A 112726-nucleotide genomic window follows, 5' to 3' on the forward strand; every position below is an offset into this window, starting at 1 on the left:
TATTCAATGGGAAATCCGGCATTTCTGGCAAGTGATGGCAAATCGTGCGGCGCAGCGTGGCATGGCCAAAGCGAACAGCGCGCCGGCCCGGTGGGGCGGCGCGCTGCGATTCGTTCAGGCAGGGGGCCCGCCTGCCGCTTAATCCGCGTCGGGAACCTGACGCACTGCGCCCCGGTCGGCGCTCGTGGCCATCGCCGCATAGGCCCGCAGCGCCGCAGTGATCTTGCGCTTGCGCGGGGCGGCGGGTTTCCAGCCTGCGGCGTCCTGTTCGGCGCGGCGGCGGGCCAGTTCGCCATCCTCCACCAGCAACCGGATGCCGCGTGCGGGAATGTCGATCTCGATCAGGTCGCCCTCGCGCACCAGGCCGATGGCGCCGCCCGCCGCCGCCTCGGGCGAGACATGGCCGATCGAAAGCCCCGAAGTGCCGCCCGAAAAGCGGCCATCGGTGATCAGCGCGCAGGCTTTGCCCAGCCCTTTCGATTTCAGGTAGCTGGTGGGATAGAGCATCTCCTGCATCCCCGGCCCGCCCTTGGGGCCCTCATAGCGGATCACCACCACGTCGCCCGCCCTGACCTTGCCGGTCAGGATCGCCGCGACCGAGTCATCCTGGCTTTCGAACACCCGCGCGGGGCCGGTGAATTTCAGAATGCTGTCATCCACGCCCGCGGTTTTCACGATGCAGCCATCGGGCGCAAGGTTGCCGGTCAGCACCGCCAGCCCGCCGTCCCTGGAAAACGCAGTTTCGGCAGACCGGATCACACCTGCGGCGCGGTCGGTATCAAGGCTGTCCCACAGGCGCGACTGGCTGAAGGCCTCTTGCGTGGGCACGCCGCCGGGGGCCGCCAGAAAGAAATCCTGCACCGCGGCCGAGGGGTTGCGGCTGATGTCCCAGGCGTCGATGGCAGCCCCCAGGGTGGGGGCATGAACGGTGGGCGTGCCGCGCCTGATCAGGCCCGCACGGTCCAACTGGCCCAGGATCGCCATGATCCCGCCTGCGCGGTGCACATCTTCCATGTGCACATCCGATTTCGCGGGCGCGACCTTGCACAGCACCGGCACCTTGCGCGACAGCGCGTCGATATCGGCCATGGTGAAATCGACCTCGCCTTCTACCGCTGCGGCCAGAATGTGCAGCACCGTGTTCGACGACCCGCCCATGGCGATATCCAGCGTCATCGCGTTTTCAAACGCCGCGCGGGTGGCGATCGACCGCGGCAGGACGCTGGCGTCTTCCTGCTCATACCAGCGGCGGGCAAGGCCCACGATGCGTTGCCCCGCCTCTTCGAACAGCCCGCGGCGGAAGGCATGGGTGGCCAGCATCGAGCCGTTGCCCGGCAGCGACAGACCCAGCGCCTCGGTCAGGCAGTTCATCGAATTGGCGGTGAACATCCCCGAGCACGACCCGCAGGTCGGGCAGGCCGACCGTTCGATGGCCGTCACATCGGCATCCGACACCGCATCATCGGCCGCCGCCACCATCGCATCGACCAGATCGAGCGGCGTCTCCTTGCCCGCAAGGATGACCTTCCCGGCCTCCATCGGGCCGCCCGACACGAAAATCGCCGGAATGTTCAGCCGCATCGCGGCCATCAGCATCCCCGGCGTGATCTTGTCACAGTTCGAAATGCAGACCATCGCATCGGCGCAATGGGCGTTGACCATATATTCCACGCTGTCGGCGATCAGCTCGCGCGAGGGCAACGAATACAGCATCCCGTCATGGCCCATGGCGATGCCGTCATCCACCGCGATGGTGTTGAACTCCTTGGCGACGCCCCCCGCCTTTTCAATCTCGCGCGCGACCAGTTGGCCCATGTCCTTCAAATGCACATGGCCCGGCACGAATTGCGTGAACGAGTTGACGACCGCGATGATCGGCTTGCCGAAATCGCCGTCTTTCATGCCGGTCGCGCGCCAGAGGCCGCGCGCGCCCGCCATGTTGCGGCCGTGGGTGGTGGTGCGGGAGCGATAGGCGGGCATGGCGAAACCTTCGTCTGGCTGGGGTTGGTCGGGTTCTGGCATGTCATCCGGCAGACCCGAGGTCAAGCCGCCGATTGGCCCGCCAGCGCCTGCACCGCGGCGCGCGCGATCATCTGTTCTTCGTTGGTGGGGATCACCAGCACCTGCACCCGCGCGCCGGGCATGCTGATTGTGCGGGCATGGGCGGCATTGGCGACGGGGTCGAGCGTCAGGCCGAACCAGTCCATCCCGGCGCAGACCTCGGCGCGCAGACGGGCCGCATTTTCGCCGATACCCGCGGTAAAAACCAGCCCGTCCAGCCCGCCCAGCGCAGCCGCCAGCCCGCCCAGTTCGCGCCGGATGCGGCCCACAAAATAGTCGATGGCGGCCCGCGCGGCGGGGGTGTTGGCGGCCTCCAGTGTGCGCATGTCATTCGACAGGCCCGACATGCCGCGCAGCCCCGCGTTGTGATACAACAGATCCGAAACCTCGGCGACGCTCATCCCCTGCTGTTGCAGCATATACAGCAGCACACCGGGGTCGATCTGGCCAGGGCGGGTGCCCATCGGCAGACCGTCCAGCGTGGAAAACCCCATCGTCGAGGCGACACCGCGCCCGCCCCGCATCGCGCACATAGAGGCGCCGTTGCCCAGATGCGCCACCACCACGCGGCCCGCGTGCAGATCGGGGGCAGTGCGCGCCAGTTCGCCCGCGATGAACTGATAGCTGAGCCCGTGAAAGCCATAACGGCGCAGACCACGCGCATACCACTCGGGCGGCAGGGCGTAGGTGTCGTTCACAAAGGGCTGGCTGCGGTGAAAGGCGGTGTCAAAGGCCGCCACCTGAAGCGCCGCGGGAAAATGCGCGAATGCCGCGCGCACCGCATCCAGATTGTGCGGCTGATGCAGCGGAGCAAAGGGGGAAAACGCCTCAAGCCGCGCGACAAGCCCCGCATCCAGAACCACCGGCGCGGTGAAATCGGGGCCGCCATGCACCACCCGGTGCCCCACCGCCCGCACCGCCAGCCCCGGAAACACCTGCGCCAGCGTCGTCAGGATCGCTTCGACAGTGGCGTGATGGTCGGTCAGGGCCGCCGCCCCCGGCAGCGCGGGCAGATCGGGGCCGGATTTGCCCGGCAGATGCAGCCCCAGCGTGCCCCCGCGCCCGATCCGGTCCGCAAGCCCATGGGCCAGACAGGTTTCGCCATCTGCGCTGAACAGCCCGAATTTCAGCGAGGACGAGCCTGCGTTCAGCGTCAGGATATGCCCCGCGCTCATGCAGCCCCCGCAGTGATGCGGGCGTGATGCACCGCCGCCACGGCGCAGGACGCCAGCCGCGCCATCGCGCTGTCGGAGCGGGAATTCAGGATGATCGGCACCCGCGCGCCCATCACCACGCCCGCCGCCTCGGCATGGCTGATAAATGCCAGTTGCTTGGCCAGCATGTTGCCCGCGTCGATCCCCGGCACCACCAGCACCTCGGCCCGGCCCGCCACCTCGGAGCGCAGCCCCTTGGTGCGCGCGGCGGCGATATCGACCGCATTGTCCATCGCCAGCGGTCCATCGACCATGCCGCCGGTGATCTGCCCGCGCTCGGCCATCTTTGACAACAGCGCCGCGTCGATCGACGAGGCGATGGCCGGGTTCACCGTTTCCACCGCCGACAGCACCCCGACCCGCGGCACCGCAATGCCGATGGAAATGGCCAGATCAATCGCGTTCTGCACGATATCGACCTTGGTCAGCAGATCGGGGGCGATGTTGATCGCGGCATCCGTCACCAGCAGCGGGTGGTTCACCCCCGGCACATCCATCACGAAGATATGGCTCAGTCGACGCCCGGTGCGCAGGCCGTGGTCGTGGTCAAGGATCGGGTGCAGCAGATCGTCGGTGTGCAGATGCCCCTTCATGATCGCCCCGGCCCCGCCCCGGTTGACCAGATCGACCGCGGCGCGGGCAGCGGCGCGGGCATCGGGCGCCTCGATGATCTCGGTCCCCGCCAGATCGGCGCCCAGCGCTTCCGCGGTGGCCAGAATGCGGGCGCTGTTGCCAATCAGAACGGGCGTAATCAGCGTGTGGCTGGCCGCCAGCAGCGCGCCTTGCAGCGCGTTGGCCTCTTCGGGGCAGACGACGGCGGTGATCAGCGCGGGCAGCGGTTCGGCCCGCGCCAGCAGCGCCTCGAAATGGCGGTGGCGCTGCACGATCAGGCCGGGCAGGTCGTGGTCGTCATAGCTGATCTTGCGCCGGGGCGCCTCGACAACCGCCTCACCGGTCACGATCAGCGTACCATCGGCGGGGCGGATCACCTCGGTGTGCATCCCGACGCAGCCATCCGAGGTCTTGGCGGTCACGGTGACACGGGCCAGCAATTCCTCGCCCGCATGGGCGCGATTGTGAAAGGTCAGGCTCTGCGACCGATAGAGCGTGCCGGGGCCGGGCAGCAGATTGCCCAGAACCGCCGAAACCAGAGCCCCCACAAACATTCCCGGCGCCACCGCCTCGGGCAGGCCGTCGCCGTCGCCATCGACATGGGGCAGATGCATCGGGTTGTGATTGCCCGATGCGGTGGCAAAGATGTAGAAATCGTCCACCGTCAGCAGACGCCGCATCTGGGCGCTCTCGCCCACGGCCAGTTCCTCGAAAATCCGATTCTCGACAATCATGGCGGCCCCCTTGACCTTGCGGGCGCAGATTTGCCCGGATCGGCGCCAGAGGCAACCGCTTGCAGCGCGCCCGTTGGGGGCGCTTGTCATGCCCGACCGGCAGGGCTAGCTTTGCCCGGATGCAACCCTTGACCGACGCCGATCAGGAAGGACGCCCCCGGATGGAACCACCCCCCCCGGAGTGGAGACGACGCGACATGATCTCGGCGCGGCAAGGGCTGCGGATCCAGAACCTGCTGCTGGGGATCATCGCCTTTGTGCTGGTGCTGTTCCTGCTGTCGCAGGGTCGGTTCATTTTGATTTCGCTGGTGGTGGCGATCATCCTGTTTTCGCTGACCTCCGAGGCGATCCGGGCGATTGCGCGGCTGCAGATCGGGCCGGTGCGGGTGCCGGTCTGGCTGGCCTCGGTGGTGGCGCTGATGCTGATTGCGGCCACGCTGCTGTCGCTTGCGGCGGTTCTGGTGGCGCAGGCCAACGAGGTGGTCGGCATGGCGCTGCGCTATTACGAACCTGCGCAGACCGCGATTGCCGACCTGTTCGGCTGGATGGGCGCCGATGTCGAGGCGGCGGTGCTGAACTCGATGCGCACGATCGAACTGCCGGGCTATCTGCGCGCGCTGGCCGGGCAGGCCAGCGGCCTGCTGTCGGCCACGGTGCTGGTAATCCTGTTCGTGGGCTTTCTGTTCGCGGAACGGATCTGGTTCGCGACCAAGCTGCAAAACCTTATGGGCGATGCCGCACAGGCCGAACGCGCAAGCAAGGTTGTGGAAACGATCATGCACCGCGTGAACCGCTATCTGTTGGTGAAAACCGGCGTCAGCGCGGTTACTGGCGGGGCGGTTTATCTGATCTTTGTGATGTTCGGCTTTGATCTGGCGCTGCCGGTGGCGGTGCTGACCTTTGCGCTGAACTATATCCCCTCGCTGGGGTCGATCATTGCCACGCTGGCGGCGGCGCTGGTGGTGCAGGTGCAGACCGGTGACGCCTCGGCCGCGCTGGCGGTGCTGGGGGGCGTGGGCGTTCTGCAATTCGCCATCGGCAATGTGATCGACCCGATGCTGATGGGCCACGCGCTGCGGTTGTCATCGTTCGGCATCATCATTTCTCTGGCATTCTGGGGCGCGGTCTGGGGCCTGCCGGGAATGTTTCTGGCGGTACCTATCATGGTGGCGGTAATGATCCTGTGCTCGCAAACCGAGGTGCTGCGACCGGTTGCGGTGCTGCTGTCGCGCGAGGGGCTGCCCGATACCGGCGACCCGGACCCTGACGCCTGAACCTGAAGATCAGGCCCCCAAAGCTCAGGCCAGATGCAGATGCACCCGGCGGTTCTGGCGGCCCTTCTTCTCGATCTTGCCAAGGCTGATGCGGCCGATTTCGCCGGTGCGGGCCACATGGGTGCCGCCGCAGGGTTGCAGATCGACCTGATCCGCGCCCTGCCCGATCCGGATCAGCCGGACCCGCCCCTGCCCCACGGGCGGGGCAACCGACATGGTTTTGACCAGACCGGGGTTGGCGGCAAGGTCATCATCGGTGATCCAGTCTTCGGTCACGGCCAGATCGCGGGCGATCAGATCGTTCAGCGCAGCCTCCAGCACGGCCAGATCGGCGGGCGGTTCGGGCATGTCGAAATCAAGCCGCCCCTTTTCGCTGCCGATCTGCCCGCCCGTCACCGGCAACGGGATCACGACCGACAGCAGATGCAGCGCGGTATGCACCCGCATGTGGCGGTGGCGGCGGTCCCAGTCCAGATGCTGGACCACCGCGGCGCCGACCGGCGGCAACGCGGCGGGTTCGGCGGGCACCAGCACCACCTCGCCCGCCCCTTCGCCCTTGACCGCGGTTGCAATCGCAATCTCGCCACCGGGCCAGACCAGCCGCCCGCTATCGCCGGGCTGGCCGCCCCCGGTCGGGTAAAAGATCGCGCCCGCGCAGATCACCCCGCCCTCGGCGGTATGTGCCAGAACCGTCGTGGCCAGCTCGGCAAGATAGGGATCGTTGCGAAAAACCGTCTCGGTCATTGGCTGTCGTCCTCGGTTTCGGGGTTGTCCATCAGTTCGGGTGCAGGCCGCGCCGAAGCGACGACCGCAGCCCCCGTCCCGGCCGCCGGCGCATCTGCGGCGGCCGCTTCGGGCCGCGACGGCACTGCGCCCATGGCCAGCGCCTGCGGATTGCGCAGCCAGATGTCACGCTGCGCGAAGGGAATCTCGATCCCCTCCTGGGCAAAGCGTCTGGCGATGGCGTGGTACATGTCCGACGCCGCCGACAACTGAAAGTTGACATCCGACAGCAACGCCCGAATTTCGAATTGAAGGCTGTCAGCCCCGAAGCCCATGAACAGCACACGCGGCGGCGGGTTCAGCATCACCAGCGGATGCGCCTCGGCAATCTCTTTCAGGATCGTTTCGACGCGGCGCGTATCGGTGCCATAGGCCACGCCGACCTTGACGATCACCCGCCCGGTCAGATTTCCACGCGTCCAGTTCGTGACCTGTGCGCTGACGAAATCGGCATTGGGGATGATCACGTCGGTGCGGTCGAATGTCTCGATCCGGGTCGAACGGACCGAGATCGACTTGACGATCCCCTGCTGGCCGCCAACCTCGATCCAGTCGCCTTCGGAAATCGGCCGCTCGATCAGCAGGATGATGCCGGACACAAAGTTCGACACAATGTTCTGAAGACCAAAGCCGATCCCGACCGACAGCGCCCCGGCGACGATCGCCAGCGACGACAGGTCGATGCCCGCCGAGGTGATGGCAAGCACCGTCGCCAGAAAGATGCCCAGATAGCCCAGCCCCGAAACGATGGCATTCTGTCCGCCCTTGTCGATCCGGGTCTTGGGCAGGACCGAAGACTTCAGCGCCCCCTGCACCAGCCGCGTCAGGGCATAGCCGATCCCGAACACGGCGACGAATGTCACAAAACTGCTGGGTGAAATCCGCACCCCGCCGAGTGAGACGCCAGCCCGGAACCGGGTCCAGACCTCGACCAGATCCTCGACCCGCGCGCCCCAGATCAGCGCAAGCACCGGCAAGGCGACCAGCAGCAGCACAAAGCCCGCCAGCACCTGCACCAGACTGCCGCCCGCCGTGGACTGCCCGTCGGCAGGCGGGTCGGCCGCGTCGAAGGAGGGGCGCAATTGCGAGGCCAGCAGATACAACTCGCCGATGAACCGCTGCACGGTGGCCACCAGCGCCAGCACCCCCAGCGTGCTGATCGCAGGCCAGATCAGCGCATTGGCCGCGCTTATATAGCCGATCCAGCCCAAAATCGGCGCGATCAGCGCAATCAGGATGGTGCCGTTGCCCAGCCATTTGAAAATCTTGAACCGGAACGCGGTTTCATCATCGGTCGCGCGCTGCCCGCGCGCCTGCCTGCGCAGCAACTGGCCCAGCCGGAACAGCGAAATCGCCGCGAATATCTGCAACAGCGCCCAGATCACCGCCATCGCCGCATCGGCGCGCAGCGCGATCTCTTCGGCCTTGCCGGCGGCGATATTGCCCGCCCCGCCCAGATAATCCTGCGCCCGCGGCGCGATCCAGTTCAGGATCACCAGATGCAGCGCCAGCGCCAGCCCCAGCATCACGGCATGAAACCGCCCCTCGGTGCCGCGCTCGTCGTTCAGCGCCAGAACGGTCGGGTCACCGGGGCGCGCGGGAAACACCCGCTGACCCAGCCACCAGCCCATCAGCACGACCAGCAACAGCCCCGGCAACATCTCGAACAGACGGGTCATGATCGGGCCGAAAAGGGATGTGCTGCGCAGCGCGGTCACCAGAAGCACCGCCCCCATAACCGGCACCAGCACCTGCCCCAGCGACATCACGCCCATGATCAGATAGCGCCCGCGCATCCGCGTCTTGCCCAGAAGCCAGCCGGCAATGCCGCCCATCCAGTGCCCGCCGCGGGCCAGCAACAGCCCCGACACCAGCACCAGAACCGCGATCAGCGGCGCGTTGTTGCGCAGGGTGTCCCAGTTGATGGGGCGGGTAAAGCGCCAGATGGTTTCGTCATAGATCCATGCCCCGGTCCAGCGCAGCAGCGACACCGCGGCGGGCCAATTCACCGGGTTGAGCGGCGAAGGAGACAGCAGCAACAGCTTGTCGGCCTGCCGCTCGCGCAGGATGCGGTCGATGTTGCGGATCAGCCCATCGGCCCGGCTCGCCGCCTCGCCCGCGGCAATGCCAGGGGCCTGAAGGCTGGCCAGCGTCTCGGTCAGTTCGGCCCGTCGCTTGGCGATTGCAGGGTCTTCGGCCTCGCCCTCGGCAGGCGGCGTCCCCAGCGCCGCAACCTGGCCGCGCACGGTCTCGATCTGGTCGGCATTGACGCCCTGCGCATTGGTGAAGGTGTTGCGCCACTTCACCATTTCGGCGCGCAGGGTCGATAACTCGGTATCGGGTGTCTGGGCCTCGGTCAGCGTCTTTTCGACCTTCCCGGCCACCGCTTGCCAGTCCTTGTAATCCGGCTCTTCGGCCTGCTGGGCGGCCCCCGGCAGCGCCAGCACAAAGACAAGAACGCACACCATCGCGAGGGTACGCAGCACCGCGCCAACCACCCCGGCCCCGCCCCGCTGGCGCATCATGGCACGGGTCATTGCGCGTAAACCTCGGGCAGGCCCCGCGCCGGTGCGCCGGGGTCAAGCCAGCCCGGAACCGGCAGGTTATGCGCCCGCAGAAAGGCCGGGTTGTAGAGTTTCGACTGATAGCGGGTGCCCGGATCGCACAGGATGGTGACAATGGTATGCCCCGGCCCCAGCGCGCGCGCCATGCGGATGGCACCCGCCACGTTGACACCGGACGAGCCGCCAAGGCACAGCCCCTCGTGCGCGGCCAGATCGAACAGCACCGGCAGCGCCTCGGAATCGGGGATGCAAAACGACATGTCGGGGCGCAAACTCTCCAGATTGGCGGTGATACGGCCCTGCCCGATCCCCTCGGTGATCGAGCCGCCCTCGGCGTGCAGCACGCCCGTGGTGTAATAGCTGTGCAGCGCCGCGCCCTCGGGATCGGCCAGCGCAATTTTCACGCCCTTGGGTTGCAGCGCCATCGCCACCCCCGCCAGCGTGCCGCCAGTGCCCACCGCGCAGACAAAGCCATCCACAGCCCCGCCGGTCTGATCCCAGATCTCGGGGCCGGTGGTCTCGGCATGGGCCTGCCGGTTGGCGAGGTTGTCGAACTGGTTGGCCCAGATCGCGCCCGCAGGTTCGGTCTGCGCCAACGCCGCGGCCAGCCGCCCGGAATAGCGAACGTAATTGTCGGGGTTGGCATAGGGCGCCGCAGGCACCTGCACCAGTTCGGCCCCGGCCAGGCGGAGCATGTCTTTCTTTTCCTGGCTTTGGGTTTCGGGGATCACAATCACCGCACGAAAGCCCATGCTGGCGCCAACCAGCGCCAGCCCGATGCCGGTGTTGCCTGCCGTGCCCTCGACGATGGTGCCGCCGGGGCGCAGCGCGCCGCGCGCCACCGCATCGCGGATGATGAATAGCGCGGCCCGATCCTTGATCGACTGGCCGGGGTTCATGAACTCGGCTTTGCCCAGAATGGTGCAGCCGGTGGCCGCGCTGGCCTGCCGCAGCCGGATCAGCGGCGTGTTGCCGATCATGGATGCCAGATCGCCTGCAATCGTCATTCCGAACTCCGTTTATGGCCGCCGGACAGACTAGGGCCGGGGGCGGGCAGGCTCAAGCCCCGCGCGCGCGGGTTTCGGCGGGCAGTCGCTGAACGGCAAAGCGCGGCTGGATCAGGCGCGCCGCAGATCAGGACGCAACCGGGCCAGCCACAACGCCAGAACCAGCAGCGTGGCATTGTTCACCTCGCCGGTTTCGACCAGCGCCATCAGCCGGTCGAAGGCGATCACATGGGCGCGGATATCCTCGCCCTCGCAGGCCATACCGCCCAGCCGGGCGGCGGTATCGGGCAGATCGGCCAGCGCCACAAAGCTATAGATATATTCGGTTTTCGCACCGGGCGAGGGGTAATAGCCGGGGCCTGCGATCAGTCGCCCCAGCGTCAGGCCCGCCTCTTCGGCGGCCTCGCGGCGGGCGGCGGCCTCGGGGGTTTCGTCGGCGTCGATGCGGCCCGCGACCGGCTCGATCAGCCAGGGGTTCAGGTCGCCGCGCGCAAAGGCGCCGGTGCGGAACTGTTCCACCACCAGAACCCGGTCGGTGACAGGATCATAGGGCAGCACCACCACAGCATCGCAAGACACAAAGGCAGCCCGGTCCAGCACCGGGCTTTGCCCGCCATCAAAGCTGCGATGGGTCAGGCGGTAATCCTCGACCGCGAAAAACCGCGCATAGGCAAGGCGGCGGTCCTGCACGGCGACATCCAGCGGGCTGGCGGCGCGGCGCAGCGTAGCTGGCCGCACATCCCGCGCCCGCAGCCGCGACGCTGCGCGCACCAGCAGCATCGGATAGCGCGCCAGCGCCTGATCGGGCGCGATCTGACCCATGCCCGCCATGTAATCGCGCACGGCCTCGGTCGCCACGGCGGCCCAGCGGCCCTGCCAATCGGCCAGCGACCACGGCGCCCCCGGTTGCCAGCGCCCCGGTTCGGCCAGCCACGCCCGCGCCATGGCCGGCGCATCAGCGACCTGCACCGCGACCGTCTGCGCGGTATAGCCCGCCTCGTAATACGCAATCCGCGCAAGATCCTGCGCATCAAGGCCGCGCACGACGGCCCCTGCGGCACCAGACCCGGCCTCGGCGGACATCAGCACCGCAAAGGGCAGCGGCCCCGCAGGCCCCAGCGCCTGGCGCACCGCATGCCCCGGCAAAACCGCCGGAATCAGGTCAACGCGGCGCCCCAGCACCTCGGCCAGAAGCGGCGGGTGGCACAAGGTGCCGTAGAAAAACGCATCCACCATCTAGCGCCAGCGCCGCCCGGCCCATTCGGAAACAAGGCCAGCCACCATCCCGCCCAGGATCAGCACCATGATCACCGAGGGCACGTTCATCAACTGGGCATAGCCGATACCCTGGCCAAAGATATCGACCACGGCCTCCATCGGCGATTTGTAGCGTTGCGACCAGGCCAGCGTCAGCATCTTGGCGGTGGACACCAGAACCAGCACCCAGAACACCATATAGATGACACCCTGCAACCCCATCGCCGCCGCCCCGGTATAGCCGCGCCCGGCCTGTCGGCCGATCACCCGCCAGCCACCGACAATGCCCACAACCGCCGCCAGCACCGGCAAAAAGCCCGCGCGCAGATTGTCGCTGGCGTGAACCAGCACCAACCACGCCGCCAGAGCGCCCACCCCCGCCAGAACCATGGCGGCAAACAGCTTTGCGGCGGTGGGCATGGGGGGTCAGGGCCTTTCGATCGTGATCTGGGTCACATCGCAGTTTCGGCCCTCGAAGGCGCCCGCGCAAGAGGCAAGGTAGAAATTCCACATGCGCCGGAAGCGCGCATCAAACCCCATCGCCGCCACCTCATCCCAGCGGGCGTTGAAGGTCTCGTGCCAGATCCGCAGGGTGCGCGCATAATCGGGGCCGAACCAGATCGCGCCCACCTCGCGCAGGCCCGCCCGCGCGATTTGTGCCCGCAACGCCGAGGGGCTGGGCAGCATGCCGCCGGGGAAGATGTATTTCTGGATGAAATCCACATTCTTGCGGTAAGTGTCAAAGCGCCGGTCCTGCACGGTGATGATCTGCAAGCAGGCCCGCGCACCGGGTTTCAGCCGCGCGCTGAGGGCATCGAAATAGGTGGGCCAGTACTTCTCGCCCACAGCCTCGAACATCTCGATCGAGGCGATGGCGTCATACTGGCCGCGCTCATCGCGGTAATCTTGCAACTTGATCGTCACCCGGTCCGCCAGCCCCGCCCGCGCGATCCGCGCCACGGCATAATCGTGCTGGGCCTTGCTGATGGTCAGGCCGGTGACGCGCAGGCCCCGTTCGGCGGCGGCATATTCGGCAAAGCCACCCCAGCCGCAACCAACCTCCAGCACATGATCGCCGGGCTTTACACCCAGCGCATCGACAAGCGCCGCATATTTGGCGCGCTGGGCCTCTTGCAACGTCTCGGTGCCGGTTGTGAACAAGGCCGAGGAATAGGTCATGCTCGGGTCAAGCCAGAGGCTGTAGAAATCGTTGCCCAGATCGTAGTGATGGGCGATGTTGCGTTTGGCCTGACGACGCGAGTTGCCGCGCAACCAGTGCCGCAGCTTTTCAAACGCCTGCACCACGCCCTGCCCCGGAAACCCGTCATAGAGCGCGTCATTGTCGGCATGAACCAGCGCCATGAACGCCATCAGATCAGGGGTGGACCAACCCTCGTCCAGATAGGCCTCGCAAAAACCCAGATCACCCTCGCGGATCAGACGGGCAAAGATGTCGGGGTCATGCACCGTCAGCGTGGCGGAAATGCCCGGCTCGTGCCCCGAGGCGCGGAACCGGCGGCCATCGGGCAGAACGAAATCCAGTTGCCCCGTGCGCATCTGCTGCGCGATGTGAAACACCTGCGCGAAATAGCGCGGCAGCCCGCGCTGGCCTGCGGTGGCGGTCAGGACCTGGCGGTCCGCGGAATGCATGTCGAACATGTGATCTCCCCGTGATTTGGGATTGATACGCAGGACTGCGACAAAAGGTTCACTTTTCTCTGGCCGAATAGGCGGCCAGCGCACGTTCCCGCCCCGCGGCCAGATCAACCAGCGGGCGCGGATAGGGCTGCGCGGGCGACAAACGCCAGCTTTCCGGGCAGGCGGCAAAAAACTCCAGCGCAGTTGCGGGCGGGTTGCGCTGCCCCTCGGCGATGAAGGCACGGCGGTAAGCGCCTGATACATCGAACTTTTCCGCCTGTCCCGCCGGGTTGAAGACACGGAAATAGGGCGCCGCATCGGGGCCGCAGCCCGCCACCCATTGCCAGCCCATCGCATTGGCGGCCGGATCCCAGTCGATCAGGCACTCCTCGAACCAGTCCAGCCCCACCCGCCAGTCGGTCAGCAGATGCTTGGTCAGGTAACTGGCCACGATCATCCGCGCGCGATTGTGCATGGTGCCGGTCACATACATTTGCCGCATCGCGGCATCGACGAACGGCTCGCCGGTCATGCCGCGCCGCCAGGCCTCGGCCTCGGGGCTGTCGCCCCGCCAGGGAAAGGCGTCCCAGTCCGCGCGCCAGTTGGCACGGGCCAGATCGGGGAAATGGTGCATCAGGTGCCAGGCAAATTCGCGCCAGACCAGTTCCTTCAGGAAATGCTCGGCCCCGCGCGCCCCCGCGGCCATGGCGCGCTGACCCGCGTGCCAGATCACGCGGGGGGAAATCTCGCCCCAGGTCAGGTTTTCCGACAGGCCCGAGGTGGCAGGGATCGCAGGGAAGTCGCGCTGCTCCTTGTAGCCGTCGATCCGGTGGGCCAGAAACGCGGCCAGCCGGTCCGCCGCAGCGGCCTCGCCGACGCCAGCGTGACGGGCGACCACCGCCGCGCCGCGCCGCATCGCCCCCCCCATCCGCCAAGCCTCCAGCCGATCCGAGGCGGGCCATGCCGCGGGCGGGCGCAGGCGCCCCGGCGGCGGCAACGCCTCGGCCACCGGCCGATCCTTCACCGCGCGCCAATAGGGGCTGTAAACCCGGTATGGCCCGCCCTGCCCCGTCTCGACCTCCCACGGCTCGAACAGCAGATGACCGGCAAAGCTGCGCGCCTCGATGCCAAGACCCTTCAGCGCGGCTTTCACCTCGATATCGCGCGCCTTTGCGGCGGGGTCATAGGCACGCGACCAGAACACGGCCACCGCCCCCGTCTCGGCCACCAGATCGCGCAACACCTCAAGCGCCCGTCCCCGGCGCAGGATCAGGCGCGTGCCCGCCGCCTCCAGCGCCTGCCCGAACCGCGCCAACCCCTGCCCCAGCCTCCATTCCGGCGCGGCGCCCAGTGCCTCCGTCACCTCGTCATGCACGAACACCGGCACCACCGGCCGCCCTGTGGCCTCGGCGGCGGTCAGGGCGGGATGGTCGGCCAGCCGCAGATCGCGGCGAAACCAGACAATGACGGGAGCCTCGGACATGCTTATTCCCTTTCTGCAATTTCATCTTGGTGAAAATATCCCCGCCGGAGGCTCCCACGGCACAACCGGGAGCCTCCGGCGGGGATATTTGTACCAAGATGAAAGATGAGGCTTCAAAGAACCTCGTCCAGAGCACCGATCAGGCGGCCAACCTCGGCCTGGGTCGTGTAATGCACGAAGGACAGCCGCAGCACCCCCCGCGCCGGATCAAGGCCCAGCGCCTGCAAGGGACGGCGGGCGTAGAAATCGCCCGCGCCGCACAGGATACCGTGATCGGCAAGGGCAGCCGCAACCGGCAAGGGCGCGCGGTCAAGCGCCAGCGCCAACGTGGGGGCGCGGCGGGCGGCCTCGCGCGGGCCGAGCAGCCGCAGATCATTGCGGGCAGAGAGATAATCGAGCAGGGGCTGCATCAGCCGTTCCTCATGCGTGCGCATCAGGTGATGCACGCGCGCGGCGCGCGCTCGCGCCTGAGGCTCGGGCGCGAAGTGGTGATCGTGGAGCGCATCCAGATAATCGGCGATCCCGGCGCAGGCGGCAATCTGCGCGTGATCAGGCCCAGCGGGGGTAAACCGTTTGAACATCACATCGCCGTTGAACCAATGCGCCTGATTGGGCAGTTTCCCCCCCAGTTCGCGCCGGATCACCATCACGCCCTGATGCGGACCATAGACCTTGTAGGCGGAAAACAGATAGATATCGGCGCCCAGCGCCCCCACGTCTGGCAGGCCATGGGGCGCGTAGCTGACCCCATCGACGCAGGCAAAGGCCCCGGCGTCATGCGCCATGGCCACGATCTCGGCCACCGGGTTGATCTCGCCCACGACGTTCGAGCAATGCGGAAAGCACACCAGCCGCACCCGGCCGTCGGCCAGCAGCTCGGCCAGATCGGCGGGGTTCAGGCTGCCGGTTGCCGGGTCGATCCGCCATTCGCGCAGATCGACGCCCTCATTCTCCAGCCGCCGCCAGGGGCCGGAATTGGCCTCGTGGTCCTGATCGGTCACCACGATGGCGGCGCCGGGTTCCAGCCCGCGCACGAAGGCCTGCGCCAGAACGTAGGTGTTGGCGGTGGTCGACGGGCCAAAACTGACCTCGTCGAAATCGACCCCCAGCATCGCGGCCATGCGGGCGCGGGCCTCGTCCATCTCGGCGCCTCCGGCCTGCGCGGCAGCATAGGGCGCATAGGGCTGCACCTTGCGCTCGCGGTAAAACCGCGTCAGCCTGTCGATCACCGGCGCGCAGGCATAAGAGCCGCCCGCATTCTCGAAAAACGCCTGATCGCGCAACCCCGCAACTGCGAAGGCCGGGAACTGCCCGCGCACGAAATCCACATCAAGCCGCACCGGCTCCTCCGTCATCGCGCGCCCCTTCCCTCGCTTCTGCCCATGCCACAAGCACCAAAGCCCGCGTCGGGGTCAAGACCCACCAGACGGGAGCGTTTTTTCTTGTCGCACGCCAAAGCCGCGGCTAGCGTCGGATCAGTTATTCCGTGACCCAAGAGGATGCCCATGAAACTGCATACGTTTTTGCTGGCCTCTGCCGCTGCCCTTGCCCTGTCGGGCACCGCCCGCGCCGCCGACCCCGAGTTGCTGGTCTTCGACTGGGCCGGTTTCGAGGTGGAAGGGCTGTTCGCCGATTACAAGGCCAAGCATGGCGACGCGCCGACCTACACATTCTACGGCGACGATGACGAGGCGTTCCAGAAGGTCGCCTCGGGGTTCAAGGCCGATGTCGCCCATCCCTGTTCGCAAATGGTGTCGAAATACCGCGACGCCGGGCTGATCGAGCCTTGGGACGTGAGCCGCATCCCCGCCTTTGACACGCTCGCCCCCAAGTTCCTCGCCTCGCCGATCTTCAAGGACGATCAGGGCGTGTGGTATATTCCCACCGACTGGGGCGCGACCGCGGTGGCCTACAACACCGAAGAAGTGCCTGCCGAAGATGTGGCCACGCTGCAGGTGTTCACCAACCCGAAATACGCAGGCCGCACTTCGCTGCCCGATTCGTCCGATGACGTCTGGGCCTTGGCCTATCTCGCGACCGGCGTGACCGACTGGACCACGATCAGTGACGAGCAGTTCGCCGCCGCCGCCGCTTGGCTGCGCGAGGCCCACCAGAATGTGGCCGCCTACTGGGCCGACCCGGCAGAGATGAGCCAGTTGATGGCCTCGGGCGCGGTGCAGGTGGCCTGGTCGTGGAACGATGGCGTGGTCGCACTTCAGGGCGAAAACTACCCCGTCGGTTTCCAGCGCGAGGCGACCGAAGGCTCGTCAAGCTTCTTCTGCGGCTTCGTCAATCTCAAGGACGGCCCCGGCAGCGAAGACAAGGCCTATGACTTCATAAACTCCTGGCTGCGCCCCGAGGCCGCGCCCGCGCTGCTGGAGGCGATCGGCTATGGCCACACCAGCACCGCGGCGATGGACCTGATCTCGGACGAGGAGCTGGTGTCGATCGGCCTGAACGAGATCAGCGCGCCGGTTCTGGCCCAGACCCCGAACGACCCGGCCCTGCGGGAACGACAGCTGGCCGAGTTCGAAAAGATCAAGGCGGGCTTCTGAGCCACGACCGATCTGTCAGGCGCCCGGTCCTTGCGGCCGGGCGCCTTGATGTTTGCGAGTTGGTCGAAAGATCCTCGGGGGTGAAATTGCCCCGACACGAGCAAGAGGGCACAGACGGCCCTCTTTGCGCCGCTTGCAGCCGGGCGCGGGCGCCCCTATATTGATTGTGTCCGGGGTGACCCGGACTATGGGTATAAACGCGCTCGTAATAAGCGGATCGGACCCGGGGGCGGTACCCGGCGGCTCCACCATCAATCCCGTCGTTGGGGATCATGGGGCCGAAACAGGATCGACGAACGTCCAAAGGGGTTTGCTTTACCTCGGTGAGCTACCACCGTTATCGGTGCAAAAGTACAGTTGCCAACGACAACCGTGCTCCGGTCGCTCTGGCTGCGTAAGCAGCTCGGGTAACCGAAACCTAAAGCCCTGTCGCTTAGCCGCGGCAGGCGGGGCTCGCAGGCGCCTGGCAACAGAAGCCTGCACCTTCCCCTGTCTCGTTAACCAACCGCTCAGGGTTTTGCCCGATGATGGCGCATGTCGTCACATCCGACGCGCTGGAAGGGGAAGCACGATGGACAAGTTGTCATTTCTGCAAGACTGGTATCAGAAGGTCTGGATCGAGGGCGATATGGGCGCGATCGACGCCTTTTTCGACCCCGACTCGGTTGCCAACGGGTTGATGCGTGATCTTCAGGTCGGCCCCGAGGATTTTCGCGCCCTTGTGCCCGCGATCCTGCGGCTGGTGCGCGATCAGGTCGTGCGGATCGAACGGCATGTCGAGACGGACGACTGGCTCTGGGCGCTGATCGTGGTCGAGGCGCGGGCCGCGCGGACGATGAAACCCGTCCGCATCGATGGCCAGGTGATGATGCGGTTTGAAGGCGGCAAGATCGCCGAAGCATTCAACCACTTTGATTACATCACCTTTTTTGAACAGGTCGAATTGATGCCCGCCGATACGATGGCGCTGTGCTTCTCGGGCGAGGTTCTGGGCTGAGGGGCGCCGCCCCTCTTTCCTTCGGAACGGAATCGCCTATGCTGGCATCAAACCGGCGCATGCCGCACCGGGGAGGACAGGGCAATGACGCGCGCGATCGACTATGGCAATCTGATGCACCGGGCCATGCGCGGCCTGATCCAGGAGGTGTTGAGCGGGATCGCAGAACATGGTCTGCCGGGCGATCACCACTTCTTCATCACCTTCGACACCCGCCACCCCGAGGCGCAACTGGCCGACTGGCTGCGCGCGCGCTATCCCGAAGAAATGACCATCGTGATTCAGCACTGGTTCGAAAACCTCGTGGTCACCGACGAGGGCTTTTCGATCACGCTGAATTTCGGCAACAGCCCGGAACCTCTGGTGATCCCGTTTGACGCAGTGCGCACCTTTGTTGACCCCTCGGTCGAATTTGGCCTGCGCTTTGAAACGCAAGACCCCGATTTCGACGACGAAGAGGGCGACGACGACGCCGAAGCGCCGACCCCGCATGAGGCCGAGGTGGTCAGTCTCGACAAGTTCCGCAAATGATGCTTGAGTGACGCTGCGTCACCCAAGGTTGCCCTTGGGTGCGGTTGTCACAAGCACATTTTGCAATCGAGGTGTCGGATGAGGGAATTCGGGCTGTTTCTGGGCCAGATGATCCGCAAACCCGCGCAGGTTTCGGCCCTTGCCCCGTCGTCCCGGCATCTGGCGCGCGCGCTGGCGGAACCGATCGGGCCGCAAACCGGGCTGGTGGCCGAATTCGGCCCCGGAACCGGCACCATCACCCGCGCGATTCTGGACCGTGGCCTGCCCCCCGAAAACCTCACCCTGTTCGAGCTGAACCCGGTTTTCGCGCGCAGGCTTCACAGCCGCTTTCCCGGCGTGCGGGTCGAAAACCGCCCAGCGCAAGACATTGGCACCGCCGGGCTGTCGGGGCTGGATGCGGTGATCAGCGGGCTGCCCTTGCTGTCGATGAACGAACAGTTGCAACATGCAATCCTCAGCGCCGCCTTTCAGGCGCTGAAACCAGGCGGCATTTTCGTGCAGTTCACCTATGGCCCACGCCCGCCGCTGGCGCATGGCCTGCAACACGAGCTGGGGCTGGAGGTGCGGCGCGGCCCGCAGGTCTTGCTGAACATGCCGCCGGCGCGGGTCTATCACTATCACCGCATCAGCGCGCAGGCCCCGCGCGCAGCCTGAAGGTATACCTTCGTATACCGATTGCAAAACCAGCCGCCGCCCCCTAAGAAACGCGCAACAGTTTCAGGAGGTTTCCGCATGACCGCAACCCGCACCGAGACCGACAGCTTTGGCCCGCTGGAGGTTCCCGCCGACAAATACTGGGGCGCGCAGACGCAACGCTCGATCATCAATTTCCCGATCGGCTGGGAACGCCAGCCGGTGGCGATCATCCGCGCGCTGGGGGTGATCAAACAGGCCGCAGCCGAGGTCAACATGGCCACCGGCAAGCTTGACCCCGCCCTTGGCCGCGCGATGGTGCAGGCCGCAGCAGAGGTGGTGGCGGGCAAGTTCGACGACAACTTTCCGCTGGTGGTGTGGCAGACCGGCTCTGGCACGCAGTCCAACATGAACGCCAACGAGGTGATCTCGAACCGGGCGATTGAAATTCTTGGCGGGGCGATGGGTTCGAAAACGCCGGTTCACCCGAACGACCATGTGAACATGGGCCAAAGCTCGAATGACACCTTTCCCACGGCCATGCATGTGGCCATCGGCATGATGGCGCGCGATGTGCTGCTGCCGGGCCTGCGCAAGCTGCACGGCGCGCTGGCCGCAAAATCCGAAGAGTTCAAGGATATCATCAAGATCGGCCGCACCCATACCCAGGACGCCACCCCCCTGACACTGGGGCAGGAGTTTTCGGGGTACGCCCATCAGGTCGCCATGGGCATCAAACGGGTGGAAATGTGCCTGCCCGACATCTACGAACTGGCGCAGGGCGGCACCGCGGTGGGCACCGGACTGAACACGAAAAAGGGCTGGGATACCGCGATTGCCGCCAAGATCGCCGAAATCACCGCCCTGCCCTTTGTGACCGCGCCCAACAAGTTCGAGGCGCTGGCCGCGCATGATGCGATGGTGATGTTCTCGGGCGCGCTGAAGACGGTGGCGGGCAGCTTGTTCAAGATCGCCAACGACATGAGGCTGCTGGGATCGGGCCCGCGGTCGGGGCTGGGCGAACTGATCCTGCCGGAAAACGAGCCGGGCAGCTCGATCATGCCAGGCAAGGTGAACCCGACCCAGGCCGAGGCGCTGACCATGGTCTGCGCGCATGTGATGGGCAATGACGCCGCCGTGGGCTTTGCCGGTAGTCAGGGCCATTTCGAACTGAACGTCTACAACCCGATGATGGCTTATAACGTGCTGCAATCCATGCAGCTTCTGGGCGACGCGGCAGGGTCGTTCACCGATAACATGGTGGTCGGCACACAGGCCAATGTCGCGCGGATCGACAAGCTGATGAAGGAAAGCCTGATGCTGGTGACGGCGCTGGCCCCCACCATCGGCTATGACGCGGCAACCAAGGTCGCCAAGACGGCGCACAAGAACGGCACCACGCTGCGCCAAGAGGCTATTGCGCTGGGCTATGTCGATGGCGAAACCTTTGACCGGGTTGTGCGCCCCGACCAGATGATCGGCCCCGAGGACTGATCAGATGACCGAAGTGATCAACCTTCGGCAGGCCAAAAAGACCCTTGCGCGCGCAGCAAAGCGCGCGCAAGCCGATGAAAACGCGGCAAAGTTCGGACGCACCAAGGCACAGCGCGACCTTGAGGAGGCACAGGCCGCCAAGGCCCGCGCCGAACTGGATGCCCACCGGCGGGAGCCGGAATGAGCCGGCCCGAAAAACACTCTCTTACCCTGGGCGGGCACCGCACCAGCGTATCGCTGGAGCCGGAATTCTGGGCCGCCTTCCGCGAGATCGCCGCCGCGTCGGGCCGGGGCATCAACGAGCTGGCCGCCGAGATCGACACCGCGCGCGGTGCCGAGTGCGGGCTGGCGACCGCGATCCGGCTGCACGTTCTGGCGCATTACCGTAAAGCCCGCTAGCGCCGCGCCCTTGCCCTTGCGCCCCCCGCCGTTATGTTCCACAAATCGGCGAATGCGCGGAACAATGGCGGACGACATGTTGGAACAAAATGCAAAACCCACCGAAGACATCTCGGTTCGCGAGGTCTTCGGGATCGACACCGACATGAAGGTGAGGGGCTTTGCCGACCGCTCTGACCGGGTGCCCGACCTTGACCCGACCTACAAGTTCGACCCCGACACGACGCTGGCGATTCTGGCAGGCTTTGCCTACAATCGCCGCGTGATGATTCAGGGCTATCACGGCACCGGCAAATCGACCCATATCGAACAGGTCGCCGCGCGGCTGAACTGGCCCTGCGTGCGGGTCAACCTTGACAGCCATGTGTCGCGTATCGACCTGATCGGCAAGGATGCGATCAAGCTGGTCGATGGCAAGCAGGTGACGGTGTTTCACGAAGGCATCCTGCCCTGGGCGCTGCGCAACCCCACCGCCATTGTGTTCGACGAATACGACGCCGGCCGCGCCGATGTGATGTTCGTGATCCAGCGCGTGCTGGAAGCCGATGGCAAGCTGACCTTGCTGGATCAGAACGAGATCATCACGCCCAACCCCTATTTCCGGCTGTTCGCCACCGCCAACACCGTGGGCCTGGGCGACACGACCGGTCTTTACCATGGCACGCAGCAGATCAACCAGGGCCAGATGGACCGCTGGAGCCTGGTGGCGACGCTGAACTATCTGTCGCACGACGCCGAAACAGCGATCGTGCTGTCGAAGAACCCGCATTACAACACCGACAAGGGCCGCAAGACGATCGGCCAGATGGTGCATGTGGCCGACCTGACGCGCACCGCCTTCATGAATGGCAACCTGTCCACCGTGATGAGCCCGCGCACCGTCATCGCCTGGGCACAGAATGCCGAAATTTTCCGCAATGTGGGCTATGCCTTCCGGCTGACCTTCCTGAACAAATGCGACGAGCTGGAGCGGCAGACCGTGGCCGAATTCTATCAGCGCCTGTTCGATGAGGAACTGCCCGAAAGTGCCGCCGCGCAGGCGATCCGGTGAAACGGTGCGCGGATCACGCCGAGGCGGGCGGCGGCCGGGGTTGGTGGCATGAAACCCTCTGACAACCCCGCCGATCCGTTCAAGAAGGCGCTGGCCGAGGCGACCAAGGCGCTGGCTGACGAGGCCGATCTGACCGTCAGCTTTAGCGTCGATCCGCCGGGGCTGGCGGGTGATACGATGCGCCTGCCGCAGGTCAGCCGCCGGATGACGCACGACGAGGTGCTGCTGGCGCGCGGCACGGCGGATGCCTTTGCGCTGCGGCTGCGCCATCGGGATGCCGAAACCTTCGCCCGCTATGCGCCGCAGGCCGGTATTGCGCGTGATCTCTATGAGGCGATGGAAACCGCGCGATGCGAGGCTTTGGGCGCGCGCGACATGCCCGGCACCGCCACCAACACCTTTGCACGGCTGGGCCATGACGCCGAGCGCAAGGGCTATGGACAGATCCGCACGCGCGAGGATGCGCCGCTGGCGGTTGCGGCGGGCTATCTGGTGCGTCATCTGGCGACCGGGCGCGCCCTGCCCGCCGCAGCCGCGCATGTGATGGACCTGTGGCGCCCCTTCATCGAACAGCACGCCGAGGGCCATCTGGACACGCTCGATGAGGTGCTGGCCGATCAGGCGGCCTTCGCACGGCTGGCGCGGCAATTGATCACCGATCTGGGCTATGGCGACCAGTTGGGCGATGACCCCGACATCGGCGACGAAGACGACGGCGAGGCGGAGGAAGACCAGGACCAGCCCGAGTCGCAGGACAGCGAATCCTCGGACGACAGCGAGGATGCGGGCGAGGCCAGCCCCGACCGCAGCCAGGAGGCGCAGCAGGATCAGGCGCAGGCCCATGTCAGCCCCGACGATCTGGCCGATGCCGAATTCGACGAAGAGATCGAGGCGCCGCAATCGGACGCGCCGCTGGAGCCGCCCCCCCCCGCCCATTCCGAGGCCGACCCCCTTTATACCGCCTATGCCACAGCCTTCGACGAGGAAATCCGCGCCGAAGACCTGGCCGAGCCGGCCGAGCTGGAACGCCTGCGCGCCTATCTTGATCAGCAGTTGGAGCCGCTGAAGGGCGCCGTGTCGCGGCTGGCCAACAAGTTGCAGCGCCGGCTTCAGGCGCAGCAGAATCGCGCCTGGGAATTCGACCTCGAAGAGGGTGTGCTGGATGCCGGGCGGCTTGCGCGCGTGGTGGCAAACCCCACCACGCCGCTGTCGTTCAAGGTGGAAAAGGATACCGAGTTCCGCGATACGGTGGTGACGCTCCTGCTGGACAATTCCGGGTCGATGCGGGGCCGGCCGATCTCGATTGCAGCAATTTGCGCCGATGTCCTGGCGCGCACGCTGGAACGCTGCTCGGTCAAGGTCGAGATTCTGGGCTTTACCACCCGCGCCTGGAAGGGCGGCCAAAGCCGCGAGGCCTGGCTGGCCGCCAGGCGGCCGCAACAGCCGGGCCGGCTGAACGACCTGCGCCACATCATCTACAAGGCCGCCGATGCGCCGTTGCGCCGGGTGCGCGCCAATCTGGGCCTGATGATGAAAGAGGGCCTGCTGAAGGAAAACATCGACGGCGAGGCACTGGAATGGGCGCATCGGCGGATGGTGAGCCGCCCCGAGGCGCGCAAGATCTTGATGGTGATTTCCGACGGCGCGCCGGTGGATGATTCGACGCTGTCGGTCAACCCTGCCAATTATCTGGAAAAGCACCTGCGCGACGTGATCGCCATGGTGGAACGGCGGCGTCAGGTGGAGCTGATCGCCATTGGCATCGGTCATGACGTGACGCGCTATTACCCGCGCGCCGTCACCATCACCGATGTCGATCAACTGGCCGGCGCCATGACCGAGCAACTCGCCAGCCTGTTCGACAAAGACCCGCGCGCGCGGGCGCGGATGATCGGCATTCGCAAGGCGATGTGATGCTGCAATCCTTTAGCCCCACGACCCGCCCGCAAGATGGCCCGCCCCGGCTGGCCCTGCTGCGCGCGATGATGGCGGCCGAGGGGCTGGCAGGCTTTGTGGTGCCGCGCGCCGATGCCCATCAGGGCGAATATGTCGCCCCCCGCGATGCCCGGCTGGCCTGGCTGACGGGGTTCACCGGCTCGGCGGGTTTTGCCATCGTGCTGGCCGATCAGGCGGGCGTGTTCATCGACGGGCGCTACCGCGTGCAGGTTCGCGCCGAGGTGGACCTGGTGCATTTCGCCCCGGTGAACTGGCCCGAAACCAAGCCCGCCGCCTGGCTGATGGCGCATCTGACCGGCGGGCGGATCGGCTATGACCCCTGGCTGCACAGCGAAAAAGAGATTGCGCAACTTGAGAGAGAGCTTGAGGAAAGCCCGATAACCCTTTCTCCGTGCAAGAATCTTGTCGATTCTATCTGGGTTGATCAGCCGCCCGCACCTGCGAGCCCGGTGCAGGTGCATTCCGATGCGCTGGCGGGCCGCACCAGCGCCGACAAGCGCGCCGAACTGGCGGCGGGCCTGCGCGCCGCAGGGCAGCGCGCAGCGGTGCTGACGTTGACCGATTCCGTCTCGTGGCTGCTGAACATCCGCGGCGCCGATATTGCCCGCAACCCGGTGGTGCAGGCCTTTGCCATCCTGCATGATACCGGGCATCTGAGCCTGTTTGCCGCGCCCGCCAAATTCGGCGCCGAGGTGCGCGCGCATCTGGGGCCCGATGTGAACCTGCGCCCCGAGGCGGCGTTTCTGCCAGCGCTGCGGGCGCTGACCGGGCCGGTGCGGGTGGACCCTGCCTCGGCACCGCGGCAGGTGGTGCGCGAACTGGCCGAGGCCGATGTACCGGTGGCCTTTGCCCCCGACCCCTGCCTGCTGCCCAAGGCGCGCAAGACCAGCGCCGAAATCGGCGGGATGCGCGCGGCGCATCTGCGCGATGGCGCGGCCATGGCCGAATTTTTGTGCTGGCTTGCGGCCGAGGCGCCAAACGGCGGGCTGCGCGAAACCGATCTGGTGCGGCGGCTGGAGGCCGCGCGCACCGCAACCGGCTGCCTGCGCGAGATCAGCTTTGACACGATCTGCGGCGCGGGCCCACATGGCGCAATCGTGCATTACCGCGTGACCGAGGCCACCGACCGCGCCATCACCCCCGGCGATGTGGTGCTGATCGATTCGGGCGGCCAATACCCCGACGGCACCACCGACATCACCCGCACCGTCGCCACCGGTCCGGCCCCTGATACGGTGCGCGGCCCCTTTACCCGCGTATTGCAGGGGCTGATCGCCCTTTCGCGCGCGCGCTTTCCACGCGGGCTTGCGGGGCGCGATCTTGACCCGCTGGCGCGGGTGGCGCTGTGGCAGGCGGGGCTGGATTATGACCACGGCACCGGCCACGGCGTGGGCGCATATCTGTGCGTTCACGAAGGGCCGCAGCGCATCTCGCGGCTGTCCGAGGTGGTGCTGGAACCCGGCATGATCCTGTCCAACGAGCCGGGCTATTACCGTGAGGGTGCCTTTGGCATCCGGCTGGAAAACCTGATCGTGGTGACCGTGGCGCCCGCCCTGCCCGGCGCCGATGATCGCCCGATGCTGGCCTTTGAAACGCTGACATGGGTGCCGATCGACACCCGCCTGATCGACCTTTCGCTGCTGTCGGCGGCCGAGCGCGATTGGCTGAACGCCTATCACGCCACAGTGCTGGACCGGATCGGCCCGCGCGTCAGCCCTGCCACGCGCGAGTGGCTGGAACGCGCCTGCGCGGCGATCTGACCACGCGATTTTCCGCCCCCGCCTCCCGGCCCCCCTTCCGCTGCCGCGGCCTTGCGCCTAGTGTCGCGCCCGATCCCGAGCCGGAGAAAGCCGATGTCCCGCCCCCCAAACTGCGCCGATGCCCTAGCCGAAATCGCCGCCCTGCTGGGCGACCGGCTCAGCCGCTCGCGCGCCGATCTGGACCAGCACGCACGATCCGAGGCGTGGTATCCCCCGACCCCGCCCGAGGCTGTGGCTTTTCCCGAAACGACCGCCGAGGTTTCGGCGATTCTGACGATCTGCAACGCCCATGGCCTGCCGGTGGTGGCCTGGGGCGCGGGCACCTCGCTTGAGGCGCAGGCACTGGCGGTCGAGGGCGGGCTGACGCTGGATTTCAGCCGGATGAACCGGGTCTTGCAGCTTCATGCCGAGGATATGCAGGTGGTGGTGCAACCCGGCCTGACCCGGCAGGAATTGAACGAGGAGTTGCGCGCCACCGGCCTGTTTTTCCCGGTCGATCCAGGCGCCAACGCCAGCCTTGGCGGCATGGCCGCCACTCGCGCCAGCGGCACCACGACAGTGCGCTATGGCTCGATGCGCGACAACGTGATGGGGCTTGAGGTGGTGCTGGCCGACGGGCGCGTCATCCGCACCGGCTCGCGCGCGGCGAAATCGGCGGCGGGCTATGACCTGACGGCGCTGATGCTGGGGTCAGAGGGCACGCTCGGGGTGATCACCGAACTGACGCTGCGGCTTCACGGCCAGCCCGAGGCGATCAGCGCCGCGGTCTGCGCCTTTGACAGTCTCGAGGCGGCGGTGCAGACCGTGATGGCGACGATCCAGATGGGCATTCCAATGGCGCGGATCGAGTTTGTCGATGAGGCCGTAGCCCGCGTCTTCAACAGCTATGCGGGCACGAAAATGCCCGAGCGTCCGCATCTGCTGGTGGAATTTCACGGCTCGCAGGCCGGTGTGGCCGAACAGGCCCGCGCCTTTGGCGAGGTGGTGGCCGAAATGGGCGGGGCCGATTTCAACTGGGCCAGCACGACCGAGGCGCGCACCGCGCTGTGGAAGATGCGCCACAACGCCTACCCCGCCTGCCTCGCGGCGCGACCCGGCTCGATCGGGTTGGTGACCGACATCTGCGTGCCGATCTCACGGCTGGCCGAGGCGGTGGCCGAAACGCGCGCCGATATCGAGGCCGAGGGCATCGAGGGGCCGATTCTGGGCCATGTGGGCGACGGCAATTTCCATGCCATCCTGCTGCTGGACCGCGACAACCCCGACCATCTGGCCCGTGCCAGGCGGCTGGCTGGCCGGATGGCGGACCGTGCGCTGGCGATGGGTGGCACGGTGACGGGTGAACATGGCGTGGGGATCGGCAAGCGCGGCTATATGGCGGCCGAACATGGGCAGGGCTGGCAGGTGATGGGTGCGATCAAGGCGGCACTTGACCCCAACGGCATCCTGAACCCCGGCAAGCTGGTTCCAGGGGGCGCGGCATGACCCTGCCCGACCCCGCCGACCTGCCACGCGCCTTTGCCGCCGCCTGGGGCGCGCGCGATGCGGTGGCGCTGGCCGATCTGTTCGCCGAAGATGCCGATTTCCTGACCCTGACCGGGGCTGCGGCCGAAGGCCGGGCCGAGATTGCCGAGGTGCTGGCGGGCGAATTTTCCGGCGCCTTTGCGCGCGCCCGCCTGGTCACCGGGCGGGGCAAGATGCGCCCCGTCGGGCCGGGGGCGGCGGTGGTGCTGCAACGCTATGTGCTGTCGGGGCTGGTTCATGCCGATGGCAGCGATGCGGGCCGGGTGGGCGCGGTGCTGGCCGCAACGCTGGCCGCGGGGCCGGCGGGCTGGGCCATTGTCGCCGCGCAATTCGTGGCCGAGGCGTAAGCCGGTCAGAGCCGCCCGATCCGCTGGGTCAGCAGGGCAAAGAAGGCATCGGCATCGACATCGCCGATCACCATTGCATTGGCGGGCCGGTCGGTGACGCGCCACCAGTCGATCACGGTCATGCCGCGCGTCAGTGCGCTGAGGGTTTCGATTTCCACATTCACATGGCGACCCGAGAACAGGTCGGGCCGCAACAGATAGGCGATCACGCAGGGGTCGTGCAGCGGCGCGCCATCGCTGCCGTATTTCGCCATGTCGAAGCGTTCAAAGAAATCGGTCCAACTGGCCACCGCGTGCCCCGCCTGTGTGCCCAGCGCGCGGAACGCCTCCACCCGCGCGCGGGTGGTCAGCGCCTTGTGCGTCACATCCAGCGGCATCATCACCAGCGGCACGCCGGATTTGAACACGATGTCCGCGGCCTCGGGATCGACGTAGATATTGAATTCGGCGGCGGGGGTGACGTTCCCCCCCTCGAAACAGCCGCCGCCCATCAGCACGATTTCCGCAATGCGCGGCACGATGTCGGGCGCGCGGGTCATCGCCGTGGCGATGTTGGTCAGCGGCCCCAGCGGGCACAGCGTAACGGTGCCCGCGGGCTGGCCACGCAGGCTCTCGATCAGAAACTCGACCGCGTGGACGGGTTGCAGCGCCATCGCAGGCTCGGGCAGCACGATGCCATCCAGCCCGCTGTTGCCATGCACATATTCCGCCGTGACCAGATCGCGCCGCAGCGGCGCGGCGCAGCCGGCGAAAACCGGCAGATCGGGCCGCCCGGCCAGTTCGCAGACCACGCGGGCATTGCGCGCCGTCAGCGGCAGGGCCACGTTGCCTGCAACACAGGTCAGGCCCAGAACCTCCAGTTCGGGGCTGGCCAGTGCCAGCAGGATCGCCACCGCGTCATCCTGACCGGGGTCGGTGTCGATGATGATCTTGCGCGGCGCGGTCATGGCAGCTTCTCCTTCAGGGGCGCAGACTGGCGCGGGGGCTGCGCCCTGTCCAGCCATGAAAAAGCCCCCGCGGTGGTGCCGCGGAGGCCAAGGTTCAGGCCCCGCGCATCAGCCGTCGAAATTGACCTCTTCGATCAGTTTCAGCGCGGCGGGGCGTAGTTTGGCGACCTCGGTCAGGTTCAGGCTGTCGGGGGAGAACTCGCCCCAGCTCGCCACCAGTTCGGACCGCGCGACACTCGGCTTGATCGGAAATTCGTTGTTGGTTTCGGCATAGATCGCCTGTGCCGCATCAGAGGCCAGGAATTCCATCAGCTTCAGCGCGGCGTCCTTGTTCGGCGCCGCGGCCGTCATCGCCACGCCGGAGATGTTGAGATGCGTACCGTCACCCTCGAACACCGGGAACAGGATACGCACGGAATCGGCCCAGGCCTTTTGTTCGGGGTCGGCCAGCATCTGGCCCATGTAATAGGTGTTGCCCAGGCTGATGTCGCATTCGCCCGCCCAGATCGACTTGACCTGACTGCGGTCGTTGCCATCGGGCTTTTTCGCCAGATTGGCCTTGAGCCCCTCCAGCCAAATCCGGGTTGCGGCATCGCCATGGTGGGCCAGATAGGCCGCGGTCAGCGCCACGTTATAGTCGCTGGTAAAGGAGCGGGTGCAGATGCGGCCCTGCCATTTCGGATCGGCGAGATCCTCATAGCTGGTCACATCCCCTTCGGCCACGCGGTCCTTGCTGGCATAGACAATGCGCGCGCGCGAGGTGAGGCCGAACCAGTGCCCGGCGGGATCGCGGAATTCGGCCGGGATCGCGGCCTCCAACACGGGCGAGGCGACGGCCTGGGTCACGCCCGCATCGACCACTTGTGCCAGCCGCGCGATATCGACCGTCATCACCAGATCGGCGGGGCTGCGCGCGCCCTCGGCCTGAAGCCGTTCGACCATGCCTTTGTCAACGAAGGCCACATTCACGGCGATGCCGGTTTCCGCCGTGAAGGCATCAAACAGCGGCTGCACCAGTTCGGGCTGGCGGTGCGAATAGACGTTCACCTCATCAGCCAGAGCGGGGGCCAGGACGGCAAGAGAGGCGACACTGCCAAGAAGGATACGGGCGATCATGGATATCTCCGGTTTGTCGTACGACCCCGCTTAAAGCTGAGCGTTTTAGTCAGGTCAAGCTAAAAGTCGCACAATCGGACAACATTATCCCCCCGATCTTTGGACAGATTTCGGCGTGATTTAAGCTACTGCCTGCACCTTCTGATCGGTTTCGATCACACTGAAATAGCCGCAGCTTGAACCTTGAGGCATATCCCTTTCTCGGCTGAGAATTGACGGCGTCTGAACACCGCCATGATATGCCGCCCCTCCGGGCATCACTAACTTTCGCCCGTTTCTCAAGAGGGATGTCGCGACGCCTGAGGCGGTGAACCAGGCCGCCAGATCGAGCGGAGCCCCCCTGGCAGACCCGGAAGATGAGGAATACGCGCCGACAACCCGAAAGCCGACTCTGATGAGGATGTGACCGCCCCCGGGGCCTCTGCTCGTGGTCGTCTCTGTGGCCCTGACAGGTCTCTTGGCTTGTGGCTCGGGCGTGCGGCTTCCCTTCCCAGCCCGGGGGCCAGTAGTTACGAAGCAGGGCTCGCCTCTAACAGCTGCGGGGAAAGTGCCGGATTTCCGCCGGCTTCGCTCTTGGCTCGCAGAGACACAGCGGGAGCCAAAGCCCCCCCGTGATGGGCGAAAGTGTGGCGTCTGTCAAAACAACCTGCGGAAGGTCCGCGGCGCGCCTCTCGGGCCAGTGTCGCAGCCTCGGCTGCGGCGAGGGCGGCGAGCGCCGCCGCCTCGCTGCCCGAACGGGCCAGCGCGCGCCCCCAGATCCGCCGCACCGAAGTCGCGGACCAGGGCAGCACCGCCTGCGTCACCCAGATCCGCGCGGCAGGCGGCAGACGGTCATGCGCCAGCATCGCATTCTCGCGCCCAAGCAGACGCAGCGCCGTTCGTAGGTTGCGCCTCATGCCGCGCGGCCCCAGCGCGGGAACGGGTCGGGCAGCCCCTCCCAGACCTCGGGAGCGAAACGGATTTCGGGCACGAGGCAGCGGTTGAGCATGGCCGAGATCCGTTCCCGGTTCATCTCGCCCAGCATCCCGATGAAGACCATCTCCTGCCGCCGGTCGCCGAACTCGCCCGCCACGCGCGCGGCCATCCGCTCGCGCGCCTCGGGCGGCCAGTGCGCCTCGGGCACGGCGGCCCACCAGAGGCCGAGCCCCTTCACCTCGACCATCGGCCCGGCAACAGAGAACTCGCCCGCCCAGTCAGGCCGCGTTGCGATCCAGAAATGCCCCTTGGCACGGATCACACCCGGCAGCGGCGTGTCGAAGAACTCGGCGATTCGCGCCGGGTCGAACGGCCGCTCGGCCCGCCAGACAAAACTGGTAATGCCATATTCGGCATCCTCGGGCATATGGTCGGCGAAACCGTAAAGCTCCTTCACCCAGGTCGGGTGGCGGTGGGCGGCCTCGAAGCTGAACCGCCCGGTGCCGATGATCGCGTGCGGCGGAACACGGCCGTGGTCGGCCTCGAGGATCGCCGCATCGGCGTTCAACGCCCGCAGGATTGCCCGCGCGCTGGCCAGTTGCACGGGCGTCGCGGTCGAGACCTTGTTCAGGACGATCACGTCGGCGAACTCGATCTGCTCGGTCAAAAGCTGGACAAGGCTGCGCTCGTCCTCGTCCCCCAGCGCCTCGCCGCGGTCCTTCAGGAAGTCCTGTGCCGAAAAGTTGCGGGTGATGTTCGCGGCATCGACCACCGTCACCATCGTGTCGAGCCGTGCGATGTCCGAGAGCGAGCAGCCCTCCTCATCGCGGAACTCGAATGTGGCAGCGACGGGCAGTGGCTCGGACACGCCGGTGGATTCGATCAGCAGATAGTCGAAACGGCCCTCCTCGGCCAGCTTGCGCACCTCCGTCAGAAGGTCGTCGCGCAGCGTGCAGCAGATGCAGCCGTTGGTCAGTTCCACCAGCCGTTCCTCGCCGCGCGACAGGCTGCCGCCCGCACGGATCAGGTCGGCGTCGATGTTCACCTCGGACATGTCGTTGACGATGACGGCGACGCGCAGCCCCTCGCGGTTGGCCAGGACGTGGTTCAGAAGCGTTGTCTTGCCGGCGCCCAGAAAGCCGGAAAGCACAGTTACAGGCAGGCGGGTGTCGGTCATCGCAGGCTCCTCCAGCATCGGGTGGATCGGATGATATGTTATATTATATTATTACACAAGTTACCTGCGGCAGCGCATTGACGGGGCGGTCCCGATCTGTCACGCGATGACGCGACGGTTCTCGAGGGTCGCACGGCCCGAGAGATGAAAAGGGAACACGGTGAGGGGGCAACCCCGAGGCCGCGACTGCCCCCGCAACTGTGAGCGGAGAGCCGCCCCGATGGACACCACTGGCCGATGGCTGGGAAGGTTCGGGGACGGCCACGACCCGCGAGTCAGGAGACCTGCCGTCAGGCGCATACGCGCCGCCACTGCCGGGATACCGGCCCAACCCCAAACGCCGTCGGGGATGACGGTCAGGAGGACGACATGCATATCGAACCCGGTCTGGTGACCGGAACCAGGGCCATTCTGGGCTTTGCCGCCGCAGCGGCCGCGGGCGGCTATGCGCTGACGCTCGGCTGGCATGCCCTGCGCGAGAAGGGGCTTGCCCCGCGCTGCATGATCGCGACCGCGGCGGTCTTTGCCTTCTTCGAGATATTTCCGCATTACCCGGTCGGCGTCTCCGAGGTTCACCTGATTCTCGGCTCGACCCTGTTCCTGATCCTCGGTGCGGCGCCGGCGACCGTCGGGCTGGCGCTGGGTCTGCTGATCCAGAGGTTCGGGGCCAAGAGCCTGACCTCGATCCTGGCCTTCGGCAGCGCGGCCGAAAGGCCCCACATCCGCAAGCCGGTAGACCTGCCAGCCACATGACGCTGACCGGACGGGGTGTTCCGGCGACGAGTTCCGGTTTCCGGCTCTCGCCGCCGTCGCGCGCCGTCCCTCCGACACGGGAAGGTTCGGATGTTGAACGACAAGACCCCCTCGACGGGACCATCCGGGGCCATGCTGCCACCGGCGCTGCGGGCGGAGCTGCCGCCGGGGCTGATGATCGGGGCGCCGGGATCGGGATCGGGCAAGACGACGGTGACGCTGGGGCTGCTGCGCGCCTTCCGCGATGCGGGGCTGGCGGTGCAACCGTTCAAGAACGGCCCCGACTATATCGACCCCGCCTTTCATCGCGCGGCAGCCGGGCGACCCTCTTATAACCTCGACGGCTGGTCGATGGCGCCTGCCCTGATCGCGGCGCTTGCCGCGCGCGCAGCAGGGGCTGACCTGGCCCTCGCCGAGGCCTCGATGGGGCTTTACGATGGCACCTCGGCGCCCGGCGCCTGGGGCCGGGGCTCGGGCGCTGAAATGGCGCGGCATCTTGGCTGGCCGGTCGTGCTGGTGATCGATGTGGCCAGCACGGCGCAGTCGGCGGCGGCCACCGCGCTTGGCTTTGCGCGGCATCCCGATGCGCCGACCTTCGCCGGCGTGATCCTGAACAACGTCGCGGGGGCGCGCCATGAACTGATGATCCGGCGCGAGATGGCGCGGCTTGACCTGCCGGTGCTGGGGGCGCTGCCCCGGCGCAGCGACCTTTCCCTGCCCGAGCGGCACCTTGGCCTTGTGCAGGCGGGCGAGCATGTCGACCTAGAAGGCGCGATCGCCCGGTTTGCGGCGCTGCTGCGCGACCACGCCGATCTTGGGGCGATCCGCGCCGCGGCCCGGCCGACCTGTGCCCCCAATCCCGGCCCGCTGCCGCGGCCACCGGCGCAGCGGATCGCGCTGGCGCAGGACGCGGCCTTTTCCTTCATCTACCCGCATCTGATCGCAGGCTGGCATGCGGCGGGCGCCGAGATCGTGCCGTTCTCGCCGCTGGCCGACGAGGCCCCGCCCGAGGCCGACCTCGTCTGGCTGCCCGGCGGCTACCCGGAGCTGCACGCAGGCCGACTTGCAGCCGCCACGACATTCCACAAAGGGCTTCGCCGCCACGCCGAAACCCGCCCCGTTCATGGCGAATGCGGCGGCTACATGGTGTTGGGCGAGGGTCTGGTGGATGCCCATGGCCAGCGCCACGCCATGACCGGCCTTCTGGGCCTTGTCTCCAGTTACGAACAGCGCAGGCTGCATCTGGGCTACCGCCGGGCCAAGCTTTTGGCCACGCTGCCCGGCCACGCCCCCGGCACGACGCTGCGCGGGCACGAATTCCACTATTCGACCATTCTCGCCCAGCCCGACGAACCGCTTGCCCGCGTCACCGATGCCGAGGCCAACCCGGTGCCCGAAACCGGCGCGCGCCGGGGCCAGGTGACCGGCTCCTTCTTTCATCTCATCGCCTCGGAGGCACCATGACTCGCCTTGATCCGCCTGCCCTGCCGCAGATCGACGTGCCCCTGCTCGATCCGGCCCCGCCGCGCCGGGCGCGCGCGCTGATGATCCAGGGCACAAGCTCCGACGTGGGCAAAAGCCTGCTGGTGGCTGGCCTGTGCCGCGCCTATGCCCGCCGGGGCCTCAAGGTCGTGCCATTCAAGGCACAGAACATGTCGAACAACGCCGCCGTGGCAGCTGACAGCGATCTGCCACCCGGACCGGACGGCCCGATCCTTGGCGAGATCGGTCGCGCCCAGGCGTTGCAGGCGCGGGCGGCGGGGGTGGTACCCTCGATCCACATGAACCCGGTGCTGCTGAAGCCGCAGGCGCTGGCAGGCTCGCAGGTGGTGCTGCGCGGCCGCGCACTCGGGAACTGGCCGGCGAAGCACTACCACGAGTTAAAGCCGCTGATGATGCCCGCCATCCTGGACAGTTTCGCCCGCGTCGCGGCCGAAGCCGACCTGGTGCTGGTCGAAGGCGCGGGGGCCGCGACCGAGGTTCACCTGCGCCGCTCGGACATCGCCAACATGCTGCTGGCGGAAAGGGCCGACCTGCCGGTGGTGCTGCTGACCGATAACGACCGCGGGGGCGCGCTGGCCGCGGTGGTCGGAAGCTGGATGCTGCACAGCGCAGAAGAACGCGCCCGCATCCGTGGCTATGTCGTCAACAAGTTCCGCGGCGACTTCGCGCTATATGCCCCGGGCTGCGAGGTGATGACCGCGCATACCGGCTGGCCGCTGCTGGGCGTTGTGCGCTGGTTCGATGCCGCGACGCTCCTGCCGGCCGAGGATGCGCTGGCGCTGGCGCGGCCCTTGCGCAGCGACGGCGCGGGGCTGCGGATAGCGGTGCCGCAACTCAGCCGCGTCGCCAATTTCGACGACCTTGATCCGCTCTCGTCCGAGCCCGGGGTCGATCTGCGCTGGATCCGCCCCGGCGAGCCGATCCCCGAGGGCATCGACGTGGTGCTGCTGCCGGGGTCGAAGACCACCCGGCAGGCGCTGCAGGAGTTGGTGGCCAACGGCTGGGACACCGATATCCGCGCCCATCACCGCCGCGGGGGCCGCGTGGTGGGGATCTGCGCCGGGTTCCAGATGCTGGGCCGGCGCGTCGCGGACCCCGACGGCATCGAAGGTCCGCCGGGCGAGACGCCAGGCCTTGGGCTGCTGGATGTCGAGACGGTGATCGGCCGCTCGAAGCGGCTTCTGACGCTTGAGGAAACCGACAGGATCAGCGGCGCCCGCGTCACCGGCTACGAGATGCACATGGGGGTGACGGACGGCCCCGGCCTCGCCCGGCCGTGGCTCGACCTCGATGGCCGGCCCGAGGGCGCGGTCTCGGCCGACGGGCGGGTGATGGGCAGCTATGTCCACGGGATCTTCGGCGCCGACGGCTTCCGGGCGCACTGGCTGGAGGCGATGGGGGGCCAGGCCTCGGGGTTCGATCACGCGGCTCAGGTCGAGGCGGCGCTGGAGGCGCTGGCCGACCATGTCGAGGCGAACCTCGACCTCGACGCGCTGCTGGCGCTGGCGCGATGAGGGCGCGTCGGCTGATGGTGCTCGGCACCGGCTCGGACGTGGGGAAGAGCCTGCTGGTGGCGGGCCTCTGCCGCGCCTTTGCCCGCCGGGGGCTGAAGGTCGCGCCCTTCAAGGCGCAGAACATGTCGAACAATGCCGCCGTCACCGCAGACGGCGGCGAGATCGGTCGCGCGCAGGCCCTGCAGGCCCGCGCGGCCGGGCTGGCGCCCCTGAGCGACATGAACCCGGTGCTGCTGAAGCCCGACAGCGACGTGACCGCGCAGGTTGTGGTGCAGGGCCGCGTTCATGCCCGGCTCTCGGCGGCCGACTACCAGAGGCTGAAGCCCGCCCTGCTGCCTCAGGTGGTGGAAAGCCTCGACCGGCTCTGCGAGGGACGCGACCTCGTGCTGGTCGAGGGCGCGGGCAGCGGTGCCGAACGCTACCTGCGCCCGCAGGACATCTCGAACATGGGTCTGGCCTGTGCCGCGGACCTGCCTGCGGTGCTGCTGGCCGACGACTCGCGCGGCGGAGTGACGGCGGCGGTTCTGGGGCACCATCTGCTGTGGACAGAAGCCGAGCGCGCCCGAGTTGCAGGGGTGATCGTGAACAAGTTCCGCGGCGATCCGGCGATCTTCGCTCCCGCCGCCGAGGATATCCGTGCCGGCACCGGCTGGCCGGTGATGGGTCTGCTGCGTTGGTCCGAGGCCGCCCGCGCGCTGCCGGCCGAGGATTCGCTGGCGCTGGATCAAGCGCGGCGGCCCGGGCGCGGTCTGGTGATCGCGGTCCCCGAGATCCCGCGTCTGGCCAATGCAGACGACCTCGACCCGCTGGCGGCCGAACCGGGGGCGGATCTGCGCTGGGTTCGCCCCGGCCATCCGCTGCCGGCCGAGGCCGCCTTGGTGGTGCTGCCGGGCGCGAAATCCACGCGCGCGGCGATCAAGGCGCTGCGGGCCGAGGGCTGGGACATTGACCTCCTCGCCCACCAACGCCGCGGCGGCCGGGTTGTGGGGATCTGCGCAGGCTTCCAGATGCTGGGGCGGCGGGTGCGCGACCCCGACGGAGTAGAGGGTCCGCCAGGCGAGACCGAGGGCCTTGGGCTCCTGGACATCGACACCGTGATCGGCCCGTCCAAGCGGCTGTGCGAGATCGCCGCGACGGATGCGATCAGCGGCGCCCGCGTCACCGGCTACGAGATGCACATGGGGGTGACAGACGGCCCCGGCCTCGCCCGGCCGTGGCTCGACCTCGACGGCCGGCCCGAGGGCGCGGTCTCGGCCGACGGGCGGGTGATGGGCACCTACCTGCACGGGATATTCGGCTCCGGCTCCTTCCGGGCGCATGTGCTGCACGCCATGGGCGGCGCCGGATCGGCCGGGGACCATTCCGCGCGGATCGAGGCGGCGCTCGACCGGCTGGCAGACGAGATCGAGGCGGACCTCGATCTCGACGCACTGCTGGGTCTCGCGCGCTAGCCCTCGCGGTGGCGGCGATGCGCCTCGGCCGCAGCCTCAGCCGCGCCTTCGACCGGATTGGGCCGAGGCGTCGGCGGGTCGGTCTGCGGCTGACCCGACCAGGGCTGCGGAAACTCCAGCCACTTCTGGATGAAGTTCCACGACTGCAAATAGCCATCGTGCGGCAAGGTGCAGGCCGAACAGTCCTTGCGCACCAGCCCGTTGCGGTCGGTGTAGGTCTCATACGGCCCGGGGCACTCGTAGGCGATCAGCGGGCAGTAACAGAACAGGCAATTGAACTCGCGCTTCACACCCGGATGGCAGGGCAGGAACGGGCATTCGCGGTTGGTGAAGCCCTTGAAGGCTTCGTTCAGGGTGGTGTCTTTCGGCTCCATGGCCACTCCTTCGGTCGCTTGACCGGAAGGCGGAATGGTGGCTGATCCCGGCGCGAGGGCACGGTTCCATGCCTCCGGGCCCGCCGCCCGGGATGGTCGTCAAGGCCCGGCAGGTCTCCTGGCTCGCGGCTCGGACGCCGGCTGCCCCTTCCCGGCCCGGAGACCAGTGGCATGGCAGATGGCTCGCCGCTCACAGTTGCGGGGGCAGCGCCGGACTTGCACCGGCTTCCCTCTTCGCCCGCGGGATCGCCGCGAGAACCAAGGCACCGCGACGATGTGGCGGGGGGCCGGTCCTGTCAACCGGTCCCGCGGGTAATCCCCCCGAATTTAGTGGGGAGGCCACGCGGCCTGTCAGAGATGAATACTCAGGCCTACGCCCCGATATCCCCGAATTCGCCCCTCTAGGACGACTCATTGCACACATGAGCCGCACACGAAAATGGCCTCCATCACCAAGCTCCCCTCCGGGGCCTGACCTGCGTCCAGGTCAGACGGAAGGCTGGCTCGCACGAGCCAGACGCCCCTCACGCCGTGACGACGCCCGGAAATGGGCGCTGTCCAAGCCGAGACTCTGGTCGATCAGGGGCTGCCGCCCAACCGATCATCCGTGGCCCGCCTGCACAGTTTCGGTGACTTGGTTGACCCTCATGTAGCCGATATGTGCGCCGTTGGGAAACCACCCCGCGCGAGCCAAGGCGGCGAGCCACGCTCAAGCGCGACCTTGGCAAAGAAAAGATCAGGCACCTCGATCGCAACATGCCCGACGGTGTCCGGCTGATCCGCCTCAATTGCCGCGGGGGCGGCTCCTCGGATTGGACGGGGCGGGAAACCTACTCCGTCACGCAGCAAGTCCGGGATGCGCTGGCGCTGCTTGATCATCTGGGCATCGACCCGGCCGTGATCATCGGATCGTCGCGCGGGGGCTTGCCGGGGCTGGTGATCACCGCGATAGCACCCCCCCGACCTAGCTGCCAAAGCTGTCGGGCATCTGCACCGCCACCACCTCGCCGCGCGCCGTCACAACGCCATCGGCCAGAACCGAGGTTGTCACCACCACCTTGCGGCCCTTGATCTCCTTGATCTGGCCGCGCAGTTCCAATTCGCACTCCAGCGGGGTGGGTTTCAGAAAATCGACATGCAGCGAGCCGGTCACAAAGCGGAACGGCGGCTGGCTGTCCATGTCGCGGCCCGCCTGCCGATACATCGCCGCAGCGGCAGAGCCGGTGCTGTGGCAGTCGATCAGCGAGGCAATCAGGCCGCCATAGGCAAAGCCCGGAACCGAGGTGTGATAAGGCTCGGGGCGAAATCGGGTCACGGTTTCATCGCCGTCCCAACAGGTGCGAATGCGGTGGCCATGTTCGTTCAGCCGCCCGCAGCCATAACACTGCGCCACATTTTCGGGATAGTGATCTTGAAAGGCATCGTCGCTGGTTGTCATCGGTCTGGCCCCTCCTGCCGCTTGTGCACCGGGTTCCGCTGCTGGGAACAGTCTGATGCTGCAACCTGTGCCGCGCATGTCAATGCGAAAGCGCCCGGTCCGCCCCGGCGGGCTGCGTCAGCCCGAACAGCCGATACCGCGCATCTGCGTAGGATCGGGCTCAAGACGCCCTGATCGGGCCTCAAGCCCGTCGCGCAGGTGCCTCCAGCGCCTAGCGCACCAGCAGCACCGGTGCGCGGCAGGTGCGGATCATTTCCGAGGTGGTGGACCCCACGATCATCGTGCGGATGCGCGAATGGCCATAGGCGCCCATCACCAGCAGATCAAAGCCTTGCTCCTGTTCCAGCTTGCCCAGAACGGCGGCGGGCTGGCCCGGCAGGATGGCGGTTTCCGCCTCGATGCCGGCGGCGCGCAGCATCGCGGCGGCATCGGCAAGGCTGCGGCTGGCCTCGGGCGTGGTGGCACCCACCGTCAGCAGGCGCAGTGACAGCCCCGCAAACAGCCGGCTGCGCGCGATATGATCGACCGCGCGCATCGCCGACGGCCCGCCATCCCAGGCTACCAGAACCCGCTGAATGGGCCGGAACGCGCGCGAAGCCACGAACACCGGGCGGTGGCTGGCGCGCACGATCCGTTCCAGGTTCTGGCCCAGATGGCGCTGCGGCTTCTCGGCGGTTTCGCCGCGCTTGCCGATCAGCACCATGCAGGCGGCAAGGTCTTGTTCGGCCACGGTTTCGGCAATGTCGCCATGGCGCAGATGCGGCACGACGGCGGTGATACCCGCGGCTTCGATCACCGCCCTGGCATCGTCCAGAATGGCGCGGCCGCGGCGGGTCATCAGCTTGGCGCGTTGTTCGTCAAGGCTGGCCAGTTCCTCCATCAGGGCGGTTCGCGCGCCCAGCTTGATCGAGCCCGAGAGGTCGGTCTTGGCCGCCCCTTCGCGCGGGCCCAGCACATGCACAAGCTCGATGTCGGCCCCGGTGCGCGCCGAAATCCAGGCGGCATGTTCGCAGACGCTGCGCGAATAGATCGAGCCATCGACGAAAGCGATGATCGTTTCGGTCATGGTTTCCTCCTCAATGCGCGCTCAGCTGATCCAGCGCGCCGGGCTTGTCGTGCATGGCCAGACGGTCAACGATGGTTTCCGACGCCTCGTTCAGGCCCCTGATCTCGACGGTGGCGCCATCGCGGCGGAACTTCAACACCGCCATGTCCAGCGCCGCAACGGACGAGATGTCCCAGATATGGGCGCGGCTGAGGTCGATCACCACCCGGTCCAGCGCCTCGCGGAAGTCGAAGCCACGCATGAAATCCTCGACGCTGGCAAAGAACAACTGACCTTCGATGACATAGGTCCGCTCGCGCCCGTCGGGCGACAGGGTCGATGTGACGCGGAACAGTTGCGCGATCTTGGCGGCAAAGAAGATGCCCGACAACAGCACCCCCAGCAGCACGCCAATGGCGAGGTTATGGGTCCAGACCACCGCCACCACAACCGCGACCATCACGATGGAACTGGAGGCCGGATGGCTGCGCAGCGCCTTGATCGACGACCATGAAAAGGTGCCGATCGACACCATGATCATGATCGCCACCAGCGCCGCCATCGGGATCTGCGCCACCCAGTCGCCCAGAACCACGCAGAAAAACAACAGCATGGCGCCCGCGGTGAAGGTGGACAGCCGGCCCCGGCCGCCGGATTTGACGTTGATGATCGACTGCCCGATCATCGCACAGCCGGCCATGCCGCCGATGAAACCGGTGGCGGTGTTGGCAATGCCCTGCCCGATGCATTCCTGATTGCGGTCGCTGGCGGTGTCGGTCAGATCGTCCACGATCTGCTGGGTCATCAGACTTTCCAGCAGGCCCACCACGGCGACGGCAACCGAATAGGGCAGGATGATCTGCACGGTTTCCAGCGTCAGCGGAATATCGGGCAGCAAAAACACCGGCAGCGTGTCCGGCAGCGCGCCCATGTCGCCCACGGTGCGCACATCCCACCCGAAATACAGCGTCAGCGCCGTCAGCACCAGGATCGTGACCAAGGGCGAGGGCACCGCGCGGGTGATCATCGGGAACAGGTAGATGATCGCCAGCCCGCCCGCGACCAAGGCATAGGTCAGCCAGGTCACCTTGGTCGGGTCCAGTTCAGGCAGTTGCGCCATGAAGATCAGGATCGCCAGCGCATTGACAAACCCCGTCATCACCGAGCGTGACACGAACCGCATTACCCGCCCCAGCTTCAACAGCCCCGCGCCGATCTGGATCAGCCCCGCCAGCACCGTGGCCGCCAGCAGGTATTGTAGCCCGTGATCCTTGACCAGCGTCACCATCAGCACCGCGGTCGCCGCCGTGGCGGCCGAAATCATGCCGGGCCGCCCGCCGGTGATTGCGGTGATCACCGCAATCGAAAAGCTGGCGTAAAGCCCCACCTTGGGGTCAACGCCCGCGATGATCGAAAAGGCGATAGCTTCGGGGATCAGCGCCAGTGCCACGACAAGGCCCGACAGCACATCGCCGCGAATATTGCCCAGCCATTGGGCGCGATAGGTGGTGAATGACGTCATGAAAACCCCGTCCCGAACCGATCGGGCCTCTTGCGGCCCTGCGGTTTGCGGTCTGTGTCGGTCTAAGGATTATCCGGCGGATCGGCGGCCGGAACAGCCACCCGGGCGCTGCCCCCAGGTCCATGTTCTTGCAAATCGCATAGCTGCTGCGGCGCAGAAAGAAAAGACGCAACAAAACACGCCGCGCCATTTCGGGCCAGTTTGATGGCGCGGGGCCGCAGAACCGCACCGGGCCTTTCCTTTCCGCGCGCGCCAGCGCATCCTGCGCGTGATGAAAGAGGCGGACCCTGGCAAACGGCGCGGCATCGGGCATTCGACCAACCTTGTGGGGCGGTCGTCCGAGTGGTTGGCCAGCTGTGCCTTCAACGACGCGCCGGCGCCGCTGCATATCTGGGGCGTGCGCGAGATGAACCCCAGCCTGTTTGCGATGCTGGACCAAGCCCGCGACATGGCAGAGGCGGGGGATGCGTTCTTTTGCTACATGACGGCTATGTTCGCCCTCGACCCCGAACAGCGCGACCCAAGCCGGGGCGGCAAGCGGCGCTATCAGTCCTCGTTCCTGCGGCTGATTCAGGGCTGGAACTTTGACAGCAACACACCCGAGGGCGCGGTTCTGAAAGGCTGGGTCGAAAGCCGGTTCGGCCTTGGCCCCTCGTTCCACAAGGAAATCATCGAACAGGTGTCCAGCCCCGCCTGGGCGGCCTATGTCGAAGAAAAGATGTCGAGCCGGTTTCACAACAACGCAATCTGGGTGCAACTTGATCTGCTGTTCGAGTTCTGCCAATGGGCGGCTGCGCGGTTTTCCTTTCCGGGGCAGACGCATCTGACGCTGTATCGCGGCGTCAACGCCTTTGACGATCACTGGATCGTCGAGCGGCCGGACCGGCGCGAGGCGGTGATCCGCCTGAACAACCTTGTGTCGTTTTCGTCCGACCGCGAGGTGGCCGGATGCTTTGGCGACAAGATCCTGACGGCGCGGGTGCCGGTGGCCAAGCTGGTGTTTTTTGATGGCCTGCTGCCATCGCATGTGCTGAGGTCCGAGCGCGAATATCTGGCGATCGGCGGCGATTATCGGGTGAGTGTGGAGTATGTCTGATCGTGTTTCAGCCACCCTGCCAGACATGCAAGACCGCGCGCTTGCAGCCTATCTGGGGCTGGCCGTGGGCGATGCGCTGGGCGCCACCGTGGAATTCATGACCAAGGGCGAAATCGCCGCGCAGCATGGCCAGCACCGCGAAATTGTGGGCGGCGGCTGGCTGCGGCTGCAACCTGGGCAAGTGACCGACGACACCGAAATGACGCTGGCGCTGGGCCGGTCGCTGATCCGCCGCGACGGGCTTGATCCGCGCGATCTGTGCGAGGAATTCGCGGCCTGGCTGAAGTCTGGGCCGGCCGATGTGGGCAACACCTGCCGCCGCGGGATACGGCGCTATATCACGCAGGGCACCGTCACCGGCGAATTTGCCGATGGCGACGCGGGCAATGGCGCAGTGATGCGCGTTCTGCCGGTGGCGCTGGCGACCTTGGGCGCGCCCGACCGGGCTGTGGAATGGACGCTGGCACAGGCGCGCACCACGCATCATCACCCGCTGTCGGATGACGCCTGCCTTGCGTTGGTGCGCATGGTGCAGGGCCTGCTGGGTGGCCTGGGCAGGGACGCCGTGCGCGCCGAGGCCGGGGCGCTGGTGGCCAGACACCGGGCGTTTCGCTTTGTGCCCTACCCGGGCCAGTGTTCGGCCTTTGTCGTCGATACGATGCAGACGGTGCTGCATCACTATCTGGGCGCCGAAACCTTCGCCGACTGTCTGATTGCCACAGTCAATCAGGGCGGCGACGCCGACACCACGGGCGCGATTGTGGGCATGCTGGCCGGCGCCACCTGGGGGCTGGAGGCAATCCCCCCCCGCTGGCTGGCCGCACTCGACCCCGCGGTGAAGGCGGCGATCCGCGCGCAGGTGCCGGGCCTGCTGGCGCTGGCGCAGGGTCAAGCGACCGTCTAGCCCAGCCGCCGCGCCAGATCGGCCTTGCGCGCAATCATCTTGTCGGCCAGCGCGGCGCGGCCGCCTTGCTCGGTCACCACGCGCCGGATCGCGTCATCGCAAACGGCTGTCACCACCGCGATGGCCGAGGCGACCGCAGCGGCATCCATATCGCCGAACAGCCGCTGCGCATGCGGGTTGTCGGCGTCGTGACGCAGGCGGTCGATCTCATCGACAACGGTGCCAAAGGCGTGGCCCTTGGGGTCGCCCTGCGCTCGAAATTCCAGCGCGCCGCCGACATCCAGTGTTGTCACCACCCCGCCCACGACACCCTGATTGTCGCCATCGAACCCGGCGGCATCCCAGTTGGCTGTCCAGGCGTGCACGCCCAGCCAGCGCTGCGCCTGACAGCGCTCGTCCTCGGTGAACTGCGAAAGATGGCGTTTTTCAAGCGAGACAAAAGCGGTCGCGATCTGGTCGGGTTCGGTTGAGCGCAGATAGGTCAGCGTCGGCGCCCCGGCCAGCCGATACAGGCTCGCCGCCAGCATCTCGTTGCGGGCATGAGCAGGCGATTCCAGCGTTTTCACATAGAACCGCTGGCCGCTGGCGTTCTGATACACACCGCCCGGATTGCTTCCCAACCGGCCGCCGACCCGGCCCAGCGTCGCCGTGTCGATGACATCAACCATGGCCGTCGTGCGCCGCACCAGCGCCAGTTGCGACGGTGTCTCGATCGCGCCCCGGCGCGCGCGGCGCACCTCGCTTATGGCCGCGTCAGGCGCCATGCCCAATTCGACCAGCAACCGCGCAGCGATCATGCCCGCCCGGCCAAGCCCGCCTTTGCAATGCACCACCACATCGGCCCCGCTGCGCAAAGCCGCGCGAATATCGCGGCCATGGGTGTGCCAATCCGTTTCAAACTCGGCGGTCGGCACCGAATAATCGGCAATCGGCAGGTGCCGCCAGTCCATCCCCCGCGCCCGGACTTCGGCGCCCAGATCGGGAACCTTGAGCGCCACCAGCTCCGCCGGTTCGACAAGGGTCAGAACCAGCCGCGCGCCCCAGGCGGCGATGGCGTCAAGATCGGTCGCCAGATCTCGCGCCCAGGCGCCGGTGGCGGCGGCGCTGTCCTGCTTGCCGGGGCAGAAGGTGATGCCGATGCGCCCCTGCGCGGGGCTGGCGCGCACCTCGGCGATCTGAAGCGGGTGGGTCTGGCTTGTCCGTGCCCCGGCCATGCTGCTGCCTCGAACTGGGGTTCCGGCATCCTGATTACTGCAACCTGAGACCCTGCACCATGCCCGGCTACAACCAAAAGTCGCAAACGGGCGCGCGCAGGCCGAAAATCTGCTATTGTGCCAGCCAGGGGCAGCCTGTGGCTGCCGCAATCAGGCAGATTGGTCCGATGCGATATGTCGAGCGCAGTCTTGTTCCCGCCCCCGACGCGCTGACCGCGGCGCCCGTGCTGGCGCTTCGGCGCGACTATCTGCGCTATCTGGCGCTGGAGCCGGTGGAACGTGCCCAGACCCGCCCGCCTGATCGCCCCGCACCTGCCACCCCCGAGGTGCTGGAGGCGCTGACCCGCCTGTTTCAGGGCCGCTGCGCCTTTTGTGACGCGCCCTCACCGCATCTGTCGGTCTATCGGTTTCGTCCGCCTGCCGAGGCGCTGCCGCTGGACCCCGCCGATCCGCAGGGGTTTTTGCACTACGGCTGGCTGGCCGATGTCTGGAGCAATCTTTACCCGATCTGCCCGGAATGTCGGCCTGCGCGCGCCAACCACTTTCCGGTTCAGGGGCCGCGCGCCGCACGCCCCTCGGCCGAAGACTATGAGGCGTTCCTGCGCCAGGCTGCGGGGGACTGGCCGCTCCCGCTGGCCGAATGCCCGGTGCTTCTGGATCCCTGCGCCGACGCTGACCCCGGCCAGCATCTGGCGCTGATGCCTGCGGGCGATCTGACGCCGCTCAGCCCGCGGGGGGCGGCAACGATCGCGCAATTCCGGCTGAACCGGGCCGATCTGGTGGCGCGGCGCGCGGCGGCTGTAGTGGCAGATGCAGGGCGCGCAGGCGATGGCGTGGCTGCCGACCTGCCCTTTGCCGGGCTGCTGCGCGGGCTTGGCGCGACGCGGCCCCGGCGCAAGGTGCGGGCCTACCGGCTGGCACCCGCCGAGGTGCCGGACTGGCGGCTGGCATCGGTCTCGATCCGGTCGTTCAAGGCGCTTGAATCGCTTGATCTTGCCTGGCCGGGCCGGGCGCCGGGCGGGCCGCATCCGGCGCTGATGGTTCTGGGCGAAAATTCGGCGGGCAAAAGCTCGTTTCTGGAGGCGGTCGCACTGGCCATGCTGGATGACGCGGCGCGGGCCGATCTGGCATTGGCCCCAGAACCGCTGTTGCTGGACCCCGCGCAACTGGGGGCGGGCTGGCAGAAAACCCGCGCGAGGGCCGAGGTGCGACTGGGCTTTGCCACCCCTGACGGCCAGACCGGCAGCCGCATCCTGGCCATCACCCCGGCGGGGTTTCAGGCCGAGGGTGCGCTGCCGCCGGGGCTGCCGGTCTTTGCCTATGGCGCCTATCGGCAGTTTCGCAGCGGCGCGCGGGCCTGGCGGCCCAGCCGCCCGGTGCGCAGCCTGTTTTACCCCGACGATCTGCTGTCGAACCCCGAAGGCTGGCTGATGTCCCTGCCCGCGTCGCAATTCGACATGGTCGTGCGCGCGCTGCGGCTGATCATCGGCGGCGGCTTCCGCATTCTTTACCGTGACCCGGTCGCCGGTCGCTGTCATATGGTGATCGACCGCGACGGGGTGGAAAACCGCACCCCGCTGGCGGCCGTGTCATCGGGGTTTCGCACCATTCTGGCGCTGTCTTGCGATGTGATGCGCTGGCTGATGCGGGCGCCGGGGTTCACCACGCTCGACATGGCGCGCGGCCTCGTGCTGATCGACGAGGTCGAGGCGCATCTGCACCCGCGCTGGAAAATCACGGTCATGGAGGGCCTGCGCCGGGCGCTGCCCAAGCTGACCTTTCTCGTCACCGCCCATGATCCGCTGTGTCTGCGCGGACTGCGCGATGGCGAGGTCCGGGTGCTGGCGCGCAGTCCGGGGGCTGCGGCGGGGTCTGATCTGCCGGTTATGGTCGAAACATTGGTCGAACTGCCCGATGTGACCAAGCTGACGGTAGAGCAACTGCTGACCTCGGACCTGTTCGCGCTGTTTGACACCGACGACCCGGCCACCGCGCGCGGGCTGGCCGAACTGGCCGACGCGCTGACGCCGGGAGCCGAGATGGCCCCTGCGCGGCGCGCGGCGCTGCTGGCCCGGTTTCAGGCCGAGGTGGCCGGCGCCCTGCCCGTAGGATCGACCGAGGTGGCGCGGATCGTGCAGGAGGCGGTGGCCGACTACCTGCACGCCCGCCGCGCCGCCCCCGTGGCGCAGCGGCTGGCGCTGCGCGAGGCCACCAAGGCGCGCATCCGCCTTGCGCTGGGGGCGGGCTGATGCGCGCGGTGCCGCGCGACGCGGTGGCCGCGCCCCGCGCGCTGACCGAGCCCACGGGCCGGGGCGCAAAAGAACTGGCCGCGCTGCGCGACTGGCGGGCCAACCCGGCAACGGCGGCCCAAGGCTTTGCCTTCGCCGCCTACAAGGATGACAGCGTCAAGACTGCGCTTGAGGCGCTGTTTCATGGCAAATGCGCCTATTGCGAAACCTACTATTCCGCGCAGGCGCCGGTCGATGTGGAACATTTCCGCCCCAAGGGCGCGGTCGAAGATGCCCCCGACCACCCCGGCTACTGGTGGCTGGCGATGGCGTGGGACAATCTTCTGCCCGCGTGCATCGACTGCAACCGCCGCCGCAAGCAGCCCACACCCAAACCCTCGTCGAGCCTTGCCGCGCTGCACGATCTGGCGACGCAGGTCATCAACACCGGCAAGAAGGATGCGTTTCCGGTGGCCGGGTCGCGCGCCCCGGATGAGACTGCAAGCCTTGATCTGGAACAGCCCTATCTGCTGGACCCCTGCCACGACCGGCCCGAGGATCATCTGGCCTATCACCTGGACCCCGATGACCTGATCGCGCTGGTGCTGCCGCGCGCGGGGCCGGGCGCCAATGCCGCGCCGGGCGCCGCCGTGCCGGCCTTGGGCGACGCACCCGCGATTGTGGCCGCGGCGCAGGCGCAGGGCGTGTCGGTGCGCGGCGCGGTGTCGATCCAGCTTTACGGGCTGAACCGGCTGGGACTGGTGCAGGCCCGGACGCGTGCCTTGCGACATCTGGAATTCCTGCGCGGCCTGATCGCAGAAATTGACGCCATCGCCCGAAGGCTGGAGACGTCGGCCGAAGCAGATATCCGCGCCGCGGCGCCCAAGCTCGATCAATTGATCGACCGCATTCTGGCCCAGATCGCCGCCATGGCCGCCCCCGAAGCGCCCTATAGCGCGATGGTGTCCGACTGGACCCGCCGTTTCGTGGAGGACATCACCTGAGGAGGAGATCATGGCCAAGAACATCGTCATCTTGCTGGACGGCACCTCGAACGAAATAAAAACAAACCGCTCCAACATCTTGCGGCTTTATGGCACGCTCGCCAAAGGCCCCGGCCAGCTTGTGTATTACGATCCGGGCGTGGGCACCTTCGGCGCCGATAACGCCTGGTCGCGCAGCCTGCGCAAGGGGGCCGAGGTCTGGGGCATGGCGACGGGTTGGGGGATGGATGCCAATATCAAGGAAGCCTACCGCTTTCTGGCGCAACATTACGCCCGCGACGCCGAGGGAAACCGCGACCGCATTCATATTTTTGGCTTTTCGCGCGGGGCCTATGCGGCGCGGGTGCTGGCGGGGTTTGTGCATGCCTTTGGGCTGATCGCACCTGCGAACCTGAACCTGCTGGATTACGCCTACCGTGCCTACAAGCAGATTTCCGAACGTCGCGGTGATGACAGCTTTGCCGAAATCCGCCTGTTCGAGCGTATCCTGCGCCCCGACCGGGCGCCGATCCGGCTGCTGGGGCTGTTCGATACGGTGGCTTCGGTCATTGAAAGCGGCCGCTTTGGCCCAAGGCTGCGCAAACACGCCTTTACCGACACCAACCCCTCGGTCGAGGCGGTGCGTCATGCGGTGGCCATCGACGAACGGCGCACGATGTATCGCGCCGAGCTTTGGCCCGAAGGGCGCTCCTACCGCGCTAACCCGTTTGGCGCCGAGATCGCCGAACAGGATGTGCGCGAGGTCTGGTTTAACGGCGTGCATGGCGACATTGGCGGCGGCTACCCCGAGGCCGAGGCGGCGCTGGCCAAGCTGCCGCTGAAATGGATGATCGACGAAACCAAGGCGATGGGGCTGGAGTTCAAGACCCGCAGCGTCAACGAACTGGTTCTGGGCCAGCGCACCGGCGGCCCCTATGTGGCGCCCGACCCGCAGGCGGCGCGGCACGAGTCGCTTTGCGGCGCGTGGCATCTGTTGGAATACCTGCCGCGGCGGAAAACGGCCGGGTCGCAACGGCCCGATCTTGGGGGATGGACCCTGCCGCAGGGCGAACGTCGCCCGATCCCCGAAGGCGCCTGGCTGCATGGCGCGGTCATTGCGCGGATGGAGCAGACCGGCGCGCGCCCGGCGAACCTGCCGAAATCCTGGCGGGTCGCGCCCTGATGCAGCCCGCCAGGGACGGGGCGGCGCTAGTCGGCCGGGTTGCGCCGGTTGAAGCGCAGCGACGACAGCAACGCCAGACCGATCAGCCCGGCGCCCAGAAGGCCCGTCACCGCCTCGGGAATGTGCCACATGGTCTGCGCGAACATGATCAGCGACAGGATCAGGATCGACCAGAACGCACCATGTTCCAGATAGCGCAACTGCGCCAGCGTCTGGCGCTCGACCAGCATGATCGTCATGGATCGCACATACATCGCGCCGATGCCCAGACCGATGGCAATCAGAAACAGGTTCTTGGTCAGCGCAAAGGCCCCGATCACGCCGTCAAAGCTGAACGAGGCGTCCAGCACCTCCAGATACAAAAACGCCCCCAGCCCACCCTGGGCGGTGGTTTTCAGGGCCTCGTTGCGGCGGTCCAGAACCTGACCCAGCAATTCGACCATCAGGAAGGTCAGCAGCCCCGCCGAGCCTGCAAACAGGAATGCCGCCTCGTCACGCACCGGCAGCAGCACGGTAAACAGCATCATCATGGCCAGCACCAGCGCCACCTCCAGCCCGCGGACCGAGGCGCACATGCTTAGCCGCCGTTCCAGAACGGCGATCCAGTGCACATCCTTGCCCTCATCGATGAAGTAGTTCAGCGCCACCATCATCAGAAAGGCCCCGCCAAAAGCCGCAATCGACAGATGCGCATCATTGATGATGCGGGCGTATTCGGTGGGCTGGGTCGAGGCCAGAACAATCGCCTCGACCGGGCCGATGCCCGCCGCGATCACCACGATCAGCAGCGGGAACAGGATGCGCATCCCGAACACCGCGATCAGGATGCCCCAGGTCAGGAACCGCCTTTGCCAGACCGGGGTCATGTCTTTCAGTTTGTTGGCGTTCACGATCGCATTGTCGAACGACAACGAGATTTCCAGAACCGCCAGCACCACTGCGATCAGAAAGAACGAAACTGCGCCGGTCATGTTGCCCGAATAGACCCAGCCCAGCCAGAACGCGAGCGCAAGACCTGCCAGCGTGACCAGAATGGCCCAGCGGAAGTAGTGAAACATGACGGACATCTTTGTCTCCGAAGCGGGTCAGGCGCGATCCAGTTTTTCCAGCCGTGCGGCGCGAAGGCGGGCAAAGCCTTCGCCCGCGTGATAAGAAGACCGGGTCAGCGGCGTGGCCGACACCATCAGGAAGCCCTTGCCATAGGCCGCGGTCTCATAGCCCTTGAATTCCTCGGGCGTCACGAACCGGGCGACGGCGTGATGTTTGGGCGTGGGTTGCAGATACTGCCCGATCGTCAGAAAATCGATATCAGCCGCGCGCATGTCGTCCATCACCTGCAAGACGCCCTGCCGGTCTTCGCCCAGCCCCACCATGATGCCCGATTTGGTAAACATCGCAGGGTCGAGTTCCTTGACCCGCTGCAACAGGCGCAGGCTGTGGAAATAGCGCGCGCCGGGGCGCACGGCAGGGTAAAGCCCCGGCACGGTTTCCAGATTGTGGTTGAACACATCCGGTCTGGCCGCGACCACGGTTTCCAGCGCCGAGGGCGGGCATTTCAGAAAATCAGGCGTCAACACCTCGATTGTGGCCTGCGGCGCGCGGTGGCGGATGGCGCGGATCGTCTGGGCGAAATGTTCGGCCCCGCCATCGTCCAGATCGTCACGGTCAACGCTGGTCAGCACCACATGGCGCAACCCGAGCTTTTCCACCGCCTGCGCCACCCGGCCCGGCTCGAACGCATCCAGAGCCTCGGGCTTGCCGGTGGCGATGTTGCAGAAGGAACAGCCGCGGGTGCAGATTTCGCCCATGATCATCATGGTGGCGTGCCCTGCGCTCCAGCATTCGCCGACATTGGGGCAGCCCGCCTCTTCGCAAACGGTGTGCAGCCGGTTCGATTTGAGGATCTCGCGGGTGTCCTTGTAGCCTGCCGATGTGGGCGCCTTGACCCTGATCCAGGCCGGTTTCTTGGGTTGGGCCTGATCGGGGCGGTGGGCCTTTTCGGGGTGGCGTTCGCCGGGAACCTTGAGATCGCGCACGGGATGCCTCCGCGGAGATGAAATCTGATCTTCACATAGGCGCAAAGAGCGCGGGGGGCAACGGCCCCCGCGCGTCAGGGGGCAGGCAGCGGCACCTGCGCCCGCGCCGCCGCGGTCAGCTTCTGCCCCGCCTCGGACAGCACCGCGGCCAGTTCATCGAACCAGCCCGCGCCGTCGGTCGCCGCCCGCCGCACCAGCCGGATCTGGCGCTCGGGCTCGGGCGCGGCAAAGCGCATCAGCCGCAGCCCCGGATTGGCGGCGGTTTCGGTGGCCAGCGCGAGTTCGGGCAGCAGCGTCAGCCCCGCGCCCTGCCCCACCAGCCCCGCCAGCGTGGCCAGCGAGGCCGCGCCCAGATCGAACCGGCGGCGGCTGCGATCCAGCGCACAAACCTCCAGCGCCTGATCAGCAAGACAATGCCCCTCATCCAGCAAGATCAGTTGATCGGGGTCGATCGCATCGGGCCGCAGCGCGCCGCGCGCGGCCATCGGCGCAGCCAGCCGGTCGGCGTGGCCCGCCAGAACGAACCGGTCCTGAAACAGCGCGGCGCTGATCGTATCATCGCCCGCAACCGGCGTGGCGATCACGATTGCATCCAGTTGACCGCGCAAAAGCCCCTCGGTCAGCGCGTCGGTCTGTGCCTCGCGCAGGCGCAGGTCGATGCTGGTCTGGCGCGCCCGCAGACCGGGCAGAACCCGCGGCAGCAGATAGGGTGCAACCGTCGGGATCATGCCCAGATTCAACTGCCCGCCCAACCGCGCCAGCCGTGCTGCGGCCTGCAACTCGGCCACCTCGGCCATGATCCGGCGCGCCCGCGCCTCAAGATCGCGGCCCGCGCGCGTGACCGCCACATCGCGCGGCAGTCGGTCGAACAAGCGGACGCCGAGGGTGATTTCCAGCTCGCGGATCTGCACCGACAAGGCGGGCTGGCTGATATTCACCCGCGCGGCAGCGCGACCGAAATTACGGGTTTCGATCAGAGCGAGGAAATAGGTCAGCTGGCGGAGCGTTATGTTCATAACGCAGGTTCATCCAAAAAGCAGAAAAATGCAAATTCAAATTATGATTTGTGCAGGGTTTGCGCCCGTGAACGTCACCCAGCCAAACCACGGTCGCCGAGACAAAGCGATCAGTCAAGGGGCGCCGGGGACAGCCACGCCCCGGCGCGCAGGTGTCAGCCGATCAGCGGGCGCGCGCCACCGTAGGTTTCATCATAATGCCGTTTCAACCGCATCAACGCGATGCGCAGCACGATCTTGCCCGACCGCGCCGACCAGCCCATGCGCTTTTCCGCGGCCTCCAGCCCCTCCAGAAAGCAACAGCAACGCAGCACCATATCACCCAGACCGGGGCCCAGATCGCGCAGCGCCGCCGCAACGCGATCGCGCGCGCGCTCCGATCCGCCGCCCGGCCCCTGCCCCTCGCGATACTGGCCGCGGTCGCCGCCGGTCATGAAGCGTTCCCAATTCTGCGCGACCCGCGGCCCCAGTTGCGCCAGTTCGAAATCCTCGCGCAGCCGTTCGCCTGCAGCCACCAGTTCGGGCGCCAGAAACGGCGCGCCGTCCTTGTCGCGGCGCCGTGCCAGCACGCCCAGCGGGCTTTCGGCCAGGTTCATGCGCAGCCGCTGCGGCGTGGCACCCTCGATCCGGGCCTCGCCCCACAGCCGGTGCTGATCGGCATAGGGCGTGGAAAACCCGGCCTGCGCCTCGGCAAAGCCGCCGCGGGCCGCGGTTTCCGCCTCGATCATCCGGCGCAGGGCGGCACGGCCTGCGCCGGTGATTTCATAGGTGGTGATGCGGCCGGCGCGGGCCACCGCGATCCAGTCCTTCAGCGCAAACGCCTGCGCCACCGCGCGGTCAAGGACCGCTGTGCGCACCGTGCCCTTGAGCACCACCGCCTTGTCCATTTCGGCGGCGACCGCCAGAACCGCGCCGGGTTCGGTCAGGCGGCGCAGGATGCGGCGCGCCTCGCGTTCGATCAGGTCTTCGTCAGGGGTCAGGCTTTGGGTGCGGATCGGGGCAGACATGATGGGGTCTTCCTCTTCTGGGCAGGTGGACAGGGGGGCGGGCGCCGCGCGGCCCAGCCGCGCCAGCGCCTCGTCGATCAGCGGATCGTCGCGGCGGGATTCGATCTTGCGCACCCGGCGGAGTACGGTGGAGGCGTGACAACCCTCGTCACGGGCCAGTTGCCGGATCGGAACCCCCTCCTCGACATGGCGCAGGTAGAGACGTGCAAACTCCGGCAACCAGGCGGGCAAGCCCGCCGATACCTCAGCCAGTGCCGTCATTCAGTGTCCCTCGGAACGCCACGGCGTAAAGGCCGTGTTCATCTTGATTAACAACCGTCGATTGCATTTCTTACCTGTTCGTTAACAAACGGCACGACACTGACAATTGTTTAAAAATGATAAATATCGCCAAAGCTGCCGAACGCTGCTTGGCGGTTTTGCGCAACACCCGCATAGGTTGTGCAACTTTCACGGTTCCAAACCCGCGAAAGGACCACCGATGACCGACCTAGCCCGCCGCCTGACCGAATTGCGCCGCCCGCGGCTGCTGATCCGCGCCGCCCGGCTGGGGCTGGGGGAATACGACCGTGCGCGCGATCTGCGCCGCCTGCTGCGGCTGCCGGTGGCGCCCGCCACCCCGCGCGCGCTGGCCGGATTGCTGGCCGAGGAGGCCGCGTTGGAGGAAACCCGCCGCGCGGGCGCTGCGGGTTATTCGCTGGCCCGCCACATCGACATCTTGATTGCGGTGATGGGAGAGGCGCGGCTGTTGCCGCCGACCCCGCCGCTCAGCGCGACTTGAACAGCGATCCCAGTACGCCGCGCACCAGAGCCTGACCCGATTTGGTGCCAAGCTGGCGCGCAAAGCTCTTGCCAAAGGCGACCGCGATCGAATCCGACTTCGATGCGGCGCGTTTGGGGGCGCGGGAAGGCCGGTCGTCTTCCGAGCCATAGCGGCGTGCGGCGCGGAATTCGCGCGCCTCTGTCGCGGCGGTCTGCGCTGCGGCGGCTTCGGCGGCGGCACTGGCGCGCGCCGCCAGCCGTTCAAAGGCCGAGTCGCGGTCGATAGTGGCGCCGTATTTCACCCCCAGCACCGAGCCGGAAACAATGCGCTGGCGTTCCTCGGGGGTGAGGGTGCCCAGGCGGCTGAGCGGCGGGCGGATCAATGTGCGCTCCACCATGCCGGGGATGCCCTTGGCCTCAAGGAACGAGGTGACGGCCTCGCCGGTGCCAACCTCCTTGATCGCGGTTTGCGTATCAAAGGCGGGGTTGGGGCGATAATTCTGCGCGGCGCGGGACAGATCTTTCTGATCCCTGGCGGTGAATGCGCGCAGTGCGTGCTGCACCCGGTTACCCAACTGGCCCAGCACGTCGTCGGGCACATCGGCGGGGTTCTGGGTCACGAAATAGACCCCCACGCCTTTCGACCGGATCAGCCGCGCCACCTGTTCGACCTTGTCGATCAGCGCCTTGGGCGCATCGTCAAACAGCAGATGCGCCTCGTCGAAAAAGAACACAAAGCGCGGGCGGTCGGGGTCGCCTACCTCGGGCAATTCTTCAAACAGTTCCGACAACAGCCACAGCAGGAAGGTTGCGTAAAGCCGCGGCGAGGCCATCAGCCGTTCGGCCGCCAGAATGTTGATGCGGCCACGCCCGTCCGGGGCTGGCGCCATCATGTCGGCCAGATCCAGCGCAGGCTCGCCGAACAACTGCGCGCCGCCCTGATTTTCCAGCACCAGAAGCTGGCGCTGGATCGCACCGATGGTGGCCGCGGCCACATTGCCATAGCGCAGGCCGATCTCGGCGGCGTTCTGGCCCACAAAGACCAGCATCGCCTGAAGATCCTTGAGATCAAGCAGTGGCAGCCCCTCTTCGTCGGCCAGCCGGAAGGCGATGTTCAAAACGCCCTCTTGCGCCTCGGTCAGGTTCATCAGCCGCGCCAGCAACAGCGGCCCCATTTCCGAAACGGTGGTGCGCACCGGGTGGCCCAGGTCGCCGAACATATCCCAGAAGGTGACTGGAAACGCCTGATAGGCCAGATCAAAGCCGATCGTCGCCGCGCGCTTTTCGAACGCGCCGTGCAACTTGCCCGCCGGGTCGCCCGGCATCGCCAGCCCCGCCAGATCGCCCTTCACATCCGACAGAAAGACCGGAACCCCGGCGGCAGAAAAGCCTTCGGCCAGAACCTGAAGCGTGACCGTCTTGCCGGTGCCGGTGGCGCCCGCGATCAGCCCGTGCCGGTTGGCCTGTTTCAACAGCACCTGCTGCGGCACCGTATGATCAACGCCGCCGCCCCCCACGAAAATTCCGTTTTCCGTCAGCACTGCCCGGCCCTCCTTGTCGCGTCGGAATGACAATACAGGGTTAACTTTCTGATGCCAGTGTGAAGCTGTCGTGAGGGGCGCTGCCCCCCGGCGTTCCCTCCCTGTCAGACTGCCGCGCCTTCGGGCGCGGCTTTTGTCGGTAGTTGCGCTGGTTGCGGCCCTGTTTTTTGTCTGTTGACGGACAGGACCTTCGGGGCTAGCGTTCACGCAATGATGAAGTCGGCCAGTCCGACAGGGAACACTGTTCTGGAAAAAGGGCTCTTGATGGGCCCTTTTTCTTTCTGTCGGCGTCGGGCGGGCAAGAATCCGCGACCTTGCCCCAACTTGCCGCTTTTCGCCGCTGACACCCCTGGGGCTGCGTGCTAAGCGAAACGCGCAAATTGTTCCCACGGGATGGACATCATGTCAGACCTTTCGAAATCGCTTGTGATTGCCCTTGTTCTGGGGCTTGCCGCCCCGGCGCTGGCGCAAGATGCGGCGGCCCCCGCCACCGAGGCCCCTGCCGCCGAAGCCCCCGCGTCAGAGGCACCCGCCGCCCAAGCCCCGGCCGCCGATGCCGAAAACAAGGTCGGCTCGACCTATGTCGCCGAAACCCAGGGCGACTGGCAGGTGCAATGCGTGCGCACCGAAGACGGCAAAGACCCGTGCCAGCTTTATCAACTGCTGAAAGACAACAAAGGCAATTCGGTGGCCGAGATCAGCCTGTTCGGCCTGCCCGACGGCCAGAAGGCCGCCGCCGGCGCCACGATCATCACCCCGCTGGAAACCCTGCTGACCGAAAACGTGCGGATCAAGATCGATTCGGGCGAGCCCAAGGTCTATCCTTTCACCTTCTGCGCGCGGATCGGCTGCGTGGCCCGTCTGGGCTTTACCGCGGAAGAGGTGGCCGAACTGAAAAAAGGCAACAAGGCGGTGCTGAGCATCGTGCCGATCGCGGCGCCCGATCAGAAGGTTGAACTGCCGGTCTCGCTCAAGGGCTTTACCGCGGGTTATGACGCGGTGAAAAAAGCCAACGACGCCGCGCGCTGAACGCGCCCCCAACATCGTGAAACGCCGCCCATCGGGGCGGCGTTTTCATTTCTGCGCACTGACTTGCCGCGTGCAGTTACAGCTTGCGCAGCGCAATCACCGCGTTCAGGCCACCAAAGGCAAAGGCATTCGACAGCACCGCATCGACCTGCGCCTGCCGCGCCACGTTCGGCACCACATCCAGCGCGCATTCGGGGTCGGGTTCCTGATAGCCGATGGTGGGGGCAATCACCCCCTCGTTCAGCGCCATCAGGCAGGCCAGCAGCTCCACCGCGCCGGTGCCCCCGATCAGATGCCCGTGCATCGACTTGGTGGACGAAATCATCAGCCGGTCGGCGTGATGGCCAAAGGCATGGGCCACCGCGGCGCATTCGGTCTTGTCATTGGCGGCGGTGCCGGTGCCATGGGCGTTGATATAGCCCACATCCTCGGGGTTCAGCCCGGCGTCGCGCAAGGCTCCGGTGATCGCCCGTTCCGCCCCCTGCGCTGAAGGCATTACGATATCGGAGGCATCCGACGACATCGCAAAACCCGCCACCTCGGCCAGAATCTGCGCGCCGCGGGCGCGGGCGTGGTCGTAATCCTCGAACACGAAAACCCCGGCGCCCTCGCCCTGGACCATGCCGTTGCGGTCGGCCGAAAACGGGCGGCAGGCGTCTTTTGACATCACCCGCAACCCTTCCCAGGCCTTGATCCCGCCGAAACACAGCATCGCCTCTGCCCCGCCGGTCAGCATTGCCTTGGCCGCGCCCGAGCGCACCATCTGGAACGCCAGCCCCATCGCGTGATTGGAACTGGCGCAAGCGGTGGAGACGCTGAACGAGGGGCCGCGCAGATTGTATTCCATGCTGACATGGCTGGCGGCAGCGCTGTTCATCAGCTTGGGCACCACGAAGGGATGAACGCGGTTCTTGCCCTCTTCATAGACCACCCGGTAGTTTTCATCCCAGGTGTTGACGCCGCCCCCCGCCGTGCCCAGCACGACGCCCGAGGTCATCGACAGTTCGCCGCAAAACTCCAGCCCCGACTGCTCCACCGCCTGTTTCGCGGCATGCAGCGTAAACTGGGTAAAGCGGTCATAAAGCGCGATCTGCTGGCGGTTGAAATGCGCCTCTGCATCCCAGCCCCTGACCTGCGCGCCAATGCGGATCGAAAGCCGTTCCACATCGCGGACATCCAGATCGCCGATGCCGCAGCGCCCGTCACGCAGAGCCGCGTATGTTTCGGGCACCGTCAGCCCAAGGGCGTTGACGGTGCCTGCCCCGGTGATGACGACGCGCCTCATGCCAGCGCGGCGTTCGGGCTTTTGGCGGCGATCAGCGACTCGACCGCCGCCACGATGGCGCCGACCGAGGACAGGTCAAGGCCGCTTTGCTCGGCCTCGTTGGCGTTGAAGGGCACCGAGATGTCGAATTCCTCCTCGATTGCAAAGATGGCCTCGACCAGCCCGAGGCTGTCGATTCCCAGCGCATTCAGCGACATGTCGGGCGTCACCTCGTGGCTGTCACGAACCGCCTGCTGGGCGATGATGGCGATGATGCGGTCTTTCACGCTGGTCTCCATATCCGTCTCCGATCAGGCCTTGTCGCTCAGTTTTGTAACGGTTTCCCGAAGCTCTGCCACCTGTGCGACAAGCCGCCCCAGTCGGCGCAGGTTCTTGTTGATCTCAAGCTGAGCCTCCATCTTGATCGCGGGCGATCCCAGCACCACCCGGCCCGCAGGCACGTTGGTAAAAATCTTGGATGCGCCGCCCGCGATCACGTCATCCCCGATAAAGATGTTGTCGGTCACGCCACATTGCCCCGCCAGCACGACCCGGTCACCGATGCGGACCGACCCCGCCACGCCGACCTGACCACACAGCATGCAATCGCGCCCGACCACGACATTGTGGCCGATGTGGACCATGTTGTCCATTTTGGTGCCGGTGCCGATCACCGTGGCGCGCACCGTGCCGCGGTCGATCGTGGCATTGGCGCCCAATTCCACATCGTCGCCGATTTCGACGGTGCCCAGGCTGTGGATGCGCGTCCAGCTTTGCGGGCGGATTTCCTCGCGCGTGCCAAGGGTCGCGCGGATTTCCTCGACCCCCGATTTTTCGGGCGTGACAAAGGAAAACCCGTCTGCCCCCACCACGGCGCCGGGGTTGGCGATGAAGCGGTCGCCGATCGTCACCCGCGCGCAGATGCGCACCCCCGAATGCAGCAGGCAATCGTCGCCGATCCGTGCGCCTTCGGCGATGCTGACATGGGCCGCGATGCGTGCCCGCGCGCCCAGTCGCGCGCCGCGGCCGATCACCACAAAGGGGCCGATGGCGGCGCCCGCGCCGATCTCGGCGCTGGGGTGGATCACGGCGCTGGGGTGGATACCGGGGTCAATCTCGGGGCCGGGGTCGAAGGCACGGCTCAGCCCGGCCATGGCCAGCCGGGGCCGAGCCACAAAGATTGCGCCTTGCAGCCCCAGTGCGCGCCAGTCGGCCCCCTCCCACAAGATCGCGGCGCGGGCCTGGCCCTGGGCCAGACCGGGCGCATATTTCGGGTCCATCGCCAGCGCCAGATGCCGCGGTCCGGCTGTGGCAGGCTCGGAGGCGGCCTCGATCGGCAGCGTCAGGTCACCCTCGGCCCGCGCGCCCAGGGCGGTTGCGATATCGGCTAGCGTCTGCGCCATGTGGCCCCCGAAGTCAGCGGGGCACCCTGCCCCTGCCCCGGTTTACCCGCCGATGCCGGGCAATTCCACCCCGGCCTTTTGCAGCGCTGCGAAAAGCAGGGCATCGCGGCCGTAAACGTCGCGTCGATATTCGATGCGGCCCTTGGGCATAGGCCAGGCGGTGAAATAGACCAGATGCACCGGCACCGGGGTTTCCAGCCGCACGGTCGTTTCACGCCCGCTGTCCAGATGGCGTTGGAAGTCGTCCTGCGGATCGTCGCTTTGCGGCGCCAGCAGGGCATAGGCCAGATCAAAGGGGCGCCCGACCCGGATGCAGCCATGCGAAAACGCCCGCACCTCACGCGAGAACAGCGATTTCGAGGGGGTGTCGTGCAGATAGATGTTCCATGGGTTGGGGAACATGAACTTCACCAGCCCCAGCGCATTGCCATCCGAGGGTGGCTGCTGCATCGCATAGGGAAAGGAACGGGCATTATACTGCGCGAAATTGATGGCCGAGCGCGGCACCACGCGGCCGCGGCTGTCGATCAGCTTCAGATGCCCCGCCGCGTTGGGGTTGCGCTGCATCATCGGCAGATATTCCTTGACCGTGATCGAACGCGGCACGCTCCAGCTCGGGTTGATGACCATATGCTCCATCTGGTCGGAAAACTCGGGGCTGCGGCGGTCGGGCTGATCCATGCCGACGACGGTCACGGTTTCAAAGGTGACCTTGCCGTGGTCGATGATGCGGGCGCTGAAATCGGGCAGGTTGACCCAGATATGGCGCGCGCCCAGATCGAGGCCGTTCATCCAGCGCAGCCGTTCCAGCGCGACGGTGACAGCACGGAGACGGTCCTGGGGGCTGCGGTTGATCTCGGCCAGCGTGCTTTCGCCCGCGACGCCATCGGGGGGCAGGCCATGGTCGATCTGAAATTGCTGCACCGCCTTTTGCAGATCGCCATCATAGCTGGCGGTGGCCGAACGACCCATGTAGCCCATGGCAAACAGCCGGTCGCGCAGCGCGATCACGGCAGCGCCGGTGGCCCCAGGTTTCAGCGCCCCGCCGGGCACCGGCGCGCCCCAGCCGCCCTGCCCGATGGTGCGGGCCAGATCGAGCCGCGCCTTCATCAGTTGCGCATATTGCGGCGCCGAAGGCGGCAACGCGCGCAGAAACTGTGCCGGGTCGGCGGCGGCAAAGCCTGTCAGCAGATCGACCCGATCACGCCGCGCGATTTCCCGCACGATGCCCGCATCCACCGCCTTTGGGTCCAGCGCGCCGGTGCTGACATCTTGAGCATAGGCCAGAAAAGCCGCTGACATTGCAACCTCCAGCAGCCCGCGCTCGCGCTCCGAGGCCAGCCGCTCGAACCGGGCGCGCAGCCCGGCGGCATCGTAGCGCGCAGTGGGCAGGCCATGATGGGCGGCCGCCTCCAGCGCGGAAAACAGCGCGTGGCGGCGGTCTGCATCCTCGGGCGTGGTCCAGAGCGGGGCCTGCGCGCGGGCGCCGTAGAACACCGCAAGCGCAGGGTCGATCGCCGCCGCCTCGGCCACGGCCCGACCGAAACCCGAGGATTGCGCCCATGCCTGTTGCCCGCCCGGCCCCGCGAAGGTCAGCACAAGCGCCAGAACCATGCCCGCCCAGACCCGCGTCCTGATCATCGCCGCCATGTCTCCCCCGGATTCTTGCCCACCCTTGGCTGTTACAAGCGTTTGACAAAAAGTCATCCCTGTCCATGCCAACCGCCCGAATTTCTGAAAAATATGCGCCTTCGCAGCCACGCTCACGCGCCGTGATGCCGCCAGGCAACACCGCGGCGGCCTTAGCACCCGAGCGGGTTTTCAGCAAAATCCTGCCGATCAAGCAGTATCGACAGGGCGCGCGCGAACAGCACGGTTGGCGAAAGGAGGATTTCGTGTCATAACGTCGCCACGAGCAATTGTGTCAAAGCCGTGAGTATAGGCGGCAACCAAAAGCAGGACAGGCGATCACGCATGACAATGACGATGATTTCGCGGCGCGGATTGCTGGGCGCGTTTGCAGCAACCATGATCACCGCGGCCCCCACGTCAACCAATGCCTTCGGCATTCTTCGTGGGGCTGGCGATATCCGTCGCATCAAGATGTATTCGGGCCGCACCGGCGAAACCCTTGATACCGTTTACTGGATCGAGGGGGAATACATCCCCGAGGCGCTGAAAGAGATCAACCATTTCATGCGCGACTGGCGCAACGGGCAGAAGGTCGTGATCGACCCGCGCACCGTCGATATCGCCGCCGCCGCGCATCGGTTGCTGGATGTGAACGAGCCCTACATGATGCTGTCGGGCTACCGCTCGCCTCAGACCAATGCAATGCTGCGATCGCGGTCGCGCGGGGTGGCGAAAAACTCGCTGCACATGAAGGGTCAGGCGGCCGACCTGCGGCTGAAGTCGCGCTCGGTCGGGCAGATCTACAATGCCGCCTCGGCCTGCCATGCAGGCGGTGTGGGGCGCTATTCGCGGTCCAATTTCGTCCATATGGATTGCGGGCCGGTGCGGACCTGGGGGCGGTAAGCCAACGGCCCAAGATCGCATCGAACCGAAAAAAGGCGCCGCAACCGCAGCGCCTTTTTCGTTATGCCAAGGCGTGATACCCGGCGCCGGACCCGAAGACCCGACGCCGGAGGATCAATGCCGCGGGGTGCGCAGACGCTCGGGCATGTCGGCCATGAAATAGGCCTCTTCCTCGGCCGTCAGTTCAACCTTTTCAAACCCGAAGATCATTGGCCGGATATGGTGCAGGAACCCGTGCCCGATGGTCAGCAGGTAGGTATGCACCACCACGAAGGCTGCGATTGAAAAGGCTGACAGAATGTGGATGTTGGCCACGATCTGCAACAGGAAGCTGGCATTGTCGAGATCGTCCCACAGGCCATAGCCCAGATAGATCAGCCCCGACACCCAGATCGCCGGAAACAGCGCGATCTTGACGGCCAGATAGGCCAGTGCCTGCAACGGGTTGTGCCGCCGCTTGTAGCTTTTTCGATAGGGGTGCTCCTCGCCGTGGAACACGCCCCAGGCGTAAAAGCGCATGACCCTGAACAGCCCCTCGGTCTTGGGGATAAACTGCTTCCAGGCTTCGGTGGTGAACAGCCAGAAGGTAGCGAAAAGCCAAAGCAGCAGCAGCGCCAGCGCCGTCAGCGTATGAACCGTCACCGCCGTCTCGAAGGACAGGATCTGGTGCATCCCCATCAGCCGGGCGCCGGTGAACATCAGCAGGAAGATGGAACCCGCCTGGCTCCAGTGCCAGATGCGGTTGAACGCCGGATAGACCAGCACGCAGCGGATATTGCCCTTGGCGCTGCCGTCGGGGGTCGGGGTCGTTGCGGTGTCAGTCATGATGCGCTCCTCCGTTGCCGCGAGCGCGCCGCATCAGGCGCAGACCGCCATGCCCCAGCGCACCCAACAGCGCCAGCGCCACCATCACCATACCCAGCTTGCCACCGATGCCGGGGCCAGAGCCGGGCATGTAGATACCCGCCACATTGGCCAGACGGCCGTTCTGGCTGTGGCATTCCTGACAGGACAGCGCGTCCTTGGCAGGCGCCACCATATGGGTGATGGGCCAATACATGTGGGTATCGACAAAGTCGAACTTGCCCGAATATTCCAGCCCCGCATAGTCCATCGCCGCCTTGATCGACTTGGTCCAGTCGAAGTTGGTCCAGAAGGCGGTGTCGGTGGTGGGTCCGTAGACGTTGGACATCACCAGACGGTTCATCTCGGTATCATAGGCCTGCCGCCCCTCCATCCGCTTGAACGGGAAGATGCGGGATTTCGGGTCTTCGGAATTGCCGTGGATGATATTAATATCGACGGTCTTCGACGGATCGATGGTGTGGTCGGTGTTGGTGTATTCCACCTGCCCGTCGAACCAGGCGTAATAGGGCACGACATTTTCGCCCCATTCGAAATCGCCTTTGGTCGAAAGATAGGTGTGCAGATGCTTGCCGTTGCCTTGCGTATAGCCTTCCATGCTGATCGGCTTGCCGTTGTCCAGCCGCCCCGCCGTGGACCAGTCCCACGAGGTTTTCGTGGCCACGCCACCCCGCGCAAAGGACGGAATGTGGCAGGTCTGGCAGGCAACGGTATCGGTGTGGTCGTTCAGCTTGATATGCGACACGCTGGTGTCGGGATGCGGTTTTTCGCCATGGCACGAGGTGCAGCTAGCCACATCGCGCGCAGCACCGGGGGCCATGTCGGGGTGCGGATTGGTGACATTGGTAGCGTAGCGCGAACCGGCGAACACATGCTTGTCGCTGACGTGGCAGCTTTCGCAGGTGAAATTGGCGCCGTCCGCCGACATATGCACATCGGTGGCCAGATCCGGATGGATCAGCGCCGAGCTGAGATCGCCGTGCTTGACGTTATCGCCGCCGCCGCCGTTGAAATGGCACGAGCCACAGTTTTCCCGACCCGGCGCGCCCACTGATTGCGCTGCCTGAGACAGGTTGACAGGCCGGACATCGGCGCCGGTGATGGTCTTGGCGCCGGGCGTGACCGGATCAAGCGGCGGGTTGCCGGCAAGGTTGTCCTGCTTGGTATACTGGCCCGATTTGTCGTGACACACCAGACAATCGACCCGCGCCGGATCGGCGGGCGCGGGTTGGCGCACATCGGTCCATCCATAGCCCGCATGGCACGAGGTGCAGCGGGTTTCGTTGCTGGCCACGTTGCCGCAGAACGAGTTGATCGTATGCGCCTTGCCCAGCCGCTGGCCGGTTTCGGGCTGCTCATAATCCCACTTCCAGTGGATCGAGTGCATCACCTGATTGGATGCCTCGGTATGGCATGACAGACAGGCCGCTGTAACCTCGGGGCCTGATTTGAAATTCTGCTTGAGAATTTCAAATTTGGAGTGGTCCGCCGTGCTTTTGCTGATCGCCGTGCTTGCGCTGGTGGCCGCTGCGGCGGGAACCGTCGTCTCCTCCCCGGACTGGGCCCACCCTGCCCCGCCCCAGAGGATCGCCGCCGAGACAAGCGCGGCCACCCCCATACCCCTAATTCGCATCAATTCTCCAATCTGGCGCCTTGCGTCGCTGCAGCATCCCTTAGAATTGTTTAAAGGAGCATAAGGTGTTTCTCAAAGTAACATTTGCCGCCGCGGAATGCGACAACCTGCCGCACTTGTCTTTTGCGCAAAGGCAAATGCTGCGACTGCGAACGGTCGGGCAGCGGTGCGTTTACGAATTCTTGGCATCACTGCGCCACCCGTTTGCCCACGCCCCGGATACCCCGGACGGGCAGCGATCAGACCAAGGAGAGCCTGATGTTCAATCCGTTCAAGAACCGCCAGATCCCGCTTTCGGGGCCCGCTTTCGACATCACCCCGGTCACACCCGATGACGGCGCCGACCTGCCCGCGGTTTCGGTGGCGCTTTATGTCGAAACCGGCGGCACGCTGGCCTTTGTCACCGCCAAGGGCGCGCTGCGCAGCCTGAGCGTGCGGGATTTCTCGATCCTTCCGGTAGGCGTGTCTCGGGTGATGCAGACCGGCACGACGGCGGCGGGTATTCATGCCCTGATGGTGCAGTGATGCTGATCTGTGACTGGTCGATCCCGCGTCTGGCGCAAGATCAGGCCGCGACGGCGGGCGATCTGTGGCTGGACTTCACCACTGGCGCCCTGCCCGCGCAGGTGATCTGGGCGCGCGGATCAGAGGCAAGCTGTTTCGATGCCGCGGGCCGGATCGTCACCCGGCCAGCCGGGGCCGCGCGGTTTGATCATGACCCGGTAACACGGGCCGCGCTGGGGGTTCTGGTCGAACCCACGGCCACCAACCTGCTGGCGCAATCGGCGATTGCCGCGCCCGGCTGGACGCTGAGCGGCGCCACGATGACCGCATTGTCACTGGCTGCGCTGGGGGTTTTTGCCGGGGCCTCGGTCGTCTCGGCCGGGGCCAGTTGGCACCGGGCGATGCAGAACTTTGCCGTCACCGCGGGCGTGGCCTATGCGGTGACGCTGTTCTACCGGCCCGGCAGTTCGGGCAAGATGACGGTGATCCTGAAGCACAACGCATCGTCGCTTTCCAGCAACATCGAAGGCGCCATCGGCGGGCTGGCCGTCACTGCCACGGCGGCGGGTGCGCTGGCCGGGCTGGAGGAGCGGGTTCTGGCCGATGGCGTGACACGGCGGCTGCGGGTGGTGTTCGCCTCCGGCGTCAGCGGCACGCTGAGCCTTGGGGCAGGGCCGTTTTCAGCGGTTGCCGGGCAGGACGTGATCTTGCTGGGCGCGCAGGTCGAGGCGGGCACCAGCGCCAGCGCCTATATCGCCACCGCGGGCAGCCTTCAGGCCCGCGCCGCCGATCGGCCGGGGCTGACCGGCATCACCGGGCGGCATGATGTGACGCTGCGCTATGGCGATGGCACGCAAGAAACGCTGCCGGCCCAGATCGTTTCCGAGGGCTACTGGCCGGAATTGTCGCGCAGCGATCTGGCCGCAATCGGGCTGTCCCCCCGCTGACCCCGCGCGCCGGGCAGGTCGTGCCGCCTCGCCCGGCGCATCGCGGCGCCGCCAGCCCGGCAGCACCGGCGCCAGCAAGAGCAGAACCCAATACAGGTCCATCGGCAGGATCAGATAGCTGCCCGCCAGATTGGCGACGAAAAACAGCACCATCCAGCCCGCCAGAAACCGGGTGACGGCGGCACGGGCGGGATCGGTCGCGCCGATCAGCCGCCCGACGATCAGCCCCAGATGGGCCAGAACCAGCCCCAGCCCGACCAGCCCCAGATCAAGATAGACCGCCAGAAAACCGTTATGCGGATGCAGCGGGTCAAAGCCGATGGCCGAGCGGACAAAGGCCCCGATCCCGCCGCGCCAGGCGGCCTCATAACCGCCGCCCAGCAGCAGGCTGTTGGCGCGGCCCGCCTCCAGCGCGGCCTGCCAGATCAGCGTGCGCGCCGACAGCGTCGGGTCGCGGTCCAGCAGATCAAGCGCCAGCCCCATCAGCCAGCTATCCAGCCCCGAAAGCCGGGCGGCCCCGGCAATCACCAGCCCCCCCGCCAGCAGCCCGACACACGCCCGCAGCGTGGTCAGCGCGGTCAGCACAACCGCCATCCCCAGCGCCAGCGGCAGCGCCAGAAATATCTTGGCGGAATCGGTCAGCGCCAACAGCCCCAGCCCCAGCGCCAGCAGCGCCCGCACGATAGCGCGACGCATCACGTCGGTGCCAAAGGCCGCAAGGATCACAAGGCACAGCGCCAACACCCGCGCGAGGCTGTTTTTATGTGCATAGCTGCCCTTCAGCAGCCCCGCATGTTCGGCAAAGAACTCGGCCCCCGAATGAAACGCATAACCCGGCGCCAGCACCGCCAACCCCGCGGTGGTCAGGATCAGCGCGGCAGCCAGCCAGACCAGCGCCGCCACGAAATCGTCAAAGCGAAAGCGCGACAGCATCCAGACGGCGCAAAGCGTGCCGCCCGCAAAGCCCGCGGCGCGGCGCATCGTGTCGGCAGGCAGCGGGCTCCACAGCGCCGACAAAACCGCCAGCACGGTCAGCGCCAGACCCCAGCCAAGGCCGGGTGGCAGCGTCAGCCGCCGCGGATCGAGCAGCACCAGCAGCCCCACGACCGCCAGCGTCGCCACGCCCAGTCGCTGAATCGCCGCGTTCTGGCCCTGCACCACAATCTGCGAGATCGTGCCTTGCAGCAGATCGCCGCCGACAGGGCGTTGCAGCGCCCCGCTGAGCAGAACCAGAACAAACAGCAAGAACAGCCGCAGCGGCAGCCCCGCCCGTCGCGGTTGCGCCGGTGCGATGGCCCCGCGGATCATCGGGCCCCGGCCCGCGCGCCGATCATCGCGCGCAGGCCGATGGTATTCAGCGCCAGCGCCGTCGCGCCATAGGCCAGCGCGCAGACGGCGATCTGCAGCGCCATCCCCGCAACCCCCGCCGACACCGGCGCCAGTCGGGCCACGGCGATCATGGCAAGGCATCCTGCCGCCACCCGCGCCAGATCGGCGCCGGGCCACAGGATCGGCCCGGCGGCGCGCGCGCGCGCCAGCGCCACCCAGGCGCCCGCCACCGCCGCCCCGGCACAGGCCCAGCCAAAGGCCGCAGGCCCGGCCTCTGCGGCAAGCCCGCCCACCCCGGCCAGCACCAGCAGGCTGACCAGAGGCCCCGCCGCCGCGCCGCGGGTCTGACCCCGGATCACGAACAGCGTATCGACGCCAAACAGCCGGAACGCCCCCACACCCGCCGCCAGCGCCGCCGGGCCGATCACCGCCGCATAGGCCGCGCCATAACCCTGCGGCACCACCAGATCGGCAAAAGGCGTGCGGATCAGCCAGAACCCCAGCGCCGCGGGCGCCACAAAAACCGCCGTCACCGCAATCTGGCGCCCAGCCTGCGCAGGCAGGTCAGCCGCCGCGCCGAACTCGGCAAGCCGAATCGAGCGTTGGATCATGACCAGATTGACCACCAGCCCCACCATCGCCACCGCCTTTTGCGCCAGATCCAGCGCCAGCATTGCGCCGGCCGCAGCCTCCAGCCCCATCCCGGCCGCCGCCAAGGCCCGCGCCAACGCCGGAAATGCCAGCGACAGGTTGGTGGCCAACGCCGCATAGACCCCGAAGCGCCATAAAAATCCTGCCTGCACCGGATCGGCAGGCGCCGAAACCCCCGCCACCTTCAGCCCGCGCAAGGCCATCATCGCCAGCGGAAACGACAGCGCCAGCCCCGCCACAGCCGCCAGCCCCTGCCCGGTCAGCGCCGCTGCCGCCGCCCCCAGCACCAGCCCCAAGGCCGACCGCAACACCCAGGCACGAACAAAAAAGCCGGTGTCCATCTCGGCCCGCGCAAGCGCCTGACGACCGTCAAACACGCCCTGCCCGGCGGCAAACAGACACACAACAGCCAGCGCCGGGGCTTGCGGCAGCGCCGGCGCAGCCAGTGCAGCCGCCCCCAGCAGCGCCGCGGTGGTCGCGCCATAACCGCGCCACAGCGCGCGCCGCCGCGCCGCGGTCTTGCCCGCCTCGGCACCCACGGCAAAGCGCATGACGCAAACGCGCATCCATTCGTAAGCAAGGCTCGCCAGCAGTTGCCCAAGGCTCCAGACCAGCGCAAAGATCGCGTATTCCGCGCCCGACAACAGCATCGGCACCAGCACCGACACCGCCAGCCCCGCCAGATTGGCCAGCACCAGCGCCAGCGGCACCAGCGCAGGGCTGGCCCAGGGATCGCGGCGCGGGGGGGCCGCCATCGTCACGCCCGCCGCGCCGCCAAACGGCGGTGGTCGTCAAAGATCGGCGCCAGCAGCCGCTCTGGCCGGTGTGCCGCCGCAGCGCGCGCGACGCAGACAGGGTCCACCCGCCCCGCGCCGATCGCCGCGCCCAGATCGGCAATGCGCGCGGCCATCTGCGCCAGTTGATCGGGGCCGCGCGGCACCAGATGCCCCGCCGCGGACATGGCATACAGAGGCTGCAACTGGGGCAGGTGCAGCGCCACCACGGGCCGCCCCGAGGCCAGACATTCCAGCACAAAGCGCGGCATGCCCTCAAATTCCGAGGTCAAGAGGCCGATATGGCAGCCAGCAAGGATTGCCGCGACGTCTGCGGCCGATTTTCGACCATGCACTACGGTTATTTCTGATACTTCGGAAAATTCCGGGTGTGCCGACAGATCACCGTCGCCCACATAATGAAACTCGACCGGCACCGCCGCCTGCCGCGCCATCGCCACCACCCGCAGCATCAGATCCAACCGCTTGAACGCGTCGCAGCGCCCGGCAAAGACCAGCCGCAGCGGCAGCACGGCAGCAAAGGGCTGCGGTGTGAACAGATCGGTGTTGGCCCAGGTGGTCAGGGTGTGAAATTTCGCGCCAAAGGGCCAATAGCGGCGCGCGAACATCGACGTCACCTCAGGGTTGACGGTGTAGAACCTGACCGCCAGCGCCGCCGCCAGGTATTCAGTGGCGGCGCGCAGCCGGTGGTGGCGGCCCAGGATCCCGCTCATCGGTTTGGATCGGTCGCCCCAGACATGCAGCATCTGGATGAAGGGCACCCGCAGCGCGGCAAAGATCGGCGCATACTCGACCCGGCGCAGCTCCACCGAATAGCCCCCGCGCCGCAGCAGCGGGCCGATCAGCCCGCGCTTGCGCCACATCAGCGCGGCAAAGCGGAAGGTTTCCGATTGGGTGATCGACTGCGGCGCACGGTTCACGCTGTCATCCAGCCGGGCAATCGGCAGAAAATCCAGCTCGCGGCCGCGAAAGCGAACACGGCTGATCTGGTCCGGGGGCAGATCGCCGATCTCGTCGGGGCCGATGAACAGCAGGTCGATATCGTCGGGGCGATACTGGATATAGTCTCGGATATAGGTCTCGATCCCGCCCACCTTCAGCCCGCGCGGATCGGCGCTGTTGACCAGTGCCACCCGAACGCGTCGGCTCATGGCCGGGCGGCGCGCAGACGGGTCGCGCGCAGCCGCAGAAAAAACAAAGGAATACCGATTACATAGCGCCGAAACAGCCGCGCAGGCTCGCGCAGCAGCCGATAGAACCATTCCAGCCCCAGCCGCTGCATCGCGCGCGGCGCGCGGGCAAACCGCCCCCCCATCAGATCAAGGATAGCGCCGCCGCAGATGATCAGGCAGGGGTGGTCCAGCCCCGCACGCAGCACCTCGGCTACCCGCTCCTGCCGCGGCATTCCCATGCCCAACACGATCACCGGGGGCCGCGTCTTGCGGCACAGGTCAAGATAATGCGCCGCGGGGCGGAACCCGTCAGCCTCGGCCTTCACCCGCAGACCGGCCGCGCGCAGCGCCGCCGCCGCCTGCCCCAGCCAAGGCTGTCGGGTGCCAAAGATCGCCACACCCTCCCCCGCCAGCCGCGCCAGAAGCTGCGGGATCAGATCAGATCCGTTCAGGTTCAACCCCGGATCGCGCCCCAGCGTGCGCAGCGCCATGCCGGTGCCGGTGCCGTCGCGCAGCAGAATGTCGGCACCCGCGAAGGCCGCGAAAATGTCGGGATCAGACCAGATCAGGTTGATCGCATGGGCATTGACAAAGGCCAGCACGGTAGGTGCCGCGGGGCGCGTCAGCGCGTCGATCAGCGCGGGCATCTGCGCCGCCTCGGTCTCGATGCGCAGGGCTTCGAGGATCGTCAGCACCCGCGCGGCGCCATCGGCGCCAAAGGCGCGGTCCAGCGTCAGCCCCAGCGGTGGCGATAGTTCGACAAGACTCATGGCGTGGTCCCCGTTGCAGACATCAGGTTCAGCCGGTCCAGCACCGGCATCAGATCGGCCAACCTGCGCGGCGCGGCCATGCGGGCGGCCAGCGCCTCCAGATGGTGCGGGGCACAGGCGGAAAACAGACATATGCCGCCGCGGTTGGCGGCCAGCGCGTAATCGGTCAGAAAGGCCGCGGCGGCGGTTCGGGGCGGGCCATCGTCATAGCCAGCCGCTGCCAGCGCGGCCCGCAGCCCGGTGTCAGGGCGTGCAACAAGGGCCGCCAGCCGCGCCAGCGCCCCGCCCGCCCCCAGCGCGCCATGGGTCACCACCCCGCCCCCGGCCCGGCGCCACCCCGCCAGCCAAGGCGCCAGCGCCGCAGGATCGAACGGGCTGGAGGCGATCTGCACCAGGCTGTAGGGCGCGCCCAGCACGACCGCCGCCGCCGCCGCAGCCGTGCTGCCGGCCACACCGACCGCGCCCACCCGCCCCTCGCGCAGCAGGTCGGTCAGGCAGGCCAGCAGATCGGGGCGCGTCACATCGGCCGGGTCGGGATCGTGCAGCATCAGCCGGTCGATCGGCGCGCCGCGCAACGCGGCAAGGCTGGCGCCGACCGACTGGCGCAGCGTTTCGGGGCCAAGGGGAAGCCGCGCGGGAACGCGCCCGGTGGCAGCCAGCCCGCGCAGTTGCGGCAGCATTGCCACCGCGCTGCGCGCCAGAGGCCGCAGCGCCCCGCGCCAGCCCATGGGCCGCGGCGCAAGGCCCACCTTGCTGGTGATGGTGATGGCGCCCGGATGGGCCGCGGCAAAGGCGCCCAAAATCCGCTCGGCCTGCCCGTCACCATAGGCTGGCGCCACGTCGAACCAGGTGATCCCGGCCGCCAGCGCGCGCTCCAGCGCGCGCCGCCCCTCGGTCGCGCCGATCCGAGAGCCGAGCGAGGCACAACCAAAGCCCACCCCCGCCGCAGTCACGGCCCGATCAGAGACGTGCGCCGCACTCAGCCCATCAGGCATTGCCACCACCCCCGCCCGCTGCCAGATGATGCGCCAGCCGCAGGCCCAGACAGCAGGCGGCAAAGGTCGGGTTGGCATGGCCCGACGTGGGCAAAACCGCGGTCGAGGCGACATGCAGATTGGCAACCCCGTGCACGCGGCATTCAGGGGTGACCACGCTGGTGCCGGGGTCGGCGCCCATCCGCAACAGGCCCTGCTGGTGAAACCCGTCCTGCGCCTGCGCCAGAACGGCAGCGCGGCGCCCGGCCTCGGGGACGCGATAGATCAGCCGCCCCTTCCCCGCCGCGCGCAGCGCGTGGTCCAGCACCTGATGCGCGCGCACGACCGAGCCTGCATCCTCGGCTGAAAAGCGCAGGCCGATTTCCAGTCCGCGGGCGCCATCGGGCATCGGGCGCGCGCTCAGCCGCGCCCGGCTGTCGGGGTCGGGCGTGTGTTCGGCGTGATAGGTCAGCGCATAGCGCCCGGCCGGATTGCGCACCAGAACGCCGGGGCGGCGCGGTTTTTGCAAATGGCGTTGGCGCAGGATCATCGTGGCGGCCCCCAGCGTTGCCAGCGGCGCGCGCGCCACATTGGCCAGATGGGCGCGCAATCGCCCGCCCCCGCCGATGTGCCGCAGCCGGATGGCTTCGGGCAGCAGCATGCGCCCGATCGGCGCAAAATACAACCCCAGGTAGATTGCCGATAGAATGCCGCTGCGGTGCGAGGGGTCATCAAAGGCCGGATTGTCGGCCCAGAAGGCCACGTTGCGCAGCCCCAGATCGGCCTGAGCCCCCGGCGCCAGCGTAAACCGGCGCCGAACCCAGGCGCCGCTGGCGTCACGAAAGAAATCCAGCGATGCGGCATCGGCAGGGTCATTCAGCGCCAGATCGGCGATGGTGCCGAACAGATGCCCCATGTAGTGCCGCCCAAGCGGCCCCTCGGCCCCGCCGAACAAACCCGGCGCATGGGCCTGCGCCAGCGCCAGCAACCGCGCGCTGCCCAGTCCGCCTGCGGCGATCACCACCTGCGCCGGGAACAGCGCCAGCCGCGCCCCCGCGCGCCCGCGCACGACCACCTGACGAACCTGGCCCCCGGCGATCTCCAGCGCCTCGACCGGAGCATTGAGGCTGAGAGTGATCCGCGCTGACGCGGCAACCGCCGCGCGCAGCCGCCGTGCCAGCCGCGGCTCGCGTGACCAGCGCTCCAGCGCGGAACAGGCCACGTCGGGGCCCAGGCCCTGCCAATCGGGGTGCGGATCGTGAAACCGGGCGCTGCCGCAATCCAGATAGTCGGCGGCGCGGTTGGCATGAACCGCCAGCGCCTCGGGCGGGATTGGCCAGCCCGAACCGGGCACATGCGCGCGCGGCTGATGATCCAGCGCATCCATCGCCACGCAGCGCCCGCCCCACCACCACGACGTGCCCCCCAGCGCCGCCGCGGCGCACAGATGCAGGGGCGCATGGGTGGCGCTGTCGGTCAGAACACCGGGCACGGGCGCAGGCCCCGGCGTCTCGCCCCCAGCCTCCAGCACCAGCACGCGGCGGCCCAGATGCGCCAGTTCCAGCGCCAGCGACAGCCCGACCGGCCCCGCCCCGATCACGCAGACATCGGCGGGGACCGCTGCCCGTTGCGGCGTCAGGCCGTCACAGATCATTCCAACGCCCCCCTGTCGCGCCAGCCTTGCGGCGCGCGTCACGGGCCGATCGCCCACCCCGCCGCTGATGCAAGACTAGGCTGCAACAGCAGTATTCCGCAATTGGATTTCGTGTTAAGGTTGTATTTTGTCGCGCCCTCTGCGCGTCCGTCCAGACCCTGCGGTCACCACCGCCCGGTCAGTGCCAGCCGCACCAACCCCGCGCGCCGCGCAAACTCCGACTGACCCAGCCCACCCGCCGCCACCAGCCCAGGATCGGCGGCGGCCTGCGCCAGAATCGCCCGCGCCTGCCAGCCGGTATAAAGCGCAGGCGCCGCCACTTTGGGCACCGCAGGCCGCGCCGCCGCAGCACGGGCATGGCGCGCCAGCCCCGTCTGGGCCAGCGCCCGCAGCGCCGCCACCTCGGGCATCACCGCCCGGCCCCGGCGCACCAGTTCCGGCAGCGCCAGCAGCCAGTTGGCCAGCCCCGCCGCCGCCGCATGATCGCGCACCACTGGCGCGGCGGCCTCCGGTGCGCCCAGAACCCGCGCCGCCGCCCACATCAGATTGCCCGATGTCGCCTCCAGATAGGCCCAGAGCGCGGCATCATCGGCAAAAGGCTCGTCCCAGCAATCGCGCCGCCGCGCCTCGGCGATGCCGGTCAGCAGCGCAACCGGCAGGCCGGTCTCGGCCATCAGATCGGCCACGGCGCGCAGCACCTCCGGAGTATTGGCGGGCGGGGTATTGGCAACGGGGGGGGCCAAGGCGTCGATCCACCATTGCAGGCGCATTTCGGCCAGCATTGGCTGGGTGCTGGCCCAAGGCGCGCGCGCGAGCTCCAGGTTCAGCGCGTAAAGCGGCCACAGCCGCGCCCGCGCCGCCGGTGGCGCCGCCATGGTGGCGGCGAACCGGTCCGGGTCGCCCGTGGCAACGGCGTCGGCCAGGCTTTGCATCACGCCGGCTCCGCCAGGATCAGCAGGTAGCCATAATCACCGCCATCGGTGCGCCACAGCGTGATCTCCTCGGCCTCGGCAGCCAGCGCCGGATCGTCGCCCTGCGCGCGCAAGACATCCAGCCGTGCAGCCAAAGGTTCATAATAGGCCGCCCAGGCTGCCCGGCCCAGAAACCGCGCGCCCAGCACACGGTAGCCCGCCGCCGCCACCTGCGCCAGAACCCCGGCCCGGTCGGTCATCTCGGGGTAATTTGCCGCCCAAAAGGCACGCGCCGCCGGCGAAGGCCGCGCCACCGCCCAGCACAATTGCGAAAATGCCACCCGCCCGCCCGGCGCCAGATGGGCGCGCCAGCGCCGCAGCCCCGCCTCGACGCCCAGATGATAGATCGCCCCCGCCGACCAGATCAGATCGAACGGCCCGCCGGGCGGGTTGGCCATATCGGCCTGATGGACCTGAACCCGCGGGTCATCGGCCCAGCGCGCCCGCAGCGCCGCCACATAGGGCGCGTGCAGATCGACGGCCACCACGCGCCCCTGCGGCAGATGGGCCAGCAGCCCCGCCACATCAGCCCCCGGCCCGCAGCCCGCATCCAGCACCGCCGCATCCGGCCCGATGCCTGCCACACCCATCGCCCAGTCCAGACTTTCCCGGTCGCCCGGCCCCTCGCGTTCCAGCCCCGAATGCAGCAGGAAAAAGGCCGCCTCGCTCATGCCGGAGCCACCCCGTCGCGCAGCAGCTTCCAGTTCATCGCGTCCAGCAGCGCCTCGAAGCTGGCATCCACGATGTTGGGGCTGACCCCCACCGTGGACCAGCGCCTGCCCTGCCCATCCTCGCTGTCGATGATGACGCGAGTGACGGCCTCGGTGCCGCCCTGTGTGATGCGAACCTTGAAATCCACCAGCTTCATATCGTCGATGCAGGCCTGGTAGGGGCCCAGATCCTTGGCCAGCGCCTTGGCCAGCGCGTTCACGGGGCCGCGGTCGGACCCGGTTTCATCCATGCTTTCGGACACCGACAGCATCTTGCGCCCGCCGATCTTCACCACCACCACCGCCTCTGACAGGCTGATCATCCGGTCATAGCGGTTCTTGCGCCGCTCCACCGTGACGCGATAGCGCTTGACCTCAAAGAACGCGGGCATCAGGCCCAGTTCGGCCATCGCCACCAACTCGAAACTCGCCTGCGCGCCGTCATAGGCATAGCCCTGATCTTCGCGCGCCTTGATCACCTCAAGGATGCGGGCCAGACGCGGGTCTTTCGGGTCCACCTCGATGCCCGCCGCCGCCAGCCGCGCGCGCAGGTTCGACTGACCCGCCTGATTGGACATCGGGATCAGCCGCGTGTTGCCCACCAGACCGGGGTCGATATGTTCATAGGTCGCGGGGTCTTTCAGGATCGCGCTGGCATGCAGCCCCGCCTTGTGCGCAAAGGCCGAGGCGCCGACATAGGCCGCCGCCCGGCGTGGCACCCGGTTCAGAATGTCATCCAGCATCCGGCTGGTGCGCGTCATCCCGGCCAACGCCGCCGCGCTGACCCCGGTGTCAAACCGGCTTGCATAAGGCTCTTTCAGCAGCAGCGTCGGGATGAGCGATGTGAGGTTGGCATTGCCGCAGCGCTCGCCCAGCCCGTTCAGTGTGCCCTGCACCTGACGCACACCGGCGTCCACCGCGGCCAGCGTTCCGGCCACGGCATTGCCGGTGTCGTCGTGGCAATGGATGCCCAGCCGATCACCCGCAATGCCCGCCGCGATGACCTCGGCCACGATCCGGCCCAGTTCGGCAGGCAGGGTGCCGCCGTTGGTGTCGCACAGCACGATCCAGCGCGCACCCGCCGCCTCGGCCGCGCGCAGGCAGGCCAACGCATGGGCGCGGTCGGTTTTCCAGCCGTCGAAGAAATGCTCGGCGTCAAACAGCGCCTCGCGCCCCTGCGCCACCACATGCGCGACCGAGGCGCCGATCGCCTCGAGGTTTTCCTCCGGCGTGATCCCCAGCGCGGTCACCACCTGCCCGGCATGGGCTTTGCCCACAAGGCACACCGCAGGCGTGCCCGCGTTCAGCACGGCCGCCAGCACATCATCATTCGCCGCCGACCGGCCTGCGCGTTTCGTCATGCCAAAGGCGGTAAAGGTGGCGCGGGTGTCGGGCCGAGCGGCGAAAAAATCGCTGTCGGTCGGGTTGGCACCGGGCCAGCCCCCCTCGATGTAATCGACCCCCAGCGCATCAAGGGCGCGGGCGATCTGCACCTTTTCGGCCACCGAGAACTGCACACCCTGCGTCTGCTGCCCGTCGCGCAGCGTGGTGTCGTAAAGGTAGAGGCGTTCACGTATCATCGGCCTCGGGCTCCAAGGTTTCTTCGACGCGTTGAGCCTCTAACAGTGCTTTTTCCATGTGTTCTTCATAATGTTTGTCGAATTTGACTTCATCAAAGCCTGTTATTGCGGAGGGACCGTCTTCATCCAATGAAATTTGGAACCCTGCTGATCGTAATAAATTCACGGAAGCCTCCGCCGCCAATTTATCTCCGGCTTCCCATGCCTTGTTCGCACCGCTGAGCGCATATCGCAAAAGAGCATCAGGTTCTTTGAACGCACGACTCGTCGGTTTGTGATCAAATACTGCGACGCCAGATTCGATAAGGAGCTTCCTGAGTTTGTCGGACAAGTCGAAACGACCCGCAGCGCGTGCGCGCTCCCTGACACTCGTAATCTCGAAAATTCTCGGATCCTCACCCAGCTTGAGATGATCATTCCGATCAAACCAAAGCCCCATGGACGGCTCCAGCAAACCGACCAAGTGTCCACACGCAAGTAGGTCTGCCGCATTGCCCTGTTTAGCATACTTGCGCATCAAGGTCAGTGCCTGAGGAGTATTCAGGTCATCCGCAAGAGCGTCCAAAAACTCTGTGGGTGCAGATCGGCTAGGACGAACGGTCATGCAAATATAATGCCATTTTTGGAGGGTCTTTTCAGCCTCGCGCGCCTTCTCCGCCGTCCAGTCCATCGGCTTGCGGTAATGCGTCTGAAGATAGACGAACCGGATCACCTCGCCCGGAATGCCCTGATCCAGCAGGTCGCGCACGGTAAAGAAATTGCCCAGGGATTTGGACATCTTCTTGCCCTCGACCTGCAACATCTCGTTGTGCAGCCAATAGCGCGCAAAGCCCGAACCGGGATGGGCGCAGCAGCTTTGGGCGATCTCGTTTTCATGGTGCGGGAATTGCAGGTCGATGCCGCCGGCGTGAATGTCGAACGCCGCGCCCAGCAGTTCATGGCTCATCGCCGAACATTCGATATGCCAGCCGGGCCGCCCCCGGCCCCAGGGGCTGTCCCAGCCGGGCAGGTCTGCATCCGACGGCTTCCACAGAACAAAATCCATCGGGTCGCGCTTGAAGGGCGCCACCTCGACCCGCGCGCCCGCGATCATGTCATCGACCGACCGGCCCGACAGGCGACCATAGTCGGGGTAGCTGCGCACATCGAACAGCACATGACCCTCGGCCACATAGGCGTGGCCGCGCGCGACCAGCCCCTCGATCATCGTGATCATCGCGCCGATGTAATCGGTCGCGCGCGGCTCATGCGTGGGGCGCAGCGCCCCCAGCGCGTCCATATCCTCGTGATACCAGGCAATCGTTTCTTCGGTGATATCGCGGATGTCGCGCCCCGTGGCGGCGGCGCGGGCGTTGATCTTGTCATCCACGTCGGTGAAGTTGCGCACATAGGTGACGTGATCGGTGCCATAGACATGCCGCAGCAGCCGGAACAGCACGTCAAACACCACCACCGGCCGCGCATTGCCCATATGCGCGCGGTCGTAAACCGTGGGGCCGCACAGATACATCCGCACATTGGCCGGATCGAGCGGCACGAACGGCTCTTTCTTGCGGGTGCGGGTGTTTGTCAGGCGGATATCGGTCATCTCATGTCCTCGCGCGGGCGCATCGCGCGCGGTCTAGCAGGTTCCCCCCGCCGTTCCAATGCCAAGCGCAGCGGCATTGCCCAAACGCCGCCGCGGGCGCATCATGCGGCCATGAGCGATCCTGACATCACCGCACTCTGCGCGGCCCTGCCCGGCGCCAGTTGCAGCCAGCCCTTCGGTCCCGAGGCCGATGTGTGGAAACTGGCGGGCAAGATATTCGCCATCGTCTCGACCATGGGCGGCGGGGTGTCGGTCAAATGCCGCGACACCGAGACCGCGCACCTGCTGATCGAGATGGGCCGCGCCACCCCCGCCCCCTATCTGCCGCGGGGCGGCTGGGTGCGGATCATGCCGGGCACCATGCCCCCCGATGAACTGGCCGAGCGGATCGCCACCTCTTACGCGGTTATCCGCGCCAGCCTGCCGAAAAGGCTGCGCGACCAGACCCTGGCCTAGCGGAACAGCACCAGCGCGCCGGGCGACCAGGCCACGCGGGTGCGGGTGCCGATATCCAGCACCGGGCGGCCAAAGACGTTGCGCATCGAAATGCGCACGGGCCGGTCCACCCCGTCCAGACGGACATCGTAATAGGTCATGTCGCCGTAATAGACGACCTCTTCAACGGTGCCGGGGGTTTCGCGGTCCATGGCGGTCTGACCTTCATAAAGGATCGTCAGCGTTTCGGGCCGAAAGCCCACCCAGGCCTCGCCGCCGCTGATCTTGCCCGGCGCCTGCGCGGCCTCGATATCGACCTGCCCCAACCCGCCCGCCTCGATCGAGATATGGCCGTTCGATTCGCCCGTGACCTTGGCGGGAAGAAAGTTCATCACCCCGATGAAATCGGCCACCCGGCGCGAATTGGGGCGGCGATACAGCGTTTCAGGGTCGTCGAGTTGCGCGATTTCGCCCTCGAACATCACCGCGATCCGGTCCGACATGACCAGCGCCTCTTCCTGATCGTGGGTGACCAGAACAAAGGTGATGCCGACCTGACGTTGCAGCTTGATCAGTTCGACCTGCATCTGTTCGCGCATCTTCTTGTCAAGCGCGCTCAGCGGTTCATCCAGCAGCAATACCTTGGGTTTCAGAATCAGCGCGCGCGCCAGCGCAACCCGCTGGCGCTGCCCACCCGACAATGCGTGCGCCGCGCGGTTTCCATAGCCCTTTAGCCCAACCATCTCCAGCGCCTCATCGACCGCGCGGATCTTTTCGGCGGCGCTGCGCGGATCGCGGCGCAGGCCAAAGCCCACGTTCTCGGCCACGCTCAGATGCGGAAAGATCGCATAAGACTGGAACACCATGTTGGTGGGCCGCTTGTTCGCGGGCACATGCGCCATATGCTTGCCGTCGATCATCACTGCGCCCGAGGAAATACCCTCAAACCCCGCGATGGTGCGCAGAAGGGTGGTCTTGCCGCAGCCCGACGGGCCAAGCAGCGAAAAGAACTCGCCGGCGCGGATCGTGGCGGTGATCCCGCGCAGCGCGTGATAGTCGCCATAATATTTATGGACATCCTGAAATTCGATCATCGGCGGGCGGGTGGTCACAGGAAACCTCCGGTATCGGTGCCGCCGGTTTTCGCAATGCCGCGACGGCGGAAATATTCGGCAATGGTCAGCAAGATGACCGACATCAGCACCAGCACCGTGCCCAAGGCCATGATCATCGGGATCTGTTTCGGGAACCGCAGTTGCGAAAAGATGTAGGTCGGAAGCGTCGGCTCGCTGCCCGCAAGGAAGAAGGCGATGATGAATTCATCAAGGCTGATGGTGAACGAGATCAGCACCGACGAAATGATCCCCGGCATCACCAAGGGCAGCGTGATCAGCCGGAAGGTGGACCATTTCGTTTCGCCCAGATCATAGGCCGCCTCTTCGAGGCTGCGGTCGAGCGATGAAAACGCTGTGTTCAGGATCGCAATCGCATAGGGCGTGCAGATCAGAACATGGCCAAGGATCACGGTAAATGTGGTCAGCTTGATCCCCAACCCCAGCAGCACCACCAGAAGCGACACCGCCACGATGATTTCGGGCAGCACCAGCGGCAGCATGATCAGCCCGACGATCCCCGCCTTGCCCGGAAAGGCAAAGCGCGTCGAAGCGCGGGCCGCAAAGATGCCCAGCGTCGTGGCCAGAATCGACGATGACACCGCAATGATCAGCGAGTTTTTCACCGCCTGCGCCAGCGCGGGGGTGGTGAACATCTGCTCGAACCACTTGGTGGTGAAGTCTTTCAGCGGAAAGGCGATGATCGTGCCGTCGTTGAAGGCGAAGATCGGCAACAGCAGGATCGGCGCATAAAGAAACAGCAGGTAGAACAACGCATAGGCGCGCAGCGCGGGGAATTTCATCGCTGCCCCCTCAGAAAGCGCCGGTTCATGAACAGAAAGATCAGGCTGACCAGCGTCACGATCGCCATCGCCGACACCGCGATGGCCGACCCCATCGGCTTGTTGTCCAGATCCAGCATCCGCGCCTGAATCAGGTTGGCCACCATCGGGATCTTGCCGCCGCCGATCAGTTGCGGGGTCACATAATCACCAATGGTTGGAATGAAGACGATCAGCACCGCCGCCACCACACCCGGCATCGCCAGCGGCAGCGTCACCCGCCAGAACGTCATCAGCCGGGATTCGCCCAGATCCTGCCCCGCCTCCAGCAGCGCGCGGTCAATCTTTTCCAGCGCCACAAAAATCGGCAGGATCGCAAAGGGCGCATAGGCATGGGCCAGCGTCAGCACGATGGAATTGACGTTGTAAAGGATGAAGGTCAGCGGTTCGTCGATCAGGCCAAGGTTCATCAGGCCCGAATTGATGACCCCGTTATAGCCCAGGATCACCTTCCACAGGAACACCCGGATCAGATACGAGGTCCAGAACGGAATGGTGATCAGGAACAGCCAGCGCGCCTTGCGCGAGGCCGGAACATGGAACGACACATAGTAGGCGATGGGAAAGGCCAGCAGCACCGTGGCCGCCGTCACCATCGCCGACACCATCAGAGATCGCAGCATCACCGCGCGAAACACCGGATCGGTCCAGGTGGTGATGTAGTTTTCCAGCGTGAATTCGCGGATGATCGTCAGGTAGCCATCCTTGAAAAAGGAATAGGCGACGATCGTCGCCAGCGGCGCGGCCAGCATCAGAATCGCGTAGATCGCCGTCGGGCTGACCAGCACATAGCCATTGAAGGCCTCAGACCGGGTTAGACGGTCCCATCGTGATCCCAGCGCCATCGGCTCGCCCTTCTTCGTCACGGTCCTGGCGCGGAACGCGCACAGGGGCACCCGGCCCCCCTGCGGGCCCGTTCCGTCTCAGTTTGCACAGCTTGCGGGGCAAGAAAAGGGGGGCCGCGGTGGCAGGCCAAGGCAAGACGTGGAATTTTGCAGCGGATGCCCGGTTTTCAGGCATTCCGGTCCGGGTCATGGGGCCGAAGGTCCAGATGCCGCGCCGCCGCATCGGCCGTGCCGTGCAGAAGCGCCACCACACCGGCAGGCAGCGCCGCGCGATGCAGCGCCCGGATCAGCCCCAACGCGGGCAGGGGCGCCGCAGGATCGGGCAGCAGCAGCACCGCCGCCCCCGCCAGCAGCCGCCCCGTCACCGCAGGGGCCAGCGCCGTGGCGGGCAACGCCGCCGCCGCGATCAGCGCAAGCCCAGGCGCGCCCGCAGGCGCCCCAGACCTGGCCACCCCGGCCAGCGCATCGGCCCGCCCCGCAAGCCCCAGCGCCGCCCACCCCGGCAGCGCCGCCGCCGCGGCCGCCCCGGCACGGGCAAAATCGGCAGGCCCCGCCAGCACCAGCCGCGCCCCCACGCCCGGCACATCGGCCATGTCGGTTGACAAGGGCGCGCGCCACGCCCCGCCGACGTAATGGGTCAGCAGCGCCTCGATCAGATCGTCGGTCCAGTCGGCGGTGCAGTCGGTGCTCATTGCAGGCCTCATACCGGCAGATCACCGGGCGGGTTGGCCAGCAACCGCGCCAGCCGTGCCAGCGCCCCGGTATAGCGCTCCTCGGAAATGCCGCCCGCCAATGCGAGGCGCACCGCATTGGGCGCGTGCCCGTCCACCAGCGCATATTCATCGGCAGACCGCAGCAGCACTCCCTCGGCCTCGGCCAGCCGGGTGAAGGTAGAAGCACGCCAGCCGGTGGGCAGCCGCAGCCACAGAAACGACAGGCCGGGCTGCCAGGTGATATCGTGCCCCGCCAGCGCCGCCACCGCCATGTCGAGCCGGCGCGACATCACCGCTTGCGCCGCATCGCGCAGCCGCGCCGCCTGCCCCGACAGCATCAGCCGGGTGACGATATCGGTGATCGGCCGCGCCAGCCCGAAATAGCTGTGCTGTGCGGCCAGCCGCCCGGCCTCACCCATGCCGGTGGGGCAGACCACCGCGCCAAAGCGCAACCCCGCCGAGATGGATTTCGACAGGCTCGACACATGCCAGCAGCGTTCGGGCGCCAGTTCGCGCAAGGCCGGCAGGCTGGAGCCGGGCACGGTATAGCAGTCGTCTTCCAGAATTTGCAGGTCGTGGCGGCGCGCAACCTCAACGATCGCGGCGCGGCGCGCGGGGCTCATGCGCACGGCGGTGGGGTTCTGCGCCTCGGTCGCGATGCAGACCACCTGCCCGCCGTGGCGACGGCAGGCGGCATCCAGCGACTCGGGGCGCATCCCCTCGGTATCCAGCGCCACGCCCACCACCTCGGCCCGGTTCAGTCGGGCGGCGTGGCGAAAGCCGGGATAGGCCAGCTCCTCGGCCAGAACCACCGGCCGGTCGCCACGCAGGCAGCATTGAAAAACAATATTGATGCCGTTCTGCCCGCCATGCGTCAGCACCAGATCATCGGGGCCGATGGCGCCCAGTCGGCGGTCCGACAACCAGCCCGTCACCGCCTCGCGGCAGGGTCGGTCGCGGCGCAGGCGGGGGTATTCCAGATAATCAGCGGCAATCTGGCCCGCCGCCTCGATCATCACGGCGGCAATGGCCGCGGTCTGCCCAACGTCGGGCAGTTGCGGGGCGCGCAGGTCCACCGGGCCGGTGGCACGGTCCAGATCGGGAAGGCGGTCGATATAAAGCGGCTGGCTTGGCCCCAGCCGCGGGGTGCGGGCGGCGACAAAGGTGCCCCGGCCCACCGCGGCCTCCAGCAGACCCTCTTGCGTGGCGATCTGATAGGCGCGCGCCACGGTGCCCGGCGTGATCCCCAGTCGCCACGCCAGTTCGCGCACCGGCGGCAACCGCGTGCCCGGCGCCAGATCGCCACCGCGCACCGCATCGCGCAGCGCCCGCCCAAGGGCCAGATATTTTGGCCCGCCCTGCCCGGACAGGTCCGGGTGCCAGCTTGTATCAATCACAATGTTTCTCTGGACCCTATTGTGCCGCCATTGTATCAATAGACATGCCGAAGCTGTCGCTTTGTATCAATACGCAAAAGGTGCCCCATGTCCAGCCTGCTTGTTAGCCGCCTCATCACCCTGTCCGCTCCGGCGCCGATCAAGGTGCTGCGCGGCTGGCTGGGGCGCAGCCGTGAACGCGCCGCGCTGGCCCGGCTGGATGACCGCCTTCTGAGCGACATCGGACTTGACCGGGCACATGCCGAGGCCGAGGCCAGCCGCCCGTTCTGGCAAGAGTAAGGTTCCGCAGTCCCCTGACGGACCTCTTCCTCGGCCGGGCTTGCCCGGCCTTTTTTTATTTCAGATCAATGCGCAACGGCCTCGATCGCAATAGAGCGGCTGCGCAGTTCGGCATAAAGCGCCGAAACAACGCGGGTTGTGCTGACGGCGCGCGACAGCGCATCGGTCAGGTGATGCTCGTTTGCGGGGCCGCTCACACGCCAAACCAGACGCCGCGCCACGCCATCGTCATAGACGATTTCGACCGCCCCGCCGCGCCCTTTGCGCAGGCCCAGAAAATCGAACCCTCCGCAGGTGCTGTGAAAAACAGATTGTGCCATTTGTATCGCTCTGCCCGTTTATTGTATTATGCAGATACCCTGCCGCAGCGTCAGCAGCCCGTCAATTCGCGCGCCGCCCGCGCGCCGCAATTCCGCGGGGCCGAGTCTTTCGCGCCACATCTTCCCCAATTCTTGACAAGGCCGCGACCCTGGGGCAGCACCAGATCAACCCTCAGGAGATGCCCATGAAGATCGCCCACCGCGAGATTTCGCCCAGCCAGCCGCCCCTTGTGATCGCCGAAATCGGGATCAACCATGGCGGCAGCCTTGAGGTTGCCAAAGAGATGGTGCGCCTGGCCCATGCTGCGGGCTGCGAATGCGTCAAGCATCAGACGCACATTCTGGAAGACGAGATGACCGATGAGGCGAAGGCGATCTTTCCGCCCAATGCGGATGTCTCGATCTGGGATGTGATGGCAGCCTGCGCGCTGTCGCGCGAGGATGAGGTGGAGTTGAAGAACTTTACCGAAAGCCTTGGAATGATTTATCTTTCTACGCCATTTTCGCGTGCCGCGGCAGATTTCCTGAACGAGATCGGCGTGCCCGCCTTCAAGATCGGCTCGGGCGAGGCCGACAACCTGCCGCTGATCCGCCACATCGCGCGGATGGGCAAGCCGGTGATCCTGTCCACCGGCATGCAGACGATTGAAACACTCCGCGCCAGTGTGGCCATTCTGGACGCGGCGGGGGTGGACTATGCGCTGCTGGAATGTACCAATCTTTACCCCTCGCCACCCGAGATTGTATCGTTGCGCGGCGTGACCGAATTGCAGCGCGCCTTTCCGCGCGCCGTGGTGGGTTTTTCCGACCATTCGATCGGGCCCGAAATGGCGCTGGCCTCGGTGGCGCTGGGGGCTTGCATCCTGGAACGGCACTACACTGACACGCGCTATCGCAAGGGCCCCGACATCATCTGTTCGATGGACCCGGCCGAGCTGCGCCTGCTGATCGACCGCAGCCGCGAAATCTGGATCGCCGCGAACAACCCCAAGGAACGCACCCCCGCCGAAGAGCCGGTCTATCGCTTTGCCCGCGCCAGCGTGGTGGCCGACCGCGACCTGCCCGCGGGCCATGTCATCGGCGAGGCCGACATCTGGGCCCGCCGCCCCGGCTCGGGCGAAATTGCGGGCTATGACTTCGACAAGGTGCTGGGCAAAAGGCTGAGCCGCGCCGTCACCCGCAACACGCAATTGAAGTGGAGCGATCTGGACGGCTGAGCGGCCGTGTGACCGGGGCTGGCAGCAGAATCCTGTCTCGACCCGAAAGCAAGATTTATTCCGCCAGAAAGTTCACAGGCCTATTTTTCTTCGGCCTAAATAGACTTTTTCGGCGTTATCTTTGGCCTAGTCGCGTCTTCGCGCCAGTTTTCCGCAGAACATTTCTGCCGCTGATTGCTACACTTAGTCGCAGACAAACTGAGCGGCGGAAAAGGGGGCGACATGAAGGTCGTGGTTCTTGGGGCGGGTGTGATCGGGGTCAGTTCGGCCTGGTATCTGGCGCAGGCAGGCCATGAGGTGACGGTGATCGACCGTCAGCCCGCGCCCGCGATGGAAACCAGCTTTGCCAATGCGGGCGAGGTGTCGCCGGGCTATTCCGCGCCCTGGGCCGCACCGGGCATTCCGCTAAAGGCGTTGAAATGGCTGTTCCAGCGCCACGCACCAATGATCATCCCGCCGCGGCCCGACCTGGCCAAGCTGGGTTGGCTGGCGCAGATGCTGGGCAATTGCACCGCCGCAGCCTATGGCGTGAACAAGGCCCGCATGGTCCGGCTGGCTGATTACAGCCGCGACTGCCTGATCGCGCTGCGGGCCGACACCGGCATTTCCTATGATGAACGGATGCAGGGCACGTTGCAACTGTTCCGCAGCCAAAAGCAACTGGATGGCGCGGGCAAGGATATCGAGGTGCTGCGCGCCGACGGGGTGCCCTTCGAGGTGCTCGATCGTGACGCCTGCATCGCCGCCGAACCGGGGCTGGCCGCCGCGCGGGCGCAGATCGTGGGCGGGCTGCGGCTGCCACAGGATGAAACCGGCGATTGTTTCAAATTCACCACTGCGCTGGCCGATCTGGCGGCGGCGCGGGGCGTGGTCTTTCGCTATGGCGCAGGGATCGTGCGGCTGCATGCCGAGGCGGGCCGGATCGTCTCGGTCGAGACCACCGAGGGCACTGTCACCGCCGATGCCTTTGTGGTGGCGCTGGGCAGCCATTCGCCCGCGCTGGTGGCGCCATTGGGGCTGCGTCTGCCGGTCTATCCGGTCAAGGGCTATTCGATCACCCTGCCGATCATCGACGCCGACCGTGCGCCGGTTTCAACCGTGATGGACGAAACCTACAAGATCGCCATCACCCGGCTGGGCGACCGTATCCGCGTGGGCGGCATGGCCGAAATTGCGGGCTTTGATCTGAGCCTCAGCCCCCGCCGCCGCGCCACGCTGGAGCGGTCGGTGGGCGATCTGTTCCCCGGTGCGGGCGATGCCGCGCGTGCCAGTTTCTGGTGCGGGCTGCGGCCGATGACACCCGACGGCACCCCGGTCGTGGGCCGCACGCCGCTGGCAAACCTCTTCCTGAACACCGGCCACGGCACGCTGGGCTGGACGATGGCGGCAGGATCAGGGCGGGTGCTGGCCGATCTTGTCTCGGGACTTGCGCCCGAGATCGACGCAAGCGATCTTGGTCTGGCGCGCTACCAGCCGCGGCCCCGATCAGGCGAGGCGCGGCCGCGGCCGGTGCCCGTTACCGGCTGACCCGACACCACTGCGCGCAAAACCGGAGGGGCCATGTTCACGGATCGGACCGAGGCGGGGCAAAGGCTGGCAGCGCGTCTGGCGCCCGAGGTGCGGCGGCCCGCGGTGGTGCTGGCCCTGCCCCGCGGCGGTGTGCCCGTTGCAGCCGAGGTGGCCCGCGTGCTGCGGCTGCCGCTTGATCTCGTGATGGTGCGCAAGATCGGCCTGCCCGCCGAGCCTGAGGTGGCCCTGGGCGCCATCGCCGGGCAGGACGGGGAAGAAATGATCCTGAACCCGCAACTGGCTGCAATCTCGGGCCTGAGCCGGGACGAGATCGAGGAACTGGCCGAGGTTCAGCGCCACGAGTTGCGCCGCCGCCGCGACCTCTATCTGGCAGGGCGACCGCCGCAGCCCTTGGCGGGAAAGACTGTGATCGTGATCGACGATGGTATCGCCACCGGCGCCACGCTGCGCGCGGCGATCCGCGCGGTGCGCCGCACAGGCCCGTCGCGCGTGATCCTTGCGGTGCCCGTCGCCCCCGCCGAGGTGCTGGCAGACCTGCGCGGGCTGGTGGACGCGGTGGTCTGCCTTGAAACTCCCGATCCGTTCATTGCCGTCGGGGCCCATTACCGCGCATTTGCGCAGGTGCCGGATGCAGAGGTGCTGCGCCTGCTGTCGGCCTGCGCGGCGCGCGATGACACGTCCGGCGACAGGGCGTCTGCATCCAGCCAGGGATACGCCCCGCGGTCCGATCCCTGATCGTGCGAAAGTGTTATCCGGTCGTCGTGCCATCCTTGCAAATCCGGGGCATAAGGGCCGCAACGCCTAACCCCGGACATGACCAATGCAACACCCCGCCCCTGCCCCGCGCAGCACCCCCGCCCAAGCCCCGCGCCCGCGTGCCAAGACCGGACCGGCCCGCGCGCGGCTGGGGCTGGTGCTTGGCCCGCTGCTGTTTTGCGCGATACTGCTGATCGGCCCGCCCGAGGGCATGACCGCCGCGCCCTGGACGGTGGCCGCGCTGACCGTGCTGATGGCGCTGTGGTGGGTGACCGAGGCGATCCCGCTTGCGGCAACGGCGCTGTTGCCGGTGGCGGTTCTGCCGACACTGGGCACTGCCAGCTTTGCCGAAACCGCCAGCCCCTATGCCAACCCTCTGATTTTCCTGTTTCTGGGCGGGTTTCTGATCGCTTTGGCGATCCAGCGGTGGAACCTGCATCAGCGCATTGCGCTGGTGATCCTCGGGCTGGTGGGCCAGCGCCCCGATCATCTGGTGGCGGGCTTCATGACCGCCACCGCGGCGCTGAGCATGTGGGTGTCGAACACCGCCACCGCGGCGCTGATGCTGCCGATCGGGGTTTCGGTGCTGGCCATGATCGAGGCCGGGCCCACACCGCCCGAGCGCGCGCGCCCGATCGGCACCGCGCTGATGCTGGGCATCGCCTTTGGCGCCAATATCGGCGGCATGGCAACGCTGATCGGCACCCCGCCCAATGCGCTGCTGGCGGCCTTTCTGGCCGAAAGCTGGGGCATCGAGATCGGCTTTCTGGAGTGGATGGTCTTTGCGCTGCCATTGTCGGCGGTGCTGTTGGCGGCGTGCTGGCTGGTGCTGTGCCGCTGGGCCTTTCCGGTTCCGGCTGCGCCGGTGGACGGGATCGCAGACCTGCTGGCCGAGCGCCGGGCAGCGTTGGGTCCGATGCGCGGGGCCGAGCGCCGGGTGGCCGCGATCTTTGCCGCGGTGGCGCTGGCCTGGGTGCTGCGCCCGGCGCTGGTGGCGGTCTTGCCGGGGCTGCACCTGACTGATGCGGCCATTGCGGTGCTGGGCGGGCTGGCGTTGTTCGCGATCCCGGCCGACCGCGCCAGCCGGCGCCCGCTGCTGGACTGGGACGACACCCTGCATCTGCCCTGGGGGGTGCTGATCCTTGTCGGCGGCGGGCTGAGCCTGGGCGAGGCGATTGGCGCCAGCGGCCTGTCGGCGCATCTGACCGGGCTGATGCAGGGCCTGACCGGCGCGCCCGAATGGCTGCTGGTGGGCGCGGTGGCGACGGCGGCAATGGCGCTGAGCCATGTCACCTCGAACACCGCCACCGCCGCCACGCTGGTGCCGCTGGCGGGGGCGCTGGCCATCAGCCTCGGGCTAAGCCCGCTGTTGCTGACGCTGCCGGTCGCGCTGGCGGCATCTTGCGCCTTCATGCTGCCGGTGGCGACGCCGCCCAATGCCATCGTCTTCGGCAGTGGCCGGGTCAGCGTGCCGGAAATGGTGCGCGCGGGCTGGCGGCTGAGCCTGATCTCGCTTGCGCTGATCGGCGGCGGCGTGGTGACGCTTGATCTGGCAGGGCTGATGTCGGCGCCGGGTTAAAGGTAATCGCCCCGGCTCAGGCCATATTTCGCCATCTTTTCGTTCAGCGTGCGGCGCGGCAGGCACAATTCATCCATCACCGCGGTGATCGAACCCTTGTGGCGGCGCATCGTGTTGTCGATCAGCATCTTTTCAAAGCTCTCGACATATTCCTTGAGCGGCTTGCCCTCGGTGGTCATCGCGGGGCCGGCCTCTTCGTTCTCGGCCATCAGCAGCGAGGCGATGGAGCCGGTGCCGCGGCGATTTTGCAGCACCGCGCGCTCGGCCACATTGATCAACTGACGCACGTTTCCGGGCCAGGGCGCCTGCAACAGTTGCGCCGCCTCCTGTGCGGTGATCTGGGGCGCTTCGCAGCCGTATTCATCGGCGAATTGCTCGGTCATCCGGGTGAACAGCGTCAGAATATCCTCGCCCCGCGTCCGCAGCGGCGGCAGCAGGATCTTCAGCGCGGCCAGCCGATAGTAAAGATCGGGGCGCAGCGCATCTTCTACGGTTCGGCCCTCGCCATGGGTGTTGCAGATCGCGATGATCCGGGTTTCGGCGGGGCTGCCCTGATCGTTGATGAAGGTCAGCAGGCGGGCCTGCAACGGCTGGCTCAGCGCCTCGATATCCTCAAGGCACAGCGTGCCGCCGCGCGCCTCTTCCACCAGCGGCAGCGCGCCGCCCTCTTCGACCGGGCCAAACAGCCGCGCCGCCAGCAGGTCTTCGGAATAGGCGGCGCAGCTGACCACCACGAATTTCCTGCCCGCCCGCGGTCCCACCGCATGCAGCGCATGCGCCACCAGCGTCTTGCCGGTGCCGGTTTCGCCGTCGATCAGCACATGGCCATCAGCCTGCCCCAGATCGAGGATATCCTCGCGCAGCCGCTCCATCGCGGGCGAGGTGCCGATCAGCTTGCCCATCACCTGCGCGCCTTCGGCCAGATCGCGGCGCAGCGCGCGGTTGTCCAGCGTCATCCGCCGGGCATTGGTCGCGCGTTTGGCCAGTTCGGTCATCCGGTCTGGATTGAAGGGCTTTTCCATGAAATCCATGGCCCCCAGCCGCATCGCCTCGACGGCCATCGGCACATCGCCATGCCCGGTGATCATGATCACGGGCAGCCCCGAATCGATCCCCATCAGGCGTTTCAGAAAGGCCATCCCGTCCATGCCCGGCATCCGTATATCGGAAATCACCACCCCCGGCCAATCGGCGCCGATCGCCTTCAGCGCATCTTCGGCACTGGCATAGGCTTCGGTGTCAAACCCCGACAGAGCCAGCCACTGGCTGATCGACTGACGCATATCCTCTTCGTCATCGACAATCGCAACCTTCATCATCCGTGCCATCGGCTACTCCGCTGCCCTGGGCGCCCGGCCCGTAATCCTGTCTGAATAAAGCGGCAACTGCATCTCGAACACAGCCCCGCCATCGGTGGCGTTATGCGCCGTCAGGCGCCCACCGAAATCCTTCACGATCCCCGACGAGATGGCGAGGCCAAGCCCCGTGCCCTCGCCCGGTTTCTTCGTAGTCCAGAACGGCTCGAACAGCTTGTCCAGATCGGAAATCCCCGGCCCATTGTCGCGCACCGCCAGAACGGCCGTTTCCCCCACCGTCAGCAACAGGTCGATCTGCGGCTCTGCAACCGATTTGGTGGCGTCGATGGCGTTGCGCAAGAGGTTGATGATCACCTGTTCCAGCCTGATCCGGTCGGCCATGACCCGGATCGTGGCCCGCGGCAAGGTCCGGGTGATACGCACCCGGCGCGCGCGCAGCTGCGGCTCCATCATCTGCAACGCCGAAGATATCGCTGCGCGAAGGTCAACAGGTTCAAAGGCTTCTCCGCCCTTCCTCGCGTATGACTTCAACTGCCGCGTGATCGCCCCCATCCGTTCGATCAGGTCGTCGATACGCTGGAACGAGGCCAGCGCCTCGGTGCCGCGCCCGCGCTGCAACAGCAGCCGCGCGCCGGCCAGATAGGTGCGCATCGCCGCCAGCGGCTGGTTCAACTCATGGCTGACCGCCGCCGACATTTCGCCCAGGGCGGCCAGTTTCGAAGATTGCTCCAGCGTCTGCTCGGCCACGGCAAGGTCTTTCTGCACCCGCTCGCGCTCGGCAATCTCACGCGACAGCCGCGCGTTCAGCGCGCGCAACTCCACCGACTCGCGTCGATAGGCCAGCGATTGCACCCGCGCGCGGCGCGACAACAGGTAAAACACCCCCGCCAGCAGGATCGCAAAGCCCATGATCTCCAGCGCCAACACGGCATTCACCCGCTCGCGGATCGAATCGTAGGTGGTGAACGACACCATCCGCCAGCCGCGAAACGGCAGCCGCGTTTCAGCCCGCATCACCGCGGTGCCGCTGACATAGGCATCAGGCGGCGCATTGGCCCAGTCTGCAGTCAACTGAAACGCGCGCTGGATCGCGGACGGCGCGCTGCGCGCGGCCAGCGCCTGTTCCATCGTCAGCCCGCGCCAGCGCGGCTCGGTCGCCAGAATGATGCGGCCCCCGCTGTCGATTACAGCCACCGCATCCGAAATGCCCGCCCACGATCGTTCGAATTTCGACAGGTCGGCCTCGACCACGATCACGCCCACCGGGCGACCATCCTGCCGCATTGCGCGGGAATAGACAAACTCGGTCCCGCCCGACTCGCGCGGGCTTGCGGTAAAGACGGTGTCACGGGCGCGCATCGCATCCACGAACCACGGCGCCTGAGCATAGGTCTTGCCGATCAGGTTGCGGTCGGTCGCAGCCACGGTTCGCCCGGAAATATCCAGCAGCCGGATCGAGGCGGCCTCGATCTCCTCCTCGGCCGAGATCAGCCGCGCCGACGTGGTGGAATATTCGCCCGACCCCAGAGAGGACAACAGCGCCGGGTCACGCGCCAGCAACAGCGGCACCACGGCGCTGCGCTGCAATTCCGACAGGATGTTGCCGGAATAGAGCGCCAGCCGCAACTCGGCCCGCACCCGCGTGGTTTCGGTAAACCGGTCTGACAGCCAGTAGTTGGTGGCCCAGACCACGCCCACCGCCAGCACCAGGATCAGCCCGACGGCAGCCCGCAAAACCCAGGCCCGCCGCGGCGGCGCATCGGCCTCGGGGCTGTTCTGGTCGCTGTCGGGGTCGATCATTACCATGGCGCGACCTTAGGCCAGCCGCGCCCGCGGCTCAAGGCGGCCCGCCTCAGGCGCGGGCCATCATTCCGGCCAGCGCGCGGAAGAGCGCCGATCCATCGGTGCCGCCCTGCGCTGGATCAACCGCACGTTCCGGATGCGGCATCATTCCCAGCACCCGGCGGTTCGCGCTCAGCACCCCGGCAATATCGTCCATCGAGCCATTGGGATTGTCGGCATAGCGAAACGCCACGCGATCCTCGCCCTGCAGCCTGGCCAGCCCCTCGGCGTCGATGGTGTAATTGCCGTCGTGATGGGCAATCGGAAACATCACCTCGGCCCCTCTGGCATAGCCTTGGGTAAAAACGCTGTCGGTGGTGGCCACCCGCAGCGTCACCGGCTTGCACAGAAACTGAAGCCCCGCGTTGCGCATCAGCGCGCCGGGCAGCAGGCCCATTTCGGTCAGCACCTGAAACCCGTTGCAGATGCCCAGCACATAGCCGCCGCGGCCCGCAAAATCGCGGATCGCCTGCCCCACCGGGCTTTGCGCCGCAATCGCGCCGCAGCGCAGATAATCGCCGTAGGAAAACCCGCCCGGCACACCCACCACATCGGTGCCTTCGGGCAGCGCGGTCTCCTTGTGCCAGACCCGCACCACGTCGGCCCCGGCCGCAGCAAAGGCCTGGGCCAGATCGCGGTCGCAGTTCGACCCGGGGAAGGTGACGACGGCGGCTTTCATCGCGGGCCTCTCTGCTTTCATCTTGGTTCAAATATCCCGGGGGTCCGGGGGCAGCGCCCCCGGCGCGGCCTCAGGCGATCTCGATGGTGTATTTCTCGATCACGGTATTGGCGAGCAGCTTTTCGCACATCGCCCGCACCTCGGCCTCGGCTGCGGCGCGGTCGGTGGCGGCCAGATCAAGGTCGATCACCTTGCCCTGCCGCACCGCCTCGACCCCGCCAAATCCCAGCGTTCCCAGCGCGTGGCGCACCGCCTCGCCCTGCGGGTCGAGAACACCATCCTTCAGCATCACATGAACGCGGGCTTTCATCGGCGGGCCTTTCAGTTGATCAGCGTGGGTTTCATCGTGGTGGTGTTGGTGGGCATCACCCCCAACCGCCGCGCCACTTCGGTATAGGCGTCCGTCAGGCTGCCAAGATCGCGGCGGAACACATCCTTGTCCAGCTTCTGGCCGGTCTTGACGTCCCACAGGCGGCAGCTGTCGGGGCTGATTTCATCGGCCACCACAAGGCGCATGTAATCGCCGTCCCAGATCCGGCCGATCTCGATCTTGAAATCGACCAGCTTGATCCCGACGCCATAGAACACGCCCGACAGGAAATCGTTCACGCGCAGCGCCAGCGCCACGATGTCGTCCAGATCCTGCTGGTTGGCCCAGCCGAATGCGACGATATATTCCTCGGGCACCAGCGGGTCACCCAGCGCGTCGTTCTTGTAGCTGTATTCCACGATCGGGCGCGGCAGCGGCGTGCCCTCTTCCATGCCCAGCCGTTTCGAGATCGACCCGGCTGCAAAGTTGCGCACGATCACCTCCAGCGGGATGATCTCGACCTGACGGATCAGTTGTTCGCGCATGTTGATGCGGCGAATGAAATGCGTGGGCACACCGATATTGGCCAGCCCGGTCATGAAATATTCCGACAGCCGGTTGTTCAGCACGCCCTTGCCCTCGATCACGTCGCGTTTCTGCGCGTTGAAGGCGGTGGCGTCATCCTTGAAATATTGCACCAGCGTACCCGGCTCGGGGCCTTCATACAGGATCTTGGCTTTGCCTTCGTAAATCTTCTTGCGCCGAGGTGCCATGACTGCTCCGTTCGCTGGGGGCCTGCCGGGGCGGGGCGGGGCCGCGAGGGCCGGATGGCCCATTTGCGCCCCTATAGGCCAAGCGCGCGTTTGCCGCAAGGCTTCGGCGCGGCGGCGCCGGACCGGGTGCGCGTCACGCTTGCGAGATCGGGACAATCGCAGGGGTTGCAGGGGACAGACGGCGCAGGCATAAGGGCGGCTGATGCACAACAGATGGGGGCCAGCATGACCACCTTTGACGACCGCGATCACGCCTTCGAGGCCAAATTCGTTCACGATGAAGAGCTTCAGTTCAAGGCCGATGCGCGGCGCAACAAGCTTTTGGGCCTGTGGGCCGCGGGGCTGATGGGCAAAGAGGGCGACGAGGCGCTGGACTATGCGCGCAGCGTCATCGCCTCGGACCTCGAAGAGGTCGGCCATGAGGATGTCTATCGCAAGGTCGCAGCCGATCTGGGCGATCTGGCCGACGAGGCCACGATCCGCGCCAAGATGGACGAACTGATGGCCGAGGCCAAAAAGCAGATCATGACCGAAGTCTGACCGGGGCGCGACTGCGGCTCGACGTGACAGGGTTCCCCCGTCCGCGCCCGGCGCGGGCGGGTTTTTTGTGCCCAACCTGCCCGGTGACATGCCCCGGTGACATGCGCGGGCTTCATCATCATCATGACGCGGAAGAATTTGCCAATTTGCCCGCGCCATGGCATTGCGGCGCCATTGACGGGGGCCGCAGCGCCACCCGGCTGCCACGTTTCGAAAGGCCCGACCCGATGACTGATGCGCTTTCCCGGCTTTTGCAGACCCGCGACTGGCTGATGGCCGATGGTGCGACAGGGACCAACCTGTTCAACATGGGCCTGTCGTCGGGCGATGCGCCGGAACTGTGGAATGCCGATCAGCCGGGCAATATCGCCAAGCTTTACAGTCTTGCGGTCGATGCCGGGTCAGACATCTTTCTGACCAACACCTTTGGCGGCAATGCCAGCCGGCTGAAGTTGCACAATGCCCAGGCCCGTGTGCATGAATTGAACCGCCTTGGCGCCGAGATCGGCCGCGAGGTGGCCGACCGTGCCGGGCGCCCGGTGATCGTGGCGGGCTCGATCGGGCCGACAGGCGACATTTTCGCGCCGATGGGTACCCTGACCCATGCGCTGGCCGTCGAGATGTTTCACGAACAGGCCGAGGGGCTGAAGGCGGGCGGGGCCGATGTGCTGTGGGTCGAGACGATCTCGGCGCCCGAGGAATTCAAGGCCGCGGCCGAGGCCGCGCGTCTGGCCGGCATGGCCTGGTGCGGCACGATGAGCTTTGACACCGCGGGCCGCACGATGATGGGCGTCACCTCGGCGCAACTGGCCGCGCTGGTGGAAAAGCTGCCCAACCCGCCGGTGGCCTTTGGCGCCAACTGCGGCGTGGGGTCGTCGGATCTGATGCGCACCATTCTGGGCTTTGTCGCCGCCGGGACCGAGCGGCCGATCATCGCCAAGGGCAATGCGGGCATCCCGAAATATCACGAGGGTCATATTCACTATGACGGCACGCCGGAACTGATGGCCGAATATGCCGTGCTGGCGCGCGATGCGGGCGCCACGATCATCGGCGGGTGCTGCGGCACGATGCCGGTGCATCTGAAGGCGATGCGTGCGGCGCTGGAAAGCCGCCCGCGCGGGCCGCGCCCGACGCTGGAAGAAATTTCGGCACGGCTGGGCGGGTTTTCGTCGGCATCGGATGGCACCGGCGATGACGAGGGCGGCGCCGGGCGCGAGCGGCGCGGCCGACGCCGCGGCTGACCCCGCCCCCCAGCGCCGGGGAAGCGTCGGGGATGAGGGGGCGCAGGTCGCAATTTGCCAACTGGTGCCGGGGCTTTGGCGCCATCACAGGGATACGGGATCGCGGGAGAGCGGAACATGGCGGACGACGACGAGATCATCCTGTCGGAACTGGATGACGAAGAGCTTGTGCTTCAGATGCACGATGACCTCTACGACGGTCTGAAAGACGAGATCGAAGAGGCCGTGAACATCCTGCTGGAACGCGGCTGGACCCCCTATGACATTCTGACGAAGGCTCTGGTCGCGGGCATGACCATCGTGGGCAACGATTTCCGCGACGGCATCCTGTTCGTGCCCGAGGTGCTGCTGGCCGCCAATGCGATGAAGGGCGGCATGTTCATTCTCAAGCCGCTGCTGGTGGAAACCGGCGCGCCGAAGATGGGCAAGATGGTGATCGGCACCGTCAAGGGCGACATCCACGACATCGGCAAGAACCTTGTGGCGATGATGATGGAAGGCGCGGGCTTTGAGGTTGTCGATCTGGGGATCAACAACCCGGTCGAGAACTATCTCGACGCAGCCCGCCGCGAAGGGGCCGACATCATCGGAATGTCGGCGCTGCTGACCACGACCATGCCCTACATGAAGGTCGTGATCGACACGATGAAGGATCAGGGCATCCGCGACGATTATATCGTTCTGGTCGGTGGCGCGCCGCTGAACGAGGAATTTGGCCGGGCGATCGGGGCCGACGCCTATTGCCGCGATGCGGCGGTGGCGGTGGAAACCGCCAAATCCTTTATCGCGCGCAAGCACAATCAGGTTGCGGCAGGCTGACCGCGGCGCCGCACTCTTTGGCGGGGCGGCCAAGGCCGCCCCTTTGCACTTGGACTTTGCGCCGGAACGGCCCATATTGGGATCAACCGGAGGTCTGACATGCCCCTGCCCCATTTCCTGTTCCTGATCGCCGCGGTCATCCTTGCCGCCGGGTTGACGCTGTGGGTCGCGTCTCAGGCGGGCGTTTCGCTGGCGCTGCTGGCGGTTCTGGCGCTGGTTGCCGCCGGGCTGGTGCGGTTGATGGCACGGGTGGAATGACGCCCGAGCGGGTGCTGCTGATCGCCTGCGGCGCCTTGGCGCGCGAGATACTGGCGTTGAAGGACGCCAACCGTTGGGATCATCTGGACCTGACCTGCCTGCCCGCCGACCTGCACCTGCGCCCCGAACGCATCCCCGACGCTGTCGAGGCGGCGGTTGACCGCCACCGCGCCGCGTATCGCCATATCTTTGTTGTCTATGCCGATTGCGGCACCGGGGGGCTGCTGGCCGCGCGCTGCGCCGCTTTGGGGGTTGCGATGGTGCCGGGGCCGCATTGCTATGCATTTTACGAAGGGCTGGACGCGTTTGCCGCACAGGCCGAAGACGAGGTGACGACGTTTTACCTGACTGATTTTCTGGTTCGGCAATTCGATGCCTTCGTCTGGCGGCCTATGGGTCTGGACCGCCACCCCGAATTGCGCGATATGTATTTTGGTAATTACACGCGGCTGGTCTACCAAGCCCAGACTGACGACCCCGAGCTGGACGCGAAGGCGCAAGAGGCGGCACAGCGGCTGGGGCTGGCCTATCAGCGCCGATTTACCGGATATGGCGATCTGGGCCAGCTTCTTGCAGCACTTCAGCCATCAACTGCAAAACCCTGAAATTCCTGCGGAAGTGCAGACCGCACCACCGCCTCGCAATGCCCCGCCAGCGCCTTGCGCGAGGGAAAGGCCGACACCGCCACCGGATCGTGGAACACCAGTTCCACCGCCCCTTGCCGGGGCGCGGCCAGCACATGCAGGAAATGCGCGCCAAAGCCCATGTCGGCCCACCAGCCATAAAACCGCGGGTCGGCGCCCTCGGGTGCGCGCCAGATCAGCGTGACGGGCTGGATCTGCATCACCCGGTCCAGCCCGTCGGCGTAAAAGGCCGCGAACAGGGTGGATTTGAACGGCTGCACCCGCAATCCGTCGGTCGAGGTGCCCTCGGGGAAGAACACCAGATGGTGCCCGGCGCGGATCCGCGCCTCCATCACCGCTTGCTGCGCCTTGGCCTCTTTCGGGTCGCGACGGATGAAAACGGTGCCGTTCGCGCGCGCCAGCCAACCGATGCCGGGCCAGCCTGCCACCTCGGCCTTGGCCACGAAATAGACGCTCTGGCAGGCATTCAGCGCGAAAATATCCAACCAGCCCGCATGGTTGGCCACCACGGCGCCGATCTGGCGCATCGGCTGCCCCCGCACCCGGTAGCCGATGCCGAGGATCGGAAAGGTCGCGCGGCAAATGGCGCGGGTCAGATGCGGGGTCAGCGGGCGGCGGGCGCCAAACAGCGGCGCCTCGATCAGCCGCAGCACCAGCAGCACCAGCAGCCCGCCATAAACCACCGTTCCCAGAACCGCCCCGCGCCATGCCACCCGCAGCCAGCCCGCCCCCGAGGGGCGCTGCATGGGCAGCGGGACTGCCGAACGCCAGGTGGTCATTCGCGGCCCTCATACCGGCGGGTGTAAAAGCTGCGGTGCTTTTGGCTCATCGCGGCGGCGTCCATCATCAGCATCACATCGGTGGTGTTGAAGGGAGTGTCGATAAAGGCCCCCTCGCCCACGAAACCGCCCAGCCGCAGGTAGGCGCGGATCAGTGCGGGCATGTCGGCCATGACCTTTTGTCGGTCCAGCGCCTCGGGCGGCAACAGGTCCATCCGCTGGAAATGCTCGGGCAGCGCGCGCACACGCAGCGCCTCGGGGGCAAGGTGGTGGTGGTGCAGCCACGACAGCGGCACGGCCAGTTTCTGCGGATCGGTGCCATGAAAGCTGGCCACGCCGAACATCACCTCGATGGCATGATCCAGCACATAGCCCGCAAGTGCGTTCCACAGCAAAAACATGGCCGGGCCGCCGCGATAGTCGCGATGCACGCAGGACCGGCCCAGCTCCAGCAACCGCCGCCCCGAGCGGCGCAGCCGCGTCAGATCATATTCGCTGTCGCAATAGAAACGCCCGAAATCGGCAGCGCGGTCGCCCGGCAGCAGCCGATACACCCCCACCACATGATCCAGCGCAGCAGCATCGCGGCGGGTGTCGATCAGCACAAGATGATCATAGACGGGGTCGAAAACATCCCGCTCCAGCCGAGCGGCATGATCGACGCCGGGGCCGTCGCCCCCCAGTTCGGCCACGAAGACCTCATAGCGGAGCCGATGGGCGGCTTCGCAGTCGCGCGGGTCGGTGGCAAGACGGGTCACGAGACAGGACGCATCGGGCGACATCTGGCGGGCACGGCCTTTGGGACGGTTGACACGCTCTTAGGGGGCTACGGCGCGCAATGCAAGCCGATGCCCGGCGCGGGGGCGGCGTTGACTCAACCCATGATTGTGTTATCTTGCGCTGATGACAGATTCATTCGCTTCCCGGCAGAACCAGGCTCAACGCCACATGGCGCCCGTCAAGCACCTGCTTGCCCGCATGTTCGAAATTCACCGTGATCCGGTCGCCGATGCGCGATTGCACCTGCCCCTTGCCCCAGTCGGGCGCGGTGGCAAGGCGCACAATCATGCCGGGTTCAAGGATGCTGTTCATGGCGCAGGCTCCGGGAGGGCAGAATGACGCAGGATGAGGTCGCCGATCTGGTGGCGCTGGTCGGGTCGCGGCTGTGCCATGATCTGGTAAGCCCTTTGGGCGCGATCGGCAACGGGCTTGAACTGCTGGCGATGGCGGGGGGCGGGGCCAACGACGAGATGCAGCTTGTCACCGAAAGCGTGGCCCATGCCAATGCGCGGCTCAAATTCTTTCGCGTGGCCTTTGGTCAGGCGGCGGGCGATCAGCGGCTGGGCCACCGCGAAATCGTAGCGCTGCTGGATGATATCGCGCTGGGGGGGCGGCTGAGTTTCGATTGGCAACCCGAGGGCGATCAGGCGCGGCGCGAGGTCAAACTGGGCTTTCTGGCGGTGCTGTGTCTGGAAACGGCGCTGCCCTGGGGCGGGCGGATCATCATCAGCACGGCGGGCGGCGGCTGGCGGCTGGCAGCCGAGGCGCGCCGGACCCGGCCAGACCCCGATCTGTGGGCGCGGCTGGATGGTGGCACCGCACCGCTGGCCCCCGCGCAGGTGCAGTTCGGCCTGCTGGCGACCGAGGCCGCGCGGCAGGGCCGCCGCAGCGGCTGGCAGATCACCGCGACAAGCGCCGAAATCACCTTCTGATCGGCCTCGGCCTATGCCAGACTGGCGCCATAGGCAGGGGGCAGAGCATGGACGAGGCCGACCGGATCATTGACGGACTGGGGCTTTCTCCGCACCCCGAGGGCGGCTTTTACCGCCAGACCTGGGTGGCCGAGGGGCCGGGGCGACCGGTGGGCACGGCGATCCTGTTTTTGCTCAAATCGGGGCAGGCGAGCCACTGGCACCGGGTCGATGCCGTCGAGATCTGGCATTTTCATGCAGGCGCGCCGGTGATCCTGTCGCTGGCCGAAACCGCGGCGGGGCCAGCGCGCGATCTGCGGCTGGGGCCGGAGGTGCTGGGGGGCGAGACACCGCAGGCGATCGTGCCCAGCCATCACTGGCAGGCGGCCCGCAGCACCGGCTTTCAGTTTGCCGGCTTCGATCTGGCGCCGCCGGGGTTCGACATCCCGCGCCAAGCGTCAGGCGGCGGCTTAGCCGGGGCGGCTGATCTGTCCGCCACCGACCTGCGCCGCGACGCCCGTCGTTGACGGCCCCGAGGTGGACAGCCCCCGCGCGACCCGCACCGCCAGATAGGCAAAGGCCTGCGCCTCCAGCATGTCGCCGTTCAGGCCGACAGATTCCACCGGCGCAACCGCGCAGGGCAACCGATCCGTCAGCATCGCCATCAGCGTGGCATTGTGCCGCCCGCCACCAGTCACCAAGAGCCGCGCGGGGGGCCGGGGGAAATGATCAAAGCCGCGCGCCACCGCGGCGGCGGCCGCCGCCGTCAGCGTGGCGGCCGCATCGCGGTTCGACAGCCCCTTCACCGCACCAAGCAGATCATTAAAATCGTTCCTATCCAATGACTTCGGTGGCATTCTGAAGAAATAGGGGTGATCCAGAAACGCCGCGATCACCTCGGGCTTGACCCGCCCGGCCCGCGCCAGGCGCCCGCCTGTGTCATGGTCCTGCCGCCGCCGGGCACGCATCAGATCGTTGATCGGGGCATTGGCGGGGCCGGTGTCGAAGGCCAGACAGGCGCCGGGCGCCTCGGGGCCGTGCGCCACTGGATCGACCCAGGTCACATTGCCAACGCCGCCAAGGTTGAGAAACACCAACGGCTCGGTGGCCCCGATCCAGCGCGCACATGCGAAATGAAAATAGGGCGCAAGCGGCGCCCCCTGCCCGCCCAATGCCACATCGGCGGACCGAAAATCCCACACCACGGGGCGGCCCAGCACCTCAGCCAGCACCGCGCCCGACCCGGCCTGATGGGTGCCGCGGCCTGCGGGGTCATGGGCCAGAGTCTGTCCGTGAAAGCCCACCAGTTCGGCTTCGGGAAAGCCCGCCAGCACCTCGGCATGGGCGGTTTCCACCACCTCGGCCGCAGCCTCCACCCCCGGATCACCCGGCCAGCGGCCAAGCGCTGTGCGAAGCTTTTCCCGCTCGGCACCAGAATAGGGACGATAGGCGTGGCGGCCAAAGGCCGTGATCGTCTCGCCATCGGTCTGCACCAGCGCCGCATCCACCCCGTCAAGCGACGTGCCCGACATCGCCCCCAGCGCCCAGACCGCTTTGCCGCGCAACATGGCCTTCCCCTTTATCACCCGCCCCGGTATACGCGAGGGCGCAAAGAAGGGACAAGTGCCATGACCTACCACCCCAAATCCGAATTCATGCGCGTGATGATCGAGCGCGGCTATCTGGCCGATTGCACCGATTATCAGGCGCTGGACGAGGCTTTGGTGGCCGGGGTCGTGCCCGCCTATATCGGCTATGACGCCACCGCGGCCAGCCTGCATGTGGGGCACCTGCTCAACATCATGATGCTGCGCTGGCTGCAAAAGACCGGGCACAAGCCGATCACGCTGATGGGCGGCGGCACAACCAAGGTGGGCGACCCCTCGTTCCGGTCAGAGGAACGCCCGCTGCTGACGCCTGCGCAGATCGACACCAATATCGACGGCATGAATCAGGTCTTTGCCCGCTACTTGCGCTATGGCACGGGCGCATCGGATGCGGTCATGCTGAACAATGCCGAATGGCTCGACAGCCTGAACTACCTCGATTTCCTGCGCGACATCGGGCGCCATTTCAGCGTCAACCGGATGCTCAGCTTTGAATCCGTGAAATCGCGGCTCGATCGGGAACAAAGTCTGTCGTTCCTCGAATTCAACTACATGATCCTGCAAGCATACGACTTTCTTGAGCTTTACCGCCGCTACGGCTGCCGGCTCCAGATGGGCGGGTCGGATCAATGGGGCAATATCGTCAACGGTATCGACCTGACGCGCCGGGTTCTGGACGCCGAAATTTTCGGCCTCACCTCGCCGCTGCTGACCACCTCGGACGGGCGCAAGATGGGCAAATCGGCGGGCGGCGCGGTGTGGCTGAATGGCGCCATGCTGAGTCCCTACGAGTTCTGGCAGTTCTGGCGCAATACGACCGATGCCGACGTGGGCCGCTTCCTGAAACTCTACACCGAACTTCCGGTGGAAGAATGCGACCGGCTGGGCGCGCTGGCGGGGGCCGAGATCAACGCCGCCAAAATCATCCTCGCCAACGAGGTCACGACGCTGCTGCACGGGGCCGAGGCCGCCGCCGCCGCCGAGGCCACCGCGCGCGAGGTGTTCGAAAGGGGCGGCGTGGGCGATGATCTGCCCACGCTCACGCTTGCCGCCGCCGAGGTCGCAGACGGCATCAGCCTTGCGCAGTTGGTGGTTCGGTCCGGGTTGGCGAAATCGGGCAAGGACGCCAAGCGCCTGATCGCCGAAGGCGGCGCGCGGGTGAACGACGAACTCGCCACCGACGCGGGCGCGATGTTCACCGCAACCGATCTGGCGCAACCGCTGAAACTGACCGCAGGCAAGAAACGGCACGCGCTGGTGGTGCTGGGCTGACCGCCCGCCCCTTCATCTTGGCACAAATATCCCGGGGGGTCCGGGGGGCAGCGCCCCCCGGCTGCCTCACTCGACTGTCGCGCGCTGAATGTAGTCGGGGTCTGCAACCAGGCCATTCTGGCGCTGATCACCCTTCTTGATCGCATCGACCACATCCATCCCTTCGACGACATGGCCAACGATGGTGTATTGCCCGTCCAGATAGGGCGCCTCATCGAACATGATAAAGAACTGGCTATTGGCCGAATCGGGCGACTGGCTGCGGGCCATGCCGACCATGCCACGCACAAAGGCGCGGTTGGAAAACTCTGCCGGCAGATCGGGGCGCTGCGATCCGCCCATCCCCGCCAGGGACAGATCGCCCGCGCGCTTGCCAAACTGCACATCGCCGGTTTGCGCCATGAAGCCTTCGATCACGCGGTGAAACACCACCTCGTCATAGGCGCCCTCGGCGGCCAGCGCCGTGATCTGTTCGACATGTCTGGGGGCCACATCGGGCAGCAGGTCGATTACCACCCGGCCCTGCGCAGCACCCGCGACCTCAAGCACCAGGTTCGGCCCCGGCCCGTCCACCACGCCAGAGCCGGTTTCGGCCAGGGCACCCCCGGTCAGCGCCAGCCCTGCGGCCAGCGCCAGCGCAAAGACCCGCTCAGACATCGGCGGCCACCCGCACGCTGATCATCCGGTCCGGGTTCACCGGCGGCTCGCCGCGGGCGATCTTGTCCACATGCTCCATGCCCGAAATGACCCGGCCATACACGGTATATTGCCCGTTCAGGAAGTGGTTGTCCTTGAAGTTGATGAAGAACTGGCTGTTGGCCGAGTTCGGGTTCTGGCTGCGCGCCGCGCCCAGCGTGCCGCGGTCGTGCGGCAGTTTGGAAAACTCGGCCGGCAGATCAGGCAGGCTTGAGCCGCCGGTGCCCGCGCGGCGGGCGTTGTAGCCTTTTTCCATATTGGCGTTTTCCACGTCGCCGGTCTGCGCCATGAAACCCTCGATCACGCGGTGGAAGGCCACGTTGTCATAGGCCCCGGCACGGGCCAGTTCCTTCATCCGCTCGGAATGCTTGGGCGCCACGGCGGGCAGCAGTTCAATGACGACGGGGCCATCCTTGAGCGTGATGATGATGGTGTTTTCCGGGTCTTTGAGATCGGTCATGCAAGCCTCCTGAAATTTGGTCAGAAACCTAAGCCAGAGGGCCGGGCAAGGAAAGGGCAAAGCGCCGCATCCGGTTGACGAAAGCGGCATTTGCAGGTCAAGGTCGCCGCCGCAACTCTATAGGGAGAGAGACATGGGCTGGAAGACGATTGACGATATCGACATGGCCGGAAAAGCCGTTCTGGTGCGGGTGGATATCAACGTGCCGGTGGAGAACGGCCGCGTTACCGATGCCACCCGGATCGAAAAGATCGTGCCGACGCTGAAAGATATTCTGGCCAAGGGTGGCAAGCCGGTTCTGCTGGCGCATTTCGGCCGCCCCAAGGGCACGCCCGTCCCCGAGATGAGCCTTGCCGCGCTGGCACCGGAAATCGAAAAGGCGTTGGGCGCTCCGGTGCGCTTTGCCGAGGATTGCATCGGCGCCCCGGCCAAGAAAGCCGTGGCTGCGCTGGCACAGGGCGAGGTTTTGCTGCTGGAGAACACCCGCTTCCACGCCGGCGAGGAAAAGAACGACCCCGAACTGGCTGCCTCGATGGCGGCGCTGGGCGAGATCTATGTGAACGACGCCTTTTCGGCGGCGCACCGCGCCCATGCCTCGACCGAGGGGATCGCACGCCTGATGCCCGCCGCGGCGGGGCGGTTGATGGAGGCCGAACTGAAGGCGCTGGAGGCCGCTTTGGGCAACCCGGCGCGACCGGTAACGGCAGTGGTGGGCGGCGCCAAGGTATCCACCAAGCTGGATTTGCTGGGCAACCTTGTTGGCAAGGTCGATCATCTGGTGATCGGCGGCGGCATGGCCAACACCTTCCTGGTGGCGCAGGGGATCGAAGTCGGCAAATCGCTGGCCGAACGCGACATGGCCGACACTGCGCGCGAGATTCTGGAGAAAGCCAAGGCAGCGGGTTGCACCATTCACTTGCCGGTCGATGTGGTGGTGGCGCGCGAGTTCAAGGCGGGGGCGGACAATGAAACGGTAGCCGCCAATGCCTGCCCGGCGGATGCGATGATCCTTGACGCCGGGCCGGCAACGGTTGCGGCGGTGGCCAAAGTGTTTGAAGCTTCGAAAACTCTGATCTGGAACGGCCCGCTGGGCGCGTTCGAAATCGCGCCCTTCGATGCGGCGACCAACGCGGCGGCGGCCACAGCGGCGGCACTGACCCGCGCGGGCAAACTGATCTCGGTTGCAGGTGGCGGCGATACGGTGGCGGCGCTGAACAAGGCGGGCGCGGCCGACGACTTCACCTACATCTCGACCGCGGGCGGCGCTTTCCTGGAATGGATGGAAGGCAAGGAACTGCCCGGCGTGGCCGCGTTGATGACCGCCTGAGTCTTTGACCGAAAGACAAGAAGAGGCCCGTCTGCAACAGGGCGGGCTTTTTCATGGCACCGGGGTTCCGCCGCCCCCCGGCACTGTGGCATGTTGACCGCAAAGGCGCCCCGATGAGGCGGCGCGGGGTAAGGGCGGCTTTTCATGACGCGCAATCGGCCAGCCTTCGGGCCTGTCATCATCGTGGGGCTTGCGCTTCTGGCGGGCAGCTATTTCACCTTTGCCGCGGTGCAGGGGTCGTCGGGGGTGTTCCGCCGTGTCGAGATCGAGGCCGAGATTGCGGCGCTGGAGCGTGAACGCGCGGCGTTGCAGGCCGAGGTGGAGCGGATGACCAACCTGACCCACCGCCTGTCGGACGAGTATCTGGACCTTGACCTGCTGGACGAACGCGCCCGCGAGGTGCTGGGCACGATCCGCGCCGATGAGATCGTGATCCGCTGAAGGCTCTTGCCCCTGCCGCGCGCCCGGAATAGTTTAACGCTGAACTACCCGAGGCAACGGAGGATGCCCATGGCTGCGCGCAAAGATACCGGCGGCAAGCCCGCCGACCGACCGGCCGACCGGCCCAATGTGTCGAAGGACGATCTTTTGCATTTCTACCACGAGATGCTGTTGATCCGCCGGTTCGAGGAAAAGGCGGGCCAGTTGTATGGCATGGGCCTGATCGGCGGGTTCTGCCACCTGTATATCGGGCAGGAAGCGGTGGTTGTGGGGCTGGAGTCGGTCGCCGAAGAGGGCGACAAGCGGATCACCTCCTACCGCGACCACGGCCATATGCTGGCCGCGGGGCTGGACCCCAACGGAGTGATGGCAGAACTGACGGGGCGCGCGGGCGGCTTGTCGAAGGGCAAGGGCGGCTCAATGCATATGTTCTCGAAGGAGCGCCATTTCTACGGCGGCCACGGGATCGTCGGGGCGCAGGTGCCGCTGGGGGCGGGTCTGGCTTTTGCCGACAAATACAAGGGCAACGGCCGGGTGACATTTGCCTATTTCGGCGATGGCGCGGCCAACCAGGGCCAGGTCTACGAGACCTACAACATGGCCGAGCTGTGGCAGTTGCCGGTGATCTTTGTGATCGAAAACAACCAGTATGCAATGGGCACAAGCGTGAAACGCTCGACCAAATCGACCACGCTTTGGGGGCGCGGCGCCGCCTACGGCATCCCCGGCGAAGAAGTGGACGGGATGGATGTGCTGGCGGTGCGCGCGGCGGGGCAGCGGGCGGTGGCCCATGCGCGATCCGGCAAGGGGCCTTATATCCTTGAAATCATGACCTATCGTTATCGCGGTCATTCGATGTCGGACCCGGCCAAATACCGCAGCCGCGAAGAAGTGCAAAAGATGCGCGACGAACGCGATGCGATCGAACATGTGCGCGAATTGCTGCTGACCGGAGGCCATGCCACCGATGATGACCTCAAGGCAATCGACCGCGAGGTCAAGGCCGTGGTCAGCGCCGCCGCCGATTTCGCCCGCGAAAGCCCCGAGCCGGCCGAGGCCGAGCTTTGGACCGACATCTACGCCTGAGGGGATTGAACGATGGCAGTTGAAATTCTGATGCCCGCGCTTTCGCCCACGATGGAAGAGGGCACGCTGGCAAAATGGCTGGTGAAAGAGGGTGAAACGGTGAAATCCGGCCAGATCCTCGCCGAGATCGAGACCGACAAGGCCACGATGGAATTCGAGGCGGTCGATGACGGCGTGATCTGCAAACTGCTGGTGGCCGAGGGCACGGCGGGGGTGAAGGTGAACACCCCCATCGCGGTGATGGCGAATGACGAGGCAGGTGCCGTAACCGCAGCCTCCGCCGCAGCCCCCGCCTCCGCCGCAGCGCCTGCACCGGCGCGCGCGGCAGCGCCCGTGGCTGCTGCGGCCTCTGCCCCCACAAGCGCGCCCGACACCAGCCCCGACTGGCCCGCGGGCACGCCGATGAAAACGATGACCGTGCGCGAAGCTTTGCGCGAAGCGATGTCAGAGGAAATGACGCGCGACGGCGATGTGTTCCTGATGGGCGAAGAGGTTGGCGAATATCAGGGCGCCTACAAGATCAGCCAAGGCCTGCTGGATCAGTTCGGCGCCAAGCGGGTGATCGACACGCCGATCACCGAGCATGGCTTTGCCGGAATTGCCGTGGGCGCGGCCTTTGGCGGGCTGCGACCCATCGTCGAATTCATGACCTTCAACTTTGCCATGCAGGCGATTGACCAGATCATCAACTCGGCTGCGAAAACACTTTACATGTCGGGCGGGCAGATGGGGTGCCCGATCGTGTTTCGCGGCCCGAACGGGGCTGCGGCGCGCGTCGGCGCCCAGCACAGCCAGGATTACGCCGCATGGTACGCGCAGGTGCCGGGGCTGAAGGTGGTGATGCCCTATTCGGCAGCCGACGCCAAAGGCTTGCTGAAACAGGCGATCCGTGACCCGAACCCGGTGATCTTTCTGGAAAACGAAATCCTTTACGGCCGCAGCTTCGAGGTGCCAATGCTGGAGGATTTCACCATCCCCTTCGGCAAGGCCAAGGTCTGCCGCACCGGCAGCGACGTGACGCTGGTCAGCTTTGGCATCGGCATGGTCCATGCGCTGGAGGCCGCCGACAAGCTGGTCAAAGATGGCATCAGCGCCGAGGTAATCGACCTGCGCACACTGCGCCCGATCGACTATGACACGGTGATCGCCTCGGTGATGAAGACGAACCGCTGCGTGACGGTGGAAGAAGGCTGGCCCGTGGGCTCGATCGGCAACCACCTGTCTGCCGTGATCATGCAGCGCGCCTTCGACTATCTGGATGCTCCGGTGATCAACTGCACCGGAAAAGACGTGCCGATGCCCTATGCGGCCAACCTTGAAAAGCTGGCGCTTCTGACAGCCGACGAGGTTGTGGCCGCAGTGCATCACGTCACCTATCGCTAAGGAGAACGCACCGTGGAAATTCTGATGCCCGCGCTGTCTCCGACGATGGAGGAAGGCACGCTTGCGAAATGGCTGGTGAAAGAGGGGGACAGCGTCACCTCTGGCCAGATCATTGCCGAGATCGAAACCGACAAGGCCACGATGGAGTTCGAGGCCGCCGATGACGGTATGATCGGCAAACTTCTGGTGGCCGAGGGCACGGCAGGGGTGAAGGTGAACACCCCCATCGCCATGCTGACGGTCGAGGGCGAAACGATGTCGGCGCCAGTCGCGCCCCGCGCGGCGATGGCAACGCCGATGCCCACCGCACCAGCCCCCAAGGCGCCGCCTGCCCCAAGTCGGGCGCGGGTCTTCGCCTCTCCGCTGGCGCGCCGGATCGCGGCCGACAAGGGGCTTGATCTGTCGCAGATCGCGGGATCGGGGCCACATGGCCGGATCATCCGCGCCGATGTCGAGGCAAGCCGCCCGGCCGCCCCCCCGCCCGCCGCTGCCCCCGCTGCATCGGTCACGGCACCGGCGGTGGCACAGGCAACCGCGCCGCAATCACCTGACGCGGCCTCGGTCGCCCGGCTGTATGAGGGCCGATCCTTCACCGAAGTCCCACTCGACGGGATGCGCCGCACCGTGGCTGCGCGCCTGACCGAAGCCAAGCAGACAATCCCGCATTTCTACCTGCGCCGCGAGGTGCGGCTGGATGCGCTGCTTGATCTGCGCGGACGCCTGAACACCCAGCTTGAACTGCGGGGCGTCAAGCTGTCGGTCAATGATTTCATCATCAAGGCCTGCGCGCTCGCGCTTCAGGCAGTGCCCGATGCCAATGCCGTCTGGGCAGGCGACTGCATCCTGCGGATGCGCGCCTCGGATGTGGCGGTTGCAGTGGCGGTCGAGGGGGGACTGTTCGTGCCGGTCCTGCGCGATGCCGAAACAAAGACACTGTCGGCGCTGTCGGCTGAGATGAAGGATCTCGCCACCCGCGCCCGCGCGCGCAAACTGGCCCCGGCCGACTATCAGGGCGGCAGCTTTGCGATCTCGAACTTGGGGATGATGGGGATCGACAGCTTCGATGCCGTGATCAACCCGCCTCATGGCGCCATTCTGGCTGTGGGGGCGGGGGTGAAAAAACCCGTTGTCACCGGCGACCAGATCGGTATTGCCACGGCGATGACGCTGACGCTCTCGGTCGATCATCGCGTGATCGACGGGGCGTTGGGGGCGGAGCTTTTGGCCGAGATTACGCGGCTTCTGGAAAACCCGTTGGTCATGCTGGCCTGATCCTGCCCCGCGCGCCCGGCTTCGGGCGTGCGGTCCGGGGTCATGACCTGTGTCAACGCCTCCCTGATGTAACGGTGCTAGCCTGAAGCGGAACCGACATCCCGGAGGGAAAATGGACTGGAAAGCAGAACTCGCCGAGCTTGACACCGGCCTAGCCCGCTATGGCAGCGATCAGCAATCCAGCATGGCGGGCTTTGGCACCTTGCATCATGCAGCGCTGGAACCCGGCGCGCTGGACACCCGGCACAAGGAACTGATCGCGCTGGCGATCGGGATTTCCAGACAGTGCATCGGCTGCATCGCATCGCATGTGCAATCCTGCATCGAGGCTGGGGCAAGCCGCGCCGAAATCGCCGAAACCGTCAATGTCTGCGTGCTGATGGGCGGCGGCCCGGCGCTGGTCTACGGCATCAAGGCGCTGGAGGCCTATGACGCGCTGACGGCATGAGGCCGGTTGGGGGGGGAAAGCCTCAGCCCTCCCTCTCGTGCAACAGTTGATCCATCTCGACGGCGGGGTGTTCGCAGCCCGCCTCGCCCACGATCCGCGCGGGCACACCGGCAACTGTCTTGCAGCATGGCACATCGGCCAGCACGACCGACCCCGCGGCAATGCGGCTGTTCGCACCCACCTTGATATTGCCCAGAACCTTGGCCCCTGCACCGATCAGCACCCCGTCGCCGATCTTCGGGTGGCGGTCCTCTTCTTCTTTGCCGGTGCCGCCCAGCGTTACCGAATGCAGCATCGAGACATTGTCGCCGACAACCGCCGTTTCCCCGATCACGATGGAATGGGCATGGTCGAACATCACCCCGCGCCCAATCCGCGCGGCCGGGTGAATATCGACGCCGAACATCTCGGACGAGCGCATCTGCACGAAATAGGCCATGTCACGGCGCCCCTGCCCCCACAGCCAATGCGCCACACGATAGGCCTGAAGCGCCTGATATCCCTTAAAAAACAGGATGGGCTGCAGATAGCGGTGGCAGGCCGGATCACGGTCATACACCGCCACCAGATCGGCACGCCCCGCCTGCCCCAGCCCCGCATCGCTGCCATAGGCCTCGTCGGCGATCTCGCGCAGGATCTGCTCGCTCATCTCGCCCGAGGCCAGCTTCAGCGAAAACCGATAGGCCAGCGCGCGTTCCATCGTCGGATGGTGCAGCAGACCGGCATGGATCAAAGCCCCCAGAAGCGGCTCGTCCCGCACTGCGGCCTCGGCCTCCTCGCAGATCCGCCGCCAGACCGGATCGACCTCTGCCAGTCTCGCCTTCTTTTCCGCCATGACGCGCCCTCCGATATCAGCTTTCACCCTATCACATAGGCCAACCCTGCGATAGCGGAAGGGGCACGCGGGGAAAAGCCCGCCGTGCCCCGCGCTGCGCCAAAGCGGCAATCACCAGCCCCAGACAGTCCAGATAGTCCGGCTCCGTCAGCCAGGGCTCGGGCATCAGCCTACCCCGCCGCGCCACAGCCATCAGCGACCCGTTGCCCCAGTGTGGATGCACTCGCCCCAGCCGTTTGCGATAGCGGTCCGCCGCCCCGGCCGCGTCCAGCATCCAATCCAGCAGCGCGATCCGCGCAGGGCCGGGCACGAGCATCAGCGCGCGCGCCACGGCCGTCACATCGCCCAGAGTGATCTGCCGCACCTCACAGCCCCGGCAGACCGATCTCCAGATAATGCACCGCGATCTTTACCCGGCCTCCCGCGAACTCCCCCCCCGTCGCCGTCAGAACCAGCGGCTCGGGTGCCCAAAATGTCATCGGCTGCGACAGCATTCCCCGCGCCCAAGAGCCCAGCCCAACCCCCAGCCCCGACCCGAACCGATCCGGCGCCCCGACACTGCCCAACTGCCAGCTTTCCAGCGTGCCGCTGATCGCCGCGCTGACCCGCGCCGTCACCCCGATCACCATCGCCCCGCCCGGAATGACAAAGCCCGTGGTCGATGTGGCTCCGGGCGTAATCGCATGCTCGACCTCGCTCAGCCCCGCCATCAGCCCCGCCCCCGAGGCGCCCAGCGTCAGCGCCCCGAGAACCCAGCCCTCACCGGAATGGATCGCCATACGCCCTTCATCCGCGACAAAGGCCCGCCAACCTGCCTGCGGGGTGACGAAAATCCAGCCGCCACCCGCGCCAACCGCGATCCGCCCACCCTGCCCGGCCCAGGCATTCACCGCACCCGCAGGCACGCCATGGCAGGCTCCGTCCAACACCACTGCAGGCGGCGTGGTCAGGCTGCGCGAGGCCAGCACCAGATTGACCATTCCATCCAGCCGCAGCAGCGCCTCGTTCACGGTCACATGCTTTTGCGCCTGCGCCGCTTGTAGCAGCGGCAGCCCCAATCGGTTCGTCTCAGTCATTGAACATGATCCTTGCAGAGGGTCCGGCCCCAAAGGCATCGGACAGTTGTGCGACGTTCAGTTCGAACGGCCCCGTCACCGCATCAGCTTCCTGCATCGCGGCCGAATAGGTCCAGCCGGGGCTTGTCACCTCGACCTCCCGCCGGATCAAGCCTTCCGCGATCACCCGCACCCGATAGCGTTCGCGCGCTTCGCCCAGCGGCACCTCAAGGCTTTCCCAGCTATCGCCGTCGATCCGTGTGCGCCGCACCCAATCGGCCCGCAAATCGCCCCCCTCGCGCCGCAACCGCAGATGGCATGGCGCATAGGGTCGCAGCCCGATCCCTGCAAACGCTTCTTCCAGATGCAGATAGGACGGGTCGTCATAGCTGCGCCCCGCCGGGCCAATCCGGTAGTGCCGCGCCAGCCCCCGATTGGCGGGCGCGAGGTCGATCTGGCTCAGCGCGGTGTCGATCAGCACCACCGTGCTGCCTGCAGGCCAGACCTCGGGCATGATGCCATCGGTGCCGGCCTGCCCGCGCAACCGCTGACCAATCTCCCACAGCCCCGGCGCCACCAGAACAGCGCTGGCAAACTGGATCAGTTCCCACCTGTCGGACGACCCGTCACCGATCGCCAGCACATTGGCCCCATCCAGCAGACGCGCCTCGGAAACCGACTCCAGCGCGCCCGCCTTCAGCGCCACCCGCAGCGGCACGCCGCGATCCCACACCCCCGGCCGCGCCGCCACAAGCGGCCCCTGCGTGACCCCGATCGTGGCGCGCAGGTTCAGCAGCCGGTTCAGCCCATAGCCCGCATCCTCGCTGGCGGCATAAACCGCCACCGACCCCGGCCAGGGCAGCGCGGTAACCGCCAGATGCGGCGCGGCGGGGTCTTCGGTTCCGCGCATCAGCGGCAGGTCCAGAAACACCGGATAAACCGGCACCGGCGCC

The 112726-nt window shown here is 66.6% G+C and carries 106 protein-coding genes, 1 other RNA gene, 4 pseudogenes, 3 riboswitches and 1 other annotated feature (1 of these 115 cut by a window edge); of the genes and pseudogenes, 49 read left to right on the plus strand and 62 right to left on the minus strand.

The genetic code is table 11. From position 1 onward, the window contains the following. Window positions 1-138: 138 nt before the first annotated feature. The 3 genes from ilvD to C5F46_RS00015 all read right to left on the minus strand — a co-directional run bounded on the left by ilvD (window position 139) and on the right by C5F46_RS00015 (window position 4621). A complete protein-coding gene (ilvD, locus tag C5F46_RS00005) occupies window positions 139-1980 on the minus strand; it encodes a dihydroxy-acid dehydratase (protein WP_107323315.1) in 1842 nt (613 codons plus the stop codon). A 62-nt stretch (window positions 1981-2042) separates the two neighbouring features. Further along, entirely contained in the window at window positions 2043-3236 is a 1194-nt protein-coding gene (locus C5F46_RS00010; protein WP_107323316.1) for an acetate/propionate family kinase, read from the minus strand. Next, entirely contained in the window at window positions 3233-4621 is a 1389-nt protein-coding gene (locus C5F46_RS00015; protein WP_107323469.1) for a bifunctional enoyl-CoA hydratase/phosphate acetyltransferase, read from the minus strand. The genes C5F46_RS00010 and C5F46_RS00015 overlap by 4 nt, the downstream gene beginning before the upstream one ends. 197 nt (window positions 4622-4818) lie before the next feature. Here C5F46_RS00015 and C5F46_RS00020 point away from each other — a divergent pair, with 197 nt between their 5' ends. Continuing rightward, window positions 4819-5895, plus strand: coding sequence for an AI-2E family transporter (locus tag C5F46_RS00020; protein ID WP_181317720.1), 1077 nt, complete (start codon window positions 4819-4821; stop codon window positions 5893-5895). A gap of 24 nt (window positions 5896-5919) precedes the next feature. On the opposite strand, the gene C5F46_RS00025 is transcribed toward C5F46_RS00020, so the two are convergent. The 8 genes from C5F46_RS00025 to C5F46_RS00060 all read right to left on the minus strand — a co-directional run bounded on the left by C5F46_RS00025 (window position 5920) and on the right by C5F46_RS00060 (window position 15982). Then, window positions 5920-6639, minus strand: a complete 720-nt coding sequence (locus C5F46_RS00025; RefSeq protein ID WP_107323317.1) for an alanyl-tRNA editing protein — start codon at window positions 6637-6639, stop codon at window positions 5920-5922. Then, a complete protein-coding gene (locus C5F46_RS00030; RefSeq protein ID WP_107323318.1) occupies window positions 6636-9215 on the minus strand; it encodes a mechanosensitive ion channel family protein in 2580 nt (859 codons plus the stop codon). The genes C5F46_RS00025 and C5F46_RS00030 overlap by 4 nt, the downstream gene beginning before the upstream one ends. Next, a complete protein-coding gene (locus C5F46_RS00035) occupies window positions 9212-10249 on the minus strand; it encodes a cysteine synthase A (protein ID WP_107323319.1) in 1038 nt (345 codons plus the stop codon). The genes C5F46_RS00030 and C5F46_RS00035 overlap by 4 nt, the downstream gene beginning before the upstream one ends. 111 nt (window positions 10250-10360) lie before the next feature. After that, window positions 10361-11485: an NUDIX domain-containing protein gene (locus tag C5F46_RS00040; RefSeq protein WP_107323320.1), complete on the minus strand. Its 1125-nt coding sequence runs from the start codon at window positions 11483-11485 to the stop codon at window positions 10361-10363. After that, entirely contained in the window at window positions 11486-11926 is a 441-nt protein-coding gene (locus C5F46_RS00045) for a TrgA family protein (RefSeq protein ID WP_107323321.1), read from the minus strand. 6 nt (window positions 11927-11932) lie between these two features. Then, entirely contained in the window at window positions 11933-13165 is a 1233-nt protein-coding gene (locus C5F46_RS00050) for an SAM-dependent methyltransferase (RefSeq protein ID WP_235820033.1), read from the minus strand. 49 nt (window positions 13166-13214) lie between these two features. After that, window positions 13215-14627, minus strand: coding sequence for a cryptochrome/photolyase family protein (locus C5F46_RS00055; protein ID WP_107323322.1), 1413 nt, complete (start codon window positions 14625-14627; stop codon window positions 13215-13217). Between the two features lie 113 nt (window positions 14628-14740). Continuing rightward, window positions 14741-15982, minus strand: a complete 1242-nt coding sequence (locus C5F46_RS00060; RefSeq protein ID WP_107323323.1) for an aminotransferase class V-fold PLP-dependent enzyme — start codon at window positions 15980-15982, stop codon at window positions 14741-14743. 150 nt (window positions 15983-16132) lie between these two features. Between C5F46_RS00060 and C5F46_RS00065 the strand changes: the two genes are divergently transcribed. The 13 genes from C5F46_RS00065 (at window position 16133) to C5F46_RS00125 (ending at window position 27874) form a co-directional block, all read left to right on the plus strand. Continuing rightward, window positions 16133-17182 (plus strand): ABC transporter substrate-binding protein, encoded by a 1050-nt coding sequence (locus tag C5F46_RS00065; RefSeq protein ID WP_107323324.1) that lies wholly within the window; start codon window positions 16133-16135, stop codon window positions 17180-17182. 129 nt (window positions 17183-17311) lie between these two features. After that, window positions 17312-17666: a transfer-messenger RNA gene (ssrA, locus tag C5F46_RS00070) on the plus strand. 87 nt (window positions 17667-17753) lie between these two features. After that, window positions 17754-18179 carry an ester cyclase gene (locus C5F46_RS00075; protein WP_107323325.1) on the plus strand — a complete coding sequence of 142 codons (426 nt, stop codon included), beginning with the start codon at window positions 17754-17756 and terminating at the stop codon, window positions 18177-18179. Window positions 18180-18263: 84 nt separating this feature from the next. Further along, entirely contained in the window at window positions 18264-18710 is a 447-nt protein-coding gene (locus C5F46_RS00080; protein WP_107323326.1) for an SspB family protein, read from the plus strand. A 78-nt stretch (window positions 18711-18788) separates the two neighbouring features. Beyond that, entirely contained in the window at window positions 18789-19364 is a 576-nt protein-coding gene (locus C5F46_RS00085; protein ID WP_107323327.1) for a class I SAM-dependent methyltransferase, read from the plus strand. Between the two features lie 78 nt (window positions 19365-19442). Then, window positions 19443-20837 carry a class II fumarate hydratase gene (gene fumC, locus C5F46_RS00090; RefSeq protein ID WP_107323328.1) on the plus strand — a complete coding sequence of 465 codons (1395 nt, stop codon included), beginning with the start codon at window positions 19443-19445 and terminating at the stop codon, window positions 20835-20837. 4 nt (window positions 20838-20841) lie between these two features. Then, window positions 20842-21021: a DUF4169 family protein gene (locus C5F46_RS00095; protein ID WP_107323329.1), complete on the plus strand. Its 180-nt coding sequence runs from the start codon at window positions 20842-20844 to the stop codon at window positions 21019-21021. Further along, window positions 21018-21236, plus strand: a complete 219-nt coding sequence (locus C5F46_RS00100) for a ribbon-helix-helix domain-containing protein (RefSeq protein ID WP_107323330.1) — start codon at window positions 21018-21020, stop codon at window positions 21234-21236. Before C5F46_RS00095 ends, C5F46_RS00100 begins: the two co-directional genes overlap by 4 nt. A 64-nt stretch (window positions 21237-21300) precedes the next feature. Further along, window positions 21301-22287, plus strand: coding sequence for a cobaltochelatase subunit CobS (cobS, locus tag C5F46_RS00105; RefSeq protein WP_107323331.1), 987 nt, complete (start codon window positions 21301-21303; stop codon window positions 22285-22287). Between the two features lie 48 nt (window positions 22288-22335). Further along, on the plus strand, window positions 22336-24201 hold the full coding sequence (cobT, locus tag C5F46_RS00110; protein WP_107323332.1) for a cobaltochelatase subunit CobT: 1866 nt from the start codon (window positions 22336-22338) through the stop codon (window positions 24199-24201). Next, window positions 24201-26003, plus strand: a complete 1803-nt coding sequence (locus C5F46_RS00115) for an aminopeptidase P family protein (protein WP_107323333.1) — start codon at window positions 24201-24203, stop codon at window positions 26001-26003. The genes cobT and C5F46_RS00115 overlap by 1 nt, the downstream gene beginning before the upstream one ends. A 93-nt stretch (window positions 26004-26096) precedes the next feature. After that, window positions 26097-27488 carry an FAD-binding oxidoreductase gene (locus C5F46_RS00120; RefSeq protein ID WP_107323334.1) on the plus strand — a complete coding sequence of 464 codons (1392 nt, stop codon included), beginning with the start codon at window positions 26097-26099 and terminating at the stop codon, window positions 27486-27488. Then, complete coding sequence (locus tag C5F46_RS00125; protein WP_107323335.1) at window positions 27485-27874, plus strand: SgcJ/EcaC family oxidoreductase; 390 nt, start codon at window positions 27485-27487, stop codon at window positions 27872-27874. Before C5F46_RS00120 ends, C5F46_RS00125 begins: the two co-directional genes overlap by 4 nt. Window positions 27875-27879: 5 nt before the next feature. On the opposite strand, the gene C5F46_RS00130 is transcribed toward C5F46_RS00125, so the two are convergent. The 4 genes and pseudogenes from C5F46_RS00130 to C5F46_RS00145 all read right to left on the minus strand — a co-directional run bounded on the left by C5F46_RS00130 (window position 27880) and on the right by C5F46_RS00145 (window position 32029). After that, entirely contained in the window at window positions 27880-28821 is a 942-nt protein-coding gene (locus C5F46_RS00130; RefSeq protein WP_107323336.1) for a nucleoside hydrolase, read from the minus strand. A 108-nt stretch (window positions 28822-28929) separates the two neighbouring features. Beyond that, the gene (locus C5F46_RS00135) at window positions 28930-29937 is read right to left on the minus strand and encodes a Fe(3+) ABC transporter substrate-binding protein (RefSeq protein ID WP_107323337.1); all 1008 of its coding nucleotides are present in this window, start codon (window positions 29935-29937) and stop codon (window positions 28930-28932) included. Window positions 29938-30367: 430 nt separating this feature from the next. Beyond that, window positions 30368-30555: riboswitch (cobalamin riboswitch) on the minus strand. A gap of 107 nt (window positions 30556-30662) precedes the next feature. Further along, a pseudogene (locus tag C5F46_RS16975) lies at window positions 30663-30833 on the minus strand (DUF6525 family protein); the annotation flags it as partial. Then, window positions 30830-32029 (minus strand): GTP-binding protein, encoded by a 1200-nt coding sequence (locus tag C5F46_RS00145; RefSeq protein WP_107323472.1) that lies wholly within the window; start codon window positions 32027-32029, stop codon window positions 30830-30832. The pseudogene C5F46_RS16975 and the gene C5F46_RS00145, both read right to left, overlap by 4 nt. Window positions 32030-32128: 99 nt before the next feature. Then, a riboswitch (cobalamin riboswitch) is annotated at window positions 32129-32335 on the plus strand. Between the two features lie 63 nt (window positions 32336-32398). On the opposite strand from C5F46_RS00145, the pseudogene C5F46_RS00150 reads away from it, so the two are divergent. The 4 genes and pseudogenes from C5F46_RS00150 to C5F46_RS00165 all read left to right on the plus strand — a co-directional run. Then, window positions 32399-32686 (plus strand): annotated as a pseudogene (locus C5F46_RS00150) (energy-coupling factor ABC transporter permease); the annotation flags it as partial. A gap of 228 nt (window positions 32687-32914) precedes the next feature. Then, window positions 32915-34246 carry a cobyrinate a,c-diamide synthase gene (locus C5F46_RS00155; RefSeq protein ID WP_107323338.1) on the plus strand — a complete coding sequence of 444 codons (1332 nt, stop codon included), beginning with the start codon at window positions 32915-32917 and terminating at the stop codon, window positions 34244-34246. Beyond that, window positions 34243-35799 (plus strand): cobyric acid synthase, encoded by a 1557-nt coding sequence (locus C5F46_RS00160; RefSeq protein WP_107323339.1) that lies wholly within the window; start codon window positions 34243-34245, stop codon window positions 35797-35799. Before C5F46_RS00155 ends, C5F46_RS00160 begins: the two co-directional genes overlap by 4 nt. After that, on the plus strand, window positions 35796-37250 hold the full coding sequence (locus C5F46_RS00165) for a cobyric acid synthase (RefSeq protein WP_107323340.1): 1455 nt from the start codon (window positions 35796-35798) through the stop codon (window positions 37248-37250). The genes C5F46_RS00160 and C5F46_RS00165 overlap by 4 nt, the downstream gene beginning before the upstream one ends. Here C5F46_RS00165 and C5F46_RS00170 read toward each other — a convergent pair. Beyond that, window positions 37247-37624, minus strand: a complete 378-nt coding sequence (locus C5F46_RS00170) for a cysteine-rich small domain-containing protein (RefSeq protein ID WP_107323341.1) — start codon at window positions 37622-37624, stop codon at window positions 37247-37249. The genes C5F46_RS00165 and C5F46_RS00170 overlap by 4 nt on opposite strands. A gap of 91 nt (window positions 37625-37715) precedes the next feature. After that, a riboswitch (cobalamin riboswitch) is annotated at window positions 37716-37902 on the minus strand. Window positions 37903-38380: 478 nt separating this feature from the next. Here C5F46_RS00170 and C5F46_RS00175 point away from each other — a divergent pair. After that, a complete protein-coding gene (locus C5F46_RS00175; protein WP_107323342.1) occupies window positions 38381-38695 on the plus strand; it encodes an alpha/beta fold hydrolase in 315 nt (104 codons plus the stop codon). Here C5F46_RS00175 and C5F46_RS00180 read toward each other — a convergent pair. From C5F46_RS00180 to C5F46_RS00190, 3 genes are all read right to left on the minus strand, one after another. Then, window positions 38589-39062 carry a PaaI family thioesterase gene (locus C5F46_RS00180; RefSeq protein ID WP_107323343.1) on the minus strand — a complete coding sequence of 158 codons (474 nt, stop codon included), beginning with the start codon at window positions 39060-39062 and terminating at the stop codon, window positions 38589-38591. The two genes, C5F46_RS00175 and C5F46_RS00180, sit on opposite strands and share 107 nt — an antisense overlap. Window positions 39063-39273: 211 nt before the next feature. Continuing rightward, a complete protein-coding gene (locus C5F46_RS00185) occupies window positions 39274-40128 on the minus strand; it encodes a universal stress protein (RefSeq protein ID WP_107323344.1) in 855 nt (284 codons plus the stop codon). Between the two features lie 10 nt (window positions 40129-40138). Further along, on the minus strand, window positions 40139-41629 hold the full coding sequence (locus C5F46_RS00190) for a SulP family inorganic anion transporter (RefSeq protein WP_107323345.1): 1491 nt from the start codon (window positions 41627-41629) through the stop codon (window positions 40139-40141). 67 nt (window positions 41630-41696) lie between these two features. Beyond that, window positions 41697-41754: a sequence feature (sul1 is cis-regulatory element that is thought to sense ions involved in sulfur or methionine metabolism; They are found in Alphaproteobacteria), on the minus strand. A 146-nt stretch (window positions 41755-41900) separates the two neighbouring features. Here C5F46_RS00190 and C5F46_RS00195 point away from each other — a divergent pair. Both C5F46_RS00195 and draG read left to right on the plus strand, forming a co-directional pair. After that, window positions 41901-42725, plus strand: coding sequence for an NAD(+)--dinitrogen-reductase ADP-D-ribosyltransferase (locus C5F46_RS00195; RefSeq protein WP_107323346.1), 825 nt, complete (start codon window positions 41901-41903; stop codon window positions 42723-42725). After that, window positions 42718-43629 carry an ADP-ribosyl-[dinitrogen reductase] hydrolase gene (draG, locus tag C5F46_RS00200; RefSeq protein WP_107323347.1) on the plus strand — a complete coding sequence of 304 codons (912 nt, stop codon included), beginning with the start codon at window positions 42718-42720 and terminating at the stop codon, window positions 43627-43629. The genes C5F46_RS00195 and draG overlap by 8 nt, the downstream gene beginning before the upstream one ends. On the opposite strand, the gene C5F46_RS16980 is transcribed toward draG, so the two are convergent. Next, window positions 43626-44843, minus strand: coding sequence for a cyclin-dependent kinase inhibitor 3 family protein (locus C5F46_RS16980; RefSeq protein ID WP_107323348.1), 1218 nt, complete (start codon window positions 44841-44843; stop codon window positions 43626-43628). The two genes, draG and C5F46_RS16980, sit on opposite strands and share 4 nt — an antisense overlap. Window positions 44844-45010: 167 nt before the next feature. Here C5F46_RS16980 and C5F46_RS16850 point away from each other — a divergent pair, with 167 nt between their 5' ends. From C5F46_RS16850 to C5F46_RS00220, 3 genes are read left to right on the plus strand one after another with little or no spacing between them, the layout of a single operon-like run. Continuing rightward, a complete protein-coding gene (locus C5F46_RS16850) occupies window positions 45011-47092 on the plus strand; it encodes an AAA family ATPase (protein ID WP_207186707.1) in 2082 nt (693 codons plus the stop codon). Beyond that, a complete protein-coding gene (locus C5F46_RS00215; RefSeq protein ID WP_107323349.1) occupies window positions 47092-48075 on the plus strand; it encodes an HNH endonuclease family protein in 984 nt (327 codons plus the stop codon). The genes C5F46_RS16850 and C5F46_RS00215 overlap by 1 nt, the downstream gene beginning before the upstream one ends. Before the next feature lie 10 nt (window positions 48076-48085). Continuing rightward, window positions 48086-49237 carry a T6SS phospholipase effector Tle1-like catalytic domain-containing protein gene (locus tag C5F46_RS00220; RefSeq protein WP_107323350.1) on the plus strand — a complete coding sequence of 384 codons (1152 nt, stop codon included), beginning with the start codon at window positions 48086-48088 and terminating at the stop codon, window positions 49235-49237. A gap of 26 nt (window positions 49238-49263) precedes the next feature. On the opposite strand, the gene C5F46_RS00225 is transcribed toward C5F46_RS00220, so the two are convergent. From C5F46_RS00225 to C5F46_RS00240, 4 genes are all read right to left on the minus strand, one after another. Then, window positions 49264-50304, minus strand: coding sequence for a DUF475 domain-containing protein (locus tag C5F46_RS00225; protein ID WP_201161467.1), 1041 nt, complete (start codon window positions 50302-50304; stop codon window positions 49264-49266). Between the two features lie 18 nt (window positions 50305-50322). Then, the gene (gene lipA / locus C5F46_RS00230; protein WP_107323352.1) at window positions 50323-51273 is read right to left on the minus strand and encodes a lipoyl synthase; all 951 of its coding nucleotides are present in this window, start codon (window positions 51271-51273) and stop codon (window positions 50323-50325) included. Between the two features lie 74 nt (window positions 51274-51347). Beyond that, entirely contained in the window at window positions 51348-52289 is a 942-nt protein-coding gene (locus C5F46_RS00235) for a hydrogen peroxide-inducible genes activator (protein ID WP_107323353.1), read from the minus strand. A 155-nt stretch (window positions 52290-52444) separates the two neighbouring features. Further along, on the minus strand, window positions 52445-53557 hold the full coding sequence (locus tag C5F46_RS00240; protein ID WP_107323354.1) for a DUF6456 domain-containing protein: 1113 nt from the start codon (window positions 53555-53557) through the stop codon (window positions 52445-52447). 220 nt (window positions 53558-53777) lie between these two features. Here C5F46_RS00240 and C5F46_RS00245 point away from each other — a divergent pair, with 220 nt between their 5' ends. Beyond that, entirely contained in the window at window positions 53778-54077 is a 300-nt protein-coding gene (locus tag C5F46_RS00245; protein ID WP_107323355.1) for a DUF6477 family protein, read from the plus strand. Here C5F46_RS00245 and C5F46_RS00250 read toward each other — a convergent pair. Further along, a complete protein-coding gene (locus tag C5F46_RS00250; protein ID WP_107323356.1) occupies window positions 54064-55599 on the minus strand; it encodes a helicase HerA-like domain-containing protein in 1536 nt (511 codons plus the stop codon). The two genes, C5F46_RS00245 and C5F46_RS00250, sit on opposite strands and share 14 nt — an antisense overlap. Before the next feature lie 399 nt (window positions 55600-55998). Here C5F46_RS00250 and C5F46_RS00255 point away from each other — a divergent pair, with 399 nt between their 5' ends. Further along, window positions 55999-56628, plus strand: coding sequence for an invasion associated locus B family protein (locus C5F46_RS00255; RefSeq protein ID WP_407947330.1), 630 nt, complete (start codon window positions 55999-56001; stop codon window positions 56626-56628). Window positions 56629-56704: 76 nt separating this feature from the next. Here the strand turns inward: C5F46_RS00255 and C5F46_RS00260 are convergent, their stop codons facing one another. The 4 genes from C5F46_RS00260 to C5F46_RS00275 are packed head-to-tail and all read right to left on the minus strand — an operon-like array spanning window position 56705 to window position 60945. After that, window positions 56705-57913: a beta-ketoacyl-[acyl-carrier-protein] synthase family protein gene (locus C5F46_RS00260; RefSeq protein WP_107323357.1), complete on the minus strand. Its 1209-nt coding sequence runs from the start codon at window positions 57911-57913 to the stop codon at window positions 56705-56707. Next, a complete protein-coding gene (locus tag C5F46_RS00265; RefSeq protein ID WP_107323358.1) occupies window positions 57910-58191 on the minus strand; it encodes an acyl carrier protein in 282 nt (93 codons plus the stop codon). The genes C5F46_RS00260 and C5F46_RS00265 overlap by 4 nt, the downstream gene beginning before the upstream one ends. A gap of 12 nt (window positions 58192-58203) precedes the next feature. After that, a complete protein-coding gene (gene lpxD, locus C5F46_RS00270) occupies window positions 58204-59295 on the minus strand; it encodes a UDP-3-O-(3-hydroxymyristoyl)glucosamine N-acyltransferase (RefSeq protein ID WP_107323359.1) in 1092 nt (363 codons plus the stop codon). Window positions 59296-59337: 42 nt separating this feature from the next. After that, the gene (locus tag C5F46_RS00275; protein WP_407947329.1) at window positions 59338-60945 is read right to left on the minus strand and encodes a L,D-transpeptidase family protein; all 1608 of its coding nucleotides are present in this window, start codon (window positions 60943-60945) and stop codon (window positions 59338-59340) included. Between the two features lie 324 nt (window positions 60946-61269). Between C5F46_RS00275 and C5F46_RS00280 the strand changes: the two genes are divergently transcribed. Continuing rightward, window positions 61270-61830, plus strand: a complete 561-nt coding sequence (locus tag C5F46_RS00280; protein WP_107323360.1) for a YcbK family protein — start codon at window positions 61270-61272, stop codon at window positions 61828-61830. A gap of 114 nt (window positions 61831-61944) precedes the next feature. Here C5F46_RS00280 and C5F46_RS00285 read toward each other — a convergent pair whose 3' ends face one another. Together C5F46_RS00285 and C5F46_RS00290 are read right to left on the minus strand one after the other, a co-directional pair. After that, complete coding sequence (locus tag C5F46_RS00285; RefSeq protein ID WP_107323361.1) at window positions 61945-62655, minus strand: cytochrome b/b6 domain-containing protein; 711 nt, start codon at window positions 62653-62655, stop codon at window positions 61945-61947. Continuing rightward, window positions 62648-64327 (minus strand): tetrathionate reductase family octaheme c-type cytochrome, encoded by a 1680-nt coding sequence (locus tag C5F46_RS00290; RefSeq protein WP_107323362.1) that lies wholly within the window; start codon window positions 64325-64327, stop codon window positions 62648-62650. The genes C5F46_RS00285 and C5F46_RS00290 overlap by 8 nt, the downstream gene beginning before the upstream one ends. A gap of 258 nt (window positions 64328-64585) precedes the next feature. Between C5F46_RS00290 and C5F46_RS00295 the strand changes: the two genes are divergently transcribed. Both C5F46_RS00295 and C5F46_RS17340 read left to right on the plus strand, forming a co-directional pair. Then, complete coding sequence (locus tag C5F46_RS00295; RefSeq protein ID WP_107323363.1) at window positions 64586-64852, plus strand: spike base protein, RCAP_Rcc01079 family; 267 nt, start codon at window positions 64586-64588, stop codon at window positions 64850-64852. Further along, window positions 64852-65778 carry a phage head spike fiber domain-containing protein gene (locus tag C5F46_RS17340; protein WP_420875295.1) on the plus strand — a complete coding sequence of 309 codons (927 nt, stop codon included), beginning with the start codon at window positions 64852-64854 and terminating at the stop codon, window positions 65776-65778. The genes C5F46_RS00295 and C5F46_RS17340 overlap by 1 nt, the downstream gene beginning before the upstream one ends. Window positions 65779-66030: 252 nt before the next feature. On the opposite strand, the pseudogene C5F46_RS00300 reads toward C5F46_RS17340, so the two are convergent. From C5F46_RS00300 to cysS, 10 genes and pseudogenes are all read right to left on the minus strand, one after another. Continuing rightward, window positions 66031-67086: pseudogene (locus C5F46_RS00300) on the minus strand (O-antigen ligase family protein); the annotation flags it as partial. Further along, window positions 67083-68513, minus strand: a complete 1431-nt coding sequence (locus C5F46_RS17180; RefSeq protein WP_107323365.1) for a hypothetical protein — start codon at window positions 68511-68513, stop codon at window positions 67083-67085. The pseudogene C5F46_RS00300 and the gene C5F46_RS17180, both read right to left, overlap by 4 nt. Window positions 68514-68515: 2 nt before the next feature. After that, window positions 68516-69703, minus strand: a complete 1188-nt coding sequence (locus C5F46_RS00310; protein WP_168796786.1) for a glycosyltransferase — start codon at window positions 69701-69703, stop codon at window positions 68516-68518. Next, a complete protein-coding gene (locus C5F46_RS00315) occupies window positions 69700-70494 on the minus strand; it encodes a WecB/TagA/CpsF family glycosyltransferase (RefSeq protein WP_107323367.1) in 795 nt (264 codons plus the stop codon). The genes C5F46_RS00310 and C5F46_RS00315 overlap by 4 nt, the downstream gene beginning before the upstream one ends. Then, window positions 70491-71489, minus strand: coding sequence for an aldo/keto reductase (locus C5F46_RS00320; RefSeq protein ID WP_235820039.1), 999 nt, complete (start codon window positions 71487-71489; stop codon window positions 70491-70493). The genes C5F46_RS00315 and C5F46_RS00320 overlap by 4 nt, the downstream gene beginning before the upstream one ends. Next, window positions 71482-73122, minus strand: coding sequence for an FAD-dependent oxidoreductase (locus C5F46_RS00325; RefSeq protein WP_107323369.1), 1641 nt, complete (start codon window positions 73120-73122; stop codon window positions 71482-71484). The genes C5F46_RS00320 and C5F46_RS00325 overlap by 8 nt, the downstream gene beginning before the upstream one ends. Window positions 73123-73286: 164 nt before the next feature. Then, entirely contained in the window at window positions 73287-74054 is a 768-nt protein-coding gene (locus tag C5F46_RS00330; RefSeq protein WP_107323370.1) for a squalene/phytoene synthase family protein, read from the minus strand. Continuing rightward, window positions 74054-74764 (minus strand): class I SAM-dependent methyltransferase, encoded by a 711-nt coding sequence (locus C5F46_RS00335; RefSeq protein WP_107323371.1) that lies wholly within the window; start codon window positions 74762-74764, stop codon window positions 74054-74056. Before C5F46_RS00335 ends, C5F46_RS00330 begins: the two co-directional genes overlap by 1 nt. Then, window positions 74761-76383 (minus strand): citramalate synthase, encoded by a 1623-nt coding sequence (gene cimA, locus C5F46_RS00340; protein ID WP_107323372.1) that lies wholly within the window; start codon window positions 76381-76383, stop codon window positions 74761-74763. The genes C5F46_RS00335 and cimA overlap by 4 nt, the downstream gene beginning before the upstream one ends. Beyond that, a complete protein-coding gene (gene cysS / locus C5F46_RS00345) occupies window positions 76373-77971 on the minus strand; it encodes a cysteine--tRNA ligase (RefSeq protein WP_107323373.1) in 1599 nt (532 codons plus the stop codon). Before cysS ends, cimA begins: the two co-directional genes overlap by 11 nt. 111 nt (window positions 77972-78082) lie before the next feature. On the opposite strand from cysS, the gene C5F46_RS00350 reads away from it, so the two are divergent. Then, complete coding sequence (locus C5F46_RS00350) at window positions 78083-78427, plus strand: MmcQ/YjbR family DNA-binding protein (RefSeq protein ID WP_107323476.1); 345 nt, start codon at window positions 78083-78085, stop codon at window positions 78425-78427. Here the strand turns inward: C5F46_RS00350 and C5F46_RS00355 are convergent. From C5F46_RS00355 to C5F46_RS00375, 5 genes are all read right to left on the minus strand, one after another. After that, window positions 78424-79500 (minus strand): ABC transporter ATP-binding protein, encoded by a 1077-nt coding sequence (locus C5F46_RS00355; RefSeq protein WP_107323477.1) that lies wholly within the window; start codon window positions 79498-79500, stop codon window positions 78424-78426. The two genes, C5F46_RS00350 and C5F46_RS00355, sit on opposite strands and share 4 nt — an antisense overlap. A gap of 14 nt (window positions 79501-79514) precedes the next feature. After that, complete coding sequence (locus C5F46_RS00360; RefSeq protein WP_107323374.1) at window positions 79515-80321, minus strand: ABC transporter permease; 807 nt, start codon at window positions 80319-80321, stop codon at window positions 79515-79517. Then, the gene (locus C5F46_RS00365; protein ID WP_107323375.1) at window positions 80318-81205 is read right to left on the minus strand and encodes an ABC transporter permease; all 888 of its coding nucleotides are present in this window, start codon (window positions 81203-81205) and stop codon (window positions 80318-80320) included. The genes C5F46_RS00360 and C5F46_RS00365 overlap by 4 nt, the downstream gene beginning before the upstream one ends. Window positions 81206-81372: 167 nt before the next feature. Next, entirely contained in the window at window positions 81373-81897 is a 525-nt protein-coding gene (locus tag C5F46_RS00370; protein ID WP_168796784.1) for an aldehyde dehydrogenase family protein, read from the minus strand. Window positions 81898-81905: 8 nt separating this feature from the next. Beyond that, on the minus strand, window positions 81906-83315 hold the full coding sequence (locus tag C5F46_RS00375) for an aminotransferase-like domain-containing protein (RefSeq protein ID WP_107323377.1): 1410 nt from the start codon (window positions 83313-83315) through the stop codon (window positions 81906-81908). 87 nt (window positions 83316-83402) lie between these two features. Here C5F46_RS00375 and C5F46_RS00380 point away from each other — a divergent pair, with 87 nt between their 5' ends. Continuing rightward, the gene (locus C5F46_RS00380; protein WP_107323378.1) at window positions 83403-83594 is read left to right on the plus strand and encodes a DUF1127 domain-containing protein; all 192 of its coding nucleotides are present in this window, start codon (window positions 83403-83405) and stop codon (window positions 83592-83594) included. Between the two features lie 65 nt (window positions 83595-83659). On the opposite strand, the gene C5F46_RS00385 is transcribed toward C5F46_RS00380, so the two are convergent. Beyond that, window positions 83660-83914, minus strand: a complete 255-nt coding sequence (locus C5F46_RS00385; protein ID WP_107323379.1) for a hypothetical protein — start codon at window positions 83912-83914, stop codon at window positions 83660-83662. Between the two features lie 185 nt (window positions 83915-84099). On the opposite strand from C5F46_RS00385, the gene C5F46_RS00390 reads away from it, so the two are divergent. The 4 genes from C5F46_RS00390 to C5F46_RS00405 all read left to right on the plus strand — a co-directional run bounded on the left by C5F46_RS00390 (window position 84100) and on the right by C5F46_RS00405 (window position 88996). Further along, on the plus strand, window positions 84100-85131 hold the full coding sequence (locus C5F46_RS00390) for an N-acetylneuraminate synthase family protein (protein WP_107323380.1): 1032 nt from the start codon (window positions 84100-84102) through the stop codon (window positions 85129-85131). Between the two features lie 222 nt (window positions 85132-85353). Beyond that, the gene (locus C5F46_RS00395; protein WP_107323381.1) at window positions 85354-86658 is read left to right on the plus strand and encodes a D-amino acid dehydrogenase; all 1305 of its coding nucleotides are present in this window, start codon (window positions 85354-85356) and stop codon (window positions 86656-86658) included. Between the two features lie 33 nt (window positions 86659-86691). Continuing rightward, the gene (locus tag C5F46_RS00400; RefSeq protein ID WP_107323382.1) at window positions 86692-87396 is read left to right on the plus strand and encodes a phosphoribosyltransferase; all 705 of its coding nucleotides are present in this window, start codon (window positions 86692-86694) and stop codon (window positions 87394-87396) included. 85 nt (window positions 87397-87481) lie between these two features. Next, window positions 87482-88996, plus strand: a complete 1515-nt coding sequence (locus C5F46_RS00405; RefSeq protein WP_107323383.1) for an SLC13 family permease — start codon at window positions 87482-87484, stop codon at window positions 88994-88996. Here C5F46_RS00405 and C5F46_RS00410 read toward each other — a convergent pair. From C5F46_RS00410 to purC, 5 genes are all read right to left on the minus strand, one after another. Next, window positions 88993-90324: a sigma-54-dependent transcriptional regulator gene (locus C5F46_RS00410; protein WP_107323384.1), complete on the minus strand. Its 1332-nt coding sequence runs from the start codon at window positions 90322-90324 to the stop codon at window positions 88993-88995. The two genes, C5F46_RS00405 and C5F46_RS00410, sit on opposite strands and share 4 nt — an antisense overlap. Window positions 90325-90327: 3 nt before the next feature. Beyond that, window positions 90328-92112 (minus strand): sensor histidine kinase, encoded by a 1785-nt coding sequence (locus C5F46_RS00415; RefSeq protein ID WP_107323478.1) that lies wholly within the window; start codon window positions 92110-92112, stop codon window positions 90328-90330. 52 nt (window positions 92113-92164) lie between these two features. Beyond that, complete coding sequence (gene purQ / locus C5F46_RS00420; RefSeq protein WP_107323385.1) at window positions 92165-92833, minus strand: phosphoribosylformylglycinamidine synthase subunit PurQ; 669 nt, start codon at window positions 92831-92833, stop codon at window positions 92165-92167. A 70-nt stretch (window positions 92834-92903) separates the two neighbouring features. Beyond that, complete coding sequence (gene purS, locus C5F46_RS00425; protein ID WP_107323386.1) at window positions 92904-93143, minus strand: phosphoribosylformylglycinamidine synthase subunit PurS; 240 nt, start codon at window positions 93141-93143, stop codon at window positions 92904-92906. 11 nt (window positions 93144-93154) lie between these two features. Then, window positions 93155-93916: a phosphoribosylaminoimidazolesuccinocarboxamide synthase gene (gene purC, locus C5F46_RS00430; RefSeq protein ID WP_107323387.1), complete on the minus strand. Its 762-nt coding sequence runs from the start codon at window positions 93914-93916 to the stop codon at window positions 93155-93157. A 225-nt stretch (window positions 93917-94141) separates the two neighbouring features. Between purC and C5F46_RS00435 the strand changes: the two genes are divergently transcribed. The 5 genes from C5F46_RS00435 (at window position 94142) to C5F46_RS00450 (ending at window position 97382) form a co-directional block, all read left to right on the plus strand. Continuing rightward, on the plus strand, window positions 94142-94456 hold the full coding sequence (locus C5F46_RS00435; protein ID WP_107323479.1) for a DUF1476 domain-containing protein: 315 nt from the start codon (window positions 94142-94144) through the stop codon (window positions 94454-94456). 227 nt (window positions 94457-94683) lie between these two features. Further along, a complete protein-coding gene (gene bmt / locus C5F46_RS00440; RefSeq protein ID WP_107323480.1) occupies window positions 94684-95700 on the plus strand; it encodes a betaine--homocysteine S-methyltransferase in 1017 nt (338 codons plus the stop codon). 117 nt (window positions 95701-95817) lie between these two features. Next, window positions 95818-96519 carry a corrinoid protein gene (locus C5F46_RS00445; RefSeq protein ID WP_107323388.1) on the plus strand — a complete coding sequence of 234 codons (702 nt, stop codon included), beginning with the start codon at window positions 95818-95820 and terminating at the stop codon, window positions 96517-96519. A gap of 99 nt (window positions 96520-96618) precedes the next feature. Then, window positions 96619-96777 carry a hypothetical protein gene (locus C5F46_RS16525; protein ID WP_168796783.1) on the plus strand — a complete coding sequence of 53 codons (159 nt, stop codon included), beginning with the start codon at window positions 96619-96621 and terminating at the stop codon, window positions 96775-96777. Beyond that, the gene (locus C5F46_RS00450; protein ID WP_107323389.1) at window positions 96774-97382 is read left to right on the plus strand and encodes a DUF1638 domain-containing protein; all 609 of its coding nucleotides are present in this window, start codon (window positions 96774-96776) and stop codon (window positions 97380-97382) included. The genes C5F46_RS16525 and C5F46_RS00450 overlap by 4 nt, the downstream gene beginning before the upstream one ends. On the opposite strand, the gene olsA is transcribed toward C5F46_RS00450, so the two are convergent. The 3 genes from olsA to C5F46_RS00465 form a co-directional block, all read right to left on the minus strand. Then, window positions 97358-98200 carry a lyso-ornithine lipid O-acyltransferase gene (gene olsA / locus C5F46_RS00455; RefSeq protein WP_107323390.1) on the minus strand — a complete coding sequence of 281 codons (843 nt, stop codon included), beginning with the start codon at window positions 98198-98200 and terminating at the stop codon, window positions 97358-97360. The genes C5F46_RS00450 and olsA overlap by 25 nt on opposite strands. Then, a complete protein-coding gene (gene olsB / locus C5F46_RS00460) occupies window positions 98197-98982 on the minus strand; it encodes an L-ornithine N(alpha)-acyltransferase (RefSeq protein WP_107323391.1) in 786 nt (261 codons plus the stop codon). Before olsB ends, olsA begins: the two co-directional genes overlap by 4 nt. A gap of 130 nt (window positions 98983-99112) precedes the next feature. After that, entirely contained in the window at window positions 99113-99292 is a 180-nt protein-coding gene (locus C5F46_RS00465; protein ID WP_107323392.1) for a DUF3553 domain-containing protein, read from the minus strand. Window positions 99293-99315: 23 nt separating this feature from the next. Here C5F46_RS00465 and C5F46_RS00470 point away from each other — a divergent pair, with 23 nt between their 5' ends. Then, entirely contained in the window at window positions 99316-99912 is a 597-nt protein-coding gene (locus C5F46_RS00470; protein ID WP_107323393.1) for a histidine phosphotransferase family protein, read from the plus strand. A 47-nt stretch (window positions 99913-99959) separates the two neighbouring features. Further along, window positions 99960-100343: pseudogene (locus tag C5F46_RS00475) on the plus strand (cupin domain-containing protein); the annotation flags it as partial. A gap of 18 nt (window positions 100344-100361) precedes the next feature. Here C5F46_RS00475 and C5F46_RS00480 read toward each other — a convergent pair. Continuing rightward, window positions 100362-101459 (minus strand): anhydro-N-acetylmuramic acid kinase, encoded by a 1098-nt coding sequence (locus C5F46_RS00480; RefSeq protein ID WP_107323481.1) that lies wholly within the window; start codon window positions 101457-101459, stop codon window positions 100362-100364. Between the two features lie 60 nt (window positions 101460-101519). On the opposite strand from C5F46_RS00480, the gene tyrS reads away from it, so the two are divergent. Continuing rightward, entirely contained in the window at window positions 101520-102770 is a 1251-nt protein-coding gene (gene tyrS, locus C5F46_RS00485) for a tyrosine--tRNA ligase (RefSeq protein ID WP_107323395.1), read from the plus strand. Between the two features lie 66 nt (window positions 102771-102836). On the opposite strand, the gene C5F46_RS00490 is transcribed toward tyrS, so the two are convergent. Continuing rightward, window positions 102837-103427: a peptidylprolyl isomerase gene (locus tag C5F46_RS00490; protein WP_107323396.1), complete on the minus strand. Its 591-nt coding sequence runs from the start codon at window positions 103425-103427 to the stop codon at window positions 102837-102839. After that, window positions 103420-103926, minus strand: coding sequence for a peptidylprolyl isomerase (locus tag C5F46_RS00495; RefSeq protein ID WP_107323397.1), 507 nt, complete (start codon window positions 103924-103926; stop codon window positions 103420-103422). The genes C5F46_RS00490 and C5F46_RS00495 overlap by 8 nt, the downstream gene beginning before the upstream one ends. A 133-nt stretch (window positions 103927-104059) precedes the next feature. On the opposite strand from C5F46_RS00495, the gene C5F46_RS00500 reads away from it, so the two are divergent. The 6 genes from C5F46_RS00500 (at window position 104060) to C5F46_RS00525 (ending at window position 109883) form a co-directional block, all read left to right on the plus strand. Then, window positions 104060-105253, plus strand: coding sequence for a phosphoglycerate kinase (locus tag C5F46_RS00500; RefSeq protein WP_107323398.1), 1194 nt, complete (start codon window positions 104060-104062; stop codon window positions 105251-105253). Window positions 105254-105397: 144 nt separating this feature from the next. Then, window positions 105398-105694: an FtsB family cell division protein gene (locus C5F46_RS00505; protein ID WP_107323399.1), complete on the plus strand. Its 297-nt coding sequence runs from the start codon at window positions 105398-105400 to the stop codon at window positions 105692-105694. A gap of 69 nt (window positions 105695-105763) precedes the next feature. After that, window positions 105764-106780, plus strand: coding sequence for a pyruvate dehydrogenase (acetyl-transferring) E1 component subunit alpha (gene pdhA, locus C5F46_RS00510; RefSeq protein ID WP_107323400.1), 1017 nt, complete (start codon window positions 105764-105766; stop codon window positions 106778-106780). A gap of 12 nt (window positions 106781-106792) precedes the next feature. Next, window positions 106793-108163: a pyruvate dehydrogenase complex E1 component subunit beta gene (locus C5F46_RS00515; protein WP_107323401.1), complete on the plus strand. Its 1371-nt coding sequence runs from the start codon at window positions 106793-106795 to the stop codon at window positions 108161-108163. 24 nt (window positions 108164-108187) lie between these two features. Then, window positions 108188-109435: a 2-oxo acid dehydrogenase subunit E2 gene (locus C5F46_RS00520; protein WP_107323482.1), complete on the plus strand. Its 1248-nt coding sequence runs from the start codon at window positions 108188-108190 to the stop codon at window positions 109433-109435. A 112-nt stretch (window positions 109436-109547) separates the two neighbouring features. Next, window positions 109548-109883 carry a carboxymuconolactone decarboxylase family protein gene (locus C5F46_RS00525; RefSeq protein ID WP_201161545.1) on the plus strand — a complete coding sequence of 112 codons (336 nt, stop codon included), beginning with the start codon at window positions 109548-109550 and terminating at the stop codon, window positions 109881-109883. A 22-nt stretch (window positions 109884-109905) separates the two neighbouring features. On the opposite strand, the gene cysE is transcribed toward C5F46_RS00525, so the two are convergent. The 4 genes in view from cysE to C5F46_RS00545 are tightly spaced (at most 31 nt apart) and all read right to left on the minus strand, a layout consistent with a single transcriptional unit that may run on beyond the window. Continuing rightward, entirely contained in the window at window positions 109906-110718 is an 813-nt protein-coding gene (gene cysE, locus C5F46_RS00530) for a serine O-acetyltransferase (RefSeq protein WP_107323402.1), read from the minus strand. Window positions 110719-110749: 31 nt separating this feature from the next. Further along, window positions 110750-111082, minus strand: a complete 333-nt coding sequence (locus C5F46_RS00535; protein ID WP_107323403.1) for a DUF7742 family protein — start codon at window positions 111080-111082, stop codon at window positions 110750-110752. Window position 111083: 1 nt separating this feature from the next. Then, a complete protein-coding gene (locus C5F46_RS00540) occupies window positions 111084-111794 on the minus strand; it encodes a DUF2793 domain-containing protein (protein WP_107323404.1) in 711 nt (236 codons plus the stop codon). Continuing rightward, a protein-coding gene (locus C5F46_RS00545) for a baseplate multidomain protein megatron (RefSeq protein WP_107323405.1) crosses the window boundary here: on the minus strand, window positions 111787-112726 show its 3' portion. It continues 2999 nt past the right edge of the window; only the last 940 of its 3939 coding nucleotides appear in the window; its start codon lies off the right edge, out of view; it ends in the stop codon at window positions 111787-111789. The genes C5F46_RS00540 and C5F46_RS00545 overlap by 8 nt, the downstream gene beginning before the upstream one ends.

Origin of the sequence: Phaeovulum veldkampii DSM 11550 (assembly GCF_003034995.1) — a bacterium.
Taxonomy (GTDB): domain Bacteria; phylum Pseudomonadota; class Alphaproteobacteria; order Rhodobacterales; family Rhodobacteraceae; genus Phaeovulum; species Phaeovulum veldkampii.

Coding starts and splice junctions, on each gene's coding strand:
- ilvD (WP_107323315.1), bottom strand. CDS start 1,980: ATGCCCGCCTATCGCTCCCGCACCACCACCCACGGCCGCAACATGGCG.
- C5F46_RS00010 (WP_107323316.1), bottom strand. CDS start 3,236: ATGAGCGCGGGGCATATCCTGACGCTGAACGCAGGCTCGTCCTCGCTG.
- C5F46_RS00015 (WP_107323469.1), bottom strand. CDS start 4,621: ATGATTGTCGAGAATCGGATTTTCGAGGAACTGGCCGTGGGCGAGAGC.
- C5F46_RS00020 (WP_181317720.1), top strand. CDS start 4,819: ATGATCTCGGCGCGGCAAGGGCTGCGGATCCAGAACCTGCTGCTGGGG.
- C5F46_RS00025 (WP_107323317.1), bottom strand. CDS start 6,639: ATGACCGAGACGGTTTTTCGCAACGATCCCTATCTTGCCGAGCTGGCC.
- C5F46_RS00030 (WP_107323318.1), bottom strand. CDS start 9,215: ATGACCCGTGCCATGATGCGCCAGCGGGGCGGGGCCGGGGTGGTTGGC.
- C5F46_RS00035 (WP_107323319.1), bottom strand. CDS start 10,249: ATGACGATTGCAGGCGATCTGGCATCCATGATCGGCAACACGCCGCTG.
- C5F46_RS00040 (WP_107323320.1), bottom strand. CDS start 11,485: ATGGTGGATGCGTTTTTCTACGGCACCTTGTGCCACCCGCCGCTTCTG.
- C5F46_RS00045 (WP_107323321.1), bottom strand. CDS start 11,926: ATGCCCACCGCCGCAAAGCTGTTTGCCGCCATGGTTCTGGCGGGGGTG.
- C5F46_RS00050 (WP_235820033.1), bottom strand. CDS start 13,165: ATGTTCGACATGCATTCCGCGGACCGCCAGGTCCTGACCGCCACCGCA.
- C5F46_RS00055 (WP_107323322.1), bottom strand. CDS start 14,627: ATGTCCGAGGCTCCCGTCATTGTCTGGTTTCGCCGCGATCTGCGGCTG.
- C5F46_RS00060 (WP_107323323.1), bottom strand. CDS start 15,982: ATGACGGAGGAGCCGGTGCGGCTTGATGTGGATTTCGTGCGCGGGCAG.
- C5F46_RS00065 (WP_107323324.1), top strand. CDS start 16,133: ATGAAACTGCATACGTTTTTGCTGGCCTCTGCCGCTGCCCTTGCCCTG.
- C5F46_RS00075 (WP_107323325.1), top strand. CDS start 17,754: ATGGACAAGTTGTCATTTCTGCAAGACTGGTATCAGAAGGTCTGGATC.
- C5F46_RS00080 (WP_107323326.1), top strand. CDS start 18,264: ATGACGCGCGCGATCGACTATGGCAATCTGATGCACCGGGCCATGCGC.
- C5F46_RS00085 (WP_107323327.1), top strand. CDS start 18,789: ATGAGGGAATTCGGGCTGTTTCTGGGCCAGATGATCCGCAAACCCGCG.
- fumC (WP_107323328.1), top strand. CDS start 19,443: ATGACCGCAACCCGCACCGAGACCGACAGCTTTGGCCCGCTGGAGGTT.
- C5F46_RS00095 (WP_107323329.1), top strand. CDS start 20,842: ATGACCGAAGTGATCAACCTTCGGCAGGCCAAAAAGACCCTTGCGCGC.
- C5F46_RS00100 (WP_107323330.1), top strand. CDS start 21,018: ATGAGCCGGCCCGAAAAACACTCTCTTACCCTGGGCGGGCACCGCACC.
- cobS (WP_107323331.1), top strand. CDS start 21,301: ATGGCGGACGACATGTTGGAACAAAATGCAAAACCCACCGAAGACATC.
- cobT (WP_107323332.1), top strand. CDS start 22,336: ATGAAACCCTCTGACAACCCCGCCGATCCGTTCAAGAAGGCGCTGGCC.
- C5F46_RS00115 (WP_107323333.1), top strand. CDS start 24,201: ATGCTGCAATCCTTTAGCCCCACGACCCGCCCGCAAGATGGCCCGCCC.
- C5F46_RS00120 (WP_107323334.1), top strand. CDS start 26,097: ATGTCCCGCCCCCCAAACTGCGCCGATGCCCTAGCCGAAATCGCCGCC.
- C5F46_RS00125 (WP_107323335.1), top strand. CDS start 27,485: ATGACCCTGCCCGACCCCGCCGACCTGCCACGCGCCTTTGCCGCCGCC.
- C5F46_RS00130 (WP_107323336.1), bottom strand. CDS start 28,821: ATGACCGCGCCGCGCAAGATCATCATCGACACCGACCCCGGTCAGGAT.
- C5F46_RS00135 (WP_107323337.1), bottom strand. CDS start 29,937: ATGATCGCCCGTATCCTTCTTGGCAGTGTCGCCTCTCTTGCCGTCCTG.
- C5F46_RS00145 (WP_107323472.1), bottom strand. CDS start 32,029: ATGACCGACACCCGCCTGCCTGTAACTGTGCTTTCCGGCTTTCTGGGC.
- C5F46_RS00155 (WP_107323338.1), top strand. CDS start 32,915: ATGCTGCCACCGGCGCTGCGGGCGGAGCTGCCGCCGGGGCTGATGATC.
- C5F46_RS00160 (WP_107323339.1), top strand. CDS start 34,243: ATGACTCGCCTTGATCCGCCTGCCCTGCCGCAGATCGACGTGCCCCTG.
- C5F46_RS00165 (WP_107323340.1), top strand. CDS start 35,796: ATGAGGGCGCGTCGGCTGATGGTGCTCGGCACCGGCTCGGACGTGGGG.
- C5F46_RS00170 (WP_107323341.1), bottom strand. CDS start 37,624: ATGGAGCCGAAAGACACCACCCTGAACGAAGCCTTCAAGGGCTTCACC.
- C5F46_RS00175 (WP_107323342.1), top strand. CDS start 38,381: ATGCCCGACGGTGTCCGGCTGATCCGCCTCAATTGCCGCGGGGGCGGC.
- C5F46_RS00180 (WP_107323343.1), bottom strand. CDS start 39,062: ATGACAACCAGCGACGATGCCTTTCAAGATCACTATCCCGAAAATGTG.
- C5F46_RS00185 (WP_107323344.1), bottom strand. CDS start 40,128: ATGACCGAAACGATCATCGCTTTCGTCGATGGCTCGATCTATTCGCGC.
- C5F46_RS00190 (WP_107323345.1), bottom strand. CDS start 41,629: ATGACGTCATTCACCACCTATCGCGCCCAATGGCTGGGCAATATTCGC.
- C5F46_RS00195 (WP_107323346.1), top strand. CDS start 41,901: ATGAAAGAGGCGGACCCTGGCAAACGGCGCGGCATCGGGCATTCGACC.
- draG (WP_107323347.1), top strand. CDS start 42,718: ATGTCTGATCGTGTTTCAGCCACCCTGCCAGACATGCAAGACCGCGCG.
- C5F46_RS16980 (WP_107323348.1), bottom strand. CDS start 44,843: ATGGCCGGGGCACGGACAAGCCAGACCCACCCGCTTCAGATCGCCGAG.
- C5F46_RS16850 (WP_207186707.1), top strand. CDS start 45,011: ATGCGATATGTCGAGCGCAGTCTTGTTCCCGCCCCCGACGCGCTGACC.
- C5F46_RS00215 (WP_107323349.1), top strand. CDS start 47,092: ATGCGCGCGGTGCCGCGCGACGCGGTGGCCGCGCCCCGCGCGCTGACC.
- C5F46_RS00220 (WP_107323350.1), top strand. CDS start 48,086: ATGGCCAAGAACATCGTCATCTTGCTGGACGGCACCTCGAACGAAATA.
- C5F46_RS00225 (WP_201161467.1), bottom strand. CDS start 50,304: ATGTCCGTCATGTTTCACTACTTCCGCTGGGCCATTCTGGTCACGCTG.
- C5F46_RS00235 (WP_107323353.1), bottom strand. CDS start 52,289: ATGAACATAACGCTCCGCCAGCTGACCTATTTCCTCGCTCTGATCGAA.
- C5F46_RS00240 (WP_107323354.1), bottom strand. CDS start 53,557: ATGACGGCACTGGCTGAGGTATCGGCGGGCTTGCCCGCCTGGTTGCCG.
- C5F46_RS00245 (WP_107323355.1), top strand. CDS start 53,778: ATGACCGACCTAGCCCGCCGCCTGACCGAATTGCGCCGCCCGCGGCTG.
- C5F46_RS00260 (WP_107323357.1), bottom strand. CDS start 57,913: ATGAGGCGCGTCGTCATCACCGGGGCAGGCACCGTCAACGCCCTTGGG.
- C5F46_RS00265 (WP_107323358.1), bottom strand. CDS start 58,191: ATGGAGACCAGCGTGAAAGACCGCATCATCGCCATCATCGCCCAGCAG.
- lpxD (WP_107323359.1), bottom strand. CDS start 59,295: ATGGCGCAGACGCTAGCCGATATCGCAACCGCCCTGGGCGCGCGGGCC.
- C5F46_RS00275 (WP_407947329.1), bottom strand. CDS start 60,945: ATGGCGGCGATGATCAGGACGCGGGTCTGGGCGGGCATGGTTCTGGCG.
- C5F46_RS00280 (WP_107323360.1), top strand. CDS start 61,270: ATGACAATGACGATGATTTCGCGGCGCGGATTGCTGGGCGCGTTTGCA.
- C5F46_RS00285 (WP_107323361.1), bottom strand. CDS start 62,655: ATGACTGACACCGCAACGACCCCGACCCCCGACGGCAGCGCCAAGGGC.
- C5F46_RS00290 (WP_107323362.1), bottom strand. CDS start 64,327: ATGCGAATTAGGGGTATGGGGGTGGCCGCGCTTGTCTCGGCGGCGATC.
- C5F46_RS00295 (WP_107323363.1), top strand. CDS start 64,586: ATGTTCAATCCGTTCAAGAACCGCCAGATCCCGCTTTCGGGGCCCGCT.
- C5F46_RS17340 (WP_420875295.1), top strand. CDS start 64,852: ATGCTGATCTGTGACTGGTCGATCCCGCGTCTGGCGCAAGATCAGGCC.
- C5F46_RS17180 (WP_107323365.1), bottom strand. CDS start 68,513: ATGGCGGCCCCCCCGCGCCGCGATCCCTGGGCCAGCCCTGCGCTGGTG.
- C5F46_RS00310 (WP_168796786.1), bottom strand. CDS start 69,703: ATGAGCCGACGCGTTCGGGTGGCACTGGTCAACAGCGCCGATCCGCGC.
- C5F46_RS00315 (WP_107323367.1), bottom strand. CDS start 70,494: ATGAGTCTTGTCGAACTATCGCCACCGCTGGGGCTGACGCTGGACCGC.
- C5F46_RS00320 (WP_235820039.1), bottom strand. CDS start 71,489: ATGCCTGATGGGCTGAGTGCGGCGCACGTCTCTGATCGGGCCGTGACT.
- C5F46_RS00325 (WP_107323369.1), bottom strand. CDS start 73,122: ATGATCTGTGACGGCCTGACGCCGCAACGGGCAGCGGTCCCCGCCGAT.
- C5F46_RS00330 (WP_107323370.1), bottom strand. CDS start 74,054: ATGCAAAGCCTGGCCGACGCCGTTGCCACGGGCGACCCGGACCGGTTC.
- C5F46_RS00335 (WP_107323371.1), bottom strand. CDS start 74,764: ATGAGCGAGGCGGCCTTTTTCCTGCTGCATTCGGGGCTGGAACGCGAG.
- cimA (WP_107323372.1), bottom strand. CDS start 76,383: ATGATACGTGAACGCCTCTACCTTTACGACACCACGCTGCGCGACGGG.
- cysS (WP_107323373.1), bottom strand. CDS start 77,971: ATGACCGATATCCGCCTGACAAACACCCGCACCCGCAAGAAAGAGCCG.
- C5F46_RS00350 (WP_107323476.1), top strand. CDS start 78,083: ATGAGCGATCCTGACATCACCGCACTCTGCGCGGCCCTGCCCGGCGCC.
- C5F46_RS00355 (WP_107323477.1), bottom strand. CDS start 79,500: ATGATCGAATTTCAGGATGTCCATAAATATTATGGCGACTATCACGCG.
- C5F46_RS00360 (WP_107323374.1), bottom strand. CDS start 80,321: ATGAAATTCCCCGCGCTGCGCGCCTATGCGTTGTTCTACCTGCTGTTT.
- C5F46_RS00365 (WP_107323375.1), bottom strand. CDS start 81,205: ATGGCGCTGGGATCACGATGGGACCGTCTAACCCGGTCTGAGGCCTTC.
- C5F46_RS00370 (WP_168796784.1), bottom strand. CDS start 81,897: ATGAGCACCGACTGCACCGCCGACTGGACCGACGATCTGATCGAGGCG.
- C5F46_RS00380 (WP_107323378.1), top strand. CDS start 83,403: ATGTCCAGCCTGCTTGTTAGCCGCCTCATCACCCTGTCCGCTCCGGCG.
- C5F46_RS00385 (WP_107323379.1), bottom strand. CDS start 83,914: ATGGCACAATCTGTTTTTCACAGCACCTGCGGAGGGTTCGATTTTCTG.
- C5F46_RS00390 (WP_107323380.1), top strand. CDS start 84,100: ATGAAGATCGCCCACCGCGAGATTTCGCCCAGCCAGCCGCCCCTTGTG.
- C5F46_RS00395 (WP_107323381.1), top strand. CDS start 85,354: ATGAAGGTCGTGGTTCTTGGGGCGGGTGTGATCGGGGTCAGTTCGGCC.
- C5F46_RS00400 (WP_107323382.1), top strand. CDS start 86,692: ATGTTCACGGATCGGACCGAGGCGGGGCAAAGGCTGGCAGCGCGTCTG.
- C5F46_RS00405 (WP_107323383.1), top strand. CDS start 87,482: ATGCAACACCCCGCCCCTGCCCCGCGCAGCACCCCCGCCCAAGCCCCG.
- C5F46_RS00410 (WP_107323384.1), bottom strand. CDS start 90,324: ATGGCACGGATGATGAAGGTTGCGATTGTCGATGACGAAGAGGATATG.
- C5F46_RS00415 (WP_107323478.1), bottom strand. CDS start 92,112: ATGATCGACCCCGACAGCGACCAGAACAGCCCCGAGGCCGATGCGCCG.
- purQ (WP_107323385.1), bottom strand. CDS start 92,833: ATGAAAGCCGCCGTCGTCACCTTCCCCGGGTCGAACTGCGACCGCGAT.
- purS (WP_107323386.1), bottom strand. CDS start 93,143: ATGAAAGCCCGCGTTCATGTGATGCTGAAGGATGGTGTTCTCGACCCG.
- purC (WP_107323387.1), bottom strand. CDS start 93,916: ATGGCACCTCGGCGCAAGAAGATTTACGAAGGCAAAGCCAAGATCCTG.
- C5F46_RS00435 (WP_107323479.1), top strand. CDS start 94,142: ATGACCACCTTTGACGACCGCGATCACGCCTTCGAGGCCAAATTCGTT.
- bmt (WP_107323480.1), top strand. CDS start 94,684: ATGACTGATGCGCTTTCCCGGCTTTTGCAGACCCGCGACTGGCTGATG.
- C5F46_RS00445 (WP_107323388.1), top strand. CDS start 95,818: ATGGCGGACGACGACGAGATCATCCTGTCGGAACTGGATGACGAAGAG.
- C5F46_RS16525 (WP_168796783.1), top strand. CDS start 96,619: ATGCCCCTGCCCCATTTCCTGTTCCTGATCGCCGCGGTCATCCTTGCC.
- C5F46_RS00450 (WP_107323389.1), top strand. CDS start 96,774: ATGACGCCCGAGCGGGTGCTGCTGATCGCCTGCGGCGCCTTGGCGCGC.
- olsA (WP_107323390.1), bottom strand. CDS start 98,200: ATGACCACCTGGCGTTCGGCAGTCCCGCTGCCCATGCAGCGCCCCTCG.
- olsB (WP_107323391.1), bottom strand. CDS start 98,982: ATGTCGCCCGATGCGTCCTGTCTCGTGACCCGTCTTGCCACCGACCCG.
- C5F46_RS00465 (WP_107323392.1), bottom strand. CDS start 99,292: ATGAACAGCATCCTTGAACCCGGCATGATTGTGCGCCTTGCCACCGCG.
- C5F46_RS00470 (WP_107323393.1), top strand. CDS start 99,316: ATGACGCAGGATGAGGTCGCCGATCTGGTGGCGCTGGTCGGGTCGCGG.
- C5F46_RS00480 (WP_107323481.1), bottom strand. CDS start 101,459: ATGTTGCGCGGCAAAGCGGTCTGGGCGCTGGGGGCGATGTCGGGCACG.
- tyrS (WP_107323395.1), top strand. CDS start 101,520: ATGACCTACCACCCCAAATCCGAATTCATGCGCGTGATGATCGAGCGC.
- C5F46_RS00490 (WP_107323396.1), bottom strand. CDS start 103,427: ATGTCTGAGCGGGTCTTTGCGCTGGCGCTGGCCGCAGGGCTGGCGCTG.
- C5F46_RS00495 (WP_107323397.1), bottom strand. CDS start 103,926: ATGACCGATCTCAAAGACCCGGAAAACACCATCATCATCACGCTCAAG.
- C5F46_RS00500 (WP_107323398.1), top strand. CDS start 104,060: ATGGGCTGGAAGACGATTGACGATATCGACATGGCCGGAAAAGCCGTT.
- C5F46_RS00505 (WP_107323399.1), top strand. CDS start 105,398: ATGACGCGCAATCGGCCAGCCTTCGGGCCTGTCATCATCGTGGGGCTT.
- pdhA (WP_107323400.1), top strand. CDS start 105,764: ATGGCTGCGCGCAAAGATACCGGCGGCAAGCCCGCCGACCGACCGGCC.
- C5F46_RS00515 (WP_107323401.1), top strand. CDS start 106,793: ATGGCAGTTGAAATTCTGATGCCCGCGCTTTCGCCCACGATGGAAGAG.
- C5F46_RS00520 (WP_107323482.1), top strand. CDS start 108,188: ATGCCCGCGCTGTCTCCGACGATGGAGGAAGGCACGCTTGCGAAATGG.
- C5F46_RS00525 (WP_201161545.1), top strand. CDS start 109,548: ATGGACTGGAAAGCAGAACTCGCCGAGCTTGACACCGGCCTAGCCCGC.
- cysE (WP_107323402.1), bottom strand. CDS start 110,718: ATGGCGGAAAAGAAGGCGAGACTGGCAGAGGTCGATCCGGTCTGGCGG.
- C5F46_RS00540 (WP_107323404.1), bottom strand. CDS start 111,794: ATGACTGAGACGAACCGATTGGGGCTGCCGCTGCTACAAGCGGCGCAG.